Annotated in this window: 108 protein-coding genes, 1 tRNA gene and 3 pseudogenes (1 of these 112 running past the window's edge); 51 read left to right on the top strand and 61 right to left on the bottom strand. The window is 51.9% G+C overall.

The annotated features are described in order from the left end of the window. The 4 genes from cysS to AKG35_RS06195 form a co-directional block, all read right to left on the bottom strand. Positions 1-318: the start of a cysteine--tRNA ligase gene (gene cysS, locus AKG35_RS06210; RefSeq protein ID WP_197524610.1), read on the bottom strand. It extends 1,182 nt beyond the left edge of the window; the window shows 318 of its 1,500 coding nt (coding positions 1-318); it begins with the start codon at positions 316-318; its stop codon lies beyond the left edge, outside the window. A 70-nt stretch (positions 319-388) separates the two neighbouring features. Next, positions 389-1,048, bottom strand: a complete 660-nt coding sequence (locus tag AKG35_RS06205) for a Coq4 family protein (protein WP_011130529.1) — start codon at positions 1,046-1,048, stop codon at positions 389-391. A gap of 397 nt (positions 1,049-1,445) precedes the next feature. Beyond that, positions 1,446-4,406: a DNA polymerase I gene (gene polA / locus AKG35_RS06200; protein WP_011130528.1), complete on the bottom strand. Its 2,961-nt coding sequence runs from the start codon at positions 4,404-4,406 to the stop codon at positions 1,446-1,448. Positions 4,407-4,430: 24 nt separating this feature from the next. After that, positions 4,431-5,609 carry an efflux RND transporter periplasmic adaptor subunit gene (locus AKG35_RS06195; protein ID WP_197524581.1) on the bottom strand — a complete coding sequence of 393 codons (1,179 nt, stop codon included), beginning with the start codon at positions 5,607-5,609 and terminating at the stop codon, positions 4,431-4,433. A 154-nt stretch (positions 5,610-5,763) separates the two neighbouring features. Between AKG35_RS06195 and ychF the strand changes: the two genes are divergently transcribed. The 6 genes and pseudogenes from ychF to AKG35_RS06165 all read left to right on the top strand — a co-directional run bounded on the left by ychF (position 5,764) and on the right by AKG35_RS06165 (position 9,907). Then, positions 5,764-6,855, top strand: a complete 1,092-nt coding sequence (gene ychF / locus AKG35_RS06190; RefSeq protein ID WP_011130526.1) for a redox-regulated ATPase YchF — start codon at positions 5,764-5,766, stop codon at positions 6,853-6,855. 951 nt (positions 6,856-7,806) lie between these two features. After that, on the top strand, positions 7,807-7,950 hold the full coding sequence (locus AKG35_RS13530; protein WP_011130525.1) for a high light inducible protein: 144 nt from the start codon (positions 7,807-7,809) through the stop codon (positions 7,948-7,950). Between the two features lie 11 nt (positions 7,951-7,961). Continuing rightward, positions 7,962-8,165 carry a chlorophyll a/b-binding protein gene (locus AKG35_RS06180; protein WP_011130524.1) on the top strand — a complete coding sequence of 68 codons (204 nt, stop codon included), beginning with the start codon at positions 7,962-7,964 and terminating at the stop codon, positions 8,163-8,165. Positions 8,166-8,326: 161 nt separating this feature from the next. After that, a pseudogene (locus tag AKG35_RS06175) lies at positions 8,327-8,428 on the top strand (chlorophyll a/b-binding protein); the annotation flags it as partial. A gap of 748 nt (positions 8,429-9,176) precedes the next feature. Continuing rightward, positions 9,177-9,566, top strand: a complete 390-nt coding sequence (locus tag AKG35_RS06170) for a hypothetical protein (RefSeq protein WP_157859846.1) — start codon at positions 9,177-9,179, stop codon at positions 9,564-9,566. Beyond that, complete coding sequence (locus AKG35_RS06165; protein ID WP_011130522.1) at positions 9,551-9,907, top strand: hypothetical protein; 357 nt, start codon at positions 9,551-9,553, stop codon at positions 9,905-9,907. The genes AKG35_RS06170 and AKG35_RS06165 overlap by 16 nt, the downstream gene beginning before the upstream one ends. 157 nt (positions 9,908-10,064) lie before the next feature. Here the strand turns inward: AKG35_RS06165 and AKG35_RS06160 are convergent. The 3 genes and pseudogenes from AKG35_RS06160 to AKG35_RS06150 form a co-directional block, all read right to left on the bottom strand. After that, a pseudogene (locus AKG35_RS06160) lies at positions 10,065-10,526 on the bottom strand (iron uptake porin); the annotation flags it as partial. Between the two features lie 727 nt (positions 10,527-11,253). Next, complete coding sequence (locus AKG35_RS06155) at positions 11,254-11,628, bottom strand: hypothetical protein (protein WP_011130521.1); 375 nt, start codon at positions 11,626-11,628, stop codon at positions 11,254-11,256. Between the two features lie 243 nt (positions 11,629-11,871). Beyond that, positions 11,872-12,315, bottom strand: a complete 444-nt coding sequence (locus tag AKG35_RS06150) for a glutamyl-tRNA amidotransferase (RefSeq protein WP_236069556.1) — start codon at positions 12,313-12,315, stop codon at positions 11,872-11,874. A 450-nt stretch (positions 12,316-12,765) separates the two neighbouring features. On the opposite strand from AKG35_RS06150, the gene AKG35_RS06145 reads away from it, so the two are divergent. Further along, a complete protein-coding gene (locus tag AKG35_RS06145; RefSeq protein ID WP_041384480.1) occupies positions 12,766-14,358 on the top strand; it encodes an alpha/beta hydrolase in 1,593 nt (530 codons plus the stop codon). On the opposite strand, the gene AKG35_RS06140 is transcribed toward AKG35_RS06145, so the two are convergent. The 16 genes from AKG35_RS06140 to AKG35_RS06065 all read right to left on the bottom strand — a co-directional run bounded on the left by AKG35_RS06140 (position 14,352) and on the right by AKG35_RS06065 (position 27,674). After that, positions 14,352-15,371, bottom strand: coding sequence for an ABC transporter permease (locus tag AKG35_RS06140; RefSeq protein ID WP_011130518.1), 1,020 nt, complete (start codon positions 15,369-15,371; stop codon positions 14,352-14,354). The two genes, AKG35_RS06145 and AKG35_RS06140, sit on opposite strands and share 7 nt — an antisense overlap. After that, positions 15,371-16,960, bottom strand: a complete 1,590-nt coding sequence (locus AKG35_RS06135; protein ID WP_011130517.1) for an ABC transporter substrate-binding protein — start codon at positions 16,958-16,960, stop codon at positions 15,371-15,373. The genes AKG35_RS06140 and AKG35_RS06135 overlap by 1 nt, the downstream gene beginning before the upstream one ends. Positions 16,961-17,017: 57 nt before the next feature. Continuing rightward, a complete protein-coding gene (locus tag AKG35_RS06130) occupies positions 17,018-17,257 on the bottom strand; it encodes a hypothetical protein (RefSeq protein ID WP_011130516.1) in 240 nt (79 codons plus the stop codon). Positions 17,258-17,358: 101 nt separating this feature from the next. Then, entirely contained in the window at positions 17,359-18,675 is a 1,317-nt protein-coding gene (locus tag AKG35_RS06125; protein ID WP_011130515.1) for a homoserine dehydrogenase, read from the bottom strand. A 37-nt stretch (positions 18,676-18,712) separates the two neighbouring features. Beyond that, complete coding sequence (locus AKG35_RS06120) at positions 18,713-19,174, bottom strand: SufE family protein (RefSeq protein ID WP_011130514.1); 462 nt, start codon at positions 19,172-19,174, stop codon at positions 18,713-18,715. Positions 19,175-19,183: 9 nt separating this feature from the next. Continuing rightward, positions 19,184-19,660, bottom strand: a complete 477-nt coding sequence (locus AKG35_RS06115) for a hypothetical protein (protein ID WP_011130513.1) — start codon at positions 19,658-19,660, stop codon at positions 19,184-19,186. Between the two features lie 488 nt (positions 19,661-20,148). After that, on the bottom strand, positions 20,149-20,598 hold the full coding sequence (locus AKG35_RS06110; RefSeq protein WP_011130512.1) for a hypothetical protein: 450 nt from the start codon (positions 20,596-20,598) through the stop codon (positions 20,149-20,151). A 42-nt stretch (positions 20,599-20,640) separates the two neighbouring features. Then, positions 20,641-20,898, bottom strand: a complete 258-nt coding sequence (locus tag AKG35_RS06105; RefSeq protein WP_011130511.1) for a hypothetical protein — start codon at positions 20,896-20,898, stop codon at positions 20,641-20,643. Between the two features lie 147 nt (positions 20,899-21,045). Further along, the gene (locus AKG35_RS06100) at positions 21,046-21,615 is read right to left on the bottom strand and encodes a 5-formyltetrahydrofolate cyclo-ligase (protein ID WP_011130510.1); all 570 of its coding nucleotides are present in this window, start codon (positions 21,613-21,615) and stop codon (positions 21,046-21,048) included. Next, complete coding sequence (locus AKG35_RS06095; RefSeq protein WP_011130509.1) at positions 21,612-22,379, bottom strand: methyltransferase domain-containing protein; 768 nt, start codon at positions 22,377-22,379, stop codon at positions 21,612-21,614. Before AKG35_RS06095 ends, AKG35_RS06100 begins: the two co-directional genes overlap by 4 nt. 8 nt (positions 22,380-22,387) lie before the next feature. Beyond that, positions 22,388-22,852 carry a crossover junction endodeoxyribonuclease RuvC gene (ruvC, locus tag AKG35_RS06090; RefSeq protein ID WP_011130508.1) on the bottom strand — a complete coding sequence of 155 codons (465 nt, stop codon included), beginning with the start codon at positions 22,850-22,852 and terminating at the stop codon, positions 22,388-22,390. Positions 22,853-22,856: 4 nt separating this feature from the next. Beyond that, positions 22,857-23,948, bottom strand: a complete 1,092-nt coding sequence (bchI, locus tag AKG35_RS06085) for a magnesium chelatase ATPase subunit I (RefSeq protein WP_011130507.1) — start codon at positions 23,946-23,948, stop codon at positions 22,857-22,859. After that, positions 23,945-25,363, bottom strand: coding sequence for a DUF3370 domain-containing protein (locus AKG35_RS06080; protein WP_011130506.1), 1,419 nt, complete (start codon positions 25,361-25,363; stop codon positions 23,945-23,947). Before AKG35_RS06080 ends, bchI begins: the two co-directional genes overlap by 4 nt. Beyond that, positions 25,360-26,520 (bottom strand): serine hydrolase, encoded by a 1,161-nt coding sequence (locus tag AKG35_RS06075; protein WP_011130505.1) that lies wholly within the window; start codon positions 26,518-26,520, stop codon positions 25,360-25,362. Before AKG35_RS06075 ends, AKG35_RS06080 begins: the two co-directional genes overlap by 4 nt. Before the next feature lie 30 nt (positions 26,521-26,550). Continuing rightward, complete coding sequence (locus AKG35_RS06070) at positions 26,551-27,300, bottom strand: RNA methyltransferase (protein WP_011130504.1); 750 nt, start codon at positions 27,298-27,300, stop codon at positions 26,551-26,553. Further along, positions 27,297-27,674 (bottom strand): c-type cytochrome, encoded by a 378-nt coding sequence (locus AKG35_RS06065; RefSeq protein WP_041385085.1) that lies wholly within the window; start codon positions 27,672-27,674, stop codon positions 27,297-27,299. Before AKG35_RS06065 ends, AKG35_RS06070 begins: the two co-directional genes overlap by 4 nt. A 56-nt stretch (positions 27,675-27,730) precedes the next feature. Between AKG35_RS06065 and petG the strand changes: the two genes are divergently transcribed. Further along, the gene (petG, locus tag AKG35_RS13525) at positions 27,731-27,847 is read left to right on the top strand and encodes a cytochrome b6-f complex subunit V (RefSeq protein ID WP_011130502.1); all 117 of its coding nucleotides are present in this window, start codon (positions 27,731-27,733) and stop codon (positions 27,845-27,847) included. Between the two features lie 10 nt (positions 27,848-27,857). On the opposite strand, the pseudogene rsmD reads toward petG, so the two are convergent. From rsmD to AKG35_RS06040, 5 genes and pseudogenes are all read right to left on the bottom strand, one after another. Next, positions 27,858-28,421: pseudogene (rsmD, locus tag AKG35_RS06060) on the bottom strand (16S rRNA (guanine(966)-N(2))-methyltransferase RsmD); the annotation flags it as partial. Then, positions 28,418-29,059, bottom strand: a complete 642-nt coding sequence (gene hisH, locus AKG35_RS06055) for an imidazole glycerol phosphate synthase subunit HisH (RefSeq protein WP_011130500.1) — start codon at positions 29,057-29,059, stop codon at positions 28,418-28,420. The gene hisH and the pseudogene rsmD, both read right to left, overlap by 4 nt. 94 nt (positions 29,060-29,153) lie before the next feature. Then, complete coding sequence (trxA, locus tag AKG35_RS06050) at positions 29,154-29,477, bottom strand: thioredoxin (RefSeq protein ID WP_011130499.1); 324 nt, start codon at positions 29,475-29,477, stop codon at positions 29,154-29,156. Between the two features lie 224 nt (positions 29,478-29,701). Then, a complete protein-coding gene (locus AKG35_RS06045; RefSeq protein ID WP_011130498.1) occupies positions 29,702-30,865 on the bottom strand; it encodes a GuaB3 family IMP dehydrogenase-related protein in 1,164 nt (387 codons plus the stop codon). Positions 30,866-30,941: 76 nt separating this feature from the next. Then, a complete protein-coding gene (locus AKG35_RS06040) occupies positions 30,942-32,081 on the bottom strand; it encodes a CAAD domain-containing protein (protein ID WP_011130497.1) in 1,140 nt (379 codons plus the stop codon). Positions 32,082-32,239: 158 nt separating this feature from the next. Here AKG35_RS06040 and gyrA point away from each other — a divergent pair, with 158 nt between their 5' ends. After that, a complete protein-coding gene (gyrA, locus tag AKG35_RS06035) occupies positions 32,240-34,867 on the top strand; it encodes a DNA gyrase subunit A (protein ID WP_011130496.1) in 2,628 nt (875 codons plus the stop codon). Positions 34,868-34,869: 2 nt separating this feature from the next. Beyond that, on the top strand, positions 34,870-36,096 hold the full coding sequence (gene crtL / locus AKG35_RS06030) for a lycopene beta cyclase (protein WP_157859845.1): 1,227 nt from the start codon (positions 34,870-34,872) through the stop codon (positions 36,094-36,096). Here the strand turns inward: crtL and AKG35_RS06025 are convergent. Then, positions 36,093-37,661 carry a glycoside hydrolase family 57 protein gene (locus AKG35_RS06025; protein WP_011130494.1) on the bottom strand — a complete coding sequence of 523 codons (1,569 nt, stop codon included), beginning with the start codon at positions 37,659-37,661 and terminating at the stop codon, positions 36,093-36,095. The genes crtL and AKG35_RS06025 overlap by 4 nt on opposite strands. Before the next feature lie 147 nt (positions 37,662-37,808). Between AKG35_RS06025 and AKG35_RS06020 the strand changes: the two genes are divergently transcribed. Together AKG35_RS06020 and AKG35_RS06015 are read left to right on the top strand one after the other, a co-directional pair. Further along, on the top strand, positions 37,809-39,431 hold the full coding sequence (locus tag AKG35_RS06020; protein WP_011130493.1) for a 2-isopropylmalate synthase: 1,623 nt from the start codon (positions 37,809-37,811) through the stop codon (positions 39,429-39,431). A 27-nt stretch (positions 39,432-39,458) separates the two neighbouring features. Continuing rightward, positions 39,459-40,298, top strand: a complete 840-nt coding sequence (locus tag AKG35_RS06015) for a carbohydrate ABC transporter permease (RefSeq protein WP_197524609.1) — start codon at positions 39,459-39,461, stop codon at positions 40,296-40,298. Between the two features lie 61 nt (positions 40,299-40,359). Here the strand turns inward: AKG35_RS06015 and AKG35_RS06010 are convergent, their stop codons facing one another. After that, the gene (locus AKG35_RS06010) at positions 40,360-40,722 is read right to left on the bottom strand and encodes a hypothetical protein (protein ID WP_011130491.1); all 363 of its coding nucleotides are present in this window, start codon (positions 40,720-40,722) and stop codon (positions 40,360-40,362) included. 142 nt (positions 40,723-40,864) lie between these two features. Between AKG35_RS06010 and AKG35_RS06005 the strand changes: the two genes are divergently transcribed. After that, on the top strand, positions 40,865-41,110 hold the full coding sequence (locus AKG35_RS06005; RefSeq protein ID WP_011130490.1) for a Nif11-like leader peptide family natural product precursor: 246 nt from the start codon (positions 40,865-40,867) through the stop codon (positions 41,108-41,110). Between the two features lie 993 nt (positions 41,111-42,103). Here AKG35_RS06005 and AKG35_RS05995 read toward each other — a convergent pair. Next, positions 42,104-42,409: a hypothetical protein gene (locus tag AKG35_RS05995; protein WP_011130488.1), complete on the bottom strand. Its 306-nt coding sequence runs from the start codon at positions 42,407-42,409 to the stop codon at positions 42,104-42,106. An 838-nt stretch (positions 42,410-43,247) separates the two neighbouring features. Between AKG35_RS05995 and AKG35_RS05985 the strand changes: the two genes are divergently transcribed. From AKG35_RS05985 to AKG35_RS05970, 5 genes are all read left to right on the top strand, one after another. Continuing rightward, the gene (locus tag AKG35_RS05985; RefSeq protein WP_011130486.1) at positions 43,248-43,745 is read left to right on the top strand and encodes a hypothetical protein; all 498 of its coding nucleotides are present in this window, start codon (positions 43,248-43,250) and stop codon (positions 43,743-43,745) included. 35 nt (positions 43,746-43,780) lie between these two features. Beyond that, on the top strand, positions 43,781-43,942 hold the full coding sequence (locus AKG35_RS12920; protein ID WP_157859844.1) for a hypothetical protein: 162 nt from the start codon (positions 43,781-43,783) through the stop codon (positions 43,940-43,942). A gap of 99 nt (positions 43,943-44,041) precedes the next feature. Beyond that, complete coding sequence (locus AKG35_RS13645; RefSeq protein ID WP_268869569.1) at positions 44,042-44,176, top strand: hypothetical protein; 135 nt, start codon at positions 44,042-44,044, stop codon at positions 44,174-44,176. Positions 44,177-44,244: 68 nt separating this feature from the next. Continuing rightward, positions 44,245-44,652, top strand: a complete 408-nt coding sequence (locus AKG35_RS05975) for a hypothetical protein (protein WP_011130485.1) — start codon at positions 44,245-44,247, stop codon at positions 44,650-44,652. A gap of 68 nt (positions 44,653-44,720) precedes the next feature. After that, positions 44,721-45,344, top strand: coding sequence for an RluA family pseudouridine synthase (locus AKG35_RS05970; RefSeq protein WP_011130484.1), 624 nt, complete (start codon positions 44,721-44,723; stop codon positions 45,342-45,344). A 90-nt stretch (positions 45,345-45,434) separates the two neighbouring features. Here AKG35_RS05970 and AKG35_RS05965 read toward each other — a convergent pair whose 3' ends face one another. Next, on the bottom strand, positions 45,435-47,528 hold the full coding sequence (locus tag AKG35_RS05965; protein ID WP_041385083.1) for an HDIG domain-containing metalloprotein: 2,094 nt from the start codon (positions 47,526-47,528) through the stop codon (positions 45,435-45,437). 70 nt (positions 47,529-47,598) lie between these two features. Here AKG35_RS05965 and folD point away from each other — a divergent pair, with 70 nt between their 5' ends. Genes folD through AKG35_RS05945 form a run of 4 tightly spaced genes read left to right on the top strand, consistent with a single transcriptional unit; the run spans position 47,599 to position 51,430 of the window. Continuing rightward, positions 47,599-48,507 carry a bifunctional methylenetetrahydrofolate dehydrogenase/methenyltetrahydrofolate cyclohydrolase FolD gene (gene folD / locus AKG35_RS05960; RefSeq protein WP_011130482.1) on the top strand — a complete coding sequence of 303 codons (909 nt, stop codon included), beginning with the start codon at positions 47,599-47,601 and terminating at the stop codon, positions 48,505-48,507. Positions 48,508-48,549: 42 nt separating this feature from the next. Beyond that, entirely contained in the window at positions 48,550-49,452 is a 903-nt protein-coding gene (gene crtE, locus AKG35_RS05955; RefSeq protein WP_197524608.1) for a geranylgeranyl diphosphate synthase CrtE, read from the top strand. Beyond that, positions 49,449-49,961 carry a divergent PAP2 family protein gene (locus AKG35_RS05950; protein WP_011130480.1) on the top strand — a complete coding sequence of 171 codons (513 nt, stop codon included), beginning with the start codon at positions 49,449-49,451 and terminating at the stop codon, positions 49,959-49,961. The genes crtE and AKG35_RS05950 overlap by 4 nt, the downstream gene beginning before the upstream one ends. Further along, on the top strand, positions 49,958-51,430 hold the full coding sequence (locus AKG35_RS05945) for an ATP-dependent DNA helicase (RefSeq protein WP_011130479.1): 1,473 nt from the start codon (positions 49,958-49,960) through the stop codon (positions 51,428-51,430). Before AKG35_RS05950 ends, AKG35_RS05945 begins: the two co-directional genes overlap by 4 nt. On the opposite strand, the gene AKG35_RS05940 is transcribed toward AKG35_RS05945, so the two are convergent. From AKG35_RS05940 to AKG35_RS05915, 6 genes are all read right to left on the bottom strand, one after another. Then, positions 51,405-52,094, bottom strand: coding sequence for a GAP family protein (locus tag AKG35_RS05940; protein ID WP_011130478.1), 690 nt, complete (start codon positions 52,092-52,094; stop codon positions 51,405-51,407). The genes AKG35_RS05945 and AKG35_RS05940 overlap by 26 nt on opposite strands. 79 nt (positions 52,095-52,173) lie before the next feature. Then, a complete protein-coding gene (locus tag AKG35_RS05935; RefSeq protein WP_011130477.1) occupies positions 52,174-52,764 on the bottom strand; it encodes a histidine phosphatase family protein in 591 nt (196 codons plus the stop codon). Positions 52,765-52,833: 69 nt separating this feature from the next. Beyond that, entirely contained in the window at positions 52,834-54,261 is a 1,428-nt protein-coding gene (locus AKG35_RS05930; RefSeq protein ID WP_011130476.1) for a cobyrinate a,c-diamide synthase, read from the bottom strand. A 41-nt stretch (positions 54,262-54,302) separates the two neighbouring features. Next, positions 54,303-55,592, bottom strand: a complete 1,290-nt coding sequence (locus tag AKG35_RS05925; RefSeq protein ID WP_011130475.1) for a glucose-6-phosphate dehydrogenase assembly protein OpcA — start codon at positions 55,590-55,592, stop codon at positions 54,303-54,305. A 41-nt stretch (positions 55,593-55,633) separates the two neighbouring features. Continuing rightward, positions 55,634-57,157 (bottom strand): glucose-6-phosphate dehydrogenase, encoded by a 1,524-nt coding sequence (gene zwf, locus AKG35_RS05920; RefSeq protein WP_011130474.1) that lies wholly within the window; start codon positions 57,155-57,157, stop codon positions 55,634-55,636. A 171-nt stretch (positions 57,158-57,328) separates the two neighbouring features. Next, a complete protein-coding gene (locus AKG35_RS05915) occupies positions 57,329-58,429 on the bottom strand; it encodes an FAD-binding oxidoreductase (protein WP_011130473.1) in 1,101 nt (366 codons plus the stop codon). Positions 58,430-58,600: 171 nt separating this feature from the next. Between AKG35_RS05915 and AKG35_RS05910 the strand changes: the two genes are divergently transcribed. After that, positions 58,601-59,173 (top strand): SRPBCC family protein, encoded by a 573-nt coding sequence (locus tag AKG35_RS05910; protein ID WP_011130472.1) that lies wholly within the window; start codon positions 58,601-58,603, stop codon positions 59,171-59,173. Positions 59,174-59,303: 130 nt separating this feature from the next. On the opposite strand, the gene AKG35_RS05905 is transcribed toward AKG35_RS05910, so the two are convergent. Continuing rightward, positions 59,304-59,376, bottom strand: a tRNA-Glu gene (locus AKG35_RS05905). 84 nt (positions 59,377-59,460) lie between these two features. Beyond that, positions 59,461-60,573 carry a histidine kinase gene (locus AKG35_RS05900; protein ID WP_011130471.1) on the bottom strand — a complete coding sequence of 371 codons (1,113 nt, stop codon included), beginning with the start codon at positions 60,571-60,573 and terminating at the stop codon, positions 59,461-59,463. 457 nt (positions 60,574-61,030) lie between these two features. Here AKG35_RS05900 and AKG35_RS05895 point away from each other — a divergent pair, with 457 nt between their 5' ends. Continuing rightward, positions 61,031-61,456: a hypothetical protein gene (locus tag AKG35_RS05895; protein ID WP_011130470.1), complete on the top strand. Its 426-nt coding sequence runs from the start codon at positions 61,031-61,033 to the stop codon at positions 61,454-61,456. Between the two features lie 600 nt (positions 61,457-62,056). On the opposite strand, the gene AKG35_RS05890 is transcribed toward AKG35_RS05895, so the two are convergent. Continuing rightward, complete coding sequence (locus AKG35_RS05890; protein ID WP_011825606.1) at positions 62,057-62,761, bottom strand: response regulator transcription factor; 705 nt, start codon at positions 62,759-62,761, stop codon at positions 62,057-62,059. 146 nt (positions 62,762-62,907) lie between these two features. On the opposite strand from AKG35_RS05890, the gene AKG35_RS05885 reads away from it, so the two are divergent. Further along, positions 62,908-63,180 (top strand): DUF6761 family protein, encoded by a 273-nt coding sequence (locus AKG35_RS05885; RefSeq protein ID WP_011130468.1) that lies wholly within the window; start codon positions 62,908-62,910, stop codon positions 63,178-63,180. 243 nt (positions 63,181-63,423) lie between these two features. Here AKG35_RS05885 and AKG35_RS12915 read toward each other — a convergent pair whose 3' ends face one another. The 5 genes from AKG35_RS12915 to AKG35_RS05865 are packed head-to-tail and all read right to left on the bottom strand — an operon-like array spanning position 63,424 to position 65,571. Further along, positions 63,424-63,597 (bottom strand): hypothetical protein, encoded by a 174-nt coding sequence (locus AKG35_RS12915; protein ID WP_011825608.1) that lies wholly within the window; start codon positions 63,595-63,597, stop codon positions 63,424-63,426. A gap of 37 nt (positions 63,598-63,634) precedes the next feature. Beyond that, entirely contained in the window at positions 63,635-63,958 is a 324-nt protein-coding gene (gene grxD / locus AKG35_RS05880; RefSeq protein WP_011130467.1) for a Grx4 family monothiol glutaredoxin, read from the bottom strand. A gap of 22 nt (positions 63,959-63,980) precedes the next feature. After that, positions 63,981-64,214 (bottom strand): BolA family protein, encoded by a 234-nt coding sequence (locus AKG35_RS05875; protein WP_011130466.1) that lies wholly within the window; start codon positions 64,212-64,214, stop codon positions 63,981-63,983. A 56-nt stretch (positions 64,215-64,270) separates the two neighbouring features. Beyond that, a complete protein-coding gene (locus AKG35_RS05870) occupies positions 64,271-64,807 on the bottom strand; it encodes a hypothetical protein (protein ID WP_011130465.1) in 537 nt (178 codons plus the stop codon). A gap of 26 nt (positions 64,808-64,833) precedes the next feature. Then, on the bottom strand, positions 64,834-65,571 hold the full coding sequence (locus tag AKG35_RS05865; protein ID WP_011130464.1) for a lysophospholipid acyltransferase family protein: 738 nt from the start codon (positions 65,569-65,571) through the stop codon (positions 64,834-64,836). Positions 65,572-65,681: 110 nt separating this feature from the next. Between AKG35_RS05865 and AKG35_RS05860 the strand changes: the two genes are divergently transcribed. After that, positions 65,682-66,419, top strand: coding sequence for a pyridoxine 5'-phosphate synthase (locus tag AKG35_RS05860; RefSeq protein WP_011130463.1), 738 nt, complete (start codon positions 65,682-65,684; stop codon positions 66,417-66,419). 175 nt (positions 66,420-66,594) lie between these two features. On the opposite strand, the gene AKG35_RS13515 is transcribed toward AKG35_RS05860, so the two are convergent. Next, positions 66,595-66,969 (bottom strand): hypothetical protein, encoded by a 375-nt coding sequence (locus tag AKG35_RS13515; RefSeq protein WP_236069685.1) that lies wholly within the window; start codon positions 66,967-66,969, stop codon positions 66,595-66,597. Positions 66,970-67,015: 46 nt separating this feature from the next. Here AKG35_RS13515 and AKG35_RS05855 point away from each other — a divergent pair, with 46 nt between their 5' ends. The 10 genes from AKG35_RS05855 (at position 67,016) to AKG35_RS05810 (ending at position 82,632) form a co-directional block, all read left to right on the top strand. Continuing rightward, positions 67,016-67,717 (top strand): metallophosphoesterase, encoded by a 702-nt coding sequence (locus AKG35_RS05855; protein WP_080502866.1) that lies wholly within the window; start codon positions 67,016-67,018, stop codon positions 67,715-67,717. Beyond that, the gene (locus tag AKG35_RS05850; protein ID WP_011130461.1) at positions 67,711-71,022 is read left to right on the top strand and encodes an exodeoxyribonuclease V subunit gamma; all 3,312 of its coding nucleotides are present in this window, start codon (positions 67,711-67,713) and stop codon (positions 71,020-71,022) included. Before AKG35_RS05855 ends, AKG35_RS05850 begins: the two co-directional genes overlap by 7 nt. Positions 71,023-71,109: 87 nt before the next feature. Beyond that, the gene (locus tag AKG35_RS05845; protein ID WP_041385077.1) at positions 71,110-71,682 is read left to right on the top strand and encodes a methyltransferase family protein; all 573 of its coding nucleotides are present in this window, start codon (positions 71,110-71,112) and stop codon (positions 71,680-71,682) included. Between the two features lie 336 nt (positions 71,683-72,018). After that, entirely contained in the window at positions 72,019-73,236 is a 1,218-nt protein-coding gene (locus AKG35_RS05840) for an MFS transporter (protein WP_236069683.1), read from the top strand. A 411-nt stretch (positions 73,237-73,647) separates the two neighbouring features. Next, positions 73,648-77,472 carry a UvrD-helicase domain-containing protein gene (locus AKG35_RS05835; protein WP_011130458.1) on the top strand — a complete coding sequence of 1,275 codons (3,825 nt, stop codon included), beginning with the start codon at positions 73,648-73,650 and terminating at the stop codon, positions 77,470-77,472. Beyond that, positions 77,469-79,199 (top strand): ATP-dependent DNA helicase, encoded by a 1,731-nt coding sequence (locus tag AKG35_RS05830; RefSeq protein ID WP_011130457.1) that lies wholly within the window; start codon positions 77,469-77,471, stop codon positions 79,197-79,199. Before AKG35_RS05835 ends, AKG35_RS05830 begins: the two co-directional genes overlap by 4 nt. A 13-nt stretch (positions 79,200-79,212) precedes the next feature. Next, positions 79,213-79,596: a phosphomannose isomerase type II C-terminal cupin domain gene (locus AKG35_RS05825; RefSeq protein ID WP_011130456.1), complete on the top strand. Its 384-nt coding sequence runs from the start codon at positions 79,213-79,215 to the stop codon at positions 79,594-79,596. Between the two features lie 51 nt (positions 79,597-79,647). Continuing rightward, positions 79,648-81,555: a DEAD/DEAH box helicase gene (locus AKG35_RS05820; protein ID WP_011130455.1), complete on the top strand. Its 1,908-nt coding sequence runs from the start codon at positions 79,648-79,650 to the stop codon at positions 81,553-81,555. 10 nt (positions 81,556-81,565) lie between these two features. Further along, entirely contained in the window at positions 81,566-81,850 is a 285-nt protein-coding gene (locus AKG35_RS05815) for a hypothetical protein (protein ID WP_041384470.1), read from the top strand. A gap of 446 nt (positions 81,851-82,296) precedes the next feature. After that, complete coding sequence (locus AKG35_RS05810) at positions 82,297-82,632, top strand: RNA recognition motif domain-containing protein (protein ID WP_011130453.1); 336 nt, start codon at positions 82,297-82,299, stop codon at positions 82,630-82,632. Between the two features lie 54 nt (positions 82,633-82,686). Here the strand turns inward: AKG35_RS05810 and AKG35_RS05805 are convergent, their stop codons facing one another. Beyond that, positions 82,687-82,887, bottom strand: a complete 201-nt coding sequence (locus AKG35_RS05805; RefSeq protein WP_041384468.1) for a hypothetical protein — start codon at positions 82,885-82,887, stop codon at positions 82,687-82,689. A 139-nt stretch (positions 82,888-83,026) separates the two neighbouring features. Between AKG35_RS05805 and AKG35_RS05800 the strand changes: the two genes are divergently transcribed. After that, positions 83,027-84,829 carry an ABC transporter ATP-binding protein gene (locus AKG35_RS05800; protein WP_011130452.1) on the top strand — a complete coding sequence of 601 codons (1,803 nt, stop codon included), beginning with the start codon at positions 83,027-83,029 and terminating at the stop codon, positions 84,827-84,829. A 365-nt stretch (positions 84,830-85,194) separates the two neighbouring features. After that, entirely contained in the window at positions 85,195-86,091 is an 897-nt protein-coding gene (locus tag AKG35_RS05795) for an LCP family protein (RefSeq protein WP_011130451.1), read from the top strand. A gap of 205 nt (positions 86,092-86,296) precedes the next feature. Here the strand turns inward: AKG35_RS05795 and psbP are convergent, their stop codons facing one another. Beyond that, positions 86,297-86,851: a photosystem II reaction center PsbP gene (gene psbP, locus AKG35_RS05790; protein WP_052646225.1), complete on the bottom strand. Its 555-nt coding sequence runs from the start codon at positions 86,849-86,851 to the stop codon at positions 86,297-86,299. A 127-nt stretch (positions 86,852-86,978) separates the two neighbouring features. Between psbP and recR the strand changes: the two genes are divergently transcribed. After that, positions 86,979-87,557, top strand: coding sequence for a recombination mediator RecR (gene recR, locus AKG35_RS05785; protein ID WP_071818077.1), 579 nt, complete (start codon positions 86,979-86,981; stop codon positions 87,555-87,557). 4 nt (positions 87,558-87,561) lie between these two features. Next, positions 87,562-88,482, top strand: a complete 921-nt coding sequence (lipA, locus tag AKG35_RS05780) for a lipoyl synthase (protein ID WP_011130448.1) — start codon at positions 87,562-87,564, stop codon at positions 88,480-88,482. Here lipA and AKG35_RS05775 read toward each other — a convergent pair. Beyond that, entirely contained in the window at positions 88,464-89,000 is a 537-nt protein-coding gene (locus AKG35_RS05775; RefSeq protein ID WP_011130447.1) for a hypothetical protein, read from the bottom strand. The two genes, lipA and AKG35_RS05775, sit on opposite strands and share 19 nt — an antisense overlap. 862 nt (positions 89,001-89,862) lie before the next feature. Further along, entirely contained in the window at positions 89,863-90,861 is a 999-nt protein-coding gene (locus AKG35_RS05770; protein WP_011130446.1) for a ribose-phosphate pyrophosphokinase, read from the bottom strand. Between the two features lie 86 nt (positions 90,862-90,947). Between AKG35_RS05770 and AKG35_RS05765 the strand changes: the two genes are divergently transcribed. Beyond that, on the top strand, positions 90,948-91,484 hold the full coding sequence (locus AKG35_RS05765; protein WP_011130445.1) for a hypothetical protein: 537 nt from the start codon (positions 90,948-90,950) through the stop codon (positions 91,482-91,484). A 10-nt stretch (positions 91,485-91,494) separates the two neighbouring features. Here the strand turns inward: AKG35_RS05765 and AKG35_RS05760 are convergent, their stop codons facing one another. Beyond that, on the bottom strand, positions 91,495-92,496 hold the full coding sequence (locus AKG35_RS05760) for an LCP family protein (RefSeq protein WP_011130444.1): 1,002 nt from the start codon (positions 92,494-92,496) through the stop codon (positions 91,495-91,497). A gap of 197 nt (positions 92,497-92,693) precedes the next feature. Between AKG35_RS05760 and malQ the strand changes: the two genes are divergently transcribed. Further along, the gene (gene malQ / locus AKG35_RS05755) at positions 92,694-94,259 is read left to right on the top strand and encodes a 4-alpha-glucanotransferase (RefSeq protein WP_011130443.1); all 1,566 of its coding nucleotides are present in this window, start codon (positions 92,694-92,696) and stop codon (positions 94,257-94,259) included. Here malQ and AKG35_RS05750 read toward each other — a convergent pair. Together AKG35_RS05750 and AKG35_RS05745 are read right to left on the bottom strand one after the other, a co-directional pair. Beyond that, positions 94,181-95,110, bottom strand: a complete 930-nt coding sequence (locus AKG35_RS05750; RefSeq protein ID WP_011130442.1) for a helix-turn-helix domain-containing protein — start codon at positions 95,108-95,110, stop codon at positions 94,181-94,183. The two genes, malQ and AKG35_RS05750, sit on opposite strands and share 79 nt — an antisense overlap. 33 nt (positions 95,111-95,143) lie before the next feature. Beyond that, a complete protein-coding gene (locus tag AKG35_RS05745; RefSeq protein ID WP_011130441.1) occupies positions 95,144-95,878 on the bottom strand; it encodes a pseudouridine synthase in 735 nt (244 codons plus the stop codon). Positions 95,879-96,193: 315 nt separating this feature from the next. On the opposite strand from AKG35_RS05745, the gene AKG35_RS05740 reads away from it, so the two are divergent. Next, complete coding sequence (locus AKG35_RS05740) at positions 96,194-97,156, top strand: RpoD/SigA family RNA polymerase sigma factor (protein WP_011130440.1); 963 nt, start codon at positions 96,194-96,196, stop codon at positions 97,154-97,156. 282 nt (positions 97,157-97,438) lie between these two features. Here the strand turns inward: AKG35_RS05740 and AKG35_RS05735 are convergent, their stop codons facing one another. Next, positions 97,439-99,085, bottom strand: a complete 1,647-nt coding sequence (locus tag AKG35_RS05735; protein WP_011130439.1) for an ABC1 kinase family protein — start codon at positions 99,083-99,085, stop codon at positions 97,439-97,441. 101 nt (positions 99,086-99,186) lie between these two features. On the opposite strand from AKG35_RS05735, the gene AKG35_RS05730 reads away from it, so the two are divergent. Further along, positions 99,187-100,587 (top strand): lysine decarboxylase, encoded by a 1,401-nt coding sequence (locus AKG35_RS05730; protein ID WP_011130438.1) that lies wholly within the window; start codon positions 99,187-99,189, stop codon positions 100,585-100,587. 19 nt (positions 100,588-100,606) lie between these two features. After that, on the top strand, positions 100,607-101,521 hold the full coding sequence (locus AKG35_RS05725) for a phosphatidate cytidylyltransferase (RefSeq protein ID WP_011130437.1): 915 nt from the start codon (positions 100,607-100,609) through the stop codon (positions 101,519-101,521). Between the two features lie 5 nt (positions 101,522-101,526). Here AKG35_RS05725 and AKG35_RS05720 read toward each other — a convergent pair whose 3' ends face one another. The 5 genes from AKG35_RS05720 to rimI all read right to left on the bottom strand — a co-directional run bounded on the left by AKG35_RS05720 (position 101,527) and on the right by rimI (position 107,505). Next, on the bottom strand, positions 101,527-102,171 hold the full coding sequence (locus AKG35_RS05720) for an LmeA family phospholipid-binding protein (RefSeq protein WP_011130436.1): 645 nt from the start codon (positions 102,169-102,171) through the stop codon (positions 101,527-101,529). 2 nt (positions 102,172-102,173) lie between these two features. Further along, positions 102,174-103,073 (bottom strand): alpha/beta fold hydrolase, encoded by a 900-nt coding sequence (locus AKG35_RS05715; protein ID WP_011130435.1) that lies wholly within the window; start codon positions 103,071-103,073, stop codon positions 102,174-102,176. Positions 103,074-103,087: 14 nt separating this feature from the next. Continuing rightward, positions 103,088-104,248, bottom strand: a complete 1,161-nt coding sequence (locus AKG35_RS05710) for an iron-containing alcohol dehydrogenase family protein (protein WP_011130434.1) — start codon at positions 104,246-104,248, stop codon at positions 103,088-103,090. A gap of 16 nt (positions 104,249-104,264) precedes the next feature. Next, a complete protein-coding gene (locus AKG35_RS05705; protein WP_011130433.1) occupies positions 104,265-106,844 on the bottom strand; it encodes an ATP-dependent Clp protease ATP-binding subunit in 2,580 nt (859 codons plus the stop codon). Between the two features lie 175 nt (positions 106,845-107,019). Beyond that, positions 107,020-107,505 carry a ribosomal protein S18-alanine N-acetyltransferase gene (gene rimI, locus AKG35_RS05700; RefSeq protein WP_011130432.1) on the bottom strand — a complete coding sequence of 162 codons (486 nt, stop codon included), beginning with the start codon at positions 107,503-107,505 and terminating at the stop codon, positions 107,020-107,022. A 69-nt stretch (positions 107,506-107,574) separates the two neighbouring features. Between rimI and lysA the strand changes: the two genes are divergently transcribed. The 5 genes from lysA to AKG35_RS05675 are packed head-to-tail and all read left to right on the top strand — an operon-like array spanning position 107,575 to position 112,598. After that, the gene (gene lysA / locus AKG35_RS05695) at positions 107,575-108,942 is read left to right on the top strand and encodes a diaminopimelate decarboxylase (protein WP_011130431.1); all 1,368 of its coding nucleotides are present in this window, start codon (positions 107,575-107,577) and stop codon (positions 108,940-108,942) included. A 23-nt stretch (positions 108,943-108,965) separates the two neighbouring features. Then, entirely contained in the window at positions 108,966-109,847 is an 882-nt protein-coding gene (gene cdaA / locus AKG35_RS05690) for a diadenylate cyclase CdaA (RefSeq protein ID WP_011130430.1), read from the top strand. After that, the gene (locus AKG35_RS05685) at positions 109,844-110,641 is read left to right on the top strand and encodes an isoprenyl transferase (protein WP_011130429.1); all 798 of its coding nucleotides are present in this window, start codon (positions 109,844-109,846) and stop codon (positions 110,639-110,641) included. The genes cdaA and AKG35_RS05685 overlap by 4 nt, the downstream gene beginning before the upstream one ends. Before the next feature lie 20 nt (positions 110,642-110,661). After that, positions 110,662-111,669 (top strand): biotin synthase BioB, encoded by a 1,008-nt coding sequence (gene bioB / locus AKG35_RS05680; RefSeq protein WP_011130428.1) that lies wholly within the window; start codon positions 110,662-110,664, stop codon positions 111,667-111,669. Continuing rightward, on the top strand, positions 111,666-112,598 hold the full coding sequence (locus AKG35_RS05675) for a rhodanese-related sulfurtransferase (protein ID WP_011130427.1): 933 nt from the start codon (positions 111,666-111,668) through the stop codon (positions 112,596-112,598). The genes bioB and AKG35_RS05675 overlap by 4 nt, the downstream gene beginning before the upstream one ends. A 397-nt stretch (positions 112,599-112,995) precedes the next feature. On the opposite strand, the gene AKG35_RS05670 is transcribed toward AKG35_RS05675, so the two are convergent. Next, positions 112,996-113,433, bottom strand: a complete 438-nt coding sequence (locus AKG35_RS05670; RefSeq protein WP_011130426.1) for a hypothetical protein — start codon at positions 113,431-113,433, stop codon at positions 112,996-112,998. Between the two features lie 361 nt (positions 113,434-113,794). Between AKG35_RS05670 and AKG35_RS05660 the strand changes: the two genes are divergently transcribed. Beyond that, entirely contained in the window at positions 113,795-115,027 is a 1,233-nt protein-coding gene (locus AKG35_RS05660) for a glycoside hydrolase family 10 protein (protein WP_011130425.1), read from the top strand. Positions 115,028-115,031 lie beyond the last annotated feature (4 nt).

The raw sequence follows: 115,031 nt of genomic DNA, 5'->3' as shown, positions 1-115,031 counted from the left end.
GATGCCTAGGGAATCCATGTCTTGATGGAAGGCTTCGATGTTTTGCTCGCTGATCTCCTGCATGGAGCATTCCTTTTCAGCGGCACGCTTGAGGATTTTGTCGTCGATATCAGTGAAGTTCTGCACGAAGGTGACTGTGTAACCACGCCAGATCAAATAGCGACGCAGCACATCCCAGGCGATGTAGCTGCGGGCATGGCCGAGATGGCAGAGGTCGTAGACCGTGACGCCGCAGCAGTAAATGCTGACGTGCCCGTCCTTGAGCGGAGTGAAGGGTTCCGTGCGGCGGGTGAGGGTGTTTGTGAGCCGCAGTGACACTGGCAGGTCTGGAGTTTGCTTTGAGGCTAGGGCCACGCGTTCTGAACCTGCGTTCGGCTCGGGCTGATTCTTAGCTCGCGTTGGGGTGAGGCAGCCTTAGTTCTTCACGCCATTGCACAAGTGGCCGCTCCCAGCCTTCTTCAAGTTTGTGAGCAATAACTAAGTCAGCATCCAGTCCCATCTGGAAGCCTTGGCTTAGAGCCTGAAGCAGCGGGCCAAGCGGCTCATCGTCTTGCAGTGCGTTGAGCATGCCGCCAAAGATCAGCATCACGGCCAGGGGTGAATGGTTCTGAGCAAGGTTGAACCCTTGCAGGCCAAGCTCACTGACCCCATCGATACCGAAGCCTGTTAGCACGTGAACGATGTCGTGCGTTTCCTTGAGGCGATGCACGATGAACTCCTTGGGGGAAGTCACAGGTGTTGGATCAATCAGCGCATTTGGATCGATGCCTTGGCTGAGGAGTTGATCGGCGTAGCTGCGGCCAAGGCTTCCTTGCGGAAGCTTCTGCAGATCGTTGAGGTCTATCGGTTTTGGCCGCCAACCCTCGTCAACGATGGCCTTAAAGCGTGCATTCGCCATCAGGTGGCGTTCCATCTTCTCGGCCAGGGAGCTGTCTTGAAGGCTGCCTGCAACTGCAAACACGCTGTCCAGGCCAGGATCTTTTAAAAAGTTGGCCAGACCGGCTACAAGTTTTAGGTTTTGCAGTCGTTTGCGCAGGTTGAGATTCATCAGCAGGATTGCCTTATGGAGGGTTTTATTGAATCAGGGGATATGGCTAGTTCTTTTCAGGCATATCGGATGAGGATTATGGAAGAGTTGATTCTAACAAATTTATTCTTCGTTCAATTTAAGAATATCTAGTCAACTCTAAAACTATTGCTGGGCTGCCTTTTTGGCTTGTAGTGCCCAAGAATTTCTCTCTCAGGCTTGCGATTTTATTGTTTGGATGAACCATCAATTTAGATCCACAGATTTAGTAGATCCACAGATTTAGATCTCTTGCAAGGCTCGCTTAGCGGGCCTTTTTATTGCTTAAACGCATGCTCTGAATTGATGCAAACAAGTGTTTGCTTGGCCTGGTTGATGGAGGTTAACTGCCGTCTAGTTTTTTTGTCTGTTGAGGTTTTTATTTCGCGTCCATCCAGTTATCGCCAGTGCCTGTTTCTACCACGAGTGGCACGCTAAGTTCAACAGCCTTTTCCATCGTTTGCATCACCAACTGCTGAACATCTTCAAGTGCGGTGGGGTCTACTTCTAACACCAGTTCGTCGTGCACCTGCAGCAGCAGGCGTGCCGGTAGATCTGCTGCCGTTAGCTGTTGTTGCAACTGCACCATCGCCACTTTGATGATGTCGGCACTGGAACCCTGGATCGGTGCATTGGCTGCCGCCCTGAGCTGTTGGGCTTCCATGCCACCGCGGCGGGCTACGTCGAGATCAATGTCCATTGGATCTTTGCCCAGCAATCGGCCTAATCCGTTGCGATCGAAATGGAAGGGCCGCCGCCGCCCTAACAGGGTTTCTACATAGCCTTTGCTGAGTGCAAGCCGCTCTTGCAGTTCGAGGAAGGTAAACACTTTCGCGTAGCGCTGTTTGTAACGGCTAAGGAAGTCTTTGGCCTCCGCTTGGCTAAGGCCAGTTGAACGTGAAAAGCGTTGGGCGCCCATGCCATAGATCACGCCGAAGTTGATGGTTTTGCCGAGTCGGCGTTCATCTTCACTCACCTCATCTTTATCGAGGAGCAACCTTGCAGTGAGAGCGTGTACGTCATCGCCATTGCGGAAGGCCTCTTGCAAAACCTCCTCTCCAGAGAGGTGGGTGAGGATGCGCAATTCGATCTGTGAATAGTCCGCACTGAGCAGTTTCCAGTTCTCTTGGGGAAGAAAAGCCTTGCGGATTCGTCTGCTGAATTCCGTGCGGATGGGGATGTTTTGCAGGTTGGGGTTGCTGCTACTCAGCCGGCCTGTTGCCGTAACCGCTTGGTTGAAATCGGTGTGCACCCTGCCGGTTTCTGATTCCACAAGCTGCGGCAAGGCATCCACGTAGGTGCTGCGCAGTTTGCTGAGCACTCTGTGCTCCAGCACCAACGGCACCACGGGATGATCAGCTTCGAGTTTTTCCAGCACGTTGGCATCGGTGCTCCAGCCCGTTTTGGTGCGCCTGGATTTTTTGCGATTGAGCCCAAGTGTTTCGAATAGCAGTTCTCCCAATTGCTTGGGGGAGGCCAGATTGAAGTTCACCCCTGCGGCCTCTTGGGCTTGTTGCTCAAGTTTCTCCAGGGTGTTGCCAAGTTCAATCGAGAGTTCCTTTAAATAAGGCAGGTCGATGCGGATACCGGTGGCTTCCATCAGCGCCAAAACCGGTTCTAGGGGTTGCTCAACTTGCTCCAGTAGGGGAAGCAGCTGGGCTCCCATGTTCTCAAGTTGCGCTCTCAGTCGGATGGCAAGTCGTCGGGTGAGATGCACGTCCATGCCGCAGTAGAGGCTGGCCGTTGGGATTGCGACATCAGCAAAGGTTTGGCCCTTGCCAACCAGCTCGCTGAAGCCGGTTGGCGTGATCTTGAATTCACGTTCTGCCATCACTTCCAGGCCGTGTTTGGCGGCGGCATCACGGAGGTAGTCGGCCAGCAACGTGTCCATCACGACCCCCTCGAGGGCGAGTCCATGGCGCAAAAGGATGAGCCTGTCGTATTTGGCGTTCTGCAGTGCTTTGGGGTGGTCGTTACTCGCCAACCAAGGAGCTATCGCTTTGAGCACTGCCTCTAGGGGGAGTTGGCATGCAGCGTCTGCATCCAGTAGTGCGGCAGGCGGATGGTGTCCGATCGGGATGTAGGCCAGGTCTTGCAGCCCCTCACCCCAACAGACGCCTAAGCCCACCAGTTCAGCGCAAAAGGGATTGAGGGCGGTTGTTTCTGTGTCGATTGCCACTGGCTTGAGGCGATCTCGACAGCCCATCAGCCGTTTGACAAGCTCTTGCAGCTCTTCTGGATTGGTAATCAGTTGTGGCTCTAGCGCCGGTAGTTCGTTGTCGTTTGAAGCCTTTGTTTCTGTTGAAGATTCAGGTTCTGCTGCGCTTGTCGCAGATCTGGATGGTTCAAGTTCGTGGCGATTGGCTTTGAATCCCCCGCTGGAGAAGGTGGCCACGAAACTTGGTACTTGGCGCACCAGGCTGTTGAGTTCCAAGGCGCTCAGGCGGTCAGTGAGTCCATCGTTGTCAACGCTGCCTAGCTCTAGGCGTGGCGCTTTTGGTAGGGGGATATCGACCAGGATCTCTGCGAGATGGAGCGACAGATAGGCGTTATCACGATCGTTGCTGAGCTTGCTTTTGAGTGCTCCTTTAATGGCACCGCGGCTGGCTTTCTCGCCTTCTGCTTCCACTTCAGCCAGCGCGTTGTAGATGCCATCTAGATCGCCATTCTCCTTAAGAAGGGTGATGGCTGTTTTAGGACCCACACCTTTGACCCCGGGGATGTTGTCAGAGCTGTCGCCAGTGAGGGCCTTGAGCTCAACCACCTTGCTTGGTGCGACTCCAAGTTTGCTGAGCACCCCAGCTTCATCGATCAGGCTGGGACCACTGTTTTTGGCGTACGGTCCACCGCCCATATAGAGCACGGCAATGTCGCGCTGATCATCAACCAGCTGAAAGAGGTCACGGTCGCCGGAGAGGATGCGTACACCCCAACCATCTCTGCTCGCTTGGTTGGCGAGGGTGCCGAGCACATCATCGGCTTCATAGCCAGGGGCAAGGCAAAGGGGAAGTTGCAGGTTGTTTTCAAGGATCTCTTGCAGTTGTTTGAGGTCCTGGAAAAAAATGTCTGGTGCAACATCACGATTGGCCTTGTAGTTGACGTCTGCTTGATGGCGGAAGGTTGGCTCAGCTGTATCAAAGGCGATCACAATCCCTTGCGGGCTAAGACCCTTGCAGTTGTCCAGCAGGGCTTTTAGGAAGCCATAGGTAACGCTGGTAGGGGTACCGTCTTTTGTCGCCAATCCCCCTTCGCCACCTTTGCTGAAGGCATAAAAGCTGCGGAAGGCCAGCGAGTGGCCATCCACCAGCAGCAACAGTGGCTTGTTAGCAGCCTCAGGCATGGGACGGATTGATGGGGGTTGGCATCAGTCGCGTTTTGTTTTGGCCCATGGGGGCAGATCGATAAAAATTCGCGTGCCGGGCTTTAGCCCGCTCAGGATGGCTGTTTTGCTGCCACTACTGGTGCCTAGTTCCACCGCTTGAAAGCGTGGTTGATTTTTTTGGCCCACAAGAAGCACTCCAGGTTTGCCCTTTTCAGTCACAATCGCCACGGTGGGAACCAACGTGGTGGGTGCAGTCTTGCCCGTTTGAAAATCCACGTCTGCGGACATGCCTATTAGCAGTTGGGGCGAAGGCTTGATCAGGTTGAGCTTGACTGCGAAAGAGATGACATTCTCAGTTTTTGCTGCCCTCGGGGCGATCTCGCTGACGCGGGCCATAAAACGTTGTTCTGGGAAGGCGTCAACACGCACGCTGGCATTTTGGCCGATGCGGATGCGGCCGATGTCGCTTTCGGGCACTTTGGCGTTCACCTCCATTCCTTCTGAGAGTTCAACCAGGGAGGAGCTGCTGGCGCCGGCAGTTGCAGAGGCTGCTGTTGTTGGGGTCACAAAGGCTCCTGGCTCCGCATAACGGGCTGTGATCACACCACTGAAGGGTGCTCTGATCAGCAGTTCGCTCCCTTCAGTAATGCGTTGTTGAACACGCTCTTGTGCGGCGGCAAGGTTGGCGCGGCTGGTTAGGTAGAGGCGGCGATATTTGCTCGCGTCGTCGGCTGAGATGGCTCCTTGTTGGTAGAGGTTGTCGCGCCGCTCATGGTCTGCTTTTCTCGTTTCGTATTCAGCTTGCTCTTTTCTTTCAAGGGCCTTCGCTTCATCTAAGCGGTCGTTGTAGTCGCCACTATCCATGCGAGCGAGCACCTCTCCCTTTTTGACCTCGTCGCCTTGATCGACATAGAGCTCTTTCAGCAAACCTGCTTTTTTGGGACTGACATTCACGCTCCGCTTCGCCTGCAATTCGCCGTTGGCGCTCACGATCCCAGGAAGGGTGCCCCTCTCGGTTTCTACGGTGTAATTGCTGAGATCGCGACCCAAGCGCTGCTGGGGGCTGAACCTCCATGCCATCCCCCCTGCAGTGATTAGCACCACAGCTGCACTGAGGCTGATCAAGCGTTTGCGTTGCCCTAAAGCACCTTTGAGTTGTGTGAGATGGACCAATCCCTGCTCCTGATGTGCCGATATGGGCGAGGCCTTTGTACTGGCCATCAACCCACCAACGATGTCAAGCAGTCTCGCTGGTCAGCGAGCCTGACTGCAGTAAGGCACCGTAGCGTAACTCTTTAGTGCTGTTAGCGTTTCTCTGCAGTGCCATATCGCTGTTGCAATGGTTTCTGGCATGGGCACGGCTAGATTTGCCCCCATGCTTAAAGCCGGAATTGTTGGACTACCCAATGTGGGTAAGTCCACGCTTTTCAATGCACTTGTGGCCAACGCGCAGGCTCAAGCTGCCAATTTTCCCTTCTGCACCATTGAACCGAATGTGGGCAGTGTTGCGGTACCTGATGAGCGCTTGCAGCTGCTTTGCGATCTAAGTAAGAGCAAGGAGATGATTCCAACGCGCATGGAGTTTGTTGATATCGCTGGTTTGGTCAAGGGGGCTAGTGAGGGAGAGGGGTTGGGCAACAAATTTCTTGCCAATATTCGCGAGGTTGACGCCATCGTGCATGTGGTGCGTTGCTTTGAAGACGAGGATGTGATCCATGTCTCTGGATCAGTGGATCCTTCTAGGGATGCTGAGGTCATCAACCTTGAACTCGGCTTTGCAGATCTCAGTCAGATCGAGAAACGGCGCTTGCGCTTGAAAAAACAGACGCGCACAAGCAATGACGCCCAGTTCGAAGATGCTGCGCTTGAGCGGATTCAATCTGTGCTTGAGCAAGGTGGTGCTGCTCGTGCTGTAGAGCTCAGTGATGAAGAAGCGAAAATCATTAAACCGCTTGGCCTACTAACGGCTAAGCCAATTATTTACGCCACCAATGTGAGCGAAGACGATCTTGCCGGCGGCAATGCCTACTGTGAGGAGGTGACGACCTTGGCGACGCGTGAGGGTGCTGAATGCGTGCGCATTTCAGCTCAGGTGGAAGCTGAGTTAATTGAACTCGGCGAAGCAGAGCGTATTGATTACCTAGAAGGCCTCGGAGTGAGTGAGGGGGGGCTGAAGAGTTTGATCAAGGCGACCTATCGGCTTCTAGGTCTTCGTACTTACTTCACCACTGGGGAGAAGGAAACCCGTGCTTGGACGTTTAAGGCCGGCATGACAGCGCCGCAGACAGCTGGTGTGATCCATACTGACTTCGAGCGTGGTTTCATACGTGCTCAAACCATTGCTTACCAGAAGTTGCTTGAGGCCGGTTCCTTTGCTGAAGCACGCAACAAGGGTTGGCTGCGTAGTGAGGGTAAGGACTACGTCGTAGAGGAGGGTGATGTTATGGAGTTTCTCTTTAACGTCTAGTTTTTATTCTTCTGGGGCATACTTTCTATTCGACCAAAAAAAGCAAACCAAAACATAGCCCTGAAGGTAAGCAAAACTCTTGGTTTGTTGATTGATCAAGTCAATTTAATTTCTGTTCAGTTCACCTTGAGTTCTGAATTCACTAAGCTGAACTCGCATAGATGATCTACCTGGTAAACGGTAATTTAAAAGACTTGAACAGGTGGTAAGAGCACCAATAAAGGCTTCTTGCCAGTTTGTTGAATGTGATGAGCTTGTCACCATCAGCCAAATGCCAGTATCTATGGAATAGCTCTATCAAGAGCCTAGGAAGGGCTTTGAAATAAATTCTTCCAATTACGGCCCATGCCAAGCGGCGTCTAGGTGTTTGCACCTAAGCCTATGGAGGTCGTGGGATTTTGCTTGATTCAGGCTTGTGCAGTTCAAGCCTTTTGAGGCTTTGATGCAAGTCCTAAAATTTAGAGAGCGGTTGAGCAAGCATGGATGGAGTGCTCTTTTGAGCATTCATTAGTCGTCTGCCTCTATATTGAGTTAGATAGAGAAATGATAGAGGCTTAAGTTTCTAAACTCTCTTACAAGAATAGTGAGAAGAATTCAAACCCAATAGACTTGTTGATGTTTACATTATTAAATGTTGGCAAGCAGTCATTGTAGCTGCCGTGAATGATTGAGATCATATGAGCCAAGGCGTCCCAAAAAACATCTTAGTAATATGAATTCGCGCATATTTCTAAAATTTTCTTCTTTTAATGCATTAATTTGAGAGCTTGGTGACAAGGTTTAGACATGTAAGTACCCTGCTTTAATGGGAGTTTTGAGGGCTTTGAGCTGGTGGAACTGCCCCTGCAAACAGGATCGTCACACTTCGCAACCTCTTGTGTTAAGCTTTTGTAACGAAGGCCGGAGTGCTGGTCTTCGTGATCAAAGTGACCTGAACTCAAATTCCTTCTTATGAAAAAAACACCCAAGACCAATAGGGTCGAAAATCAGAAGTTAACCGCTGAGCGTGTTAATGGAATGGCCGCAATGATGGGATTTTGGGCTGCGGTCGGAGCATATCTAACGACAGGCCAAATTATTCCTGGTGTGGTTTAAGCAGAAAAATCATGACCTCTTCTACAAATGTCATCACTGAAGACGGTGGACGTCAGAACATGTATGCAAGCGAACCTCGCATGCAAATTGATCCTGAATACACCGCTTTTAGTAAAGAAGCAGAACTGGCCAACGGACGTGGGGCAATGATTGGCTTCTTGTCTGCTGTCGTGGCTTATTTATTCACAGGGCAAATCTTACCCGGCATTTTTTGATTTTAATGATCACTGTTCAGGCTAATCATCTTTTTTAAAAAGCGGATTAGTCGAGAATATGACATTGACTGTACTTCTTGTCTGGTGGCCAATTGGCATGAGACCTTTGTGCCCTTCAGCCTTTCCTTACACAATTCCTCTACCTCCTAATCATCATGAATGAAAATGCAGAGCTACAAAACGGCCGCTGGGCAATGATTGGCTTTATTGGAGCACTCGCCAGTTATGCTGCTACAGGGCAGATTATTCCTGGATTATTTTAAGCGCTTAATAGACATTCATGCCCTTAAGTTAAAGCTTTAGGGCATTTTTACTCTCTCCTCATTTATTATGGAATTTAACCCCCTTAACTCTCTCAAGAAATTCACGAAAAGGCTTGTTAAAAGGTCTAATCGCTATGATTATGCACTGACTGGTTGGATTATTCCAGGCATATTTTGAAAAATTCTTTTTGGTTAGAGGCCCCTTCTCTTATTTGGACTAGGGCCTCTAGCTTATAAGGATAGTCTGTTGAGTATGTATTGACAGTTTTGCTTAGATGATCAATCCAAGGCTTGGTTGTGACTAGCCTTTTTCATTGACGGCATCCAATCTTCTTGGAGGTTTCTTCAAGAGAAGCTAGTTGCTTTGTTGAGTTTGAATTACCCTTGCAGTGGCTGCTGAGGTTGAATTGATTGTGTTGACTCAGCTCTGATAGCTATTAAATAAACCTTTTTGAGGTTTGGCTTGCAGCATACGAGAGATTTTTCTATTCCAATTAAATAAACATTGGTTTTGAATATTAGGCTTTCAATAACCATTCTAGACCTTTTAGATTCTATTTGAACAGAATGCTCGCTTGATAGGCTCAGCTTGTAAACCCTTCTAATCTAAGCTATTTTGCTGCTCATCTGCATTCCATAACTTGCGAGTCTTTAAGCTGGAGTGCAACGTGCTTTCTTGGCTAGAGTCAGGTTTATAACTTTGTTTACGAATTTCAACTCCTTATATATGCCCAATAGAAATGGCGCCATGAGTGTAGATCGCGAGCAGATTAGCCTTGGAAATGCCTTGATTCGTTTTGCGCTTAAGCAAGGCGATGCAACGGCTATTTTGCGGACTACGCTTCAGCTTTGTAAGGGAGATAGAGAGAAGGCAGAACTACTTTCCCTCTGGTTTATTGATGTTGGTAAAAGTTGCGTGGAATATCTTGGGACCATGACGGACAATCAAGTATTTATGCGCATGTGGATGCTCGGCAATGTAGACATCAAGCAGGTCTCAGAATCAGGTAAGCCAATCTTTATTCTAACAAAGAAAGGTGTTGAAAGAGTTAGGCATTCGCCGAAAGAGAAATGGTGTTATAAACTTTTATGGGATAATCATGAGGCCTCTAGGGACGAGGAATGCGTCATTTCTTAGTAGGATTAGTGTTATTTCTCTTACTTGTAGTACATAGTGAATCTGCTTTCGCTGATGGTGCACAAGAAGAATTCACGAACCACATGCTGGAATGGAGAGAAAAGAGTGAGTTGGCTCAGGATAATTTAAGATGGGCAGAGGAGGAATTAAAGGCTGGATCTAAGTATAAAGCCTGTATCAAGCAAAGAATCGCAAGCAAGTATGGCGTCGAGGCTTTTCAAGCATTAATTAAAGCCCAACAAATCAATGACTCAGAAAATGAGTTTGACAACTTAGAAGAAAATTTGGCCAAGTGGAATAGTCTACGTGATTGCAATGCTGATGGTTCGTTATTGAACTAATCTTATATGTGTAGACGATGATAAGAGCTGTTTTTTGGGCCTTATTGATCTAGCTCTTGACTGATGATTGTTGTAAGCCGATCTCATCCTGATAAAAGTTAAAGCAGTATTTGTATTGAGCAACGCATTTGATCCAGGCTCCTTTGAGTCTTCGACTTATTAAGAATGCCTTACCTTTCAGCTTGGTGGTGGTGGAAAACTGAGTGGCTTCGAGTTCACCAACGCGGGCTTCTAGCCCATCAACACGGCCCTTGAGGATTGCGAGCTCCTGCTCGAATTCGTTGAGCAGACGACGCAGTTCGTCGGTGACTTCAGTGATGCGATCGAGGCAAGCATTCAATAGAGCAGCCGCTTCAAAGCGGGTCATTGCTCTGTTGCCGAGGTAGCTTCCGCTTGGATAGCCAGCTACACAGCCGTAGCGCTCAATCAGGTTGCTCAGCGCCTGGTAAGCCCAATCGGTTGGGTAAACATCTTGGGATTGGGAGATGCTGGTGACCTGCTCGCTGGAGGCCGAATAATCGGACACACCTTTGATGTCTAGGTCTGCGGCATTAGCAGCCATTGGTGCCATAAGGCCCAAAGCAGCAGGAGCCACCAGCAATTGCTGGAAGAGTTTCATTTGGTTCCTTACACAGATAGGCTTAATGTACCGTTTCAATTTTGGTCATTAACTTCTCTTTCGTCATCTCTGGATAAATCTCTGATCCTGCAATGCTCAATATTTCATCGATTTATTTCTAGAATTAATTTTCACGTTTGCTCGGTTAGGGATTTTAAGAAAAGCATTTGTGGTTAATCAAAGTCCTTGCCTGTGCTTGTTCGTGAATAAGTATCGGCTTTTCTGGCGAACATTGTTTAGTAGTCATTTTTTATTGCAACCGAATTCTTCCTTATAGTTTATCTTGTTTCTTTGAATTTAGAGCTTCTTGTGGGGTGTATGAGTTGATTTGTTGATGCTGTGTGTTTATGTTTTCATGTCTTCTGCGAGAGTGTTGCGTATTGGTGGCTGAATGTAAATATCGAGTTAGGGTTGGTGGCCAATTGTTATTCGTCTTCTTGTGTATTTGATGGTTTGCTTTCGCTTGGAACGTCCTAGCCCTAGGTGCCTGTGTATTGACTAGGTTGGCGTCAACTTATTAATGAGCTATGTCTTTGAGAAGTTTTAGTTCAAGTTGCCCCTCTCTTGATTATATTTTGCTATTAATTTTCCCCTGAGGCTATTTATTTAAAGTTGAATCCATTGAAAATTTGGCCTTTCTCAAGGCTTTTTTGATTGCAAGCAACTTTTGGGAACGTGTATCTATATCGATTGATGTTTACGACTTTTTAGAATCTGCACTATATACCTAGAGCACTTCTTGGTCTGGGGCAGGAGTGGCTTGAGTGTCGTTATTAGAAGCTTGTGATGTTTCAGCTTCGCCGCTGACTGGAGTCGCTGCTGTTGCCGCTGGAGCTGCGGAAGCTGCGGCCTCAGCAGCCTTTTTGGCGGCTGCCGCTTCCGCAGCAGCTTTGGCAGCAGCTTGCTCAGCAGCCTGTTTGGCTGCCGCTTCCGCAGCGGCTTTGGCAGCAGCTTCCTCAGCCGCTTGTTTGGCCTGAGCTTCTGCGGCTTTCTTGGCTTTGCTGCCGCCTGTGGTTAGGTTGTTTAGCGCCCAAAAAACACCAATGATAATGGGGATATGCACCAAACCGCCCATTACGACTTGAGACTCGGGGTAAGCCATCTTTGGTGTTTAGGCAAACATGAGTAATCATAGGCTGTTCTAGAGCCGGCTTACAGGCCTTAATTACTTATCTTATCTTTGTCAGTTGAATCGCATTTCTTGCTTCGCGTAAGTAGTTTACCTATTGACTACGCTTTTTGTATCCCTTGGTCAGGCTGAACGGTCTAGTTCTTCATATGCTTTAGGAGAGACTGATTCGTAGAATTTTTCTTTTACTGATCTGTTTTCCGGTTAGAAGTATTTCTATAGCTCATCCTTGATCAGACGATTGATTGCTTCGATGCTCATCTTCGTAGATGTGCAGTCAGAATTAAGTGTAGGGCTCAAGATTGAGGTTGCTTTGATGACCTGAGGATTGTCAAGGACTTCAGGGCTAATGCCAACCTCGAGAAGTGATAAGGGTAATATCTCTTTTGCAATCCTCTTGCTCAGTTGTCCGCTTTTGACGAGACATTCGCTAGCGGCAGATGTCCCAGTTGCAAAGGCGCGAATGCTCACCGCAAGTTGTTTGCTGGCGTTTTTGATTTGAAGGTTGGTTTCATTGGCGGAGGCTGCGGATGTAATCAAAAGTGCCATAGCAGTTGTTGCGCCTAATAGCATTCTCATGTTGCTTGGACGCTTTCTTTTATAGGGGTGGAAATTGCTGGCAATCATAATATATTTTATAAATTTCATTTGCGTGCGCAAATATTTCCTTGTACCACTCTTCTTAGGCCTTTAATGCTCGCTTGTTACTTGGATCGCCCTTCATTGTTTGATTCGTCTCTTCTGCTGGTCTGTATGGTGCTTTAGCAAGAGAGCCTCTTTAATCTGACCAATGATATAGCCGGATGGGTTTTGGATACAGATCTCAGGCGAGCTGTTTGGGGTGATTGATTGTTGTTATTCGCTGTGTTGATTATTCAGTTATAGGTGTTGACGAGATTGTTCTTTGCTAGCTCTTTCTCGGCTACTTGGCTCGCTTGGCAAATGGCGGACACTGCTGATAAGTCGTTTCTCGCCTGGCTTGAGAAGAAGTTGGAAGCTCAATGGCGGCATTTGATCTGTCGATGGCACCCAGGAGCACCATTCACTGAACCGATCTAAGCCCTTCAATGCTTGAGTGAAAATGGTTTGACTCGTTAGCGGTATTCGGCGTTGGCATTAACACGCCCAATTGGACAGCGAATTGTGATTGGGCTATTCGGCGCTTTGCTGTTCGGACTTGCTGGAGTATCGCCGCTGAGAGCTGCGGAGCGATTGGAGGTGCAGCTTGAGGGGATGGTGATACCGGTTTGGATTAGGGAGTTGGTCGATTTGGGGCGGCCTGGGGGCAGCAGTAGTTCTGAACTCATCACCTGGCTCAATTTGCTCGATGCCGATAGCCGCTTCGATCTCTTTGAGCTGCTTCAGGCACCTTTGCTTACAGATCAGAGCATGGCTCGACAGATGCTGCGTAGTTGGGCAGGACGTCAGCTGCTTGATGCCGTTAGTGATTTGGTGAGGGTCGATGACGACAGTAGTGGCATTGTCTTGTTCAACACTCTGGAACTGCTCTTGAACAGTCAGTCAGAGGTGACCGCTCAGGATTTGCTTGAGGATCTCCCTGCTGAAAATGTACGCCTCGATCTTGATGCTTTACTTCAGGTCGCAAGTCGCTGGCGGCGTCAGTTGCAACAGCAGCAGCAGTTGGTGTTAACGCTAGGGAGGTTTCCAGCCACACAAGTTCCAGTTTTGCAAGAGCTTGCAGGTAAGGAAGTTTTTGCCGCAGGACCTGAGTTCAAACCTTTGCCAGTGGCTCATCGCACCAAGCCCCTCCAGCTAGAGCTGTGGCGCCCACCTGATGGCACTCCGTTGCGGTCGAGCTGGGTGGTGCTCATGCCAGGCTTGGGTGGAAGCCAGGATCATTTTCGTTGGTTGGCTCTCAGCCTTCAACGTAAGGGCTGGCCGGTTGTGGTGCTTGAGCATCCAGGTAGTGATGCCAAAGCGGTGCATGCCCTGCTGAAGGGGCAACGACTTGCACCTGGAGCAGAGGTGTTGCCTGACCGCTTGGCGGATCTGCAGGCTGTCCTGCAGGCACGAGAGCAAGGCACGTTGGTATTGCCTGGTCAGAAGTTGGTGCTTATGGGTCACTCCCTTGGGGCACTGACGGCTCTATTGGCTGCTGATATGACCCCGGAGCCTGGTTTGTATACCCGCTGTCGTAAGGCTCTCGACGATCTTCCTCTCACCAATCTCTCGCGCTTATTGCAATGTCAGTTGGTTGATGTGCAAATGCCAAAACTGCAGTCAATCCCCCAGCTAGAGGCAATCGTGGCTCTCAACAGTTTTGGTAGCTTGCTGTGGCCTCGTCATGGGGCTGTGCCTTTGTCGGTTCCAGTGTTACTGACTGGCGGCACCCTTGATTTGATTACTCCTCCGCTGACTGAGCAGCTCGATTTGCTTTTGGCAATCTCACCCCATCCCGCTAGTCGAGTCGTGCTTGTGGAGGGCGCTAGCCATTTTTCACCGGTGCGGGTTGAAGGTCAGATGGGTGAGGGTCGTGGCGATGATCTCTTTCAACTAGGCGAAGAGCTGGTAGGGCGTGAGCCGCTAGCTGTGCAGCGATTGTTAGCAGTGGAGATTCAAATCTTTTTGGAGCAGGTTGAGGCTGGCGAAGCCCTTCAGGGCGCCACACATCAGCAGGTCGGGGATTTGCGGCTTCATCGTTTGGATCGCAACGCAGCAAAGAGACTTCGCAAATCTCAGTAGCGGACGCGGGGATCAATCAGAGCAACGAGCAGATCCACGCTCACGCTTACCAGCACCATCAGGGCAGCCACGACAACCACAATTCCTTGAACCACTGGGTAGTCGCGTTGGTTGATTGCTTCTTGGAGCCGTAGGGCGATGCCTGGCCAGGAGAAGGTGACTTCAATTAACAGTGCGCCGCCAATCAGCGATGCCACTGTGATCCCCGTAATGGTGAGTACTGGCAGAAGGGCATTAGGGAGGGCATGGTTGAGCACCACCTGTTGCTCATTCAGCCCTCGGCTACGGGCAGCTTCAACGTAATCGGATTGCAGTGTGCGGCCAAGATTGAGTCGCAGGGTACGGGTGAAAATCCCACTGAGGAGAAGGCCTAGGGTCCCTGCCGGTAACACCAGGTGTCTCACAGCTCCTTTAAGAGATATCCAGTCGCTGCTCCTAAGACTGTCGAGGATCAGGAAGCCGCTCCCCTCTGGTGGTAGCAAGCTCGGGGGAAAACGTCCGCCAATTGGTAGCCAACCGAGAATGACTGCAAACAGCAGTTGAACGATCATCGCGGCCCAGAACGGTGGCAGGGCATAGGTGCCAATGCCGTAGAGGCGGCCTGCGAGATCTAGCTTGCCTTCCGGGCGGGCAATACCACTGAAACCAACGACCAGACCAACCAATGCTGCAATCAATAGAGCCGTCAGGCTTAGTTCCAAGCTGGCTGGCAGGGCTCTGGCAATGATCTGGCTCACTGGTTCCTGGTTGAGAAGAGCTTGGCCTAGATCGCCATGAATTAAGTCTTTGATGAAGTGCAGGTATTGATGCAAAAGCGGTTGATCCAGTCCAAGCCTGGTGCGCAGAGCAGCGCGGGCTGCAGCCGGCGCACGATTGCCTAACACGGCATCGACTGGGTCTCCTGGTGCCACCCGTAGGAGGAGAAACACCATGCTGGCAATGAGCCAGAGCATCACCGGTGCCAGGGCCAAGCGGGTCGAGCTGTAGCGCAGTAGTTCTCTCCCGCGGCCCATCAGTGCAGCTCCCGTAGATGCTGGAGCATTAAATGGCCGCTCCCGTCAAACTCTGGTTTGGATAACCGCCGCTGGGCCCAAGCTCGTGGAGCTACCAGCCAGATTGGTAGATAGGCCGCTCCGCCGGCGGCGGAGCGTTCGATCTCTCTGAGCTGGTGGAGACGATCGGGTCCGCGAAGTTCATCGCTGTAGCGAAGGCTCGTTTCCAGCCCATCTGCGGTCCAGAAGCTGCCGCTAATTGCCGCTTCCCCTTCTTCGCATACAGATCCATTGGCTTTGCTGCAGCTTAATAATGGAGCTAAATAGGCTTCCGGGTCGGGATAGGCGCCTCGCCACTCAAGGATGACGGCCTGGAATGCGCCTTCCCCCAGTTGGCGATAAACGGTGGTCGATTCGACGCTATTGAGCTTCAGTGTCAGGCAATCCGAGAGATCACGTTCCACCTGTGCCTGCCATGTAAGCGCCAATAACTTGTCTGCTGGCACGTTGGAACGGAAAGTAAAAGGTAGTGTCAGCGTTTGAGTTCCGCAATAGCCTGCCTTTTTCAGCAGCTGTTTGGCTCGTTGAGGGTTGTAGCTGGGCCAAGGTGTGAGTGGTTCAGCCTGCAAGTTTGGCGGCACTAAAGACCGCAGCGGGCGTCTTAGTCCATAGCTCACGCGCTTCACCATCAGCTGACGGTCGAGGCTGTAGGCGAGGGCCTGACGTAAGAGGGGTTGATTGAGTGGAGGGGCATTACTCAGGAGAGTGATGTAGCCGATCTCAAGTGCTGGTCCCTCTCCTTCGCGGAGCTTCCCTTGCTTGGCAAGGCGATGGAGGGCAAGGCGTTGGTCTTCATCCAGAGAATTGGAAAGGAGTACATCCACTTCACCGCTTCGTAGGGCACCGAATAGGGCCGTGGAGTTGCTCAGATTGATGAAATCGATTCCAGCATTACTGGCCTGGGTACTCCAGTACTGCTGAAAAGGCTCAAGGCGTTGTTGCTGGGTCTGGAAGCTAGTGAGTCGGTAAGGGCCGGTTCCAATGAATTGCTTATTGAGGAACTGATCTCTGTGCTTGGCGTAGGCCGTTGGTGATACCGGCGTCAGATTGATTGAGCTGAGTAGTCCCTCTAGAGAAGTTGAGGGTCGTGTTAGTCGAAGGCGTAGCAGGTAGGGACCGGCTGTCTCCACGGCGGCAATCCGTCCTCCTACCACGTAGTTGAGGGTGCCGATACTCAGAAATCGCCGCAGGCTGAAGGCCATCGCGGCGGCGTTGAATTGGGTGCCGTCGTGAAACAGCACATCCCTGCGCAGAGGGATCGAGATGGTGAAGCCGCCATCACTTATCTGAGGTGGGGCGGATGCCAGTCGTGGCTCTAGCTCCCCTTTGTGATCAAGTTGGTAGAGGGGCTCTCCGAGGGCGCTCAACAGTTGCAGAGCATCAAAAGTACTGGCCTGGGCAGGATCGAGAGAGGTGATCTTGCCGGCACTGGCCACGACAAGTCGCTCACTACGGCGAGGCGGCTGACAGGCAACCTGGCTCAGCGCTAGGGAGCAAGCAAATAGAGCAGCGGCCCAGAGCAGAGAATCACGACGGCCAGAGCTTGACACAACGCGGGCGGATCGGATGGCCTTGATTTAAAGACTTGCTAGTGAGTGTCGTTCTGTTTACTTGGAGGCGCAGGAGATTTGTTGTATCGACACTTCAAACACAGGCGATCCATTTGGAAGCAGAGGCCAACGTCTTACCCAACAGCGGTTGTGGTCATCGTCGATTCCGATCACCTGGACTTGCTCCTTATTACCACTGAGGAGTTGAACACAGTCGCCTTGATGGAGATCCATGATGGGTAGGAAGTCCGGCTTGGGAAAGAGTTGGACTCTTGACATCATCGAAGCGGTAGACATGAACCTTTGGGGGCACAGGTCAGCGTCTGCAGACTTGCCTCTCAACTTGTTTTATAACTCTTAAGTAAGTAGGGGGCTCTTCGTCAGGGGGAGGCTGGAAGTTAAAGACAGCTCAGATGGGCGGCAAGTCCTTTGACCTCAGCCATGGAGGTGATTGCGGTCAGGGCATCTTGCATCTGGCCTTGACTTATTTCATGGGTAATCACAACGATTTCGGCGCCGGCATCGGAGGCATCGAATTGAACGATTGATTGAATCGAGATGCCACGATCGCCGAAGCAGCTACCGATCCGACCGATCACTCCTGGGGTGTCTTCTGCGTTGAAGCGCACATAGTTGCGCTGAAGGATGGCGCTTGGATCAACGAGGTGACAGGAACGCCAACTGCTTGCGGCAAGAAGGGGGTCGAGGCTGCCGTTGATTTCACCTAATTGGCGTATGCCAGCGATGTTGAGGATGTCCGCCACCACAGCTGAGGCGGTGGGTCCAGAGCCTGCTCCTGGGCCATAAAACATCACGCGGCCGATCGGATCGCCCTCAACCAGGATGGCGTTGTTCACGCCATTCACGCCAGCAAGCGGGTGGTCGAGAGGAATCATGGTTGGCTGCACCCTTACCGCTAAGGGCAAGGACTGACTGGTCTGAGCGTCTGAGTTGAGACGTTCGGCGATAGCCAATAGTTTCACCCTGTAGCCAAGCTGTGTGGCGTAGTCCACATCGCGGCTTTGAAGGTTGTTGATGCCTTGGGTGGGAATTGAGTCACGGTCGACAGGTCCACCGAAGGCGAGCCCAGTGAGGATGGCAATCTTGTCGGCCGCATCGAACCCCTCAACGTCGGCAGCTGGATCTGCCTCTGCGTAGCCAAGATCTTGGGCGGTCTTGAGCACGTCGTCATAGGCCACCCCTTCCTGTGCCATGCGGCTGAGGATGTAGTTGGTGGTGCCGTTGATGATGCCGCTCACGCGTTCGATCCGGTTGCCACCTAGTGATTGCTTAAGTGGCTCGATGATCGGGATGCCACCGCCGACGGCAGCTTCGATCAGGACGTAGACCCCAGCAGCTGCAGCAGCAGAGGCAATCTCTTCGCCATGTCTTGCAATCACCGCTTTGTTAGCTGTAACGACCGCTTTGCCGGCGGCAATGGCTCGCATGATCAGGGTTCGGGCTGGTTCGATCCCTCCCATGACTTCAACAACCACTTGAACAGAGGGATCATCAACAACGGCCTGTGGGTTGTTGGTCACTAAGGATGGGCGGAGCTCAATTGGGCGAGGTCGTTGTAGATCTCGAACCGCTACACGGACCAGTTCAAGCTCAGCCACCAGTGGATGCCGCCCTTCAGGGGCTTGGAGGATGCCTGCTACACCGGCGCCTACTGTTCCAAGCCCCAGGAGACCTATTCCTAATTTCGTGCCCATGGCAACTGCGTCCAGTCGTTTAATTGCTGGCCGGACTCTAAGAAGTTGTTGAAGACGAAACCCTGGCAAGTTGCTGGGCCTGGGCCTTCATATTGAGGAGGATATTGAGGAATCCGTTAGCTCTTGATGGGGTAAGGCTGCCTTGAAGGCCTGTGGCTTCAATGAAGCTTGGATCCACGGCCATGACTTGCTCAGGTGTGAGATTGTTGAGGCCTTGAATCAGCATTGCCAGCAAGCCTCGTGTAATCATCGCGTCGGAGTCTCCCTGCCAGTGAAGCCGTCCTTCCACGAGTTCACCAAGCACATGGACCTGGGAAACGCATCCCTTCACCTTGATGGCGTCGGTTTGTAATTCCGGGGACATTGGTGGCAGCTTTTTGGCCAGCCATAGAACATATTCGTAGCGGCGGCGGGGATCAGAGGTGCCGTTAAGTCGTTCGACCATGCTGTCAAGGGCTTCACTGCCAAAGCTTGAAGGTGCGGCGGTGGGCTCAGCCATGGCGAAGGATCAGAATTTGAGGCGCTGCTCACTCACGCTAAACAAAACACCTGCAAGACCAAGCAAGAGAGGCGAGCCAGTGCTGGCGAGGAACCATGGTGTTTGTGGAGTTTTGGGTTGGCTGACCACCTCATCGAGCTTCACCTTGCCTGAGCGGATTGGCAGCATCAGATAGTCACGGTGACCTGGGCCAGCATCCACCTGCAGGTCGAGTGTTCCTTCTTGCATGTTTGGCAGGCTCAAGCACAGTTTTCCCTGTTGATCCATTCGACCCAGTTCTCGGCCTGGTGCTCCGTTGGCCTCTAAGACGCGTACCACTGCTCCCTCAACAGGTGTTCCCGTTGAGAAATAGCTTTGAAGCTCCAGGCTTCCATCGAGGTAGTTGAGAGTGCTTTCAATGGCATGGGCTTTCGCTGGCTGACCTTGCCCGAGACCAAGAGATGCTGTTGCGATCAATAGAAACAAAGGCTGGATCAGGGTCCGCATTGAACGAGCTCTGAAAACTCTGAAATCATTTTGAGAGATTCTTGCAGGATTGACTAGTACTTGTGTGGCAGCCTTTGAGACGGTTGAGATGATTGCCGTACGAAATATTTACCAGAGGCGAATATTTGGCGGCTGAAAATGGCAGCAATGGCGTGTTGAAAACTTTTTGATGCCAATTATTAAGGGTAGACTTTATTCGGATTTAATTCATTTGGCCTTCCATTGATCAATGACCCATGTGCAACGAATGAGCCATCTCTTCATATGCAGGACCTGAAATAGGAGTCGGATCTTGTGAGTCGATATACTACTGAAGTGCAGTGCCTTCACCAGCAAGGCCTGGATAAAGTAGATTAATTCATTGAAGCATGGGGTCTTTCAAAAGCTATCTTGATTCGCAGAGCCTTGCAGTCCGCTGACAAAATAATAGCTGAAAACGCTTTATATCTTCCCGCTACCATGGGCAGATCTTTCGATACTCGAAAGAGTTAGCAGGCCCTACTATTGTCATTATCCCTGATGGGGATGAATGCAGCTTCGTCTTTAGTGAATCCATATGAACTACCATTTGGTGTGGTGATGTTTCCCCAAAATAGACATTTCACTTCATCACCATAGATGTTTTCCTCTCCTGTAACAGTGTCGATACCTCCTCCAACTTGGCCGATTTCGACTTCTCCTGTAAGGTTGAGAGTGTAGCCTAGTAAAGACGGATTAAATGATCTTTGAGGGCAAATAAACGAAAGGATATTGCCTTGAGTGTCCGCACCAACGGAAACAATTGATTGCCCAAATAACAGTTTGCCAGGATTGCCTTCTATAGGATCGTATTGAAAAACAACATCCTCTGCTTCTAGCATTAATTTCACTTCTGAGTCTAAGGAATGATTTCCATGAAGCCTGATATCTTCCTCATATGACACCACGGCATTCTCCATGCCTTTCTCGAATTCCTAATCGCTAATCTTATTGTCTTCATTTTAGTCGAGCATCTCAACGATTGCAGCGGCGTCATCATTCTCTAGTCCCAGGGTTGTGCTTGGCCCTTGATTATTGACAACAGTCTCAAAGGTGAAGGTTTTGTCGCCGATAGTTGTCTGGAATGCATAATGATCACCCTCGTCCAATGAATTGAACGAGTTAGATTTAAACACTGGTCTAAGGGTGATCACGTCTTCTTTGCCATCTATCTCTATGGACTGAACTTTTGCGTACGAATAAAGTGCTGGTGCTGTCATTGTGCTCGATCATTTAAGCCTTAAAGCAGGCTAATTCAATGATGACTAAGAGTTAAGGAAGTGTTAAATATAAAGCTTGTCTCTTTTTAGTGGCACGGCTTTCTTGATGCATTTTTTATTCGTAAGTTGGGAGCTGAATCTAAATTTTTATTTTACTCTGGCAACTCCGCTTTCACTAATCCAGCCATCAAGGGGTACATCCCAACTGTCACGAGGCAGTAACTCTGTTGATATGCAGGCTTGTGGCAAGACTGCAAGCGTTCGCACTTTGCGCCAAGCCAAATTGCTTCTGAAGCGGTCGAAGAAACCGCCTCCATAGCCGAGTCTGATCCCTCGTTGATCCATCGCCAGAGCAGGTATCAGCAAGAGGCCTATTTCATCAGCGTCAAGGATGGCTTCATCTAGCGGGGCGGGGATCATGCAGGCATCTTTTCGCAGTGGAGTAAGAGTCCAAGGGTGGTAACTGAGACTTCCGTCTTCTCCACTGACTGGGAGTGCCAAGGGTAACTTCAAGTTGAGTTTCAGTTCGCGGAGATCTACTTCTCCGCTAAGCGGCCAATAAACACCAATGTGCCCTCGTAGCCTCCCAGCTTTTAAGTAACCCTGAATAGTGTTGACAACCTGCTGAATGATTGTGTCTTGAACTTTAGGTAATTGTTGAGCGCGCAGGGCCTTGAATTGACGGCGAAGCTTGGCTTTGGCGATGGCTTGATTCATCGCGCTAGATAACCCCAGCGGCCCATGAGTGGAAAGATCAGGGGGATTGTTTTTTGATCTGCTGGCCAGAGTCTCTGCAGTTCCATGCTGAGTTGTGGCAGCAAGTCATGTCCCTCCTGCGTTGCTTTCCTCAAAGCCGACCAGGTGCCTATGTAACCGATCAGCTGTTCACAGCTCCATTTGAGGGAGATGCAGAGCTCTTGGGGCAACGTTTTGCTGATGGTGGGGAATGGCAGGTTCTGATAGTGGTTGTCGACATGGTGACGCTGGGGAGGCCACCAGCTCGATAGCCTTTCGCTGTAAAGCTGGTCTAGCCACAACTGCAGTGCAGGGGGAGCCCCTTGCGGCGGGTCATAGCCCACCCAGACCATCAGTCCACCTGGGCGTGCCACCTTTAATGCTTCTTCGTTGAATCGGGGTACATCTAGCCAGTGAATGGCGGCGGCCACCACAATTGCGTCCATGCATGCGTTGGGAAACCCGGAATCTTCAGCTGCTGCTACTTGGTAATGAATGTTTGAGTGAGCTGGTGCGGCAGCAACCTGAGCTGGGCTGAGATCGCTTGCATCGACGCGATCAAAGTGCCTTGCAAGCCCTAGAGAGGCCTGGCCGCTACCACAGGCAACGTCCCAGCAACGTTGGTGGCTGGCGGCTTTACTGCTGATCCAGGTAAACAGGGATTCCGGGTAATAGGGGCGCTGTTGGGCGTAGGACTCAGCCACGCTGTCAAACCAGCCGTGTTTTGGTGAGCAGGAGGAGTCCATCAGTGGTTTTAGCGCTGGAACCAACCCGTGAGTGCTATGGCCAGGGCGTCGGCGGCATCATCGGGTCGGGGCGGCTGATCAAGATTCAATTCGCGCATCACCGCATCGAGCACTTCATCTTTTTCAGCATGGCCTGAGCCCGCCAGAGCAAGCTTGATCTGCATCGGTGGGAATTCCATCACTGGCACTCGAAAGCGTGCCAGGGTCATGATGATGACTCCACGTGCCTGGACCACGCTGATTGTCGTGCTGGAGCGGTAGAAGAAGAATTTCTCCACAGCGGCCAGTTGGGGCTTCCAACGACGGATGAGCTGGCGTAGATCGCTGGCGATTTCCACCATCCGTTCACCATCGTCAATGCCGGGATTGGTGCGGATGATGCCGCAATCGAGCATCTGCTGTTGTCCGTTGCTGGTGTCGATGACCCCGTAGCCCACCCTGGCAATGCCAGGGTCGATGCCAAGGATGCGCAAGCGTTCAGCCTGCTTGAGTTGTTAGCTCGAAGTCAGCCTGATCGCTGTTCTCGCTGCGTTCGAATACTTTGCAGAAAATTTTGACGACCCGATCCCCTGAATCAATCTGCTCGAGGGGGTCTTTTCGCAATCGATGGCGTAGAGAGCAAGAGATCACGCGTGCCACATCTTCTTCCGAAACCTCTGTTCGTCCTGCAAAGGCTGCTAGAGCCCTGGCGGCACGGTTTGTGACGATATCGCCACGTAGTCCATCTACATCTAGTTCGCCACAGACAGCCGAGATTCGTAGGCGCAAATCGTTGTCGAGGCTCACCTGTTCAAGACGTTGCTGGGCCTCAATAACGCGTTGTTGTAAGGCGTCTTGGTTGGCTTGCACCGATGTAGCAAAGGTATCGGGATCGCTATCAAAGGCGGTGCGCTGATCAACCACCTGCACCCGTAGATCTGGATCGCGGACAGTGCGCACCTCAACACTCATGCCAAAGCGATCAAGGAGTTGGGGGCGTAGCTCGCCCTCCTCGGGGTTGCCGGAGCCGATCAGTACGAATCGGGCAGGGTGTCGCACTGATACCCCTTCACGTTCCACCGTGTTCCATCCTGATGCCGCTGAATCCAGCAGCACATCGACAAGATGGTCGTCAAGCAGATTGACTTCATCGACGTAGAGCAAGCCGCGGTTGGCCTTGGCCAGCAGGCCTGGCTCGAATGCACGAACTCCTTCGCTGAGGGCCTTCTCGATGTCGATGGTGCCGCAAAGACGATCTTCAGTGGCACCGAGAGGCAAATCCACCATTGGCACCTGCCGCTCCTCAGTGGCAAGGCTTTCACCATGTTCAATGCGTTGGCGCACGTCACTGCTCTGTAGATCCGGATCAGTGGGTGAGCTGTTGTAAGGGTCGCCAGCGACGACATCAATCCCTGGAAGGAGATCTGCTAGGGCTCGGATCGCGGTGGACTTGCCCGTGCCTCGATCTCCCATGATCATGACTCCGCCGATTCGCGGGTCGATCACGTTGAGCAGCAGAGCCAGTTTCATCTCTTCCTGGCCAATCACGGAGGTAAAGGGAAAGACCCTGCGCTTGCGGGTTGAACTCACGGGTTGATGTCTGGAGTTGTTTTGGATTGTTTCACAGGCATGAGTGTGAGCACTTGCGGTGGGGTGGCATCAGCGGGGTAGATCAGTCGAATTCGGACATCTCTAGTTTCTCCTGGCGTCAAGCTGATGCGACCAAGGTCTGGCCCCATCTCCCCCTGCCGCAGGACTAGGTGGAAGCGGCGACGGCCCATGGGTCGACTGGACTCGCTATCGAGTCCACTGACCTCGATTAGCCCTCGATACATCACAGGTCCGCTGGCTGAAACGCGAAAGTCCAGGCTTGTGTTGTTGTTGTCCTTCTTTAAGGGGGACTCAAGGGTCAGCAAGAAGGATTTTTCCTGCTTTGATCCGTTGTGTAGCGGCAGGGTGAGGTCATATTCAACTCCGTAGTTGCCATGGGCAGCCCATGCCGTGTTGTCGTAGTGCGCTTGTAATTCAGCAGTTTGGACCTGATCTGTGCCGAGGCTGCCCCTCTCGAGGCTGCTGATAGGCCAGGAGATGGGAGTGTTGATTGCGCTTAGCACGGTGCTATCAGGATCAGTCAGGGTTGTCTTCCATGTGCTGCCCAATTGGATTCCGCTGACGCGCGAATACACGATCTTGCCGCTGCTACCTCGAGGCGTGGGGTGATGTTCCTTGGGGCTGAGTTCGCCGCTTTCAAGCAGCTCAATCCAGCGAGAGAGTGGAGGGGCTGTTTTGGGATTGCCGTATGCAGCCACGGTTGCTAGTGAGATGGGGCCGGAGCTATGCAGCCGCATCTGAAGGTTGCGACCGTTGAGCAGTGGATCGAGACCTGCTACGGGAATGGGGAGTACCAATAGGGCACTCGGGCTGCCTGGCAGGAGTTCCCATCGCTCTGGCAGCTCTTGAGCTCGCTCTCCCCGCAGGAGATCGCCAGCTACCCTGCTGCCTGGGCCAGCGGCAATAGGGGTCGTGGTTTCGGCAATCACTTTCGGCAGAGGCAGAAATGGTGCAGCTGTCTGTCCTGCTTCGGTGGCTTGCGATAGGGAGGTGCTGCCTCTCAATAGGGTCAGTTGCACAGGCTCGTCACCCCGTGGCTGAGCCAGCACTGCTAGCCAGAGGGTGGATTCGAGATGATCAGGAAGGCCGGCATACACGTGGTGACTGAATAGATCGAAACGACCATCGAGTGGCACGGCCAGGTTGCTTTTGTCAGCTTTGGCGCTTGAACTTTGTGTGTTTTTGGTAGGGAAGGTGGAGAGCAGAATCCCTTCGCCTGTAATGAGTTCGGGATTGTTGTCATTAACCATCAGCACCTTGTCAAGCCCGCCTGGTAGGGGCCTGACCTGTTGCTGTCTTTGTTTGACGGTTGGGGCAGCAATCAGAGCGGGGGTGTCAAGCACTGCTCCGGATAAGTTGAAAAGCGCAACTGACAAAAGGGCGGGAATCTTCATGGCTGATTGCTGTTTGTTGATTCCGTTCGAGGTGTCGATGGCTTTGGCTTGAGTACTGGAGCCATAGCGGCTGCCATGTCGCGGATTAGTTCTGTGGAGCGGGGGTCGTTGAAGGGGCCTTTCACCATGAACCCTGCCACTGCACGACTGCCATCAGGTAGTTCGATTAGGCCAGCATCCGCATAAGCGATGCCGATGTCGCCGGTTTTGTTGTAGATGCGGTAGCCCTTTGCCAGGAGGCTGTTGTCAGGCTCTCCTTGCTTGCCGCCCAGTCCCTTAAGAAATCCACCAGGTAATAGGCGGTTGCTGACGGAGGTGCTCATTGCCTCCCTGAATAGATCCCGTGTGCGTGGGCTAAGGGCTTTCCCAGTATCGACAAGTGCGATGGCCCGTGCCAGATCGTGGCTGCTGGTGGTATTGGTGCCTTGTAGATCCGGCAACCAGTTATTCACCACCGTGGAGCTCAGGCCGAGAGCATTGAAGCGTGCATTGAGGACGTCCTTGCCACCAATGCGTTGAATCAGCAGATTGGTGGCGGTGTTATCGCTCACCCGAATCATCTCGGTGGCAACTTCGTGGGCAGGGAATTGGCTGCCAAGCGGCTTGCTGGCCATCCAGCCAGCACCACCACCAATAATCTCTTTCGTGAGCTTCAGGGGTTCATTCCAGCTGAGCTGACCGGAATCGATGAGTTCGAGAGCTACCAGCAGGATTGCTGTTTTGATTGAGCTAGCAGCAGGCAGTGCTGTCTCGGCGGAGAGCTCGGCATAGCGTCCATCATCAAGCACTAGCAAGAATGCGCTTGCTTGTAAGTCTTTTTGTTGCTTGGCCAGTTCTCTCCAGCGGTTGCTCAACGTTGTGAGTTCTTGCTTCGTCTGGAAATTGCCTAGTTGCAAACTATTCCCATTGCTGAGCATGGGGTTTGTGGCTTCCTCAACGATGTTGAAGCGACTGGGGAGGCCCTTCAGGGAAATCCAATTTCGCCCAGGAAGCCACTCCGGCAAGTCCAGTTTGCCCTGCTTCACCTGTGGGCCGAGCATCTTGAGCGCTGAACCTGTAATCACGCCGAGGCCGATGCCCATCAAGATCAGACGCAACAAAAGCCGTAGGGGTCCAGCCCCGTTTGAGCGGTTGCGGTAAGGGCGACTGCTTGACAAGGAAGTGAAGATCAGTGAGTTCGGCTGAGGTTAAGAGTGACGAGAATGGATGGCCCAGCGAAGTTGCCTCACCATCCCTCTCAGCAGGGCTACTTCCTCGGGACGGACGGCAGCGCGTTGAAGTAAACCACGGACTTTGGCCATGCGGGCTTGGGCCGTATGGCTCAAAAGAAATCCCACCTCTAACAGGAGATCCTGTGCGTCTGTTAAGCATGCGTCGAGTTGACGAGGTGATGCTGGGTCCGGCCATGCCGATTGCCCTTCCCTGAGCGTTCCTTGCCCTTGGCAACGTTGTAGCTCATGCAGCACGATCGCTACTGCATGCGAGAGGTTGAGGGATGGATATCCGTGGGAGCTGTGCAGAGTGAGTACACGTTGGGCGAGTTGAAGTTCCTCGTTGGTTAGGCCCCTGTCTTCACGGCCAAATACCAGTGCCACAGGTGCTGCACTCATGCTCTCTAGTAACCATGGCACTGCTTGTTCGGGGGTTTGCAGGGGGATGTTGCCATGATCCAATCGGCCGCAGCTGGCTACAACTCTGTGACAGTCAGCTACGGCATCGAGCAAGCATGAGAATTGTTTTGCCTGCTTAAGCATTGCTACGCCATGGACAGCCATGCGTCTTGCCTCGGGATCAGCAGGGTCGCAGCGGGGCGAGACCAGGCGTAGTTCTTGTACTCCGAAGTTGGCGCAGAGTCTGGCCACACTGCCCAGATTCAGTGGACCAATTGGCTCAACCAGAACAACAGTCGTTTGGATTGAGCGGATGTCCTTGTTCAATTCAGGGAATTTAAATAAGCCAGTAGGTCGGCCATTTCTTGAGGCTCAAGCTGGAACCTGGGCATGGGCGGCGTATTGCCGCTTACCACTTGCCTGATCAGCTGGGCGTCGTTGCGGCGTTCGCTCACGTCAAGGAGATTCGGGCCTAAGTTTCCTTGGGCAGTAATCCCGTGGCAGCCAGCGCAGTTGATGCGGAACAGCCGACCTCCTTGCTCCAAAGATCCCTCTAAATCAAGGGTGGCGTTGACGTAGGGGTCTCGTTGTGAGTGCCCTAGTACCCATAACAAAATTGCAATGCAGACAGCTGCTGCCAGTACCACTAGGGGTCCAATGAACCCGTTTTTTCTTTGATTGTTTGATGACGGGCCCGTCACGGTGAGTTCAGGAGCATGAAACAATTGTGCTTAATCTTTCAACTGGGCGCGAGGCCATGATCGAACCACTTCTCTGCGGCATCGTTCTGGGTTTAATTCCGGTCACTTTGCTTGGATTGTTTGTGGATGCTTGGAATCAGTATCGTCGCGATACTGTTCTGGGGGATTGGTGAACAGTAAGGCGCTGCTGCCATAGATACGGCGATCTTGTTCAAACCACTGCATTGGGGTTTCCACGCTGTTGTTCGTGGCATGCTCACAGATCACTAGGGCATCTCTCTGCAGCCAATGGCCTGAAAGCAGGGCTTTGAAGACTTCTGAATAGAGTTTTGAAGAATAAGGTGGATCGAGGTAGACCAGGTTGAAACCAGGGTTTTCCCCTGCCCAAGGTTGATTGAACTTGGCGGCATGGCAACCTCTCTTCAGCCAGGTCAGTACGTCATGGCGGATCACTTCAATGTTGCTCTGCTGGGAGAGGCCAGAGGCGGTGGCAATGAGGTTGGCTTGACAGACTTTGGCTGTCTTCGCGTTTCGTTCAACAGCTACTACACGTCGTGCGCCGCTTTGCAACGCCTCGCAGCCCATTACTCCACTGCCGCTAAATAGGTCAAGCCAGTGGCAGTCATGCAAGCGTGGGGCTAGCACGTTCATCACTGCTTCACGAACACGACTCGTCGTGGGTCTAGTGCCTTGGCCAGCGGGACTCTGAAGCTTGCGCCCTCCGGAAAGCCTTAGCTGGCTACTCATGGCACAGGTTTTGCGCCGGTCTCCAGCCAATTCAGCCAACGCCGCAGCATGCGCTCGCCGGCTGCGGCGGATTTCTCTGGGTGAAACTGACAGGCCCCTAGTCGGCCTTTCCAGACCATCGCTGTGATGTTGTCTCGGCCAAACGGCGCTATGGCCGCAAGATCACTGTTTTGGCTGGGGACTGCAGCATAGGAATGCACGAAATACATCCAGCTGTCTGGATCTTCCTTGTCAAGCAGCGGGCAGTCGTTTCGATGTTCTAGAGCAGCCCAGCCCATGTGGGGAATGCGTTCGCCTTGATTGGAGGGCAGTCGTTGAACGTGGCCCTTAAGCAACCCTAGGCCGGTGGCATTTCCTTCGTCACTCGATTCGAACAACAACTGCAGGCCCAGACAGATGCCTAGCAGAGGTCGTCCTCCTTTCACCCAACTCTTGAGGTCTGGAACCAATCTGGTCTGCTCAAGGTGCACCATGGCGGGATCAAAGGCACCGACTCCAGGCAAGATCAAGGCATCACAGCGGCTGAGGTCGGCGGGCTGCCTCACTATGTGAAGAGCCTTGTGGAGCCTTTCAAAGGCAATCTGCACAGAGCGCAGATTGCCCATGCCGTAATCAATTAAGCCTAGACGTGTAATCAAAGAAACCCTCCGCAATCTGGCCTTTTAGCCATGTGAGGCATTGAATCAGGCCAATGGTGATCTAGGAGGGCTGGAATCGAAGTTGGATCAAGCTTCAGAGGTACTTTGAAATGGTTCCTGAAAGCGTGGCTTTGGGCACTGCACCAACAACTGTGTCGACTTTTTGACCTCCTTTGAACACCATCAGGGTGGGGATACTGCGAATACCGTATTGGCTTGCGACGTTGGGGTTTTCGTCAGTGTTGAGCTTGAAGACTTTGATCTTGCTCTCGAATTCCTTGGCAATCTCATCGACGATCGGAGCAACCATGCGACATGGGCCACACCAAGGCGCCCAGAAATCAACTAGCACAGGCACGTCGCTTTGAAGGACGTCCTGCTCGAAGGAGGCGTCGGTAACTGCGGCGGCATTGGACATTCCTTAGGTCGTTGATTTTGCGGAAATTTAGCAATCGTTTGTATTTTATTCATGCTTAAGAGCCTCCACAGGTAGGAACTGTGACGGTCTCTTGCACAGAAGACGAAAAGCCCGAGCTCGTCGGGCCGGTGTGTGTGAGGAGTGTGTGGGCCGTAGCCCTCACGAATTCATACTAGCCATGGCCTCTCTCGGATCCAATTGGTTTTCGTCTGCGATCGGAATGTTTACTTGCCCATGCCTAGCTGCTGGGCTTTCTGATAAACCTTCCCTTCGGTCAGCAGAGATGGGGCGATGACGACCTCAACCTGTTGCATCTCTTTGATCGTACGGGCCCCAAGAGTGCCCATGGACGTTTTGAGAGCTCCTAGAAGGTTATGGGTGCCATCGTCTAGCAGAGCAGGCCCTCTAAGGATGCGTTCCAGGCTGCCTGTGCTGCCCACCTTGATTCTTGTGCCCCTTGGCAGTACTGGACTGGGAGTGGCCATGCCCCAGTGGAAGCCACGACCAGGCGCCTCCAATGCTCGGGCGATCGGAGAGCCGATCATGACCGCATCGGCTCCGCAGGCAATGCACTTACATACGTCCCCTCCTGTAATGATGCCGCCATCTGCAACGATCGGAACGTATCGACCACTCTCTCGCTCGTAGTCCTCACGGGCGGCAGCGCAGTCCGCTACGGCGGTGGCTTGGGGGATGCCCACGCCAAGAACCCCACGAGAGGTGCAAGCAGCACCAGGGCCGATGCCAACCATCACTCCTGCGGCACCTGCACGCATGAGTTTCAGAGCGACCTCGTAGGTGACGCAATTACCCATCACCACAGGGACCCCCATGCCTTGACAAAGGGCTTCGAGGTCGAGAGTTTGTTGACCTTCAGGACCAATGTGTTCGGTTGATACCACTGTCGCCTGCACAAAAAAGAGGTCAGCACCCGCTTCTGCAATGGTTTTGCTAAAGCGCATTGCTGCCACGGGTGTGCCACTCACAGCAGCAATGCCCCCCTGATTTTTGATCTCTTTAATGCGTTGATAGATCAGGGCTTCTTGCACAGGTTTGCTGTAGATCTCCTGCATCAGTGGCACGAAGGCATCATTTCCGATTGAGGAGATCCGATCCAGTACTGGGTTGGGGTCTTTGTAGCGGGTTTGGACTCCTTCCAGATTCATTACGCCGAGGGCTCCAAGGCGAGATAGGGCAACAGCCATATCGACATTGACAACGCTATCCATAGCGCTCGCAATGATTGGTATCTCACGTTCGATGCCTGCGAGGTTCCAGCAGGTGTCAGTGATCTCCGGGTCTACGGTTCGTCCACCCGGAACAAGGGCGGTTTCGTCGATGCCATAGGCCCGGCGAACGACCTTGGTGCGTCCGAGCTGAATGTTCACCACAGACCAAATAAAGTCACGCCAAGTTACCAACTGGGGTGATTCAAATTTTGCCTTGAGGAAAAAAGAGCTTTAGCTAGGGCTTGTTGTCAGTTGTTCCACGGAAGGCTTCCCATCGGGTGCGCACTTTGGAGATCACATCCTGTCGATCTTCGCTGCGGATCAGGCGGGTGATTGAAAACCATGTCAGCCAGAGGATGCCGGCCAGTTCGAAGAGAGATGGAGCCAGAGGAACACTCTCAATCGTGGACAAAATACCGCCGTAGATACGAACAAAAATCACAAGGGTGATCAGTGCAGCAATGAGAAGAACGGGTCGTCTCAGTTGTTGCCATGGGCTTGCCTGATCGTCTTGCTTAATCCAGTTGCTCAACTTGAAGAAGTTGCGCAGTCTCTCCAAAAGCAGCTTCAACTCCTCTCCTTGATCAAGGCCTTCGGGCCCGTCTGAGGGTTTGGGAGTTGGTGTTGGGCTTGAGGGGATGGTGCTTGGCTTGGAGATAGCAGGGCTGTCTTGAACTGGAGCAGGTTGTTGTTGAGCTGGTGTCTTAGGGACAGCAGGGTTGGCTTGTGAGGGAGCAGCTTGGGCTGCACTCACTTTGAGGTCATCTGAAGCGTCTGAGGGTTTGGGAGTTGGTGTTGGGCTTGAGGGGATGGTGCTTGGCTTGGAGATAGCAGGGCTGTCTTGAACTGGAGCAGGTTGTTGTTGAGCTGGTGTCTTAGGGACAGCAGGGTTGGCTTGTGAGGGAGCAGCTTGGGCTGCACTCACTTTGAGGTCATCTGAAGCGTCTGAGGGTTTGGGAGTTGGTGTTGGGCTTGAGGGGATGGTGCTTGGCTTGGAGATAGCAGGGCTGTCTTGAACTGGAGCAGGTTGTTGTTGAGCTGGTGTCTTAGGGACAGCAGGGTTGGCTTGTGAGGGAGCAGCTTGGGCTGCACTCACTTTGAGGTCATCTGAAGCGTCTGAGGGTTTGGGAGTTGGTGTTGGGCTTGAGGGGATGGTGCTTGGCTTGGAGATAGCAGGGCTGTCTTGAACTGGAGCAGGTTGTTGTTGAGCTGGTGTCTTAGGGACAGCAGGGTTGGCTTGTGAGGGAGCAGCTTGGGCTGCACTCACTTTGAGGTCGTTTGCAGCAGCTGAGGACTCAGCGGGTTCAGATGAGGACTCGGTGCCTTCCGTTGCTTCGGAGGCTCCTTCTGCTTTGGATTCCTCAGCCGAGCTCATGGTCCAAATATCACACTCTAAATAGTTTAAGAGGCCTCTTTAATACTGAGCCTTTAGCTGTATTAAGCCCTAACAGTGCAGAGGCTGGTTTTTGTTGATGCTGGTGGCTCAATTCATCAGCTTCCGAGATAACCTGATTATTGGCAACCAGCTCTTTTATGGCGGATCCATTGGGACCCAGTGACGGCGGTCCCGGCGAGTCCGACGATCGGATAATCCAGACGGACCTGCGCATTGAAATGTCGCGCTCCTATCTGGAGTACGCGATGAGTGTGATCGTTGGGCGTGCGTTGCCCGACGCTCGCGATGGTCTTAAGCCTGTGCATAGGCGCATCCTTTATGCGATGTATGAGTTGGGCCTGACCAGCGATCGGCCTTACCGAAAGTGTGCCCGAGTTGTTGGTGAGGTTCTGGGTAAATACCATCCCCATGGGGATACGGCCGTCTACGACGCGCTGGTTCGCATGGCTCAGGATTTTTCCATGCAAATGCCGTTGATTGATGGTCACGGCAATTTTGGTTCGGTCGATAACGATCCACCTGCGGCCATGCGATACACCGAATCGCGTCTTCAGTCGCTTACGACAGACAGTCTGCTTGAGGATATCGAGGCAGAGACAGTTGACTACGCGGACAACTTTGATGGCTCCCAACAGGAGCCAATGGTATTGCCAGCACGTATTCCTCAGTTGCTGCTGAATGGCTCCTCAGGGATCGCCGTTGGCATGGCTACCAATATTCCACCGCACAATCTCAGTGAATTAATCGATGGTCTGCAGGCTCTGATCAGTAATCCCGAGCTAAGTGATTCTGAGTTGATGACGCTTATCCCTGGGCCGGACTTTCCAACTGGTGGTCAGATTCTTGGTCGTAGTGGTATTCGTGAAACCTATCTCACCGGTCGTGGTTCGGTAACGATGCGCGGCGTGGCAAATATTGAGACGATTGAACATCCCGGTCGAGCAGACCGGGATGCAGTGATCATTACTGAATTGCCCTATCAGACCAATAAAGCGGCGCTGATTGAGCGGATTGCAGAGATGGTTAATGATAAGAAGCTGGAGGGTATTTCTGATATTCGCGACGAAAGCGATCGCGATGGCATGCGTATTGTCGTGGAGCTGCGACGTGATGCCTACCCTCAGGTAGTGCTCAATAATCTTTTCAAGCTCACTCCTCTTCAGAGCAACTTTAGTGCCCATATGTTGGCGCTAGTCAATGGCGAGCCGGTGCTGCTCACCCTGCGCAAGATGCTGCAGGTATTCCTCGATTTTCGCGTTGATACTGTTGAACGTCGGACCCGCTATTTCCTTCGTAAAGCTGAGGAACGCGACCACATCTTGTTGGGTCTTTTGCTTGCTCTCGATCAGCTTGATCCAATCATCGCGTTGATTCGTGCTGCCTCTGATACGGCTACAGCTCGTCAACAGTTGCAGGAGCATCATGGTCTCACGGAGATTCAGGCGGATGCCATCCTGCAGATGCAGTTGCGGCGTTTGACCGCTTTAGAGGCTGACAAGATTCGTTTGGAACACGAGGATCTTGTCACCAAGATCGCCAATTACAAGGACATCCTTGGCCGACGTGAGCGTGTTTTCGGTCTAATTGAGGACGAATTGACCAAGCTGCGCGAGAAGCATTGCTTGCCTCGGCGCACCGAGATCCTCGATTTAGGAGGGGGGCTCGAAGACATCGACTTGATTGCCAACGAGCGATCTGTGGTGTTGCTCACTGAGACCGGTTATCTCAAGCGCATGCCGGTAAGCGAGTTTGAGGCCACTAGTCGTGGGACACGAGGCAAGGCAGGCACTCGCAGTCAAGGTGAGGAGGCGGTGAAGCTGTTTATCAGCTGCAATGACCATGACACGTTGCTGTTGTTCAGTGACCGCGGTGTCTCCTATGCCCTTCCTGCTTATCGTGTGCCTCAGTGCAGCCGCACAGCGAAGGGAACACCTGTCGTACAGCTCTTGCCCATTCCCCGTGAAGAGGCAATTACCTCCCTTCTGTCAGTTATATCCTTCGATGACGACACCCACTTGTTGATGTTGACGAAGGGTGGCTTTATCAAGCGCACCTCTCTATCAGCTTTCAGCAAGATTCGTTCCAATGGTTTGATTGCCATTGGTCTGGAGGAGGGTGATGCTCTTACTTGGGTGAGGTTGGCTGTTCCTGGTGACAGTGTTTTGATTGCTTCTAGGGCTGGAATGACCATTCATTTCCGACTCTGTGATGAGGAGTTACGACCCTTAGGACGAACTGCTCGTGGCGTGCGTGCCATGAATTTACGCGGCGGCGATTCCTTGGTGAGCATGGATGTATTGCCTGTCGAGCTTGCCGATCAGGTCGCCAAGAGTCTTGAGGATGATCAGGATGAAAGCGGCGAGACCGTTGTCGTTAGTGATGGACCATGGGTGCTTGTTGCTTCCGCTAGTGGACTGGGTAAGCGGGTACCGGTCAATCAGTTCCGTTTGCAGAAACGTGCAGGTATGGGTCTGCGTGCCATCAAGTTCAGGCGCGAAGGAGACGAGTTGGTGGGTTTAAGGGTGCTTGGCTACGGAGAAGAGCTTTTGTTGGTAAGCGAGCGTGGAGTGATTGTGCGTACCAGTGCCGATAAAATTCCTCAGCAGTCAAGGGCTGCTACTGGTGTTCGGCTTCAGCGCTTGGATGCAGGTGATCGCCTCTCTGAGGTGGTGCTTGTGCCGCCTGATTCTGAGGATCAGGACCAGCCAGATGATCGATCTGATCCCAGTGAAGTGGCTGGGGTTGACGACGCTCCTTCCAGCTGACATTGACCAGTCGTACGGATGTTTTAGTGATGGGAGCTGGTCCGGCGGCTCTCTGTATCGTTGCTGAGTTAGTCGAGCAAGGCTTGGCAGTGACTGCCCTCGCCTCGCATACACCTGAGCAGCCATGGCCCAATACTTATGGAATCTGGGCTGAGGAGCTTGAGTCTCTTGGGATGGCTTCTTTACTGGGCCAGCGTTGGACCAACACAGTTAGCTATTTCGGTGATGGTGATAACGAGGAGGGTCTTGCTCCAATTCAACATCATTTCGACTACGGCCTTTTCGATCCAGCCGCATTACAAGATTCATTGCTGAGTCGTTGTGGTGAATTGAGTTGGAATGTTGAAACCGCTGTGAGCATTAAGGTGTTGGGGAGAGATACGGAAGTTCTCTGTCACTCTGGCAACGCTTATCGAGCACGGGTTGTCATTGATGCCAGTGGTCATCGCAGTCGATTTATCCGTCGCCCTGATCATGGGCCCGTAGCGGAGCAGGCGGCCTATGGCGTCGTGGGACGCTTCAGTTCATCACCAGTGGAGTCTGGTCAGTTCGTATTAATGGATTTTCGTCCCGACCATCTCAGTGATGAACAACGAGAGAAACCCCCCAGCTTTCTCTATGCCATGGATTTTGGTGAGGGAATCTTTTTTGTTGAGGAGACTTCGCTTGCCTGCGCGCCTCCATTGTCATGGAGTGAATTAAGGGAAAGGCTGCATGCACGCTTGTCTCACCGCGGGGTGGAGATTAAAGAAGTGATCCATGAGGAATATTGCCTGTTCCCGATGAACTTGCCTTTGCCTGATCGTCGTCAACCTTTGCTCGCGTTTGGTGGTGCAGCAAGCATGGTCCATCCTGCTTCGGGCTACATGGTTGGAGCTCTTTTACGTCGAGCTCCGGCATTGGCAAAGCATTTGGCAATGGCTTTGGCTGTGGAGCCTCCTCTGGATTCTTCCGCTCTTGCTAGGGAAGGGTGGCAGGTGCTTTGGTCGCCGGAGCTTGTGCAGCGTCATCGCCTTTATCAGTTTGGTTTGCGGCGACTGATGAGCTTTGACGAAGCTCGCTTGCGCAGCTTCTTTGCCACTTTCTTTCGGTTGCCACGTGAGGATTGGGCAGGTTTTCTGGCCAACACGCTGCCACTACCTCGTCTTCTGATGGTGATGCTGCGGTTGTTCTTGCTTTCCTCCTGGGAGATTCGGTTAGGGATGCTTTTTGGGGCCTCTTCGACCTAGTCACGAATGCGAGCCCAGTCCGTCGCTTGAATGAATGGGAAGAGGCCATCTTCCGATTCGAGTGTGATCAGCCAGTCTTCGGGCAGATGTTGCTTGTCATTGATGGCCTGCATTAATTGCCAGAAGCGGTTGAGGTGGCGATGGATGCGTTCCTTCGCAAGCTCCGTGGTTGTGCCTGCTCGCAGAATGAAACTCCAGTCAGAGGACTGGGCCAGGAGAAGTTCTCGAGCAGCCTGTTGCAGCAGCCGTAGGTCCGATTCTCGAGCAACTCCTAGGCTGCATCTCTCCACCATTGCTTTTCCGGCTCGGCTCCACTCAGGAACCACCCATGCATTGCTGTCATTGAGCCAATAGTCGTGGTAGCCACCTTGCCCCCAGCTTGAGGGACATGGTTCACAAAGTTGGAGTTGGGGGTTTGATGTGAGGACGTCTCGCAGCCTGGTGAAATACACTTGCTCCTTGCTGGCCTGGCGGAAGATTTCGGCAAGGAAAGTTGGCCCCTCAAACCACCAGTGTCCAAAGAGCTCTGCGTCGAAGGGAGCCACTAACAATGGCTCGATGGCCATGGTGTTAGCTAATTGATCGAGTTGGATACGGCGACCCTTTAGGTAGAGCTGAGCGTGTTCTTTGGTACGTGCGCAAGCTATGGCGGGCTCATAAACTGCTTTGGCATCAAGGGGTGACGTTTGGTCTGTCACTCGATGCATTTTCAGCCCTAAGGGTCTGGGTTCCTTTAGCCCGATCTCATGGAGTTGTTCGATTGGTAGGTCCCAACCAAGATCCCTATGAAATTCACGGTAAAAAGGGTCGCCTGGATATCCTTGCTCTGCTGACCAGACAGGAAGCGTGGCATCACTGTCTCTGCCGAAGAAGGCCACGCCATTTCGGCTGCAGATTGGGGCATATACGCCATAACGTGGACGAGGAGTGGCATGCAGGAGGCCATGTCCGTCGAGCACGGTGTAGCGCAGTCCAGCATCGAGTATCCAACGGTCCAGCCCTTCGTAGTAGGCACATTCAGGCAGCCAGATTCCCAGGGGCTGCTCTCCTACTAGGCGGAGGTGCTCGCGCACGGCAGTGCGCAACTGACCACGCACTGCCTCAGGGTGTTCCCTCAGTAATGGCATGTAGCCATGGGTGGCTCCGCAGGTGAGCAGGTCGACAACCTTTGACCTTTGAAGTTGGGCAAAGCGACCAATGAGATCGCCTTCGCATGCCAACCACTGATGCAGATGTCGTTGGATGATCTCAGCGAGGTGGTCCGCTGCAGGTTGTAGGTCTGAGGAGGTTTGGGCTAGGAGGTCCAGACGAACAGCGAGCCAGGCGGGGAATCGGTGTTTTAGATCGTCGTCACTGAGTAGGGAGAGCAGGGTCGGAGAAAGGCTGATCGTGAGCCTGGGGTGTTGGTTGGGTGCTGCGGCAGCTTCTTCCAGAACCTGGAGAAGAGGTAAATAGCACTCAATCAGGGCTTGAAAAAACCAGTCTTCTTCCAATGAATCGGGCTCTGCCGATCGCACATATGGGAGATGGGCATGGAGAACCAGGGCCAGAGCACCTTTGCCCACGTTCTGATTTCAGTGGAGTTGAATTTAGAACGACTTTGTTGATAAAGCCGACCTTGGTTTGCTGAGTTGTCGCTTCGCAGTAGGCAGTCCCCCCTTAGACTTGTTTAACTCATAGTCATTTCGACTAACTCCCTGAAGGGTGCTGTCATGGCCAAGGATCCAGGCCGCGTTTTGATTTTTGACACCACCCTCAGGGATGGAGAGCAGTCCCCTGGGGCAAGTCTCAATCTTGAGGAAAAGCTGGCTATTGCCCAGCAACTCGCTCGTTTGGGTGTGGATGTGATAGAAGCTGGCTTTCCTTTTGCCAGCCAGGGCGATTTTGCTGCCGTGCAACGTATTGCCCAGCAGGTTGGTGGGGATGAAGGGCCAATCATTTGTGGCTTGGCTAGGGCTTCGCGTGCTGATATCAAGGCTTGTGCTGATGCCGTTGCCCCAGCACCTCGACGACGAATTCACACATTCATTGCCACGAGTGATATTCACTTGGAGCACAAGCTGCGTAAATCTCGGGCGGAGGTTCTGGCGATTGTTCCAGAGATGGTTGCCTACGCCCGCTCACTTGTTGATGATGTTGAGTTCTCTTGTGAGGACGCCGCTAGAAGCGATCCTGAGTTTCTTTATGAGGTGATCGAGGCTGCGATTGCTGCGGGGGCGGGCACCATCAATATCCCCGACACAGTTGGTTTTACAACTCCCTCTGAGTTCGGGGCGTTGATTGCTGGTATCGATTGCCATGTTCCAAACATGAATGAGGCGGTTATTTCTGTTCATGGTCACAACGACCTCGGACTGGCTGTAGCCAATTTTTTAGAAGCTGTGAAGAGTGGAGCCCGGCAGTTTGAATGCACAATCAACGGCATTGGAGAGCGAGCAGGGAATGCTGCGCTTGAGGAGTTGGTGATGGCTTTGTATGTGAGGCGGCGTTATTTCAATCCCTTCTTTGGGCGTGAACCTGATAGCCCTACTCCTCTAACAGCCGTTCGCACGGAGGAAATCACCAAGACCTCTCGATTGGTCTCAAATCTCACCGGCATGGTGGTGCAGCCCAATAAGGCGATTGTAGGCAGCAATGCTTTCGCCCATGAGTCTGGTATTCATCAAGATGGTGTGCTTAAAAATCGTCTGACTTATGAAATTGTTGATGCCCGTACGGTTGGGCTGAGCGACAATCGGATCTCGCTTGGCAAGCTAAGTGGCCGCAGTGCCGTCCGAGCTCGCCTTGAGGAGCTCGGTTACGACTTGACTCGGGAGGATCTTGACGAGGCCTTTGCACGATTTAAGGATCTGGCCGATCGCAAGCGCGATATAACCGATCGAGATCTTGAGGCCATTGTCAGCGAACAGGTTCAGCAGTCTGAAGCTCGTTTTCAGTTACGACTGGTGCAAGTCAGTTGCGGTAGCAGTCTTAGGCCTACGGCTACTGTCATTCTTGCGCAAGAGGATGGACAGGAGCAGACTGCCGCTGCAGTGGGCACCGGTCCAGTAGATGCTGTCTGTCGTGCATTGAATGCTCTAGCTGGCGAACCTAATGAGCTGATCGAGTTCTCGGTGAAGTCGGTAACGGAAGGGATTGATGCGATGGGTGAAGTCACGATTCGGCTACGTCGGGATGGGCAGCTTTTCTCAGGTCATTCCGCTGACACTGATGTGGTTGTTGCTGCAGCTCAAGCATTTGTGAATGCGCTTAATCGGCTGGTGGCAGGTTGCGGTCGCCAGTCTCTTCATCCCCAACATGATGCTGTGCTAGCTGATCTACGGTCAGGCATCTGAACAATGGGGCGTTTTCCCTATGTGGAGATGAGGCGTAAGAGCTTGGCTTTGCCACTGCTGAAAGGTCTTCAGTTAGGGGTCCTTATCGTGTTGGCGCTTGTCATTCTCCTTCCATTGCTTTGGCTGGTAAGCACGTCTTTGAAAGGGCCCGCTGAAGAGATTTTTACTAATCCTCCAGCCTTACTACCTGCTGAACCGAGCCTGATGGCGTATTGGCGACTATTCGCCGACAATCCGCTAGGGATTTATTTGCTCAACAGCACAGTAGTGAGCTGTTTGGCGGTGGTGGCCAATTTGCTTTTCTGCTCCCTGGCGGCCTATCCACTCGCTCGGATGCGCTTTGCCGGAAGAGGTCTGGTCTTGGCCCTTGTGGTGGCAACCATCCTCATTCCTTTTCAGGTGGTGATGATCCCTTTGTATCTTTTGATGGTGCAGTTGGGATTGCGTAACTCTCTGATGGCCTTGGTGATTCCACAGGCCGCAACAGCCTTTGGGCTCTATCTCTTGCGACAGAGTTTTTTGACGGTGCCCGTGGAACTTGAAGAGGCTGCGCGAATCGATGGTTGTAGTCGATTGGGTGAATGGTGGAACGTGATGATTCCGGCTGCTCGTGCTGATCTAATCACCCTGGCCATGTTTGTGTTTATCGGCACTTGGAGCGATTTCCTTTGGCCTTTGGTGATCTTGGATGACCCCAGCCTTTACACCCTTCCACTTGGCCTACAGCAGCTCGCCAGCAGCTTCTCTCTTGACTGGAGAATTGTGGCAGCTGGGTCGGTGGTGTCGATTTTGCCGGTGCTGGCACTCTTCATCCTTTTGCAGCGTTTTATTCTCCCTAGTGCAAGTGGTGATGCGGTGAAGGGATAGGTTTTTGATCGCCAAGAATCAATCCCAGGCTCTTGTCAAGACTGTCAGGGTTCTATGAAGCTCAAGGTTGTGGTGACAGCCCTGGAGCTGATGGTGTGGCTGGAGGTTCAGGTTGCATTCGCCATGGGTCAGATTGACTATGGATGGACTCTTTTTGCGGCTTGGTGATCTGTCGTTGTTGTTCGATGAGTGCGTTAAGCCTTTCCCCTTGATTATTGAGCCGGATCTGAAGGCTGTGTAGTTGCTCGCCCAGCAAACGGCTGCTGCTTGTTTGTGGCTTTTGTTCAAGCTCACTCAGCCGTTCCATAACCTGGTTAAGAGTGTTGGTCTGCTTGGCAACCGCTTGCCAAATCACGATAAAAAGCACTGTCAACATGCTCATCCCTCCGGCACCAATCAGCCGCCAGCCTTTCCAGTTCTTCATGCCGTCGTTAAGGAGACTTTATGGGTGTAGCGGTTCTGTGTTGAATTTGCATCTATGCAGCTACAAATTCAGGCATGCTTGAACGCATCATCTGCAAATTTGCTGCTGGCTGATGTAGACCTATCACTCTCGCATTGGGGTCGTGTCGATTAAGGACCTAGACCGTCTGTTGGCTTTAAGGAAGGAGGATCCATTGCTTGATAAGCAACTTGAGGACTCTATCGAGGTTGAGCAGTTCCTGGAGTTAGCCCAGGACCGTGGGCTTGATGTGACGGAAGCTGATCTTTTTGCTGCTCAACAACGCGATGAGGGTTCTCTTCCTGCTGAGGAATTGCAACGCCGCATGGCTGAAGAGTCTCGTCGTTTGCGTCACTTCATCCAAGGCTGAAAAGATTGATGAGGATGGCGTCTAAGCAAGACGACTCCATAGGATTTTGTGTGCTGGCGGCCCAAAGTTAATGTGGCGCCATAAATTCGACTTTGGCCTTTTCGATTGACTGACTATTAATTCAGCATGACTCTGAATCATTGATGATTGAATACATACTTTTAGAGATAAATACATTAGTTATGTTTTGGCAATAACAGGATTTACCTCGTAAATTTCTTGTGGTAAGTCCTAAAACTCGACCTGCGATTGTTGCTGCAAGAAACAATCGCTCAAAGGTCGCAGGTTAAAGTATGAACAGCTTGTAGTTGCTTGATCTTCACTGGCTTTCTGGATGTATAGAAGTGTATTTTTCATTGAAAAAGAGTTTGTGTGGCAGTCTTGTTGATCAAGTTCTGGCAGGTTCAGTCGAGAGATGGGTTTTTGGCAGGGAAGAACACTGCTAGAGAGATCGTTTTCTGGTTTTGCAAGTTTTTCCATAGTCATGAGGTTATGGGTGTGTTGAGCAAAGGAAGAAATATGGCGTCCCAATGACTGCTTTACAGGTTGGTTGCTCTTGATGGAACTCCCCGCCCTGTGCTGGATTCTCCATATGACTCATAGGAAGCAGCTCTTGCCGCTGCAAAGAATTGGTGTGATGGACAGGGGTTTAACTGCTCAATCAGTCAAAGGGCTATTGGTGTTGAAGTGATGACGCGCAGTGGGTCTTGCCGAACTGTGGGCTATCCCAGAAATTGAGGCTAACCCATTGTGCCAACTTGATACTCGAGTGGCTAAATATATAGTTAGGGCCTTGGCGATTATGTACAAATACGCGTTCAAATAGAAGAGGCGTTACTCCTATTGCTGCTGTGGGTGTCGTGGACCTGGTTAATTGTTGATTGCCTGATCTTGAGTCCGGTTGTTAGTCCAGCGGCTATTCATTGGCAGGGTTGACTAGACGCTATTTGATGAGCCAGCTTTACAACATTTTGATGAGTGAAATGCTCATCCTTAAGGGATTAGAGGTGTAGAGGCGTCACGACGCCTGATCCCAGATTCCTCTCGAAGCGCTTGGCGGCGTTGTGCGAAAGGAAGGTCGTCAAACATTGCCGAATCGAAGGTTTCCTCTGGCATGTTGGTGTTGCTAAGGATGTCATCCTGCTTGGCATAGTCCAAGGCAGCCCAGCTTGGTTGCATTGGTAGCAGAATCAAAAGAGCTGCTGTCAGTGCGGTGAAAGCCCTAATAATCAGGCTGGGCTGATTGCGCAGCTGCGCGAGATGACTTTGTGGTTGGTTCTTTTGTGACACCTTGGCCACAGTGCTGAAATGTCTTTTTAACAAATGGCCAGCCTTTCTGGTTGGAAAACTATAGAGGCTATTGGGCGCTCGGGTTGGCAGTGCATTGACTTGTAAAAGTGAGCGAGTGCTAAGAGGCCCTGTTTTAATTTTAATAGATTTTCTATCTCAGGGAAGAAGAATGCATGAAAAGCTTGGCAATGGCCCAGTGATAAAATTTTCTGTACTGATGCTTTTGAAAGCAGGGTTTGAAGCTTGATTCGAGCAAAAGTTGGCTTTATTTTTAAATAGTCAAGAATACTTGTCTTGGTGTTTTAGTGATTCTTTGTAGCTTTTTCTCAAAGAGGCTTGTCGACATGTACTGCAAGGATAGGATGAAAAGAAGGGTTTAAATTGGCGATAGGCTCTTTTGGCTTCAAGATTTAGTCTGCGGAGATTTGAATTTCATTTGACTTGTATCGGCAAGGCTTTGTTCTTTGATTTCCGCAGAAGTTTTAGGCTGATCGTATTTAGGGATTTGCAGGGTTTTTCTTGAAGAGATTCCTGGAGGGATTGGCCTAGGAAATGATTTAATCGTTGGGATTCTTTTGAGCCTGATTGGCAAGGCTTTCCGATCAGGCCTTGAAAGCCTAACTCGTGACTCGTCTTGGTTGAATATGGGGACCTTCCAGCCCCTTCCTCTGGCTGATGAGGGCCCTGCTCAGCGCATTTGGTCAACCTCATGCTGAATCGCTCATTGCGTTGAGGATCCCTGGGGGGCTTTTGCTCTGAGGAGCTTGAATGAAAACCGTAGAAGTTCGGTGCATTGAAGCAACCAACGCGGCCGATCTGTATCCAATAAGAACAGAGGATTGCCCGATTGGCTGTGGTGTTATTGCGATGGTTGGGATGTTTGCTGGTTTCCGTGTCTGGTTTGGCTTGGCTTGATGTTTGCAATGCCAGTAGTTGGGAGCAGATTGGTCGTTATCAAAACCTTTTGCAGCAGGCTGGTACGAATACTCTGGTAGCGGGTGACTGTCCATCAGGATTGATGGGTGCTTTTCATGTTGGCAGGAATGCAGTGCTGCTTTGTGCCAACAACCTTGAGGATGATCCGACAGAGGTTTGGACAGTGCTTGCCCATGAGTCGGCCCATGTGATGCAAGCTTGCAAGGACGGTCCCTTGTTGGCAGATCATCAGCTAGGCAAAGCACTTTTAACTGTGCAACGGAGCTCTCCGGAGGTGGTTAGGGAGCTTCGCCTCTATCACCAGAGTCAACAACGTGAGGAGGTTGAGGCACGCCTTGTGCAGGCCCTTCCTTTTGAGGAAGTGAAAAGTCTTTTTTTGCAGTACTGTGCCCATCGCTTAGAGCCTTAGCTCATTGAGAGTGGTCCGCCGCGCCATAGATGGTCATGGCAGATGATTTGACCACGTCTCTAACAGGGCCAACGATTGATAGCGAAAGTCTGCTCACTTACCTGGGCGAAGATTGTCGCCGTTATGTGGTGTTGGAGTTTGATGGCGATGATCTTGGCCTGCAACGTTCTGCCCAAGTAACGAAAGCTCTTTGCTAACTAAGCCAGCTGATCCAGGAGATTGAAAGCTTTTGCTTGGGCTCTATTGAGTGGGTCATGGCCTCTCCTCTAGGCTGTAAATAAGCAATAGTTCTGCTGTTGTCTACTCTTGAGACTGAGCTTGAGAGTGCAGGAGAAGTCTCTAGCGATGAGGCCGCAAACAATGGCGCCGCCGCCGAAAAGTCTTCTCAAGGTGGCGTTCTTGTCGATCCGCGAGCTCAGTCCAATTCCTGAATCAACCTGATTTCTTTTAGAAGCGTCTAGTAGGCCTGCTTACGTTGGCACTAGTCAGGGTTTTTGTGATGAGTGCTGTGGTTCGTGGTTATTGGTTGATGGCCTGGATCGGCTTGCTAGCCAATGTGGCGGCCCTCCCCATTATTGGAGTGGTTGCATTTACTAATCAGGCTTTGCAAACAACCAATATCAGCCTCGCCTTTAGCCTCGCCTGGCCGGCTGCCATCGTTGGCATCGTGGCATCTGCTGGCCTTTTGGCTGAGCGGCGATGGGGCGTCATCGTTGCCATTGTTGCTTTATCGATGGCCTTAGCAGGGTCGTTGCCTTACGGAATTGTCCGCCTGGTTTTGGATAAGGCATTGGTGGTGCCTGACTCTCAGGCTCTTGGTGGCTTGTCCCTGCTGATGTTCGTTGTGAATCTGCTGGCGCTGCTTTATTGGTGTCGTCCGATTCATCGTCAAGGAGGTCGACTTTGATCTCAGTCGTTGATGATTTTCTGATCAGTTTTCATTGCCTGTTCATTGAGCTCGCGTGGGCTTAATGAATGAGGATTTTATTTCAGGATTCCTGGCTAATAGCTGTGGAGAAGCCACCAGGCTTATTGAGTCAGCCTGGTCTTGGTGTTGATCAGCAGGATTCTCTGATTGGTCGCATGCAGTTTATTGACCCTGAGCTGCGATTGGTGCATCGCCTTGATCGAGATACTTCAGGGTTGTTGTTGTTGGCGCGAGGGGCGGAGAGCTTGCGGCGTTGCAGCATGCTTTTTTCAGCGCGTCGAGTGCGCAAGCTTTATTTGGCAGTGGTGGTTGGCCGGATGAATCGCAATGCTGGAACGATCAGCTTCCCGATAGCCCGGCTACAGAAGAATCCGCCTCTATATGGCAAGAACCCGCAAGGGAAAGAAAGCCGATCCCAATGGAGGGTTAGAAGCTGCCACGCAAACGGCTCAACGTTATGGCTTTGGCCCTTGACAGGTCGATCCCATCAATTGCGTGCACACTTAGCAAGTGTTGGACATCCGATTTTGGGTGATCCGATTTATGGCAAAGAAGTTTTCTTTGAAAGGATGTATCTACATGCGACAGCCTTGAGCTTTCGACATCCTTTTACAGGCCTGAGGCTTCGCCTACGAAGTAGGGCTCCATTCCTTCCTGCTCAGGAAAATTAAGTAAGAGAAAAGTACAGCTTCAAAAATGTAGATAGGTCTTTCCTCGTTGTTGCTGAAATAGATGAATGTCCAGCAAGTTAAACAGTGCCTTTAATCGGGGAAAGCCTTTTGTGCAGGTATCGGGTAAGGGATACGGCGATGGCGCATGCGTCGCCAGACGCGTACGAAAGCTCGCACAACGAGTTCTACTTCGGCTCGGCTGAGGCTGCTTTTATTCAGTTGACCATCCCGTTGCCGCTCCTCAATAATCCTCTTCACAGTGGAGTGTGCCTTGCTATCAGAGGTGTTCGGTGGTAGGGATCGAAGGCATGCTTCACAGCCGTCGGCCAGCATTAAGATTCCGGTCTCTCGGGAACGAGGTATCGGTCCGCGGTAGCGGAAGTTCTTTTCGGGAACGGAGGGGTCCAGTTCTCTTGCACGATGAAGGAAATACCCCATCTTCAAGGTGCCTTGATGCTCAGGGATGAAGTCCGCTACTCGGCGCGGTAGGCGGTAGCGACGGGCAAGTTTTAATCCCTCATCCACATGGGCTTGAAGGACCTCTGCGCTGGCGATGGGATTGTTCAGTTGATCGTGAGGGTTTTTTTCTCCTTCGACCTGATTCTCGATAAACCACTGAGGAGCGTGGAGCTTGCCAACATCGTGGTACAAGGCACCGGTTCGGATCAGGTCGACATCGGCACCGATTGCTCTGGCCCCTTCCTCTGCAAGTCCGCAGATCATTAATGTGTGCTCGAAAGTCCCTGGAGCTTCTGAGGAGAGGCGGCGCAGAAGGGGACGCTCTTGATCGGCTAGTTCCATCAAGCGGGCTCTGGTGAGCAGGCCAAAAGAGGTCTCCAAAATTGGGATCAGTAGGATCGCTAGCATCAGCAAGATCCCCATTAGCAGTGCTTCTGAGAGAAGTTCGTTGCCATTGGGTGCAAATCGACCCCAGGCCCCGCTGCCGCCGGCACTAAGGAGCAGCCACTCAGCCAGTAGGGCTCCTAAGGGCAACAAAAATGCCATTTGCAGCAGCTGTGCTCTGCTCCGAAGACGACGGCTATAGATAGCTGCCACTGCAGCGATTGCACAGGCAATGATCATTCGGCCTTCTCCAAGGCCGTTGACTGGCATAGGCCATAGCAGGCTCTCTACCGCCATCCAAGCCAAGCCACAGGTTGTACCAAGACCTTGGGCGAGCAGGAGTGTCGGCGGAACGATTACTGCTAGGGGGCTCACAGTAGGAACGAACCAGAGTTTGCTGGCCTGAGTGACCAATAGCAATCCCACTGCCAGTAGCCCATGACGTGCTTCTAGGCAGGGACGTTCCCGTCGCATGATCAGCAGCATCACGCCACAGCCGGCAAGGGCTGTACTGAATCGGCTGAGCAAAGGACCCCATTCTGGGCCTCGACTGACAAGACCGAAGTGATTTAAAACGGCATAGGCCCTTGGGCTGATGGGTTCTCCTTTGCTCGTGATCAGATCGCCGCGGCGGACTTCAATGATTGGAATGTCTTGTTTGGTGATCAGCTCTTCAATGAGGCGTTGGCTGAGGGCTGGATCTGTGCGCAGATTGCTACTGCCTTGATAGGTGCTGGCGAGCAGCTTGCTGCTAAGACTTCTGGCAGGGCCGTTCTGCTCCCCTAGGTCGGCTAATTGAATTGCGGCCGCCTCTTGTAGCTGCTCAAGGGCGAGATTGTTCAGTCCTTGACTGAGCATGCGTTCTGAGGCACGGCGGATGGCCATATCCCAGCGTTTTCGTTCTTGTTGGGAGCGCGCTTGGAGCCAGATTTGTTCTTCGGCGTTGAGATTGACAGGCCCTATCCGTCCTGCATCACTGTTGCGAGCAACACGTTCCAGCTCAGCGAGATTGCGCTCTAGCCGTTTTTTGAGTCGGGTTGTTTCTTGTTGATCGATCACTTGCACAAAGGTGCTCTGTACGAGCTGAGATCGCCTTTGCTCTTGAGCTTCACTGTCAACGACGCGAGCATCCCTGGGAGCTCGCGCCTCAAATGGAGCTGGAAGTCCTGGGTTCAAATTCGGTTGAAACAACCAGGGCCAGCTAGAGATAATTGCTACAGCAAAGCAACTCATCAGTAGAGCAGCCTTGTGGGGCATCGACCAGCGGAGCAGCGGACGCTGCGGCGACTCGCTGCGTAACCAGCTCTGCCAGAGCCTGTTTAAGGTTGGAAGACGGACCACAGAAGCTGGCACTTGTCCTAAACGCTAGCTCTCTTCTGCGTGCATGCTTGGGGAAGCATCGGATCGGTGAATGGCCCTTAGGCTTGATGGCAAACAACTGGCCGCAGAATTGGAGCAGCGTCTCCAAGCTGAAATTGCGGCTGGCTTGGTGCAAGCCGGAAGGCCGCCAGGGTTAGCTGTGTTGCGTATTGGGGACGACCCCGCCAGTGGGGTGTATGTGGCCAACAAGCAGAAAGCTTGTGGGCGTATTGGCGTGGCCAGCCATCTAACCCATTTGCCGGAAACGGTTTCAGTTTCAAAGGTTTTGGCCACGATCCAGGCCTTAAACATCGATGAGCGAGTGGACGGCATTCTTTTGCAATTGCCTCTACCCAAGGGCCTTGATGAAGGGCCTTTGCTGGCTGCCATTGATCCCGAGAAGGATGCCGATGGTCTGCATACCCTCAACCTTGGCCGATTGTTGAAAGGTGAACCTGGGCCTCGTAGTTGTACCCCTGCCGGTGTGATGGCCTTGTTGGCACGCCATCAGATTTCTCTGGAGCGGAAAAGGGCTGTTGTGATTGGGCGCAGCATCCTGGTAGGCCAACCAATGGCATTGATGCTTCAGGCGGCCAATGCCACTGTGAGCGTGGCCCATTCTCATACCGGTGATCTGGCCTCGTTAACTCAGCAGGCCGATGTGTTGGTGGTGGCGGCAGGGCGAGCGCGGATGATTGGCGCAGAGCATGTCAAACCCGGAGCAGTGGTTGTCGATGTTGGCATTCATCGCCTTCCCCTAGATCCTGAACTAGGGACGCAAGCCAAGGCCAGGTTGTGTGGAGATGTACGAACGCAAGAAGTTGAACCTTTAGCAAGTGCATTGACCCCTGTCCCTGGTGGTGTAGGTCCGATGACCGTGACCATGCTCTTGGTGAATACCGTGGCTAGATGGCAGCAGCATTGCGGTTTGCCCTTCGGCCTGAGAGATTTGCTGGTTTGAGACTGGTTGGCCTGAGAGAATCCCATGAACGAGACAAGGTTCATGGCGGCGGCGGTCAGCACCTTCTTCGACTTCCCTGCTTATTTGGCTGCGGCCAAAGCCAGCGTTGAAGAGGCATTGGATGATTCGCTTGGCCCTGAGCGCCCTGAGCAACTCAGGGAGGCCATGCGCTACTCCCTTTTGGCGGGTGGTAAGCGTTTACGCCCCATCCTTTGCCTAGCAGCTTGCGAACTTGCTGGAGGTGAACCGGCAGAGGCTCTGCCGACAGCAGTGGCTTTGGAAATGATTCACACGATGTCGCTGATTCATGACGATCTCCCCGCCATGGATAACGACGATTTACGCCGCGGTCGTCCCACCAATCACAAGGTTTATGGCGATGCTGTTGCCATTCTCGCGGGTGATGCGCTGCTTACACGTTCTTTCGAGATGGTTGCCTTGCGCAGTCCGGGAGTACCCCCAGAGCGGCTGTTGAAGGTTGTTGGCGAGCTTTCTCTCGTTGCTGGTGCTCCTGGTTTGGTGGGGGGGCAGGTTGTGGATCTGGAGTGTGAGGGCAAAGAGGTGGATCTGGAGACTTTGGAGTTCATTCATCTCCATAAGACCGGGGCCTTGTTGAGTGCTTGTGTGATCTGCGGAGCATTGATTGGTGGAGCAGAAGACGATTTGATTGATGCACTACGCATCTATGCGAGAGGGATTGGTTTGGCGTTTCAGATCATTGATGACATCCTTGATGTGACAGCGAGCAGTGATGTTCTTGGCAAAACTGCTGGCAAGGATCTGCTTGCTGATAAGACCACCTATCCCAAATTGTTGGGTTTAGACGAATCCCGCCGGCGAGCAGAACTCCTTGTGAGCGAAGCCAAGGCAGCACTAGAGCCTTGGCAAGCTTCTGCTGCACCTTTGCTGGCACTAGCCGATTACATCACCAGCCGCGATCGATGATTGTCAGCGATTCTTCCCCATCAGCGTGGCTTGGACTTTTAGATAATGCTGTCTTGGCTTGGGGGCTTGCCGCGTGTGGTTTAGCTCAGCTTTCCAAGCTGATTGTGGAGTTAATTTTTTATCGTCGCTGGCGACCTGCAGTGCTTCTTGAAACGGGTGGCATGCCTTCGAGCCATTCGGCCCTTGTAACTGGTACAGCAGCAGGTGTGGGATGGGAGATGGGTTTTGATCACTCAGGATTTGCTCTTGCAGCCACTGTGGCTTTTGTGGTCATGTATGACGCCAGTGGGATTAGACGTGCTGCGGGATTTACCGCAGCACGGGTGAATCTTTTGCCTGTGGAGACCTGGCCCACTCCACCAGAAAAACAGCTCAAAGAAAGCCTTGGTCACACTCGTTTTGAAGTGTTAGTGGGCAGTTTGATCGGCCCTGCAGTGGCTTTACCGGGATTGGTTTTTGTTGGTTCTCCACTCCATCTCAGCCAGTTATTGGGTATGACATTGGGGTGACGCAGTCTTCTTTAGATCCTGCGACTGTTGAGCTCACCGCAGATCAGCAGCAGGCTGCCGAAGCGTTCAGTTCTTGGTTGGATGATGCGAATCATGGCAATCCCTTTGTTCTGAGTGGTTTCGCCGGCAGTGGGAAGACGTTCCTTTCGATGCGATTGTTGCGTCAGGTGGAGGACGCTGGACTGTGTTGGACAGTTGTTGCGCCAACTCATAAGGCTGTTGGTGTGCTTCGTCAGGCTCTAGATCTTGAAGGCCTCAGGCCCACCTGGTATCCCTCCACGATTCATCGGCTGCTTCGCCTGAAATTGAAGCGGCAGGGTGATCTTGAGCTGTGTGAGTCAACAGAGCAAACGGCCCAGTCTCTAGAGCAATTGGGCCTGGTTCTGATCGATGAATCTTCGATGATCGACAGCACCCTGCTGGGTCTTGCTCTGCAGTGTGCCCACCCCTTTCGGACACGTCTCGTTTTTGTAGGTGATCCTGCTCAACTGCCTCCTATCGGTGAGGCCCAAAGCCCTGTGTTCTCGATGCATAGAGCCTGTACAGCAACATTGCAGCAGGTGGTGCGTCATCAGGGCCCTGTGTTGCGATTGGCGAGTCGTCTTCGCGATGGCAGCTTGCCCTGTCAGTCCCCGCCATGCTTTCCCTTGATTGAGGATGAGCTGGGCCGGGTTGGATGCATGGATCAAAACAACTGGCTGAAGCGAGCTCAGGCTGCCTTGCAATCCGCGGCCATTCAGGATAACCCTGATGCAGCAAGGATTCTTTGCTACACGAATCGCAGCTTGGAGCAATTGGTTCCCCATGCAAGGCGGGCGATTCATGGTGATATGGCCGATCAGTTGCCGGTACTCCCCGGAGAGGTCTTGATTGCACGCAAAGCAGTCATGGCACCGGCTTCTCGTAGTGGTGCCGAGACTGGCGAGGAACCCGACATGGTGCTCGGATCAAACCGAGAGGTGGTTGTCCGTGACGTCACTCCGGAACGCTGTGATCTTGCAGAGTTTGGTTTAGAAGGCCAAAGCGATTGGTCTGTACCGGTGGTTGACACCCTGACGGCCAAAGTTCGAGCAGGTGAGCTGGATTTGGAGTTGCGTTTGCAGCCGCCAGTTGGTTCTGAGGGCAGACGTTTGCTCGATACCACGTTGCAAAGGCTCAGGGTTGAGGCAAAAGCGGCGGGCAAAAGTGATGGTCGCTCTTTATGGCGGCGTTTTTTTCTGCTTCGAGATGCCTTCGCATCATTGGGCCCTGCGGCGGTTCTTACCGTCCATCGCAGCCAGGGGAGCAGCTTCGGGGAAGTGTTTGTTGCTGGTGATGTTTTCTGGCCTCAAGATCTCAGCTTGAGACGACAACTGGTTTATGTGGCTGTTAGTCGTGCCCGTACAGGTGTGTGGCTTGTGGGGAAAACAGGAGCCGCCGCACAAAGTCGCTGGCTGGATCAACTCAGATCACAATCGTCAGACCGCTGATTCCTTGCCAACCAAGGTAGGCACCTAGAGCAAAACTCACCCCACCAACGATTAAGTCACCTTTGGCAAATAAAAGTTGTTTCCCAGATTGCAGCAAGGGAATCACGCGTTCTCTGCCAATGATCACGGCGACCAGTGGGATCAGTAGCAGCAGGCTCGAGCCAAATGTGAAAAATACCAAGCCAACGATTTCTTGCCAGCTGGGGAGGCTTGCGGCTAGTACCACGGCTGAAGTCTTGGCAAACAGGAAGAGGTCATCTGGGCTGATGAGTTCTGTTAGCGCACCAACGGCGATCAAAAGCGGCAGCGGCAAATTGATAAATCGTTCGATCGTATGGGTCCAGGCTGGTTGTTCTTCTCCTGCAGCAAACGAACGCAAGAGCTCCTTTAATCCCAACGAGATCAAAGCTCCTCCGCCAAGAAGGTCGAGAGCTGTTCGATGATGAGAGCCTTGGGTCATGTCCAACACCAAGCTGTGGCCCACAGTCAGCAATAGGATGACGGTGACCAGAGTGGTTACGATCCAGCCAGTAACGAACCAACTTCCCCGCTGAATTGGTTTAGGCCCTAGCAGTAGGAGAAGTAGGACACCTAAATGGATCGGCGAGAGAGCTAAGCCGGTGCCAAAGGCCAATAGTTCGGCCCATAGGGTGGTGTCAGCCATTGAGGCGATCAGGTGAGCTTGTCAATATTCGCTCATGATCAATGGTCAATCTTGGCGCAAGAACCTTTCGTTGTTCGATTTAGAACGTGCCAGTGCAGAGGGCATTCCAGCGTGTGATCACGCGCTGCTCTCTTTCGAAACCAAGAATGCAAATGCTGCCGGTATCTAGTCTGAACAGTCGGCCTGCTGCGGCACCGAGACCTAGCCAGGTGCCAGTCAGGGCTCGCAAGATATGTCCATGGGCGAAGAGAACGATGTCACCGTTGTTTGAGATGCCGAGGGCATGTTCAATAATTCGTTCACAACGCTCTTGCACGGCAGTAGCGTGCTCGCCACCAGGACAACCTTGGTCCCAAATGGTCCACGCAGGAACGGTTTGACGGATCTCTGCTGTGGTGATGCCTTCATAGTTTCCGTAGTTCCATTCGATCAGCTCCGGCATGATTTCAGCAGGTATTTCAAGCTCAGCCAGCGCACAGGTGCGTATGGCTCGTTGCAGGGGAGATGACAACACAGCGGCAAATGTCACGCCTTTGAGCACAGGAGCAAGAGCCTTCGCCTCTTCTTCCCCCTGGGGTAGCAAGGGGAGGTCGGTGCTGCCGGTATGACGGCCTTGGAGTGCCCATTCGGTAGCCCCATGGCGGATGATCCAAAGTTGACGAGATGTCATGCAGGACGGTTGCTGCTGGCTGAATTTTGACGAGCATCTTCAAATGATGTCTTCCTGGGTTTGTGCTGTTCAGAAATCACTTGTTGCTGGGATTGATTGCGGCTCGAGTGCGGCTCGCCATCGACGGGAGATCATTGAGCAGCTCGCCCAGTGGAGGTGCACCCAGCTGGCATGCAATGTCTGATGGCTCCATCCTTCTTTGTGTTGCGGCACCCGCCACCCTTGAACTTGCCATAGAGAGCTTGGCTTGTTGATCATGTGTGGTCGATCAAGAGGTTTTTTTAAGCCATCGTTAGGGCCCATGGGGTGGAGTTCCCAGCGGTGGAATTCATGGCCGATCAGTCGATCACCTTTGCGTACAACAAGACTGTCTTCAGTGCCATCAAGGCTGCGATAACCCACTTGAAGAGAGCCTTTTTTGGCATGAAAAGGAAGTAGGCCTGTCATTGGATGGGCTTGTCCTTCCAGATCAGTGAGGGTCTGTCCAAGCAGCAGCATCCCGCCACATTCGGCATAAATCGGGCGCCGTCCATACCAGGCTCGTAGGTCTGCCATGCTGCGATCACATTGACTAAGACTCGCCGCATATTGTTCGGGGAAGCCGCCTGGAAGGATCACACCTTTCGCTTGTGCAGGTAGGGGTTCATCCTCCAGTGGTTTCCAGGGCAGGACTGGCATCCCAAGAGCTTCAAGGCAATCTTTGGTTTCTGGATAGCGAAAGTGAAAGGCATCGTCTTGAGCGACTGCTACAGGCCGTAGGGGTTGTGGTGATTGGATGCTCTTTTCTCCAAGCAGGGCATCAATTGGATCTATTGCCGGTGTAGGCGCGCGGAGCAACGTTTTGAAGCTCGTTAGATCGAGATGAGTTTCTGCGAGGGCGCTCCAGGCTTGTAGTCGAGCTTCCAATCGCTCAAGCTCATGGGCTGGGGCAAGGCCGAGATGTCTGCTGGGAAGAATGAGTTCAGGATCTCGGGGCAAGCAACCGAGCACTTTGACCTCAATGCTGTTGAGGACTTCTTTCAGTAATTCTTTGTGGCGATTGCTATTGACCCGGTTCAACACCACCCCGGCCAGAGTCAGTTGTGGATCGTGGTCTCGGAAGCCTTTAACAAGGGCCGCTAGGGAGCCTGCTTGGCCGCTTGCATCCACGACAAGCACGACTGGTAGTTGCAGGTGACGAGCTACGGCAGCAGTACTGCCTTGCTGCGATGTGCCGACACCATCGAATAGGCCCATGACGCCTTCCACCAGCGCAAGGTCGGCAGCTGCACCAAAGCCATGAAAGCTGTTTTGCACCCAGTCGGGGCCACAGAGCAGTAGGTCAAGGTTTCGACAGGGTCTACCGGAAGCAACTGTTAGTTGTTGCGGGTCGAGATAGTCGGGCCCCACCTTGAATGGTTGGAGGCTTAGATCACGGCTGCGTGCCCAGGCTGTGAGGGTGAGGCTTAGTAAGGTTTTTCCAGTGCCACTGGCTGGGGCAGCAATCACACAGGCCATGACGGGTGGCGGCTGAAAAAGGGCTTCGCCAAAGGGGGGTCTTAGCTAAGCAGCTTGGCAGCAAGGGGGGCTGCAGCGGCAAGCAGGGGGGTGGTGCTGTTATGGCCACCAGCGAGGAGTCTGGCTACATCCATCTCTACAGAGGCGACCTGCATGGGGACGACTTCTTCAATCAGCTCCATGCTGGCCATGCCACCTGCTTCGAGTCTCATGCAGCCGCCAGATTCGGCACAGAGAATCACGCAAACGGCATGTTCGAGTTGTGCATCTGGCTTGCAGATCAACCTGACCCCCACGATCTGGCCAGGATGAATGCTCGGTTGCCCCATGGGTACAGGCATAAGGCGAAACTGAACAGTGGTGCCATCGGTTCGGCGGAATTCGGCAGCAATGCCTTCCCCTTTTATTGTCTGGGTGGCTTGTAATTGCCATCCCAGTCGATCGGCGATCCAGGCGGCTAACAACAGCCCCTGGACGGGGTGATGACCCTCAACGTCGATTTCGAGCTGATCAACATGACTAAGGGCATTGCGGCGGTGTGGTGGGTCAAACACCATTGCGAGGTGTTCTCGCCAAGTGCGCAGCCTTAACCAATTCAGATCATTCACCGCTCGGCCTGCTTCCACATGGGCATTGAGCAGCTCAATGCAGCGATGGGGATCTCCTAGTGCTGTATCGATCACCAGGCGCCGTGGGGTCACAGCCAGCCGCTCGAGCAATTCGGGGGCTTCGTCCAGGCTGCCGTTCCACCAGACCCAGGAGGGCAGTTCTGCAGGTAGTAGAGGTTGAAGGATTCCCAGCCCATCTGTTAGGGCGTGATGGTCACCGCGAAGCACCACCACATCTCCGCAGGCGCTGTTTCCTCCTCCTTCTTCTGGTAATGGGCAATAAGCAGCCACGAGTGTCTCGAGGTCATGCCCCTTCTCGAGGGTTGGTGCCAGTGTGATCAGGCGTCGGGGTTCTAAGGCACTGATGGCAGCATCAATGTGTTGCCCACGTAAATCCTCGCCATGTTGATTGCCTTTGCGATTGGCAAGGACTGCTGCAACACTTGAATCCAGAGGAGGTGTGCTGTGGGGTAGATCGCCTTCGGTAACGGCTTGGCGGGCAGCTTGGATGAGCTCTTGGCTCTGCGATCCAATGATCGGGCCATCAATCTGGCCGGTTCTAACCAGCTGCTGTTCGACCCAGGCCGGCTGCCAAACCAGCAGGGAGAATGTTTTGGCGCCTGTGTTGCCAGGTTGATCGTTTAACCAGAGCTGCTCGAGATAGCTAGGGACCTCACTAGGAGGGAGTTGCAGAGGGCTCTGAAGCGTGAGCTGGGGGGACATGGATAGAGCTGAGTAATCAAGATGAGATGAGCCAGGCGGAATCAGGGTCGGCGCCAGAGCAATCCGTCATTGGCAAGCAGGGTATCGGCAGCAGCGGGCCCCCAGGTACGTGATTCATAGGGATGAATGGGCAATTGCCATGGGCTGTCTTCAATCAGTTCCAGGAGAGGGGTGTAAAGGCGCCACGCTGCTTCAACCTCATCACTGCGGGTGAATAAAGTTGGGTCACTGAGCATGGCATCGGCTAAAAGTCGGACGTATCCCTCATCGGATGGCTCACCGAAGGATTCGTCATAGGAGAATTCCATCTCTACTGGTCGGCTGCGCATGCCTGAACCAGGTGACTTCACCTCAAAGCGCCACTCGGCTCCTTCATCCGGTTGGATTCGCAGGATGAGTTGGTTCGCTGTAGGGCTGCCCCCAGCGGCATCGAAAAGATGCACGGGTGCTTCTCGAAAGGTGAGAACCACTTCACTAAGACGCTTTGCCAGTCGTTTGCCAGTGCGAACGTAAAAGGGCACTCCCTGCCAGCGCCAGTTGTCGATGAAAAGTTTCATCGCTACATAGGTCTCGGTGGTGCTGCTGGGATCGACACCCGGCTCCTGTCGGTAGCCTGCTATCGGAGCTTCCTTGGTGCCGCCAGGTGCGTACTGGCCACGGATGCAGCAGTTCCAAGGTTCCAACTCATCCGCTAGGCGAGCCGCTAGCAAAACCTTGGCTTTTTCATTGCGGATTGCCTCAGGGTCAAAGCGCCCTGGCGGTTCCATCGTGGTGATGGCCAGCATCTGGGTGAGATGGTTTTGCACCATGTCGCGCAGGGCCCCTGACGATTCGTAGTAGTTGGCTCGTTCTTCAACCCCTACGGTTTCAGCGGCTGTGATTTGAACGCTGGAGATGTAATTCCGGTTCCAGATTGGTTCAAAGATGGTATTTGCGAATCGCAGCACAAGGATGTTCTGGACTGTTTCTTTGCCGAGGTAGTGGTCGATGCGGAAGATTTGATTCTCTTGGCCACAGCTTTGGACGATTTGATTTAAAGACTGAGCACTGGCGTAATCACGCCCGAATGGTTTTTCGATAACCACTCGACTGCGTTTGGGATCACTTAGAAGACCGGCATTAGCAAGAGCTTTGCAGCCACTGCCGTAGAACTTTGGTGACACCGAAAGATAGAAGGTGCGATTGCTGCGGGTGGCGCGGAGTCGATCAATCTCTTCCAGCCGATGGCTGAGTTTGATGAGGTCTTCTGGCTTCTGTAGATCGACAGGTTCGTAAAAAAGACCAGCGGCGAATTGATCCCAAGCAAGATGGTTTTCGTTGATAGTCTCGCCGAGGGCTTCAGCCATTTTTTGGCGAAATATTTCGTTGCTCCAAGGACGTCGCGCGCAGCCAAGTAGGGCGAATTCACTCGGTAGCCGCCGTTGTTTGTATAGCTCGAAAAGGGCTGGAACCAATTTTCGGTGGGTCAGGTCGCCACTTGCACCAAAGATGACTAGGCACTGCGGAGCGATAACCCGCTCTTGACGTAGTCCAACCCGTAAAGGGTTGGTGATCGTGGTGCTCATGGAACACAGACCTCTTCTGACGGGTAACCAAGGATCTGTGAATTCAAAGTGCTCCAGACCATCCCGGCATGGTTTGTCGTCGTATGCCCAAAAAAATTTGAGGAAGCATAAAAAGACCCGCCCATTTGGGCGGGTCTTTTTATCAGGTTAAAAAACCTGGAGAGTGCAGGATTAATAGGTTTCCACGTGCCAGCGATGAGCTTTCTTCAGCTGGGGTCGTAACTCTGACCAATCGATCCCCTTAGCAGTTGCTGCTGCGGTCATGGCTTCGTCGATGCCAGGCTCCATGCCCTTGAGGCCGCACATATAAACATGGGTTTTGGGGTTCTCAATCATTTTGAAGATCTGATCGGCATACTCCATAACCCTGTCTTGGATATACATCCTGCCGCCTTTAGGATTCTGCTGTTCACGGCTGATGGCCTTGGTATAGATGAAGTTGTCGGGAAACTCTCTGAGATAACGCTCAAAGTCTTCGTCATAAAGCAGGTTGGCCGTGTAGGGAGCTCCCATGAAGAGCCATGCTTTGCCACGGAATTTCCAGCCATTCTTGGAGCGCTCTGTGGGCTCGAACATGCGGCGAAGATAGGCCCGCATTGGAGCGATGCCGGTTCCGGTGGCCAACATGATCACGTTGGCCTCTTCATCATCTGGTAGAAGCATTTCTTTGCCTACCGGTCCGGTGATCTTCGTTTTGGCTCCAGGCTTGATGTCGCAGAGATAGGTGGAGCAGACACCGTCGATCGTTTTGCCATCTAGCTCGTATTGGAGCTGACGAACACATAAAGAGACTGTTTTGCCCTCTAGGTTGTCGCCATGGCGGGTGCTGGCAATGGAATACAAGCGGAGCTTATGGGGCTTGCCGTTGGCGTCTGTACCAGCAGGAATGATGCCAATGCTCTGGCCTTCTACATAACTGAGATGGGGATCACTCCCGGCAAGGTCGAAAGTGATGTGATTGACCCTGCCAACAGCACCTTCTTTGACCAGGCTGTAGTTCTCTAGAACAGTCCCTTCAAAGGGAGCCTTCGGCTTGTAAAGGTTAATGGGTATCGCTGTTTGAGCTGGTGGGCTTTTGGTATCAGGCTTTTCGGTTGAGGTGGTTGTCGATGATGATTTTCTTTGAGCTGCTTGGCGGTAAGAAAAGCTAAAAGGAGCTAACTCTCCGTCTTGGCCTCGGTAAAAGAGTGCTTTGACAATGTAGAAAGCGCCAATAACAAGAGGGATATGGGCGATTCCACCGAGAACTACTTCAGTTTGGTTGAAAGCCATCAAGAGCAAGAGCGTGACGGCGAGAATACCTTAGAAGGTGTGATGGTATGCATACTCATCCGCGTTTTCGGGTTACGTTTAGCGATTGGCACAGCTCAGTCTCTGGGCATTGGCTCAACGGTCATTGAATTCTTTCGGTATTCTTAGGCGTCTTGAGCACAGCCTCTTCTTGTGGTACCTATCCAGGATCTTCAACCACGTTCGGGTTCCGTGCTCATAGCCTCACCAGAGTCGGTCTCTGTGAAGCGACAGGCCATCGAGCAGACGATGGAACGCTTGCCTCATGGGGCGCGACGACTTGCGGTCCAGCTGAGGACGCCGATCAAAGAGTCTTTGCTATGGGACGTTCTGACCGATTACGACAAACTTAGTGAATTCATCCCAAACCTTGCCAGCAGCACAGTGTTGGAACGCACTGGCAATCGAGTGTGGCTGAACCAGGTGGGTTCTCAACAGTTGCTGGGGCTGAGGTTTTCAGCTCAGGTTCAGTTGGAGTTGGTGGAATATCGAGCTGAGGGCAAGTTGCAGTTCCATTTGCTTAAAGGGGACTTCAGACGTTTTGAGGGAAGTTGGATCATGCGTGAGCTGGCTGAGGGAACGTCAACTTCCCTTCTCTACGAGCTCACTGTTCAGGGCTGCATTGGTATGCCAGTTGCCTTGATTGAACAGCGATTGAGAGATGATCTCACTGCAAATCTACTTGCAGTGGAGATGGAGGGCTTGCGTCGCCAGTCCTTGGTTTGAACACCTCAAAATATGCAGATCATCTTGAGCAGCGTTTGTTTAAATTGTTCGAGCTAAGGGTCTACGAAAAAGGTCATAGCTTTTGCGAATAGAAGCCCACCTTTAGCAACCTCAATCCTTTATCAACTGATACCCCCAAGGGGATTCGAACCCCTGTCGCCTCCGTGAAAGGGAGGTGTCCTAGGCCTCTAGACGATGGGGGCGAGGCCGTAATCACAGCTGTCTGTGCTTGTGATCACTCGGGAAAACTACGTTTAAGCCTGACCCTCCGTCAAGGCAAGCGGAGTTCATTCTTGTCCATTTCGTTGCCAGACTGGAACTGTTAAGTAAAAGCATGCGCCCTTGTCGGGTTCTGAGACAACCCAGATTTTGCCCCCATGGACCTCCACGATGCGGCGGCATACCGATAGGCCGACTCCGAATCCAGATGTTGACACTGAAGTTTGTGGCAAGCGCACTCGGTCAAGAAAAATCCGCTCTTGCTCATCTTCTGGAATCCCTGGCCCGTTGTCACAGATGCTCACCTGCACCCAATGACTTGTGCGGTGCAGCATGGTCAGTGAAACTTCCCCGCCATCCTCAGTGAACTTCAGGGCATTTTCCAGCAGGTTGAGCAGCACCTGTCGCATGCGCCTCTGATCAGCAAATACCTTGGGTAGGTCGGAGGGAATATCTGTACGGATCTCGATGTTTCGATCCAGCCATAGCTTTTCGAGCTCTAGGATCGCTTCAGCGGCGATATTTCCTAGATCAAGATTTTGTGGATTGAAAAGGTCTTCCCATTTCGTGCTTTTTACTTCCAGCAGGTCTTTTGATAGCAATTCGATTTCATCAAGACGCCGTTTGACGACATCCTGAAAGTGTTCAATATTGATTTGCCCCAGCTGTTGACTCTGCAACGCTAGGACTGCTGCGGTTAGAGGAGTTCTTAACTCATGAGCCACCATTCTCAGTGTTCTTTCCTGTGCATTGAGGCGGTCGATCAGGGTTTCGTTCTCCTGGCGCAATACCAGCAGCTGATCTTCCAGTTGCAATTCCCTTTGAGTGCGGCTCCCATCTAGTTCTGTTGGCCTCAAGCTCAGGCCCAGGCCAGTGACGACGATGTCTTGCTGCCAGCGAGTGATCCAGTTTTGTAGTTGCTGGAAAATACTGCTGCCTGCGAACACTTGCTTTGGCGTTGGCGATAGCTTGATTAGGGCAGGGGTAGCCACTAGTCGATGCAGTTCAAGCAACTCCGGCTGTTCACTTGGATCAGCCATCTGCAGCGTGACATTGAAGCCGCAGTCTTCATTCTCCAGAAACTGGATCATTGATCGCAGATCGCTTCTGGAGAGCTGATGGCGAGCTGCTACAAGCAGGAGCTGAAGCTGTTGTCGCTGATTGGCTTTGACCCCATCCACTGTGGCGGGTGCCTGGCAAGGTTGAGGTTCACATTATGGGTTTTTACTTGAATTGGTAGAGCCGCTAAGACCTTGATGAACAGTCTGTTGCTCAGTGGGCGTTGCTGATAGCTCTCTTCCCATTGCAAGAATTGGTTGCTCCCAAATGTGGATCAGTTGATCGGCGTGGAGGTTGTTGCATAAGCCAAAGAGGGGCATAGCTGTTATCGCTGCACCTTTTTGCTATACAAGCAGTGCGACTCATTGACGAAAAACCTGGCGATGAGTGGGACGGGCTGATTGAAGACGAGGGTTTATCCACCATCAGAATTTGCTTGAGAGGGCCTCAGCCTCGATTCAGAAGGGATAGGAGTTGATTCGACTTTCTAAAGCGTTGATATGTCATAACTGACTCGGTTGGGGTGGTTAAACCCTTGTCGGATAGGGCACCATGGCGAAGTCTTGAAGACCAGATCCATTGCAAACCCTTTCCCGTCGACTTCGTCCAGTTTTGGCGGCTTCGTTGTTGATGCCCCTCAGTTTGATTAGTCCTGCTGCGCTTGCTCAACAAGCTGGTGGGTCCAAAGCAACACCGGCTAGCAACGAAGACATCTTTCTCTATCGAGGCATTGGCTCTTCGTACGTTTGTAATGCACGTGCCGCTGGCGTGGAATTTCCCAAGGCCGTTGGTATCGCTGCCGCTACGTACGCGCAGATCCTGACGGGCCGCCATGGTGGATTAGTGGCTTCGGCAGGAACTAGCAAACTCACCACCAAACAGCTTTTCGCTGGTGCTGAGTTTCAGATCATCACTGGGGCTATTCAGTACTGCCCTAAGGAGGTGCCAGCAGATGTGAAGGCCAAGGTTGAGGAGGCTGTCAAGAAACAACAGGACAGCAAGTAGACGAGGTGAGTTTTCAGGTGCTGTTTAACAGCTGCATCAAAATGCAGCTGTTAAACAGCTTTGCATGCAAATTGCGCTTAAAGCTGGAGAAAGCATCTTTGATGAGTAGCTCATGCTTGAGAGCATCAACATCTTCTTGCTGGCTGATTAAGCCTCTGTCAACTTGTTGACTAATAAATGCTGATGATGTTCGATGCAGCTTTCATCACTGTGATCAATCTCACTGCAGTATTTGAGCAAGGTTAGAACAGAAGTGGTTGATCTGATGGATGGTGTGTGCAGCCATCAGTCCTAGATCATGACTGCAAAACACTTCGCTGTTGTCGGTGCTCAACTGCTGACTGCAACCGCTATTGGTACCGCTCCGCTGATCTGGGCAATTGCTGCTCATCCAAGCTTGTAAGCCTTTTAGAGCTTGTTTTGATAACAGAATTCCTTAAGGATTGACCACTTGCTCTAGTTTTCTGAGTATCAACCTATTGCGCTCATCTTTTGATTAAATTATAAATCATCAACCTCTAGTAATGCCTAGAATCTGTTTCGGCCACTTCAGCCAGGGCCTTTAATCATTGGCTAATCGATAGTTGTGAGGTTCAATATTTATGATTCAGAATCAGGAAGAGTATCCAGGCTGAATCTATAGCCCTGCTGGCGCATGGTGGTGATGCCACCTCCTTCGCCAAGCCCAGCTTGCTCAAGTTTGCGTCGCAAGGTAAGGATCTGGGTGTCTACAGAACGAGGCCCGCCGCTGAAGGGAGGCCAAGCCATTCGCAATAATTCTTGGCGGCTTCGTACGATACCTGGAGGCATTAAAAGTGCACAGAGAAGTGCAAATTCTCTGGGGCTTAATTCCACAGGTTTATCGCGCAGAGTCACTTGTCTGAGCAACAAGTGGACTTCAAGGGGGCCCACTGTGACGCGCTCCTGTAAACCGCTATGTCCCCGTTTCAGCAAGGTGCGACAGCGTGCGGCGAGTTCTTCAAGTCCAAATGGTTTGCGCAACACATCGTCGGCGCCTTCATTCAGGAGGCCCACCATGGGCTCTGTGCCTGTTCGAGCTGTTAACACGATCACAGGGCAACGGAGCTGATGAGAGAGTCGCATTGCAGAACTCCTCTCAAGTAACTCAGCACTAACTAGAAGATCCGGTGATTGATCTCGGCAGACGTCAAGGGCTTCCACGGCTGATGCCACTGCAGCGGTGAGATGGCCGTCCTGACGGAGGCGATGGACCAGCACCGTGCGAAGAGTTTGGTGAGGTTCCACCACAAGGACCCTTGAGGGCTGCTTTGGCGTGGTCTGCATCTGCAAAGACCCCGATGAAGACACTTGGGTGTCCTCATTGGAATGAAGATTGCGGGGAATGGAGGTCACATGTGATCACAGATCGCGCTTACGCTAAACCCAATCCAATGGCAAGCTGCCAAAAGAGGCTGCCGTGATCTCCGACCATGACATCTCTTGATCACCCTGAGGCGATTAGACACTTCCAGTCGCTTTGTGATGCCTGTCAGGAACTGACCAGTCGTTACCACAGTCAGTCGGAGCTTCGGCTCTATGCAGACGGCTACATTCATGCTCTAAGGCGTAGTGGACAACTGGAGATAAGGGATCAGGCCAGGTTTGAAGATCTTGTCGATCGTTGGATTTTGGATCCCTCCAGCTTTATTGGCCCAGATGGCGATATGGGAACTCTTTATCGCAAAAAAGAAGCGGGTTGGTAATTCCTTTTTGGAATTCCAGCAGCCTTTGCAGACCAGCTGGCCAGGGCAAGCTCCCTGTTTACATCCCAGGGATTGGGTAGCTGCCTTTTGTTTTCGCTTGCTGTGTTGGCCATGATTGGCTCGGTGACCACCAACATGGGCCTGGTTCCCTAAGTTTTGGAGAGGTATCTCGTTTAAGCCCATCACCCCAAGCCTCTCTAGGGCTGATGGGGATGCCCTAGGGGGGCAATGCTGCTGAGTCGTTCAGTCCTTTTTAAGGCCAAACAATTTCTTCCAGCCTCGCCAAACCAGCGGGTTATTGCCTTTGGTGATCACTGTGATCGCTCGACCCAAAAACCAGGAACCAGCAAAAAATCCGATCACAGCCACTCCATAGAGGAGATTTGCTTGCAAGGTTGTGGCGAGTAGTAACGGCATTTAATTGCTAAGACTTAACGAATTAAAACTTGAGCTCCTAGCTGTTAAGAGCGATCTCAAGCTTCTCGGCCAGTTCTCCCGCGTTGTACATCTCAATCAAGATGTCTGATCCGCCGATGAATTCTCCTTTTACATAAACCTGGGGAATTGTCGGCCAATTGGAGTAGTCCTTGATCCCTTGGCGAATTTCCATATCGGAGAGCACATCAAAGGTTTCGAAGCTCATGCCGAGGGAGTTGAGGATCTGCACACAATTGTTGGAGAAGCCGCACTGAGGCATCAGTTTTGTGCCTTTCATGAACACCATGATCGGGCTTGATTGGATCAGGGCTTCAATACGTGTTTTGGTAGTGGGATCCATCGAAAACGAGGGGGGATAGGGTTTAGTTAGGAGTAGAGGTGCTTAAGGCCAGGGCATGGATAACTTCACTGGCGAGCTGATCTTTGAGGGCCCCATAGACCAACTGATGCTGACGGATTCTGGAAAGGCCAGCGAAGGCGTTTGAGATGACGCTCACCTGTAGATGGTCGCCGCCGCCAGTGAGGTCTTCAACGGTGACTTGAGCATCAGGTAGGGCTAGCCGGATCGCTGCACCCACCTCGTCGGATTGAACCATGGAGACCAATGTTGACTTCAAAGCTTGATGCTGGCAGATCCAAGTCGAAAGTTGACTCAGTTGGGAGCTGTCAGCTTGGCGCCGGCATAGGGGGTTTCTACGAACCCCAGCTCCAGAAGGCTCTGATAGGCCTTTTGGCCTTCGGGGCGGGAGGGCGACATCACTCTCACCACTTCTACCAACACCGGTACAGCGACCTCAGGTTGGTTTTGTTGGCGGAAAAGTGCTGCAAGGCGAAGGTTGGCCTGGGCAAGGAGCCCCATGGCTTTACGCCCTTTGGCATCCATTTCGCGAGGGATACGAGCATCCAGACCGCGGAAGGCTCCACTGAGGTCTCGATAAAAGGAAAGCAGCTGCTTTGCAGCATCGCGAGCGTTGTCGTAGTCATTTCGGGCTTCAGTGAGATTTCCAGCGGATACAGCAGCATCTCCTTGATTCAGGAGGGCTTGAACTGCTGCCACATTGAATCCACCGCCCGCTTGGGCCAGCACCTTGTCATTGGATGAAGCTGCTGTTTGAGCTAGTGCTGAACCAGATGAGAGAAGTAGGCCAGCAGAAAGAGCAAGGGCCGTCAGCGGAAGGCGACAACGCATGAACTGAAGAACAGATGGGCGAAACTTTAAGGTGCTTTCTTGAGACGGCCTACTGCATGGAGGGCCGCTTGTTCAGCTGCATGCATCTTTTCTGACAGCTCAGCATTGAAGCTTTTCACCGCCTCACGACCAGTCTCCAAGACCTTCATCGGTTCTGCGAAGCAAATTGATGCCCGTCCACAGGCTTTGGGAATGACTTCGCTATAGCCAAGACCAACTGGTACGACTTGGACATCAATATTTTGGCTTTTTGCAAGTTGAGCCAGACGTGCCAAACCTTGATAGAGCTTGATGGGTTTTTCTGTGCGATTGATTGTTCCTTCTGGAAAAACCACGACCTGTTGACCATCAGCCATCAGATCAATCGCATAGCGCAGGCTGGTGAGCGAAGGTTTGCTCTGATTCACCGGGAAACATCCCAAGCGATGGAGAAACCATCCCTGTAGGCCCTTCATTTCATCAACAGTGACCATAAATCGACAATCACGACCCGTAACCCGACGGCCAGCGGCCATGGGTAACATCAATGCATCCCAGCGTGAACGATGGGTGGGAGCCAGCAACACTGGCCCTTGCATGGGCAGATTCTCTTGACCCAGAACGATGCGCTCTCGAAAGTATTGGCGCAGGACGATGTCTTGAGTCGCCACCATGGCAACGGGGGCCAAAAAAGGGTCTATTGCGAGACCCAGGGAATTTTCACGAGTCGCTAGGGCCGAGGACACCGTCTCTGGCGAGTTCAAACATCCGAAGTTAAAGGCCAAGAACCTCTGAACCCAATGTTGATTGGGCAGTTGAACCGGCGGTCAAATCCCTTAGAGAATAGAAGGCGGTCAATTATCCCCAATAGGATCAGGCCTGTTTCCCTTTCTTTATGGCCAGCCTCGGGGTCAACATCGACCACATTGCCAATGTGCGCCAGGCTCGCCAAACCGTGGAACCCGATCCAGTGCCGATGGCTCTATTGGCGGAACTTGGTGGAGCCGATGGCATCACAGTTCACTTAAGAGAAGATCGCCGTCATATTCAGGATCGAGACCTGGACCTGCTTCGGGCAACAGTGCGCAGTCGTCTCAATTTGGAGATGGCAGCCACTGCTGAAATGGTGGGAATTGCTTTAAAAATTCAACCTGACATGGTGACACTCGTACCAGAGCGACGGCAGGAGGTGACCACAGAAGGAGGTTTGGATGTTGCTGCCCAGCAGGGATCCTTGAAAGGCATGGTTGATCAGCTGCAGGTTGCAGGGATTCCCGTCAGCTTGTTTGTAGATCCTGTTTCTCAACAACTGGAGGCAGCTTTTAAGAGTGGTGCTCGGTGGGTGGAGCTGCACACTGGCGCTTACGCCGAAGCCTGTTGGGCTGATCAATCCTTTGAACTTGCACGCTTGACTGAAGCGACAGCAAGAGCGCGCAGCCTTGGCTTACGCGTGAATGCTGGGCATGGCCTCACTTATCAGAATGTAGAAGCCGTGGCTGCGATTGAAGGGATTGAAGAATTGAATATTGGTCATACGATTGTGGCCCGTTCGATTGCTGTAGGCCTTAAAGAAGCTGTAAGAGAGATGAAGCGTCTTGTCCAGAATCCCCGACGAGAGCCTCTTTTTGGGTAGTCAGTAAGGATGGGTAGGCATTATTGATCTCTGCAAATCAATGGTTACTCAGTAAATATTTGATGCCGGACATCTTGACTGAGTAAAAAAGATGAATTTGCCTGCAGTGAAGGTGATCTCGATCGTTACTGATCCTTCTGCTGAAGCCTAAAACAGGCCCTCCAACATTGAGGAATCAGAATCTGAATAACCCTAGGAATGTGCGACGTCCAGTCGAATTCTCTGTGGAGGCTCGATCGTCCTGTTTGTAACGGGGCTTGGTTTCACCGATGGTAATCAGGGCCTCTTTCTCCTTCCACCAGATCCAGTCACGGATTGGTGGTGTGGTCATCAAATCTTCCCGGGTGAGACCAAGCTCAAGCTGGGCTGCCGCACCTAGAAGGACGTCAATCATGGAGTCTGCATCCTCGCAACGCGCCAAAGCTTCATTGGTGCGCTCAGCACCATTGAGGGATTTGACGAGTAAGTCGACTCGTTTGATGACCGGCAACGTGCGTGGATCCAAATCAAACACTTCAAGACTGTTCACCGTACGCAGTAGCGCTGACATATGGCTACTGCCCAGCCAGAATCTTGAAGAGAATGCTGCTGCGATTGTGAAGTCACCCCGCGAATGTCACTGGGTGATTGGGGATGTCCATGGCTGTTATCAATCCTTGATAGAGCTCATCGCCTTGCTCCCCAGCTCAGACCAGCTCGTGTTTTGTGGAGATGTGATCAATCGAGGGCCGGCCATTGAGGCCACCATGTTGCTTGCCTGGGAAATGGTCTGTGGCGGTCGTGCTCATTGGTTGCGTGGAAACCATGAACAACACCTGATCGATTGTCTGGAGGTCGACCCTCAAGATGGCCAGGCTGCTTTGCTGGCGATTGACACGTACAGGCAATTGGGTGATCGCCAGGCTCGAGAGTGGTTAAGCCGCTTGAAAGGGCTTCCTCTTGTTTACAAAGCCAAGGGATGGATTGCGACTCACGCTGGCTTTGACCTCGATGGCAATCCTGATTTGAGCATTCGTCAGCGATTCTGGGAGGATTACGACGGTCGCTATGGACGCGTGATCGTTGCTCATACCCCTCGTCCGCAGGTGGAGCGCCATCGCCATATCGTGATGATTGATACGGGAGCTTGCTACGGGGGCTTGCTGAGCGCCTATTGCCCAGAACGCGATGCTGTTGTTCAGGTCTGCGGTGACCGCAAGTTGAATCAGTATCTTGCATGCGATGTCGACAAGCCCAAAGAGTCGTTCACTCAAGAGATGACTACATCATCATCCCTGGTTTCTACTAAGCCTTGCTGACGATCTACCGCAGCAACAGAGCGGAGTGGTTAGCTCGAGTGTTGGCGGAGCAGCTGCGTCTGGCACCACCAGGTCTATTTGACTCAGTGGATGTCCTGGTGAACACCTGGCCCACAAGCCGCTGGCTGGGGGAACAGTTGGCAAGCGTGAATGGCATCAGTGCTTTGGTGCGATTCCCTTTCCCAGGATCACGTTTAAGGCAATTGGTTCGGATGATATTGGGGATCGATAGTGATGCTGAAGATCCCTGGCGGGCTAGTCGACTCGTTTGGCCTCTGCTTGATTTGTTGCCACAGCTTTTGGAGACTGAAGAAGCTGCGCCATTGAGAGAATGGGTCAATCGGCAGCCATCTCGGCCAGGCCACCTCAACCGAGTGCAATGGCAGTTAGCCAGAAGCATTGCCGATGCCTTTGACGACTATGCGCTTTACCGCCCCAAGTTGATCCATCAATGGCTGGAGGGCAGTGATCGGCTTTTGAACTCATCGCAGGAGATGCCTTTAACCCTGCGCTGGCAACCCCAGTTGCTGCGTTTATTGGCTGAACGTTTGCAGGTTGAACCGTTCGGGATTCAGGTGCATAGGGCTGTTTCAAAGCTGCGCAGCGGAGACAACCCCGCCATGGCATTGCCAAGTCAACTGCGGCTTTTTGGTCTGAGCAGTCTTGCTCCGGTGCAAGTGGAGTTGATTCAGGCCCTCTCGGGTTTTGTGGACGTACAGATATTTCTGCTGACCCCCTGCCCGGATCTTTGGCAGCGATGTCGTAGCAGAAGGGAGATGTTGGGGCATCAGTGGACCGAGCCGGCTGATGGTTTGTGGTTGCTCGAAGCGCCGCGCTTAGAAGCCATCCTTGGACGCATGGGCGCGGAATTTCAGCAGTTGCTGGAAGGTGGCGGTGAGAGTCAGCTTGGCCAGTGGCAGGAGGGTGATCTATTTGCCGCGCCGGCCACCATGGCTTGTGAATCCGGGAAAGAACCTACGTTGCTTGAGCAGCTTCAGCAGCAGCTTGTCTCGCCGGAGGATCATCAACCTCTGCGGCGCAGGCAAGAGGACAGTTCTTTGCAGTTTTTGGCTTGCCCTGGGCAATGGCGCCAGGTGCAGTTGGTCCGCGATCAGATCTTGCAATGGTTTGCTGCCGACCCCAGCCTCGAACCCCGTGATGTGTTGGTGATGACCCCACAGGTCAATCGTTTTGCTCCTCTGCTCGCCTCGGTGTTCAACGATGCTGCAGCCACTGGCGTGGAGCTTCCCTGGCGGCTCACAGATCGCAGCCAGCAGGACAGCCCTGGGCTGACGCAGGGGATGTTGCAACTGCTTCAGATCGCAGGCGAGCGATTGACTGCCACCGCCCTTGAAGGCTTGCTCGCTAATCCGGCAATACAGCAGCAGCAAGGTTTCAGCCAGGACGATGCCAGTAGCCTTAGTCGCTGTTTACAGCGCACAGGATTTCGCTGGGGACTTGATGCCGAGGAGCGTGGTGGTGATGAGACCCATAGCCTCAGCTGGTGCCTGGATCGCTGGCTGCTTGGCTTGGTGTTGCCCAGCACACCAGGCCTGGCCCCTGGAGGAGCAGCACCCTTCGCAGAGGGGCTGGAACCAGCACAGCTTGCGAAGTGGTGGCAGCTTTTGGCTCAGTTCTGCCGGCAGCTGAAAGAGTTTCGTCGTGCTCGAACTTGTGGAGCTTGGGTAGAGCTTCTACAGGGTTTTGTCGAGGAGTTGTTTGGTGATGGTGGCTCTTGGGCCTGGGAGCGGCAGTGCCTGCTGATTGCTTTGGAGGATTGGCGTCAGATTGGTGCTGACTGCACGTTGTTGCTGGAAGCGGCTGTTGTAGCAGATGTGTTGAATGAAGCTCTCTCTGCAGATAGCGGTCGGTTTGGACATCGCACTGGTGCCCTCACAGTGAGTGCTCTGGAGCCGATGCGTGCCATCCCTCATCGTGTGATCGTGCTGATGGGATTGGACGCCGATGTTTTCCCTCGCCATCGTGAGCGAGCTGGCTTTCATCTATTGGAGCAGCAGCGTCAGCTAGGTGATCCACGCAGTAGTGATCAAGATCGTTATGTGCTTTTGGAAGCATTGATGTCGACCCGACAGCATCTGCTGATCACCTGGAACAGCCGCGATGAGCACACGGGCGAATGTCGCCCAGCTGCTAGCCCTGTGCAGCAATGGCTTGGACGGCTGCAGCATGAGCTCAGCGATGAGACATTTGAGGGCCTATGTCGAGAACCAGCCGCCAATCCCCTTGAGCGCAGTAATTTTCTATCTCAGGGGAGCCAACCACCTCCTAGCTGTGACCGTCGCCATTTCGAGGCGCGCCGCTGGTTGGATAAAACTCTAGCGCCACCACCCCTTGCCCTTGCGCTTCCTTTGAGTTGGGGCCCTGTGAAAGAGGAAGTTTCAACTGCTATCTCATCTGAATTGTTGTTGCGCTGGTTAATCGCTCCCCAACTGATTTGGTTGGAGCAATTTCAGTTAACAGCCCGTGAATGGCTTGACCCTGTTGAAGACCTTGAGACCCTCGATCTAGATGAATGGCATCGGCATGGTTTGCTCAGGCAACGTTTGTCAGAGCTGCTTGGCAATCTCCCTACTGATGAGAATGCATTGCTGCAGGAATCAGCAGCAGGTGATTGGAAGCATCGCTATGCCGGTCAAGGCACCCTTCCTCCAGGAGCAGCTGCGACGTTGGAGTGCGAACGTCTCGAGAAGCGTTGGCAACATTTACAGGCAACGCTACTGAGCATGGGACCATGCTCGACACGACGTCTTGAGTTGGCGGATGGCTCCAGGCAAATGCTCTGGGCTGGGGACACGGTCGTGGTGGTGCAACCAGGTCAGTTGAAGTCAAGGGGGGTGATGGAGGGATGGCTAAGCCATTTGCAGGTCTGCGCAAATCACACGCTTACGGCGGCAACTGTCGTCGTAGCCCGTTGTGGATCAGCAGCCAAGAAGGATCAATTTGAGATAGCTCTGCGTTGGCAGCCACTTCCAGCCGAGCAAGCAAGAGAACAACTCATTGCTTTGCAGGCTTTGGCCTGTCAGGGTTTGAGTCAGTGTTGGCCAGTGCCACCGATGAGTGGTTGGGCCTACGCCAACGCCAACAACAAATCGGCTGGTAGGGGTGAACAAGCCTTCCGTCAGTCTTGGAGTGGCGGATTTAATGTTCAGGGTGAGCGTGAACGGGCTGAGATGCAGCTCTGCTTTGGTCTGAACTGCGAAGCTTCAGAGCTTCTCAACAGCGCTGGTTTTGAGCAGGCATACACAAGCCTTTATGGCCCTTTGTTTGAGGCATTGGCGATCTAGAAGTCATTGCGGCTGATCATTGATTTGAAGGTCATGCAAGGTTTTTGCTATTCAGTCTGCGCAGACTTGTGTGAACAGATCCATGTCATGGCTTCGATGTCAAATTCTTCAAAGCAAAGCCCAGCAGAGTCTCTGGGTATGGCTTTTTCTGGTTGGGGCCTGAGTTGGGGAGGCTGGCTGGATAATCGCCAGGGTGAGTGGTGGCTGTTGGCACAGATCATCCTGATTGCAGCCCATCTCTTGCCCCCCTGGCCTGCTTTAGAGCGTTGGGGATATCGTTGGCCATTGCCAATTACCATTTTTGGCGCCTGCCTGTTTTGTGTGGGGGTGTTGTTAGTGGTTCAAGCGTTTTGGCGTCTTGGCGCAAGCCTTTCACCATTGCCTGATCCAAAGCCCGCTGCTGCCCTTGTAACGATGGGTGCCTATCGACGCTGCCGCCATCCGCTTTATCAAGCGCTGTTGCTGTGTTCCGCTGGAGTTGCCATTGCCCTTGGCAGCCTGTTGCATGTGGCGTTGTTCCTTGCTCTGTGCCTTTTGCTGAGGGGTAAGGCTCGGCGGGAGGAGCGAAAGTTAATGATCTTGCATCCTGAATACAGTGCCTATCGCGCTAGTACTGCAGCGATTATTCCAGGGTTTCCTCTGCTGGACTGGAGAAGCTGATTGAATTTTAAGCTGTGCTAATCAATTGTTATTCCAGTAACATAATTGTTGTTCAGGACCAGTACTTTTCAATATCCTCTGATTACAAGATAGTGAGTACCCTGGCTTTCGCCAGGCTCTATTTACGATTGAATACTATATAGCAGTACTTCCTTGATATGCTTTGTGAATAATCTTATTTTTATTGGGTTTGCAGCACATGACGAGTGTTGGTATGCCTCTTTCCCCCTGGATTGATTCTCATCATTGCTTCGGTTGGCTCTTAAGTTTCTTGTCAAGACTAATTTTGATGCTTCCAAAAACCTTGATAAGATTTAATATTACTTATATTATATTATGGGAGATATATTGATACCAGACAGGGAAACCCATTTGCGTTTGTTTGATGGAAAGGTGATCGCAGGAAGTTGTGCTATGGGCATTGGATTTGGTTTGGTTCGTTTTGACTTCGGTGCAATTGCAAGGGTGATGGTGCAGGCAGATTGGTTTATTACCACAGGGATAGGGCAACTTGCAGGATTAAACCTGCTTGCATTCTTACTTGGATCTTTTCACCATTCCTTACTGAGCAGTCATAAAGGTATCTTGCGCATCTTGAGAGTTTCTTTGTTGGTTATTGTGCTTTCTTTTTGGTTTGCAGCATTTGAACCAGATCTTTGGGGACAGGCATTCACTCGGGTTTGTACTGGCTGGGCTGCTGGTCACATGATTAGTGGAATCCCACCACTTGCTCTTGCTCAATCGCCATCAAGTCAGCGACGAAAAAACTCTGCGATGGTTCTTGCTGGAGGTGGAGCTGGTGCGTTAATTGGTGCATGTTCTATAGGGATTTTTGCACCAAGTTCGCCTCAGATGGCTTGGGTTGTTTTGGCAATTTGTGCAACTGCGCTTGCTTTCCCTGTATTTTGGCTACTACGATCATCTATACATGATCAATTAGCTTCTGCGCAGTCGATTAGCACAGATATCTCGATGAAGACTCCTGAGATATCAATTGGTCAGCGTTGGCGAGTTGCGGCTCTCCTTATCGGTGGAGGCTTGCTGTTAGGAGCGGGGCAAGTACCAGTTACTTTATATACCCCGATGGTTGTCAGTCAGAGGCTGGGGCTTGATCCATCCGTTAGCAGTGAGTCTTTGGCCGTGCTTGGCTTGGGTAGTTGGATTGGCGCACTTGTCGCTGCAACTTTTCCGAGACGATGGGCTACTGCCTCCTTGCTCCCTTTGGCATCAATAATTGGTCTAATCGGTAGCCTGCTTTTTTCTTTCAGTGATTATCTCTCAACTGTTTTACTGGCAACGTTTTTGATTGGGATATGGATGTGGGTCACATTAAGCCTTACCTATGATCGCCTTGGAGAGCTTGTCACTTCTCCAGGTCTCAATCGTCGCCTTTGGGCATTAATGGCGACAACAGCAGGCTTGGGCTATGCAACCTTTTCTTTCTCTTTCTCTAATCTTGCCAGTTCTAACCTTAATGCAGTCCTTTTTATTGGCGTCTTTGTAATTGCCTTTCAGTTTCTTATGGAAATTATGCAAGGAAGATCTGTTCAATGATCCCCTGGCGATAGTTTCTATTTGGTTTCATTGATTGAGCTTAGCCTATAAAATCAGAATGTTCTTACTTGATTCCATCATTCGCATTTAATTGTTTTTTATTTAATAGAAGTATCGTTTGTAGCATCTGAAAATCGTAGAGTTTTGCTCTGATTCGAGATTAAATAATTCTGGTTTAATTAGGTATTTTTATCTCGCTATTCTCAAGAAGTAGTCAGTTATGCTTGATTTGTCCTAGTATTAATGGTCTATGGGTATATTAAATTTGAAATCAGTTAAAAATGCCCGCATTTAAATCGAGGCGACTGGTACTCATGATTGATGTATCAGCATCCTGCATTGATTTGTATTGTGATCATAAGAGCTACGAGAGAATCTTTGAAAGTCATCAAATAGCCCTACTGCACTGCAATGGCTAATGCGAACCGTGAACCCGAATATTGTTTTCAGTCCAATGATTACCCCCTCGGACCTGGCTTTCGCTTACTAGAAGCCAGTGCAGGCACAGGCAAGACTTTTGCTCTTGCTCATCTGGTTTTACGACTGCTCACTGAAGGCGGCCACCAAATTAGTGAACTATTGGTGGTGACTTTCACTGAAGCTGCAGCAGCAGAGCTGCGCTCTCGCATTGGCCAACGCCTTGAGCATGCTCTTGAAGGTCTGGAAGCCCTCGATCATGGCGCCACTGATCAGCCGCCTGATCTTGTTCTCAAGCAATGGCTTCAGTGCAACGGCCACGATCTTTCTCAACGGCATCAATGGATCTCTTCGCTCTTAGTAGCACTTGAGAGCCTTGATCTGGCTGATATCACCACCATCCATGGCTTCTGCAGGCGCACCTTGCGGCGTCAGGCTCTTGAGAGTGGTGCTGTCATGGACCCACGCCTGGATGACTCAGGACAACAACTTGTTCAAGAAGTTGTTCATGATTATTGGCAGCAACAGGTCTTAACTCTCGATGCCCAGCATCTACGCGGCCTTCTGCATGCTGGCTTGAGCGTTGAGAACTTGGCAAAGGCTTTGCTCAAACTCGATAGCGATCCCAGCTTGGCTCTCGAAACTCACCCCAGCAATCTGCAGTCTTCACAACCGCTATCAAGCCAGTTCGATGCCTACCTTCAGCAGTGCTGGCAACAGTTTGTTGATCACTGGCAACGACACGGCTCTGAATTGGATATCGCTTTATCGAGTCGCGCTGCTGATTGGCGATCTCTGGGCGCTAAAGATACAAAACCCTTTAGCCCTAAACCCAAAAAAGATCGTTTCGCCATCCTCAATCACTGGCTTGAAGCTTTCTCCCAAAAACCACAACATTCTGATCAGCCTTTTACTCCTGGCTACGCAGCGATCCGTGATCAACCCTTGCTCACGGATTACTTTCATCCAGCTGTTGTTTGCACTGTTGCTCGGCGTTGCGGCGAAGAAAACCCCACTCCTCTGATGCCTGCATTGCAGAGATCAATTGCTGATCTTTGTGATGGCCCTGCTGAACAGGTGTGGAATCATGCCTTGGATTGGGGGCTGTCTGCGTTAGCTGAGCGCCGCAGGCAGCGTGGTGTGATGAGCTACGCAGAGCTTCTCTCTGCACTGGATCCCAATCCTCAATCCGAGTCCATCGCTCAAATCCACCCTGATCAACAAGCACCATGGCTTGAGGCGTTAAGACAGCGTTATCGCGTCGCGTTGATTGATGAGTTTCAAGACACGGATCCTGTGCAATGGCGTCTGCTTGAAGGGGCCTTTGCACATAGCCCTGACCATCTTCTGTTGATGGTGGGTGACCCTAAGCAGGCGATTTATCGATTTCGTGGTGGTGATCTCAACACCTACTTGCATGCACGTTCAAAGGTTGATCGCATCGACGCCTTACTTGATAACTTCCGTACAACGACTCCATTGCTTGATGGCTTGAACCACTTGATGGCTCCAGGTTTGAGGCGTTCAAAACTAAATGTTCCATCTTTAACTGCTTGTAGTGGAGCAACACCAAGGCCTTTGCCCCTTGGTATGCACCCACTTCAACTGCTCAATCTTGATGAAGATACTCATCCAACAGGTGCGCAACCTGCTCCACTGACCTCTAAAACCAACCTGGAAGAACAGATCCCAACGGCTGTTGCCCATGCTGTTTTGGATTTGCTTCAGAGTGATTCATACAACTTCAGCCCTTCTGATATCTGCATACTTGTTGGTCGTCATCGACAGGCAGCCAGCATTCGCCAGGGCCTTGCTGTCGCTGCAGTGCCCACTCGGCTTGTTAGCCAGGGGGATGTTCTCACCAGTGAAGCGGCACAGGTCTTACAACGTTTTCTGGATTGTTTGGCCAGACCCTCCCACAGCAGCAGTTTGAAGCTTGTGGCCTGTTCAGCTCTGATGCAATGGAAGACAGAGCAGCTCGCTCATGCTGAATGCAATGGTGAGCTCGATCAATTAGCCCTTCGCTTCCGTAATTGGGCCATTAATCTTCCCCGCCTTGGTCTTATGGGCTGCCTAGCGGAGTTACTTGAAGGCCGCACAATGGCTGATCTCTCAGAACGCGGACGTCTTTTAGGCGACTTATATCAATGTGCGCAGCTTGTACAGGAGGTGATTCATCGCCAAGGCTTGGATGCGTCTACTGCAGCCGATTGGTTGCGTCGCCAACGACTACAACCTGTTGATCCGGTTCCAGAGGTTCGACAACCTCACAGTGATGTGGCCGAGAGTGCGGTTGCTGTGGTCACAGTGCATCGCAGTAAGGGGATGGAATATCCCGTTGTGATTTGTCCCTACCTCTGGCAAGCCCCCTCCCTCCCCCACGGCCCCCTGTGGAGATCCAACTCGGAGTCGCTTTGGTGTGTAGCACTCAGCACCGGCTGGGGGAAAGGATGGCAGCTTTCACAGCAGGCTTATCAAGCATCCCTGCAGGAAGCCGAACGTCTTGCCTATGTGGCGATCACCAGAGCCTGCTCTCTGTTGATGTTGATTTGGGCTCGGGGCGCCAAACAGGAAGGCAATCCCCTCAGCGCTTGGCTGTTTGGTGTGGATGCCATCGATGCAGCGATGAAGGATCTCACTCCAGAACGAATGAGTGCTTGGCTTGATCGCCAGCAGTTGCCGATCACTGTTGTTCCGGCTCAGCTGAAATCGATGCAACAGCGTTGGAAACCTCCGCCGCTTCAAGGTGAGTTAACTCTTGGCCCAACACCGCAACGGCGCCTTGATCTGTCTTGGGGTCGCAGTAGTTATTCCGCTTGGGTGTCTGCTACACACACTTATGACGGCAGTGCTCCTGCTGATCCTTTGGAGTTGGAAGAAGGTCGAGATAGCGATCAGCAGAAGCTTGAACCCATGCTCAAACTTCAAGATCAGAGTGCGATTGCTGATGCCTCTCGCTCAACTCCAACGTTGAACTGGTCTGACCAGAGCCCTCTGGGGCAATTCCCTCGTGGTGCTGCAGCAGGGGATTGCTTACACCGGATTCTTGAACGACTGGATTTTTGCAAGCCATTGCAAGATCCGAATGCCGTCATCGTGATTGAAGAAGAGCTACGACGCGCAGGCCTTGACATCACTCTGCTTGCCTCAGTTCAGGATGGTCTTGACAGGGTGTTGAGTACTCCAATTGGTGGTTCTCTTGGAGGCTTGCGACTGAATCAACTGCATGGTCAACGTCGCATTCATGAACTCAGCTTCGATTTGCCAATTGCTCATCAAGGCAAGGTGTTGCGTTCGTTTGATCTAGCCAGTGTTTTTCATCTGAATCCATTGGCTCGCTTTGGCTTGCCCTATGCCGAAATGATTACAGGTCTCAATGTTTGCAGTCGTGGTTTTCTTACCGGTTCGATTGATCTTGTGTTCACCGATTCAGAAGAATCTTTAGAAGCTCGTTGGTGGGTTGCTGATTGGAAAAGCAACTGGATCGGTCGGCGTGATCCAGAGGGGCAGGCTGTCGCTTGTGGTCCGCTCCATTACGACGACTCCGCAATGGAGCAGCAGATGCTCCTTCATCATTACCCTCTGCAAGCCCATCTTTATTTGGTCGCACTCCATCGTTTTTTGCGTTGGCGGTTGCCAAGTTACGAACCACAGCGCCATCTAGGCGGATACGTCTACGTTTTTCTTAGAGGTCTCCCAGGCGCTAAGGCCATGAATGGTCGCTCCCTTACTAAACCAGTGCCTGGCTTGATTGTGGAGCCCGCACCATTGGAGCGGGTTTTGCTTTTGGATCGCTTGCTCAAGAATGGAGGACAATGACTCGCAGCGATTCATCCACTTGGCCATCAGGTTTTCCCAGAGCACTGCATCAAACGTTGTTGAGGCGTCTCCCGCCCAAGGCTTCATCAATTCATCTCGAGGACTTGGTCAACGCCTTGATGGATGCATTAGCCCGCGGTGAGCTGCAGCTGAATCTCACTGCAATGTCTCCCCCTCAAGAACTCAAAGCAATGGGATGGCCTGAGGCTCATTGTCAGGCCCTGCTGGCTAGTGGCTGGCTGGAAGGCGCGGCGTCTCCGATGGTTTTAAACGGCAATCAATTGAGTTGGCGTCGTTGGCATGGTGACATGGACGCTGTGATCAAGGAGTTGATCAACAGGTCAAATGTTGTTCAACCGACTTCAATCTGCACCACACCATCCCATCATCCTGCTTTGTTGGATGAACTTAACCCTGAACAGCAGGCTGCCGTAGAAGCCATCGATAACCATGGCGTGTTGTTGTTGAGTGGCGGTCCGGGTACGGGCAAAACCAGCACCATCGTGCAAATGTTGGCGCGGGCAGTCACGTTGAGACCAGGCCTGAAGATTGGTCTTGCTGCTCCCACAGGCAAAGCAGCAAGACGCCTAGAGGAGGCTGTTCGCAAGGGGCTTGAGACAATCCCTCCCCCCCAGCGGCAGGCATTGACCAGCCTGCCTTGTAGCACCCTTCACCGTTGGCTTCAGGCCAGGCCTGGTGGGTTTGGTAGGCATCAACAACACCCCCTAATGCTTGATCTCCTCGTTATTGATGAGATGTCGATGGTGGAGCTTGCCCTGATGCAGGCGTTATTAAACGCTCTTCCTGTTGATAGTCAGCTTGTAATGATTGGTGATCCCGATCAGTTGCCTCCAGTTGGTAGTGGAGCGGTTTGGCATCAACTCCAACAGGCTGATATCCGCCAACAGTTCAATCATGGTGCCATTCACCTGCATCAGCTCTATCGCAACCGCGGTTCACTAGCAACGTTGAGCAGAGTTCTGTGTGATCAGGGCCTGTCTGCTTTTTGGCAACAACTTTCTCTTCTGTCGAAATCAGCGAACGTTGAGCAGCATCAATACAACCTCAGCAGTATGCCAAGGTTTTTAGTTCAGCACTTGCAGGAGCACAGCAGAACACTGCAACGACTCACTGCCGAACTGATGCTCGAGCTGCCAGATGATGCTTATACCTCAACCATGATCAATACCAATTTTGCTGTTGCAGCTGAGTCTTTGCTGGATTCTCTCGAGCGGTTGATGGTGCTTTGTCCGAAACGTCGTGGTTTTTGGGGAGTCGATCATGTGCATCGCGCATTGTTGGGTCAAAGCCTTGAGGCTGGAGTAATGCGCTGGCCGTTGGGAACGCCGGTGATGTGTTGCGAGAACCAAGCGGAACTGGGGCTAGCAAACGGTGACGTTGGCTTGGTGGTTGGTCAAGGAGACAATCTGCGCATCCTGTTTCGCGTGATCTCTGAGCAGGGAGGACTGACCACACGCTTCATCCACCCGGCCCGATTGAGCATGGTGGAGCCAGCTTTGGCTCTTACGGTTCATAAGTCTCAGGGGAGTGAGGCTGACCATGTCATTCTTCTCTGGCCGGAAATCACAGCTGTATCGGCTACCAGCACTGATGGTTGTGAGAGCGCTTCTCGCTTCGAGAGGAAACTTCTCTACACTGCTATCACGCGCGCGCGAAAGCGAGTGGATCTCGTTACTGCAATGCCATCTGCTCGTAGTGACGGCTGAGGCTGACACCGCCATGCTGAACGCAACTGCTCGCAGAGGCATGAGCAAGGCCCCCCAGAGAGTTGAGCGTCCTTGGGGTTGGTATGAAGATCTGCTCGAAGGAGAGGGCTATAAGGTCAAGCGTTTTTTGGTCTTTGCCGGTCAACAGCTCAGCCTTCAGCGCCATCAACATCGCAGTGAAAATTGGACTGTGGTCTCAGGCCAGGGGCAGCTTTTCTGTAAAAACACTTGGCACGATGCTCAAGCTGGCACCACGTTGTATATCCCTCTGGGAGTGCTTCACCGAGCTCGTGGAGGCCAAAGCGATTTGGTGGTCATTGAGGTTCAGCATGGTCAGCTATTGCAGGAATCAGATATTGAACGCCTCGAGGATGACTACGGACGGGTGATAAGTTAGGCAATCAACCTTTGAAGAAAAGGCGAGGCAGCACAACGCGGCTATCCGCGTATGGGGCGTTGTCTGCCTGATTTAAAGGATCAATCAGGTAGACAACGCCTTCTCTCGATGACCCATACAAAAGCGCACGAGGATGTCTCGTGCTCCCCTGAAAAGAGTGCGTCTGAGATCTCTTCAACGAGCGCAGATGATGGTTTAACCACTGTGGCTGAGGCCACCAATCAAAACAATTCAGGCGATGGCTCGGTCTCAGTAGCCGCTGAGGCCTGTGAAGAGACTGAAGCGACAGAGTTAGTTTCCGAATTCGATTGTTTTGGCTTTAGCGAGCCGTTGCTCAAGACCCTTGCCGAAAAGGGTTATAAGCAACCCTCCCCAATTCAGAAAGCTGCTATTCCAGAATTGATGCTGGGTCGTGATCTAGTTGGTCAGGCTCAGACTGGAACAGGCAAAACAGCCGCTTTTGCGTTGCCCCTGATCGAGCGGCTTCATGATCATGGCAGTCGTCCCCAAGTGTTGGTGCTTGCCCCGACCCGGGAGTTGGCGATGCAGGTCGCGGATTCGTTCCGTGCTTATGCCGTTGGCCATCCGCATCTCAAAGTTTTGGCGGTATATGGCGGAGCCGATTTCCGCTCTCAGATCAATACCCTCAAGCGTGGCGTGGATGTTGTGGTAGGCACCCCGGGCCGCTTGATGGATCACATGCGGCAGGGCACTCTCGACACCTCTGGTTTGAGGTGTTTGGTGCTTGACGAAGCCGATGAAATGCTGCGTATGGGTTTCATCGATGATGTCGAATGGATCTTGGAGCAGTTGCCTGAGGAGCGCCAGATGGTGTTGTTTTCGGCAACGATGCCATCAGAGATCCGTCGACTTTCGAAGCGTTACCTACACGAACCAGCAGAGATCACGATCAAGAGCCGTGATCAGGAGGCTCGTCTCATCCGTCAGCGATGTATCACTCTCCAGAACAGCCACAAACTTGAAGCCCTTAGAAGGGTTCTTGAGGCTTTCACTGGTGAGGGAGTGATTATTTTTGCCCGCACCAAGGTGATCACTCTCACCGTTGCTGAGGCACTAGAAGCCGCTGGACACGATGTTGCCGTACTGAACGGGGATGTCCCTCAAAACCAACGGGAACGAACGGTTGAACGTTTGCGCAAAGGCAGCGTGAATATCTTGGTTGCTACTGATGTTGCCGCTCGAGGTCTAGATGTCGATCGCATCAGCCTGGTGATCAACTACGACATCCCCTTTGATAGCGAAGCCTATGTGCATCGCATCGGACGTACCGGCCGGGCTGGCCGCAGTGGAGAGGCCATTTTGTTCGTGAACCCTCGGGAACGTCGCTTTGTGGGCGGCTTTGAACGTGCTGTAGGTCAACCCATCGAACCGATGGATATCCCCAACAATGCAGCGATTAACCAGAGTCGTCTTGATCGCCTTCGTCAACGTCTCACTACTGCCGCTAAGACGGAGAGAGATAACTCCGAGGAGACAGCCCTTCTCCAGGAGCTAATCCAGCGTGTTGTGCAGGAGCTCAGCCTCAGTCCAGAGCAATTGGCTCTAGCAGCATTAGAGTTTGCTGTTGGCCCAGGCCCAATCTTGGTGCAGGCTGATGAGGGTTGGTTGCAGCAGTCAACTCAGCGAAACCGTCGCAACGATCGTCACGAAAGTCGTGGAGGCTCTGGCCGAAGGCCTGAGCGTTCATCGAGACCGCCGGAAGATCACATGGAGCGCTTTCGTGTGGAAGTCGGTCATCGCGATCGTGTCAAGCCTGGCAATCTGGTTGGTGCCATCGCCAATGAATCCGGGCTTGAAGGACGGATGATTGGTCGCATTCAGATTTTTGAGTCGCACAGTCTTGTGGATCTTCCCAAAGGAATGCCTGAGGATGTTTTTAAAGATCTAAAACGTCTCAAGGTGATGAATCGAGAGTTGCATATCCAGCGTGCTTCTTAATTCAGCGTCGATGGCTCTTTTGCAGCGAATCTGCCTATCCATCAGTCTGAGTAGTGTCCTTTTTTCTATGGCTACGGCTGATGGTTTAGCTCAAAGCAGCGAGGATGAGAACGCTATCACCACAATGTGTTTGCTGGGTTTTAACGCAGCTATGGCCAATGCAGGTAAGACGCCCCCTGCAGGGATGGGCCAGTTCACCTGTCAATGTTTCCTAGATCAGGTGAATGCCGGGGAATTCATCAGTTCAGCGCAGTCCAAATGCAAAGCCAAGGCAGGTGCTCACTACGACATTTAAACCTGCTTTTAATGTATTGATCTGAACATTGGCCTGAAAGCGATTTAGATCAAGAACCTCAGTCATTCTGATCAATTCGAACGCTACTTCTTCAATAGCTCTGTTCTGCTCATAAGAATGTTAGGCCGATTCTGATGATTCCCTTGGTTCAGCACACCATCGCAGCTGCAACCAAGATTGAGAAGAAGGATAATCCTCTCTAGAGTTCATGATTGGCCACTCTTGACAATCGCCTTTTTTTGTCGCCAGACAACAGCTTGTTTGTATGTCTTATGGCTTTTTGAGAGCTTCTGACTCGCTCCCCTGTAACTTAGGTGAGCATCAGCATCAGCTCACCGGCCCCAAACGGCTCGCTCCCTAGGCTTCGGCTTTCCAGCTCCAGCATTCAAGGACTTTCCTTTTCGGACCAAGGCTTCACTGATCAAATCCCATCGGTCCTTTTAGGAATGACCATTTACATAGGCAACCTCTCTTTCCAGGCGGAACAGGAGGACTTGCTCGACCTGTTCAGCCAATACGGCGAAGTCAAGACATGCAGCCTCCCTCTCGATCGAGAGACGGGGCGCAAGCGTGGTTTTGCCTTCGTTGAGATGACAAACGATGCCGACGAACAAAAAGCGATTGACGATCTTCAGGACGTTGAATGGATGGGGCGAATGATTCGCGTGAATAAAGCAACACCACGTGAACGCACAGGTGGCGGTGGTGGCCGTGGTGGCTACGGCGGTGGCGGTGGCGGTGGCGGTGGCTACGGCGGTGGCGGTGGCGGCAACCGCTGGTAAATCAGTAGCCTTAGCCCTTTCAATAAGGCCACCCTGTGGGTGGCCTTATTCGTCTTAATAACTTTCTTCTGGATCGATTAATTCGAGCATTAGATCCTTTTGCCAAGCCCGTTGGTGGAGCTCTTCGCGGTGGTTAACCGCTTCATTGCCAGAACGAATGTCGTCTTGCAGATTTGGAACCGCTGCTCGAAGGCTGAGCCTGCGTTTCTTTGCTGTGAAGCGATGGAATCGATTGAACGCTCTCGAACGGGTCATCGAACCTCCTTCAAGTCTTTAAGTTCTACCCCCTTTCAGGTCAAATGAACAGTTCAGACGGGATTGCTCAGCAAGGTTTCAGCTCAATGCTTTGATCCGAAACCTTGTGGCGCTTGAATGAAGGTAGTGCCCAAGGTTTATGGATTCTCGCGTTCGGCGCACTGCAAGTCCCCTGAGAAGGCTGCTCAGCAGCCTTAAGCCTCATCGGCGCCTGATTCTTGCGGCAACCACTTGCTCCATTCTCAACAAACTGTTTGATCTCGCCCCGCCGGTACTCATCGGTTTGGCCATTGACGTCGTCGTACACGAACAGACTTCCTGGTTAGCGAATCTTGGCTTTAGCACTGTCCCTAGCCAATTGGGATTTCTTGCGTTGCTCTCCTTTCTGATCTGGAGTGCTGAATCCTTCTTTGAATATCTTTATGGCGTGTTGTGGCGCAATCTCGCCCAGACAACTCAACACAATCTTCGCCTGAAGGCCTATAACCACCTCCAGAATTTGGAGATGGCGTTTTTCGAGGCAGATAGCAGTGGGCGGCTGATGGCTGTTCTTAATGACGACATCAACCAATTAGAACGATTTCTCGACTACGGGGCTAATCAGATCTTGCAGTTGATTACAACTGTGCTGTTGGTAGGTGGGGCGATGGTCTTCGTCGCTCCAGGTGTTGCCTTGTTCGCCTTTTTGCCTATCCCAGTGATCTTATGGGGATCAATTCAATTTCAGCGGCGGTTGGCTCCGCGCTACCGCGAGGTCAGAGATAAAGCTGGTGAGCTGGCTGCTCATCTCAGCAACAACCTCGGCGGGATGTTCACAATCAAGAGTTTCGCTACAGAAGCCTGGGAACTAGAGCAAATTCGCTATCGCAGTGAGGCCTATCGCAGCAGCAATAAGCAGGCAATCAAGCTTTCAGCAGCCTTCATTCCTCTGATTCGCTTTGCCATTTTGTTTGCTTTTTTGGCCATCTTGGTGATCGGAGGCCTTCAGGCATGGAAGGGGCAAATGGCTGTTGGGCTTTACAGCGTGCTTGTTTTTATTACACAACGCTTGCTGTGGCCTCTTACAACCCTTGGCCGCACACTTGATGAATATCAGCGTTCAATGGCCTCCACCAATCGTGTGCTGGATTTGATCGATACTCCGATTACCATCGTTGAAGGATCACAGCCGTTGATAACAGCACGAGTGCGGGGCGCTTTGTGCTTTGAGGATGTGGGCTTCCATTACCAAGGCCGCGCTCCTCTTCTAACTCACTTCAATCTTGATATTCCCGCTGGCTGCACGATCGGAATTGTGGGAGCTACAGGGTCAGGAAAAAGCACCCTGGTGAAACTTTTGCTGAGGCTTTATCCACTCAGCTCTGGACGGATTCTTCTGGATGGACAGCCGATTGACATGCTCAAGTTAAGGGATCTACGTCGTTCAATCGCACTGGTCAGTCAAGAAGTTTATTTATTTCATGGAACAGTCTCTGAAAACATTGCTTATGGCAGTCCTGAGACAACTCAGAAAAAAATTGATGATGCGGCAGATTTGGCTGAAGCCTCAGAGTTTATTAAAGCCCTCCCGCGTGGTTTCAATACGTTGGTGGGTGAACGTGGGCAACGTCTTTCTGGTGGTCAGCGTCAACGAATTGCCCTGGCTAGGGCAATTCTCAAGCAGGCACCGATTCTGATCTTGGATGAGGCCACCGCTGCCGTTGATAATGAGACAGAAGCAGCGATTCAACGTTCTTTGATGCATATCACCAAAAACCGAACCACTGTTGTGATTGCTCATCGTCTCAGTACTGTGAGGCATGCAGATCAGATTATTGTTATGGATCAAGGTAATATTGTCGAGCAAGGTACTCACGATTCACTTTTGAAGCAATCAGGTATCTATAGGGATCTCTGGCGAGTTCAGGCTGGTTTGCGTGCTGACGAATTGCTGTTGGCCTGAATCAACTCTTTTCGAGTCTTTGGTTCATCATATTTGTGAGATGTCTTCTGATTAGCGCAATATGCACATGGCACGATTGTTTCGTTCTTGATTAACTACAATATGGCTCATTTGGTTGTCTTGTCGATACAGATTGCCAAAAAGAGCTTTGATTTTTTATAAGCCTTCGCTTCTTTTGCTGAGAGATAAAAGTAGTATCTTCTTTGCACTGACTAAAGATCTTGAAGCAAGCAACAGCTAGCAATTCAAATTGAGCTTATGATTGACTCTAGCGATTCAACACAATTGAGCATTGGCTAGAGTGTTGTTTAAAGCCGCAGGCTACTTTTATTAGAGAAAAATCTAAAGGGCTCTAAGATGGTGATATGACTCCCAAGCATCAAGGTAGTTCTGGTTGGCGTTCAATGACCACTGCCATTGGCGTGGGACTGATCGCAGGCCTGTTCCTTTCGATTCCACTCAGTCGATCACTCACGCAAAAGACTGCAGGCACAACCATTCCCCTTTTCCCGATTAGCAATCCCTTCAATGCCTGGCAGGGCTTTGGTAATCGTGATGTGGTGGTGCTCGGCATGGATGCAGGGCGTGGTAACACTGATGTGATCTTTACAATTCGAGTTACGGGGGGAGAAACAAGAATCACCCAGATTCCACGTGATAGTTATATCAATTCGCATAGTTTTGGGCCAATGAAAGTTAATGCTTTGTATGCATATGGTGGTATCGAGGCGGTAAAAAGTGAGTTGACTCGGCTGATGCATCGTCCCATTAGTCATCACATCCTTGTTAATCTTGAAGGAATCAGAACTATTGCAGACTTATTGGGAGGCATTGAGGTTGATGTGCCTAAGCGTCTTTATTACCAAGATCAATCCCAGGGTCTTTATATTGATCTTCAAGCTGGCCCTCAGGTCTTGAAAGGTAAAGATCTCGAGGGGTTTTTGCGTTGGCGCCATGATGGTGAAGGCGACTTTGGTCGTCTGGGTCGTCAACAACTAGTCCTCAAGAGTCTCTTTAGTAAGCTCACTCGAGCTGAGAATCTTATTCGACTGCCAGCATTGATAAGTGCTGCAGGCCGTAACATCAAGACAGATATGGGGCCTTTGGAGCTTGGAGGCTTAATGACAGCAATGGGTACTACTGAACTTGAAACAACGCGGCTAGCAGCTACGCCATTTTTTAGTAATGGCATCAGTTACCTAGACACTGAATGGCCAGATGCTGTGGAAGCCAATGGCTCAAGTTACCGATTCCTATTTTAAATCGATCGGTGGCAGATCAAAGCTGAATCATTCCTTTTTCCTTGAGTTCTTAATGGGAAATTTGATATGAAGTGTTTGTTCAACTTCAACTCCATGATATGTAAGAAATAGCAATAAAGACTAGAAGTTGGCTTTTGCATCCAATTTATTGGCATTGAACAATAAACTATTGTTGTTATGTGTTTTCTTTTACGGACTTTAATGATTAGATTAGGAATGTAAATGATGTGATTACCTCTTTGAACAGCCCCTTGACTTTATTCCATCTAAACTCGTTAGTGCTTGCTGCTAATGTATATAAACGCCCCCGATCAACGACCACTGTTGCTAGCTCATGACGTTCTCGATCTTCAAGATGAACGGTATACTCCAAATCGTAAAAGATGTGTCCTCCTGCTTCACGCTGATTGGCGTCTACTAACTCAGCCTCTCGCCCACTGCCTTGAGGTGCAATCACTTCACGGCTTAAACGTTCCCCAATTGCGATTGGACTCCCTAGGGCTTGCAGATCTCCCTTTTCGTCAACTTTCGAAACAGCCAAACTTAGTGTTTCGTCGCTGTTGATTAAGTCGTGAAATACCACCTGAGGCCCTCCATTCATGCTCACACGGCTCCATCCATTGGGATAAAGGAATGCATAACGACCATCCGGGCTCTGGAAGGAGTTCATGCCTGCATATGAACCACTGCAGGCAGCGAGCAACATCACAAGCGCACAAGCGAAACCCACACGTGAAATGGTTCGCACAAGTTCAAGCATTGGAACAGAACCGGACTCCTGACCATTCTGCCGGCGTATGGTCTTGGCTTGATCAACAATTGCCACCTGGTGAACTGCCAAGATTCTGAGTATCTGCGGCGGACCCCTGAGCGGCTTTACTCGACCCCTGGCTCGCTTGATCGACCAGTTCGAGCGTCTGCCTGGGATTGGGCCACGAACGGCCCAGAGACTTGCCCTGCATCTGTTGAGACAACCAGAAGATCAAATCCGCGCTTTTGCTGATGCACTCCTCGCGGCCCGTTCTCAAGTGGGTCAATGTCAGACCTGTTTTCATCTCAGCGCGGAGCCTCTTTGCGACATTTGCCGTGATGGCAAGCGATGCGATCAATTGCTTTGTGTGGTGGCTGATTCCCGAGATCTGTTAGCTCTCGAAAGAACCAGGGAATATAAGGGCCGTTACCACGTTCTCGGCGGACTGATCTCACCAATGGATGGTATCGGGCCGGACATGCTGCAGATCCCAAGCTTGATTCAACGCGTTGATCGTGATGGCATTAGCGAGGTCATTCTCGCTCTCACTCCCAGTGTGGAAGGTGACACCACTAGCCTTTATCTGGCACGGTTATTAAAGCCGTTTACTCAAGTGAGTCGAATCGCCTACGGCCTTCCTGTTGGTAGTGAGTTGGAGTATGCCGACGAAGTTACCCTGACTCGTGCGCTTGAAGGTCGTCGAGCTATGCAATAAAGCAATGTCTTCCACCCATCGCCCAACCCAATACAGCTCCATTTTGCCTGCGGAGCGCCTTCCGGAATGGTTGCGGCGCCCCATCGGCAGCGTCTCCCAATTGGAGCAGATGCAGCAGCTGGTGAAGGGGAATCATCTTCACACCATTTGTGAGGAAGGGCGTTGTCCCAATCGCGGCGAGTGTTACGCAGCCGGTACAGCAACTTTTCTCCTAGGCGGATCGATCTGTACGCGTAGTTGTGCTTTTTGCCAGGTCATGAAAGGCCAATCTCCTCAGGCAATCGATCCACTCGAAGCAGAGCGAGTTGCAGATGCGGTGCAGCAGATGGGTCTTCGTTATGTGGTTCTTACTTCAGTAGCAAGGGATGATTTGCCCGACCATGGCGTCAGTATTTTTACTGAGACCATGGCGGCCATTCGCCAGCGCAATCCTCTTATTGAGATAGAAGTGCTGACGCCGGATTTTTGGGGCGGAGTCGCTGATCTGGCCAAGGCATTAGAGGCCCAGAGAGAACGACTCACGCAGTTGCTCATGGCTGCACCAGTTTGTTTCAACCACAACCTCGAAACCGTTGAAAGGCTTCAGAGCAAGGTTCGACGGGGAGCTACGTATCACCATTCTCTCAGTCTGCTGGCTGCAGCGCGGGAACTTGCTCCCAACATCCCTACTAAATCAGGCTTGATGTTGGGACTAGGAGAAGAGCAAGAAGAGGTGGTTCAGACTCTTGAGGATCTCCGTTCTGTTGACTGTCAACGGGTCACATTGGGTCAGTATCTGCGCCCTTCATTGGCACATATTCCGGTGCATCGTTATTGGCATCCTGAGGATTTCAAGAACTTGGCTGAAGTTGCTTGCAAGCTTGGATTTGCTCAGGTGCGTAGCGGGCCTCTAGTGCGTAGTAGTTATCACGCTGGTGAAGAATGATCTCTGCGCAATCCCCGGCAGGTTTGCCAACGACGCTGATTACGTTCCAGCACCTCACTGCAGCTTCCAACCATTAACGCTCCGGCTCCCCCCCAGATCATCCTGAGTGGGAAATCCATTGGGGCTGCTCCTAGCTCTCGGATAGTAAGAAATCCACGTTGCCGGAAATAACGAATTAAGCGATGGTGCTGGCGCCCTTCATCACAAATTGCCAGTAGTCGAGCCTGTTTACAAGGAGTGGCTTCAAGTGCCCAGGTCATGGTGCCAACCCAGATGAGATCCCCTGCTCCGGCGGGTGCTTCAGGATGAACACGCATTGTGTCGAGCTGTAATCCCTTCTCGCCTGCATAGGCCCAAGCCTTCATCTCACCCCAAAGCTGTATACGTTCCTGATCGAGAGCTTGTGCGACAACTAATTTTAAGGACCAGAGATTGAGTGGTCTTCTCACCTGCAGCCTCAAGAGCAGGCCGGCATCAGAGGCCTGCTTTTCTAACTCAATTAGACTTAGTTGAGTCATGGCAAGGGAATGAGAGTGACAAGTTTTTGAGGAGTCAAGTCAATAAAGCCTAGTTACGAATGGCAAGCTGATCACAGTAATCGTAGAATTTAAGATGAAATTCAGCTTCTACTCTCTGCTGCTTGTCTGTGTTAATTGGCGGACTTTTTCCGGCAGAATTTGATTTAGTGGCTCTTGATAGCATCATTGCTGATTTCAGAATGATAGAGCAGCATTTAACTGCAATATATGCTCAGAACTATCATCTTCTCAAATTAAGCTAGCGGTCTATATATTCAATATCAGTATAAAGTTCTGCCAAGTATCCGGTCAGTATAAGCATGGAGTCTTGTTTTTGCTAATCTAGTTTTAGGCTTATTAGCTGTCTGTTGAAACTTTAAATACAAACGATCTTTTGCGAAAGGAATCAGATGTATTGAGGTCAGTAATGCAAGTCATCAAGGTCGCTTGAGTAATGAGCGTGAAACGGCAATGCTTAACGTTTTTATTTCGTAGCTTAAGCTTGTTACTAGTCAAGTCAAGCCAGCTTCTTTTGAAGGCTTTGATTTCAGGTTGTGGAAACGAATGATTAGGCTGTCCTACAGTGTTTATAGAAGGTTTTTTAAGAGTCTGTTTGAGTTTCTTCTTTCGTCACACTTTTATCGATAAGCAAGGGCCTTGCGCATAGGTCTTCTCTAGTTGAAATGCCTTTAACTTAATAATGAAGCATTTAAAGAGCAAGCAAGTTGGGATTAATTGAAAAGGCCTAGAGGGTTAAGGCCTATTGATTTTGCTTCGATTTTAGTGGCTAAAATATTGATGAGCTGCTCTAAGAAGAGTCATCTCTATTGCTTAGCAGCTAATTTTAGACTTAACCTCAGAGTCATCCTCTAAACATTGAGCTCACAGAGCTTTCCTCATGGATGCGCCAAATCGCTTCGCCAAGCATATTGGCCACTGAAAGTACCTGCAATTGAGGGAAGTGTCGTTCCGCAGCGATGGGAATGCTGTTGGTAACCAAGACTTGTTCGAATAAGCCTTCTTCGGATAATCGTTCGCAGGCGGGGGGCGAAAACACGGCATGGGAGGCACAGGCAATAACTCGTTTAGCCCCTTGTTGTCGAAGAAGACGAGCCCCTGAGCAAATTGTTCCCCCAGTGTCGATCATATCGTCGATCAGGATGGCTGTTTTCCCAGCCACATCGCCGATCACTGTGAGACTTTCGGCAACGTTGTGACCTGATCGGCGCTTATCAATAATTGCCAGTGGCGCATCCCTCATTTGTTTCGCAAAGGCTCGGGCTCGTGCGACTCCTCCAACATCTGGAGATACCACCACGACTTCGTTAAGTTCTTGTGCTGCGAGGTAATCAACCAAGACTGGTGAGCCGTAGATGTGATCGCAAGGGATGTCAAAGTAGCCCTGGATTTGGGCGGAATGCAGATCCATGGCGAGGACTCTGTTCACGCCAGATTTCACCAGTAGGTTTGCGGTGAGCTTGGCAGTGATTGACTCGCGACCAGCCGTTTTGCGGTCGGCTCTTGCATAGCCGTAGTAGGGAACTACCGCAGTGATCTGCCTGGCAGAGGCGCGCTGACAGGCATCAACCATGATCAGCAGCTCCATCAAATTGTCGTTCACTGGCGCACAGGTGGGCTGAATCAGGAAGACGTCACAACCTCGGATCGATTCCTGGATTTGTACATAGAGCTCACCATCTGCGAACCGTTTGCAGATCCTTGGACCATCGGGAACACCTAGGTAGGCCGCAATCTCTCTTGCAAGAGCTGGATTTGAGGTGCCGCTGAACAAGCGCAGACGCTGCATGTCATAGCTGATGCTCTCTTGTTCGGTACGGGCTGCGGTCAGAAAACTCGTCACGTCGCCAGCGAGCAATATCAGCTGTACTCCGATGCTAGTGCTGCAAAGGCTCCCATCTCAACTTCTTCTCTATGTAGGGTCGCCTGATGATTGCTCCCATCCCTTTTCTGGTTGGTGCTGGCCCCCTCCCTGATGCTCGGATGCGGGCTGGTTGCTTGCTTTTGGCTAGCGCTTGGGGAGTTGAGTTGAGCCATCATCGCTGTTCTGAAAATCCCCATCAGGTTCTTGGTTTGTTGCTTGCGGAGGTGGGAATGGTGCAACTGAGTGGTGACCCAGCCATGTTTCATCCAGATGGTGGTAGCTGGCTGGAGGCTCTGGGAGCATGGCGCCAGCCCACCATTTTGATGGTGTCGCCTTTGCCCTCTGGGGAGATTCCTGGAGTGGCACCTGCTTATGTAGCGCTCTGTGCGGCCCTCAATGTTCCTTTGATTGGGGTTCTGCAATTGGGTGGCCAATGGGACCTCAGCCTTCGCCGCTCGGATGGTTTGCCGTGGTTCGGTTTGCTTCCAGATGATCCCTCAGCTTTGTCAGCAGTCCCTAATGCGGGCGGCTTGCAGCAGGGGCCCTCTTTGGAGGAGCTCGTGGTGCAATTGCGTCGACGGCTGCTGCTGTCGCCCGATTGATGAGGCCCTGTTAGTTGCCCTGCGGCCAGAGCGGCATGGGGTGGCTTGCTTTCAGTTGCCGCAGGGTTTGTTCCCCGGCTCGTGGGGCTAGAGGTAATTCGCTGATGATTGGGAATTGATTGTTGCTAAGAGCCGCTGCCGTGAGGCTTAACAACTCACGAGGGGTTATATCGGTTTGCACTTCTTTTGAAAACTCTTTCAGAAGTTTGGGGAGTTTTGCGAGGGTGTTTGGCTGTCGCAATTGTCTAGACAGACCGTTCAGGATCCATTGTTGTCTTTGACGCCGACCGCTTTCTTCTTCAGGACCAGCGCGGTAGCGAACCAGTTGTTCTACCTGGCCTCCATTAAGTCTCTGCCGTCCTGCTTGCAGGTCCACCGAATAGTTCTGGGCATTGTCTTGGTGTTTAAAAGGCGCGTTGAGGTTGACCTCCACATCTCCGAGTCCATCGACAAGGACTCTTAGCGCTTTGCGGGGGATCACCACAAAGCGATGGGGTTGTCCTTTTCTAAGGCCGAGGATTTCCGCAATCACATCGGCGGTAAGGGCAATCCCCCCCCGCCCGTAACTTGACGCTAGTGGTTGCATCCCATTGCTTCCAGGCAGGGTCACAGCGAGTTCAATAGGCAGCTGAAGCACTTCAACAGGTTGCTTGGCCGCTACCTTCACGAGCATCAGGCTGTCTGCATTGGCTGAACCCATCGGTGCAGCTTGGTTTGTGAGATCGTTCAGTTGGTCCGAATCAATGCCCACTAACAAGATGATGATTGGTTGTTTGGGAAGCGGCGCTAGGGAGGTTGCTTTGTCCACTGATGGATCGCCTTTGGCGACTTGATCGGGCTTCGGCCAGAGCAGCCCCAGGGCCGTGCTTGCCAGCCAAAGACCACCCAGGGTCGCAGCCAGGCGTAGCAAGGTACGGCCTGGATATTTCCCCATCCAGTGACCCACGCTTGATGGCGTTGGCGTTTTGCCTGAATCTTGTGTAGGCATCAACCGTGTTGAGGACAGCGGCATCACAGTCTTGCTCAACTACAGCTCTTTAGGGTTAAAAGTCCAATGGCTTTTGGACTAACCGAGACTTCTGACAAGGCATCTTGCGAGTATGTAACGACCCGGCCTAAGCCCTTCCAAGATTGATTGGGGCTAATGGCTGATCTAGATGCTGACTTCGATCAGATTCCACTGTTGTTTTTATTTTCTGGTGTTTTTTGATGGTTGAGGGCAGTTCAGCGTTAGTCCGCACGACCGGGGTGTTACTTCATCCCACAGCACTGCCTGTCAGTCCAGTTTGCGGCAGTTTCGGTGCCCCTTCAAGGGCTTGGTTGCAATCACTTGCTCGCCATGACATTGGTGTGTGGCAGTTGTTGCCTTTGGCTCCTCCTGATGCGACAGGGTCTCCCTACAGCTCCCCTTCAAGCTTTGCTCTAAACCCTTGGTTGCTTGATGCCGATGATCTTGTTGATGAGGATTTCCTGTCTGCATCCGTTCTGCGTGAGTTGCCAGGAACAGTTCCTATCCAGGAGCCTTGCGCCTCGGTTGATTTTGCTTTGGCTGACCTTCGCAGTCAGCGACTTGGCATTGCCTTAAGGGAGGCTTGGCTTGAGCAGGCTAGAGATCAGCATCTTGCCTTTGAGAGTTGGTGTGGCAAGCAGTTCTGGCTTGAGGACCATGTTTTATTTATGGAGCTCCGTCGTCAGCATCAAGGCCTTCCTTGGTGGGAATGGCCGGAAGGCTTGGCAGCTCATCAACGTAGTGCCCTCAATGCCTGGAAAGGTCATCATCAGGAGGCTCTGCTTGAACATCGTTTGCTGCAATGGCAGCTTGATCGGCAGTGGCAAGCACTGAGACATCTAGCAGGCGAGCTTGGCGTTTTGTTGTTTGGTGATCTGCCTTTCTATGTTGCGCGCGATAGCGCTGACGTCTGGAGTCATCAGGGCCTGTTTTCGATTCTTCAAGGCGGGGAGCTTGAGATCCAAAGTGGTGTTCCCCCTGATTATTTCTCCAGTACAGGACAACTCTGGGGCACGCCTGTTTATCGCTGGTGGCGGCATCGCTTGAGTGGATTCCATTGGTGGCGTAGCCGCTTTGTGCGTCAATGGCAACAGGTGGATCTTTTACGCCTCGACCATTTCAGGGCGCTTGCGTCTTATTGGGCAGTTCCTGGATCCGATTCGACAGCGGAGCACGGGGAGTGGCGGTCTTCTCCAGGGGCAGCTTTATTGAAGAGGCTAAGGCGTGATGCTGGTGGCAGCTTGCCACTGATTGCAGAAGATCTGGGAGTGATTACTCCTGATGTGGAAGAGCTACGAGACCAATTTGGTTTGCCTGGAATGAAAATTCTCCAGTTTGCTTTTGATGGCAATCCCAGTAATCCTTATCTACCTGAAAATATTCAGGGTCATCACTGGGTGGTTTATACAGGCACTCACGACAATCCAACGACGCTGGGTTGGTGGCAGCAGCTTGATCTCGACGCCCGTGAGCGGGTCGCAGATCGATTGAAGGGTGCAGTTCATGCCCCTGGTTGGCAGTTGTTGGAGCTAGGCCTAGCGACAGAGGCGTGTTTAGTGATGACCCCAGTGCAGGATTTGCTTCATTTAGATGATGCAGCTCGTTTCAACACCCCTGGCACTGTCGAGGGGAATTGGTGTTGGCGGTTGTCTTGCTTTGATTCAGCTCTTGATGGGGCTCTGAGCGGCTATGGTGAGAGAGGAGCTGTCTGGGGACGTTCGCTTGAATCGGCAGCCGGTTTGCTGACGGCATCTGCGAGTCGGTAAATCCCAGGATGATTGGGTTCGGGAGTATGCGCCTGGCCCTTCCAAATGACGCTGTCCTCAGGAGCAGCTGGAGGCTTGATTTCTAGTAGGAGGGGTGGCCTCAATTGAAGAGTGAGTGTCCCCTGAGCTTCTCTGAGATTTGTGAGATCTTTTCCAGCACTGTTGATTTTGAGCATACGTGGCTGACTGAGATTGATCTCCAGTAGACCCATCTCATCCTGAGCTTGGTGCTGGATAAGGGTTGCGTTGAGCCATTGTTCTGGAGATCGTTTTCGTGCTTCTTTCAGGGGTCTTAGGCCATCAAGGGTGGGGTTGGCTGTCTTGCTTGCGTGCTGATCATCAAGGGACTCAAGGCTGACTGTGATTGGCGAGAGTGATTGACTGTTGAGTGCAGCAAGATGCTTTTGCTGGTGATTGAGGGCCAAGAGGCTGCTGAGCATGACCACGGCATAAATCACACTCCCTTGCCAGGTGGTGAAGACATCGATGCTGCCGGGGGTGAATCGCGTCAGGCCCCTGTTGGAATGAGTTTGGTTCCTGGCATTGCGTTCTGGCATGGCCCCGTTGAGGCTGCCTGGGGCTAGTTCAAGATGCTGCTCCAGCAGCGGCAGCATTGAGCACAAATAGGCTGGCTCTGGGAGTCGTTTGACCCACCCCCGTTCAATTGCTTCTAAAACGGGGGTAGTGATTCGTGTTTCTTCAGCTAATTCACGCAGGCTCATTCCACACTGTTCGCGACGCTCTCTGAGTTGACGACCAGCTTCCAGTAATGAGCTCTGGAATATCTGTTGTGGATCTTGTCTGGTTTCGACTTCAGATCTTGATTTTTGCCATGGAAGGTTTAGTCGCATCGGCGTTTCAATTTGATGGCTTTAGCAAGCTCATCAACACATTGAGGGCTTGGTGATTTTCAGTAAGGGAGTCCATTCTCTCTCGTCAAGAGCTCGCCAGCACCCTTCTGGTAATGCGTTTAGGGCAACATTTGCAATCGCAGTGCGTTGAAGGTCTAATACGGGGTGACCTAGTTGTTCGGCTACGCGACGGATTTGTCGGTTGCGGCCTTCCCTTAGAACAACCTTCAAAAGGCTTTGGCTTGGGTGTGATTGCAAAAGTTCTAGTTCAGCGGGCAAGGTTGTTTTCCCATCAAGCATGACGCCATGTCGCCAGCTTGAGAGCACTAGGGCTGAGGGTTTACCTTCCACCAAGACTTGGTAAGTCTTGTCATGTGCATAGCGTGGATGGGTCAATCGCAGCGTGAGCTCTCCTTGGTTGGTGATTAGCAGAGCTCCTCGGCTATCGGCATCAAGTCTGCCTACAGGATGAAGACCCTTGCATAGTTTGTCGGGCAGCATGCTGAAGACAGTCACTCGCCCGTGGGGATCATGACAACTAGTGATAACCCCCGCAGGTTTGTTGAACAGCAACACTCTTGTTTCGGTGTTGGAATTGAGCACACGCCCATCTACAGAGATCTTGTCAAGCTCTGGATCGGCCTTGTCGCCAAGTTTGGCAAGATGGCCATTCAACGTTACCCGCTCTTGCAGGAGGAGTTGCTCTGCATGGCGCCGGGAGCAGAGTCCTGACGCTGCAATTAGCTTTTGTAGTCTTTGTTGCTTCATGCCAATGTTGTCAGCATGGCTTTCAGCGGGCGTCGAGACCCAGCTGCACCATATCCATCTCCAAACATTTAATAGTTGGAAGAGTGTTTTGGAAGATGTGGTGAGGTTTTCGAGGGCATCATTATAGATAAGGATTTGCAAGTGCTTGGCGCATCAACAGACTGTCTCTATTGATGGCGCTTGAAGATAAAACGTTAATTCTCGATTTTAAAGCCTTCTTCATTTTGGCAATGGAGTGGAATTCGTCCGCAAGGCATTGATTTGTTCTTGGCAAACGATGGTAAATTAGGAAACCTGGTTGTTTCGTTATTCAGTATGGCTCCCTTGGCGGTGCTTTCAGATGTCGACCTGGTGCGTTCGTACCTGCGCGATATCGGTCGAGTGCCGCTGCTGAGCCATGAGCAGGAGATCACGCTGGGTCGTCAGGTGCAGGAGTTGATGTCTTTAGAGCAGCTTGAGTCTGAACTGGAAGGTCAAACAGGTGAGCCAGCGAGTCGTAAAGAGCTAGCGAAGGCAGCTGGCTTGAGTGAGTTGCAGCTCAAGAAGAAGTTGCAGAGCGGACGACGTGCGAAGGAGCGGATGGTGTCTGCGAACCTGCGCTTAGTGGTGAGTGTTGCCAAGAAGTACACCAAACGGAATATGGAGCTACTTGATTTGATCCAAGAGGGAACGATCGGCTTGGTGAGGGGAGTAGAGAAGTTCGACCCAACCCGTGGCTACAAGTTTTCGACCTATGCGTATTGGTGGATTCGTCAGGGGATCACGCGTGCGATTGCGGAGAAGAGCCGGACGATCCGTCTGCCGATCCATATCACGGAGATGCTGAACAAGCTCAAGAAAGGCCAGCGAGAATTAAGTCAGGAGATGGGGCGCACGCCAACAGTGAGCGAACTTGCAGAGTTTGTGGAGTTGCCCGAGGAGGAGGTGAAGGATCTGATGTGCCGTGCCCGTCAGCCGATGAGTTTGGAGATGAAGGTGGGAGATGGGGATGAAACGGAGTTGCTTGAGTTGCTTGCCGGGGAAGAGGAGTTACCGAGTGAGAAGGTGGAAGTGGATTGCATGAAAGGCGATTTACGTACCTTGCTAGAAAAGTTGCCCGAGCTGCAGGGTCGTGTGCTGCGGATGCGTTATGGAATCGACGGAGGGGAGCCGATGAACCTCACCGGGATTGCTAAGACTTTAGGAATGAGTCGCGATCGAACACGCCGTCTGGAGAGGGAAGGCTTGGCGTTGATGCGAACCTCTTCGTTTGAACTTGAGGCTTATATGGCGGTTTGAAACTTGCTTTTTAGTTTTCTGAGAGTCGACAACCAAAGCTAAGGTTTAGGGATTATTCCTGGATTAATTTATCCCCACTCTCGTCCGTATCAGTTGCATATTCTCTTCCCTTTGTCATTATCTGTTTAGTATGGAATGAATATAACTTAGTTGGATTATTGCTAAATCTTTGTGCTAATCGACAGATGGCTATTGTGGAATCAGAGCATTGATGAATAGCAGAGACTTGTATTGTGGAGTAGTTTCTTTCCCCCTATCGATTGTTATTCTTTATGCCCATATTTAGGTGGTTCGTGGAGTAAGGGTTTGCAGCATGCCATTTGCGATCTTGCGAGGGCTGAAGGTTCGCCTTAGCAGGCTCATTAAGGCCTTTATATCAGATGCGCATAAACGCTCGTCTTTGATCAATGTCATCAGTAGACGACTACGCAAAGTGGATCCATCTGGGCCAAGTAGCAGTTTTAGGCCTGCTCCTGCTACAGGGATTAGTTCTGCATCTGGTGCTACAGCGTCTTGGCTTATCACTTTCAGTAAACTTTCAATTCGCTCCAGGCGCAGGTGCCCATTATTATCAAAAATCACCTCCAACAGTTTCTCTCGCATCTCCATTGAGTCTCCTGCCAGTAGACGTTTGGCCACATATGGGTAGGCAATTGCGATGATCTTGAAGTCTGGATCTAGCCTTAATGCAAGACCTTCTTGACTAACAACAGCTCGGATGATCAAGGCAAATCTCGCCGGGACTCTGAAGGGGTAATCGAACATCAGTTCTGAGAAACGATCGGTGATTGCCTTGAAGTTGAAGGACTCCACTGATTCACCAAGAGAGCCACCAAGTACTTCTTCTAGTGCCGGTATGATTGTTGTTAGATCACTTGTTAGACTAAGGAAGCCCAGTTTTTGAAAGTCTTTAGCTAGCGCATTAAAATCGTTGTTGATTAGGTGAACTACTGCTCCAGTAAGAGTGAGACGATCGTCATCACTAATTGAATCCATCATGCCGAAATCGCAGTAGGCAAGATGACCCATCTTTTTGCTTTGACCACTGAGGGCAAAAATGTTGCCTGGGTGAGGATCAGCATGGAAATAGCCGAACTCAAAAAGTTGTTGAAGACCGCTGATGACGGCGGTCCTGATCAGTGCTGTTGGATTAAGAAGTTGGGCTTTTAACTCCTTGCGGTCTCGGAGCTTCGTGCCCTCGATCCAGCTTGTGGTTAGTACACGGCGGGATGACAACAATCGCTCCACCCTTGGGACCGTCACCGTTGGGTCTTTGGCGAAAAGAGCCGCAAATCGTTCAGCATTGTTAGCTTCTTGTTCGTAATCAATCTCCTCAAATAGGCTGCGACCGAATTCATCAATGATGTTGCCTAGTCCAAAGCCCAGGTTGAGCGGGAGCACTGGTGCTGACAGCACGCCGAGCAGGCGGATAATGACGAGATCGCGGCGCAAGATGAACGCCAGTTGAGGACGTTGTACTTTCACGGCTACCCATTGATTGCGGTGTAGGCGAGCTTTGTAGACCTGGCCCAGGCTGGCTGCAGCAATTGGTTGGCTAGGAAACTCTTCAAAGAGTTGACTAGCTGGAGCCCCAAGATCTTCTGCCAACGTGGCGAGGGCCGTGGCATGGTTGAAGGCGGGCAAATTGTCTTGGAGGCTGGTGAGTTCCTCGAGCCATTCACGCTTGATTAGGTCTGGTCGGGTGGAAAGGGCTTGGCCCACCTTGATAAAGCAAGGCCCGAGGTTGGTGAGGGTGATTAGCAGTTTTTTTGCGAGCCTTTTTTGTGCCTCTTCGTCGTTGTTAGAGCCCTGAGCCAGCACTCCCACCGCCAGTGTGAGCAGTGAGGTGAGCACATGAATCAATCGAGGTATCCACACCCAGGGCCTGGTTAGCAACCAGAGCAGATCCTGATTGGCGTCGTAACGCATCGGTGCTTTGCGGGATGCTGAAGCGGACGATGGATTGGAGCTGTTCAACAGACCGCCCGGGCACGTTGATCATCAGACTTTAGAAACGGCGATTCACCTTCATGGGCTTTCTTCCCCTGTTGACTCGCGACCGTGGTCGCAGGTTGCATCTTCCCGCTCATGGTCGTGGGGCTGGCTTGCCTGATGATCTGCGTGCAATGTTGCGCCATCGAGCTGGCATCTGGGATCTGCCGGAACTTCCTGAGTTGGGTGGGCCATTGATGCAGCAGGGGGCGGTGGCAGAGAGTCAAAGGCAGGCAGCGATTGCTATCGGGGCTGAGCGGGGTTGGTATGGCGTCAATGGCGCGACAGGCCTCTTGCAGGCTGCTCTCTTGGCAATAGCAAGGCCTGGTCAGGCTGTGTTGATGCCTCGCAATGTCCATCGCAGTCTCATTCAGGCTTGTGTTTTGGGCGATCTCACGCCTGTCTTGTTTGACCTGCCTTTCATGGTTGATCGGGGTCATGTGCTTCCCCCTGATGGACCTTGGTTGAAGGACGTTTTGAATGAACTTCCTATCGCTGGTGTTGAGATCGCTGCAGCTGTGTTGGTGCATCCCACTTATCAGGGCTATGCGACAGATCTCAAGCCCATGGTTGTTGAGCTTCATTCTCGGGGTTGGCCGGTATTAGTGGATGAGGCTCATGGTGCTCATTTCGCCAGTCGGGTGGATGCATCTTTACCTGATTCTGCGATCACAGCAGGTGCTGACTTAATCGTTCACTCATTGCACAAATCTGCTGCCGGTTTGACTCAGACGGCAGTGCTTTGGAGTCAAGGGGATCGCGTTGATCCCAAAGCTGTCGAGCGCAGTCTCGGCTGGTTGCAAACTACCAGTCCAAGCGCACTCTTGCTGGCTTCTTGTGAAGCGTCGCTGAGTGACTTGTGCAAGCCTGCAGGCTTGCACAAGCTGGGAACGCGCCTCAAGGATGCTCGCGAATTGGCGGTTCAACTTCGTCAGTTGGGATTGCCTTTGCTTGAAAACCAGGATCCCTTGCGGCTGATTTTGCACACCGCTGCAGAGGGTATCAGCGGACTTGAAGCAGATGCTTGGCTGATGGCCAGGGGGCTGGTGGGCGAACTTCCAGAACCAGGCTGCCTAACGTTCTGTCTTGGCTTGGCGCCTCAGCGTGGATTGGTCAGGTTGATGCATCGTCGCTGGCGGGGACTCCTTGCGGCCCAAGGTAAGGGCCTACCTTTGCCAGTCTTTACGCCCCCGCCACTGCCGCGCATCACAGCACCAGCAATGGCTTGTGGCTTGGCTTGGCGCGCTCAAAGTCGGAGAGTGTCGATTGCTGATGCGGTAGGGAGAGTCGCGGCGGAGTTAATCTGTCCCTATCCTCCAGGGATTCCCTTGCTAGTGCCGGGTGAGAAGCTGGATCACAGACGTGTGGACTGGCTTTTAGAGCAGCAGAACCTTTGGCCCGATCAGATCGCTGGTACGGTAAAAGTTATGGCCTTGTAAGACCATCAATGGTGTGGGCGTGATAGCAGAGGCCTTTCGATGGAGATTGGTTGCAGCCGGATCTTCCAGCCAGCGGATTATCAGTGGCCTGGCTGCTGGAGCTTTCGGTTTGGTGGTGGTTGCTTTAGGGGGTTGGTGGTTCACGGTTGGTTTGGGTGTAATCGTGCACCTTGCTTTGCTTGAGTTTTTCCGCATGGCGAAGTTCACCGGAATCAGGCCGGCGACGAAAACGACTCTTGTGGCCTGTCAGTTGTTGCTGATCAGTACACAGTGGGGAGTGGTTGGCGGGTTGCCATCTGATCTTGCTGCAGCAGTGCTGCCTCTTTCTGGCGCCGCCATTTGCGGTTGGTTGTTGCTTCAGCCGATCACCGGATCCATTGCCGACATCGCCGCCTCGATCTTTGGGTTGTTTTACTTGGGGTTTTTACCCAGTCATTGGTTGCGATTGCGTAATTTGAGTGCTATCGATCTTGCTCCTGGGCTGGGTCAGCTTCCTGGCTGGTGTGCAGGCTGGTTGACTTCTGGGATGGCGATCACTTTGGTGGCTTGCCTGATGATCGTCGCTAGTGATATTGGCTCTTATGAATTGGGACGTCGTTTTGGACGTCTACCTTTATCTTCTATTTCGCCTGGCAAGACTGTGGAAGGTGCTGTCGGAGGCCTGTTTTGCGCAATGACTATAGGGGCAGTTGCCGGTGAACTTTTGGCTTGGCCATTGGGGTTTTTGCTGGGCGTGGTGCTTGGAGTTTTGGTTGCATTATTTGCGCTGGTTGGAGACCTGATCGAGTCGATGATGAAACGAGATGCGGGTCTTAAGGATTCTGGTGATGCGCTGCCTGGTCATGGCGGCATCCTTGATCGCATTGATAGCTATCTCTTCACTCCTGCAGTGGTGTATTACGCAGTAACGCTGATCCTGCCTGTCATGAGTTAATGCGATCAGGGTGTTACTGATGCGCGACCCTTGAGGTGAAGTTGTCCACCGTTCAGAACGGCTTCTTCAATGTGAATAGCAGGGTCCATGGGTAGTGAAGCTTCTAAATCCACATCCTGGTGTCTAATCAGCACGGTTCCTTGATCCGCTCTGATTAGAAAACGTCGCCTTGCCGGTTCTTGTTGACCAATCACTGGAGCCTGTAATTCCAAGGTGTCGTTGTTGATTTGAAGTCCTCCAAGAGGCGTTATGCCAATGAGCTCTTCTGCTAGCCAATCGCCAAGCCATCTCCATGGATCTGATAGCAGGACCTGATTGAGGTCTTTGTCCGTGATTGATACAGTTCCCTGAAGATCGAAGCTTTGCTCGAGAGTCACAGCCTGGGCTGATTTGCCGAGGTTCATGTTCAGCCTGAGGGGGCCGCTTTTTAATTCGGCGTAATGCAATGGCAGGCCTTGAAAGATCACCTCCTTGGCCATGAGACTGACTCCTGAAAGACGACCTCTAAAGAGCTCCAGAGCAGATCCGTGCAGTTCCAGCTTCAGTTCACCAACGGCATCGCATTGTCGGCGGACCCAAATCTTTAGACCATTGGCGAGGAGTTGCAATAAAGGGCCGGTACTGGTGGTGGTGGATGAAGGATCTCCCATGGCTAGGACAAAGCTTGAAGCCAGCATTGGGCGACAATCTTGGGATGGTCGAGATGTGGTAAATGGCCGCAGTTGTCAAGTTCTTCCACTTGAGATCCCAGCAGGGTGAGGGCTTCCCGTCTCTGAGGTCCATTTAAAATACGGTCGTTGGCACCCCAGATCACATGAAGTGGTTGCTGGGGTAGCGGTGTTCCGCAATTGGCGATCCCTCCACTGCGGGCAAAGGCAGCTAGTGATCTCCTCCAGCCTGATACCTGTAGATGAAGGGAAGCGATTTGTTCCTCAGCATCTCCGACAGAGTTTTTGGGATCAGCGAAGGCTTGGCGGCAGATGCTGCGTCGCACGGCCGGTTGACTAAGGATCCATGCGCCCAGTTGATCTAGGCCTGGAGGGATAGGTTTTGGCCGTCCTGTTAATCCTGCAGGCGAAAGTAAGAGCAAGCGGTTGATTTGTTTTGGATGACGTCTAGCAAGCTCCATGGCAATAGCACCTCCCATTGATGCTCCGATGACTCCCACTGGAGAATTAGAGGGCAGATGGGCTAGCAGTTCATCGAGGTGACGGATGAGCGCCTCTTGTCCATAGTCAGCGGCAGGGGGACGGGGAGTGAAGCCAAAACCATACAAATCCGGAATCACAAGCTGATGGTGAGGGCTTAATAACGGAGCTAGGCGTCGGAATTCAAGGAAGCTGCTATCAAACCCATGCAGCAGAAGCACTGGAGCCCCCTCGCCAGTAATGGCTACTGGGTAGGACTCAGGCTCTGAGGTCGAGCATGGGACAAGCCCCGGTAAAGACCACCACTGAACTTGATTGGCCAGGTCACGGGCTAATGGATCCAGAAGTTGTGGTGTGAGCTGACGTAAAAGGGTCTCTGACGAGGCGATTGTTTGGGCTGCCATTCCAGTTTTGAGGTTCAAGAGGCTGCTATTCGCTTGGTGACTGTGGATTCGACTGGGACCGGGCCATTGTCGCTAGCGCCGAGGAGTGCTTCGAGTAGGGCGTTGGAATTGACGGGAAACGGCAGTTGGTATAGGTCAGAGCCTTTTTGACAGGCGAATTGGCAGACCTCATGCAGCTCGTGAAGACTCAAATTCGATAGGCCCAGATCCTCAAGATTTACAGGCAGATCAAGTCCTTTGAGGAATGGAATCAGCTGTCGCCTTGCTTGTCCGGCCAGTTGATGGCCTCCAATAATCTCCTCAAGACGCAACTGTACGAGAATCCCGTAACCCACCTTTTCTCCATGAAGGACCTCATGGCAATCTTTTAATTGCGTGAGTGCGTTGTGTACCGCGTGGGCAGCGGCAGTACGGCAGCGAGAACCGCCAATCCCTCCGATCAGCCCTGCAGTTAGTGCGCAGGCTTCGGCAACCCTGATCCAGGCCAGGCTGTTTTGATCTTTCAGCGCTTCAGGCCCATCAAGCAGCAGCTGATCGCGCAAGACCCTTGCCATCTGCACAGCTTGTTGAATTAAGCCATCGTTGCTGGAGCCATTGCTGACAGACGCTTCGTACCATTTGGCGATTGCATCTGCGATGCCGCTTGCGAGAGTCCTGGGAGGAGCCTGACGCACGAGACCATGATCAAAGATCATCAGATGTGGACATCGAGCCAGAACTTGATCGCGTTGAAAAGCACCTGTTGGTGAATAGATATTGGCGAGGGCGGTCCAACCGGCACAGGTGGCTGCACTCAGTGGAACTGTGATGCATGGGATGCTTAGCCGATGGGCCAAAAGCTTCCCGGCATCTAGCACCTTGCCCCCACCTGCGGCAATCACACCGTCGCAGGAGTTGTACAAGGCAAGAGCATTGATCCGCTTGAGATCCATCTCGCAGCAATCGTGCTTGAGCTCAGCAGAAACTGTGTTGAGTCCAAGGTCCCTGAGGTTGTTGAGTAATCCCTGGCGTAACTCAGCCGTGGCGATGCTGCGTCCAAGCAGTAAAGGTGAGCGGCAAATCGAGGCAATGAGTTGATGGCTTTCTTCCCACGCCCTTTCTCCCCTAACAACCTTTTCGGGGGCTATGGAGTGAGCGCAGTGAGACACCTCCTCAGGCAAATTGTTTTTGTTCATTGATGTAGGAGAGGTGTCAGACTCCTGCTCCAGCGAGTTCCGGTGTGGCAGTAGTTTTGCTGACATGGCGTACAACGATTTGCTTGTTGTCATCCACATCCATCTCCGCAGCATCACCGTCCTTGATGCGGCCAGTAAGCACTTCCTCAGCAAGACTGTCTTCCATGAGTCGCATGACGGCCCTTCGTAGCGGCCTCGCTCCATAAGAGGGGTTGTATCCCTCTTCCACTAGTCGTTCTTTGAATGCATCTGAAACAGTGAGAGTGATCCCTTTGTCTTGCATGCGAGAGAACACTTCTTGAAGCATGATCTCAGCGATTTCTTTCACCTCATTTCTACTGAGTTGGCGGAAGACGATAATTTCATCGAGACGGTTCAGAAATTCAGGACGGAAGTATTGTTTTAGTTCTTCGTTGACAAGGGATTTGATTCGGTTGTATTGACTGTCTTCTGCGTTTTCACCTGAGAATTCGAAGCCAAGTCCTCCGCCTCCTTTCTCAATCACTTTTGAACCGATATTCGAAGTCATAATGATCAATGTATTCTTGAAGTCCACTGTTCTTCCTTTGGAGTCAGTTAGTCGACCATCTTCCAATAATTGAAGCAGCAGGTTAAAAACATCTGGGTGTGCCTTTTCGATTTCGTCGAAGAGCACAACGGTATAAGGTCTGCGACGAACAGCTTCGGTGAGTTGTCCCCCTTCGTTGAACCCCACATAGCCAGGAGGTGATCCGATCAGCTTGCTGACCGTATGTCGCTCCATGAATTCCGACATGTCTAGTCGGATCATGGCTTCTTCGCTACCAAAGAAGTAGGTGGCTAGAGCTTTGGTTAGTTCGGTTTTGCCGACGCCAGTAGGGCCTGAAAAGATGAAACTGGCAATGGGGCGATTGGGGTTTTTGAGGCCTACCCTGGCTCGACGGATGGCTTTCGAGACTGCTTTGACGGCTTCATCTTGGCCAATCAGCCTCTGGTGGAGGGTTTCCTCCATGTTTAGGAGCTTCACTGATTCGCTTTCGGTGAGCTTTTGTACAGGTACTCCGGTCCAAGCTGCCACGATGTTGGCAATATCTTCTTCTGTCACCAGTGGTGTGGTGAGATGAGGAATTAATGCAGCTGTTGTGTTTTTTTCAGGTTGAGGTGTTGGAGTCTCATCGCTGGAACGAACAGCATTTTCCGCCTCAGCGGGGGGCGATTCCTCACTGCCTTGGCGACTGCTTTGAAGCAGAGTGCGGATCTTTTCTCTTAGCTCAACTTCTTTTTCACGTAATTCCCCGGCTTTGGCGAAGTCCTGATCACGAACGGCATCTTCTTTTTCCTTTTGAACCTTGCGTAATTCTTTGTCAACCTCTTTTGCCGCAGGGGGAAGTTTGGAGTTAAGCAAACGCACGCGGCTGCCAGCTTCATCGATTAAGTCGATGGCCTTATCCGGCAGGAAGCGATCAGAGATATAGCGATCGCCTAGGTTTGCTGCGGCATCTAGGGCTTCGTCTGTGATTTTTAGGCGGTGATGCTGTTCGTAGCGCTCCCTCAATCCTTGCAGGATCTCAATGGTTTCAGCGATCGATGGTTCGCCAACCATGACTGGCTGAAATCGGCGTTCTAGGGCAGCATCACGTTCGATGTGTTTTCGATATTCGTCAAGAGTGGTGGCACCTATGCACTGCAGTTCTCCTCTAGCTAGTGCTGGTTTGAGAATGTTGGCGGCATCGATGGCACCTTCTGCAGCGCCTGCCCCAATGAGTGTGTGCACTTCATCGATGACAAGGATCACGTTGCCTGCGGCTTTGATCTCTTCCATGATCTTTTTGAGCCGTTCTTCGAACTCTCCCCGGTATTTGGTTCCAGCAACTAGCAGGCCGATGTCGAGGGTTAGAACTCTCTTTTCTTCAAGGATGTCGGGAATATCTCCCTGTTGGATGCGTTGAGCTAGGCCTTCAGCAATTGCTGTTTTCCCAACTCCAGGCTCTCCAATCAGTACAGGGTTGTTCTTTGTGCGTCTTCCGAGGATCTGAATAACACGATCGATTTCATTTTGTCGCCCGACAACAGGATCAAGCTTGGATTCATTGGCTAGCTGGGTCAGGTTGCTGCCGAATTCATCAAGTGTGGCTGTTTTCGTTGAGCCTTTGCCTCCACCTCCGCCTGCAGTGACCTCGGCGGTTTCTCCGAGCATGCGGATTACTTGGGTGCGCACCTTTGCTAGGTCTACACCAAGGTTTTCGAGGACTCGGGCTGCTACACCCTCTCCTTCTCGGATGAGACCAAGCAGTAAATGTTCTGTACCGATGTAATTGTGGCCAAGTTGTCGGGCTTCTTCTAGAGAGAGTTCTAGTACGCGCTTTGCTCTGGGAGTAAAGGGGATTTCTACGGCGACGAAGCCTGAACCACGGCCAATGATCTTTTCAACTTCAACGCGGGCGTCTTTAAGGTTCACGCTCATTGACTTGAGAACCTTCGCTGCCACACCTGTGCCCTCACCGATCAATCCCAAAAGAATCTGCTCGGTGCCCACGAAATTATGACCAAGACGCCGGGCCTCTTCCTGGGCCAGCATGATCACCTTGATGGCCTTCTCGGTAAACCGCTCGAACATGGTCCGGGGCACGTGAATCTATCTCTAACTTATCAGGGTTGGTGTTGGAATGTGAGCTGTTGGATTATTTGGCCTAGTCCCTTTGCTGCAAGGGAGTTAGTGGTTTCAATAGTAACAATGAAGTAGCTAAGATGTTTGTCTTCGTTGTATTTGCCGGACGGTAATCCGTACTTATTCAAATCTTTTGTCTTGGCTCAGCCTGCTTCCCTAAGCTTAGCCATTGGATCAGAGCATCTTGTCCGTTGCTGTAATAGTGATGACGACATCCTGCTGTCTTGAATCCGCAGCTTTCGTAAAGCCCTCTGGCCGCCGAATTGTTTCTGGCAACTTCGAGTGTGGCGTGGATGGCTCCTGTTCGTTGCCCTTGCTCGAGCAACTTTGATAACAGCAGACGGGCAAGGCCCTGTCTGCGATGTTGAGGATGAACGCCTATTGCGGTGAGATGAAGTTCGTCTACCACTAGCCAGCCACAGGCCAAAGCAAGCAGTGTTGAAGACTTGAGCACTCCCATGCAGAGACTGCGGGAATCGATCAATTCCTGAATCCATTGCTGTTTGCTCCAGAGTCCATTGAGTGCGAGTTGATTCAGCTCCATGCACGCATTGATCTGTTCCGGCCCTAGATGGATGACTTCCATTGCTTGGATGTCGTGCTTCAACATGCCTAACCCCTTCCTTGGGGGGATTGATCTCTACATTGATCCCTCTAACTAATTTCCTCGTCCATCGCCATGATGTCATCCAGCCCCTATGAGCCTGGGCGGGATCCCCTTAGCCCCAATTGCAACCTCGCGCCGATTACAACCGAACTTGATGCGCAATCACGCTTGATCGTTGGAGGCTGTCAACTGAGCGAATTGGCGGAGTGTTATGGCACCCCTCTCTATGTGCTTGACGAAGCCACCTTGAGGGCAGCTTGTCAGTCATACCGTGGGGCATTACAGCGTCACTATCCAGGGCCATCTCTTCCTATCTATGCCTCTAAGGCCAATAGCTCATTGATGATGAGCAGCCTGGTGGCTTCAGAAGGTTTTGGGCTGGATGTGGTCTCAGCAGGTGAGTTGCTTACCGCTTTGAAGGGAGGTGTGCCGGGCGATTGCATTGTGCTTCATGGCAACAACAAATCTGATCAGGAGCTGCTGCTTGCCTATCGCAATGGCGTCACAATCGTTGCTGATAATCAGCATGATCTGGATCGCCTCTCACAACTGGTGCCTGTTGGAGCAGATCCTGCAAAGTTGATGTTGCGTTTCACTCCGGGTATCGAATGCCATACCCATGAGTACATCCGCACCGGCCATCTTGATAGCAAGTTTGGTTTTGATCCAGATCAGCTGGAATCGGTTCTGAATCAGTTACTCGGCTGTCGCTGGGCACGCTTAACGGGACTCCACGCTCATATTGGATCGCAGATCTTTGAATTGGAACCTCATCAGGATCTGGCAGATGTGATGGCTGGTGCTCTGCAACTGGCTAGGCGCCTGGGTCATCCAGTCATGGATCTCAACGTTGGAGGAGGTCTAGGTGTCAGATATGTCAGTTCTGATGATCCACCTTCAATTGATAACTGGGTCAAGGTGGTTGCCGAGGCAGTGAATCAAGCCTGTCGTTCTCGTAACCTGGATTTGCCCCGGTTGATGTGTGAGCCGGGTCGCTCTCTGGTCGCTGCTGCCGGAGTCACCCTTTATCGGGTTGGATCACGCAAGACCATCCCAGGGCTGCGCACCTATCTTTCTGTCGATGGAGGGATGAGTGATAACCCCCGCCCAATCACGTATCAATCTCTCTATACGGCTTGCCTTGCTGACCGACCGTTGGCCTCGCCAGACGAGACGATCACTCTGGTTGGCAAGCATTGTGAATCTGGGGATGTTCTGCTTAAGGACCTTGCTTTGCCATATGCCAGCAGTGGAGACGTCTTGGTGGTTTTTGCGACAGGGGCTTATAACGTCTCTATGAGTTCTAACTACAACCGCATCCCACGACCTGCAGCGGTCCTTGTTCATTCAGGCCACTCGGAGTTGGTGCAGAGGCGGGAGCAGCCAGAAGATCTTCTGCGATATGACGTTATGCCGGAACGATTTTTAGCGTTAGGCTGAGCAAGCAAGGCTGGGGAGTGGGAGTGAACTTGTGGGGGGTGGTAGATCCGCGCCTGCTCGATGTTTTGTTTGCTTCGGCCCTTGGCGTCTTGCTTTTTTCTAGGGTCAATGAGCGGCGCACCCTGTGGTTGTTGAGGGGCTACCTCTTTTTGGTTGCCTTGGCTTGGTTTGTGCAACGCTTTGAAAATCTTCCGCTCACTTCAAAGTTGGTGGATGCGCTGGTTTTGGCTTGTTCTTTGTCATTAGCGATCCTTTGGCAGGGGGAACTGAGACGTTTGATGGAATTATTGGGAACAGGTCGCCTGGCCGTTCTCCTTGGCAATCCTCAGAACGAGTTACGGGCCACCGCCAGCACCGTTGCCCAGCTTACCGAGGCGGCTGGACGTTTATCTCAGAGCCGCCGTGGAGCATTGGTTGTTGTTGATATGGGTAGTGATCTTCGTCCAGAAGACTTCCTTAACCCTGGTGTGCTGATCGATGCCCAGCTAAGTAGTGAGTTGCTGCTGAATCTTTTTGCATCTGATACGCCTCTCCATGACGGGGCCGTACTTGTAAAGGGGAATCGGATCGTTTCTGCTGGTGTGATTCTGCCCCTCTCGCGGCAGGGCATCAGCCGTTATGGCACGAGACATTTAGCAGCTTTGGGGATAACAGAACGTTTTGATCGCTGTATTTGTGTGGTGGTTTCCGAAGAGACTGGAACATTGTCTCTTGCAAGCCAGGGCCGGCTTGAACGGCCCATCACCAGTAGTCGTCTGCAGGATTTGCTTAAGGAGTTGCTTGGTTCCTCATTAGGAGCAGCAGCTACGAAGGGGGCCTCTAGTCCAGTCAAAGCTTCGGCTGTTGCTACACAAGCTTCATCCAGGCTTAGCGTGAGCAGCTCTATCGAGGAACCACTCCCTTGAGCCGCCGTTCGGCCACTAGTTCAGGCCATCCAAAGGTCTGTGCATGTCCCTCGGGGCTTGATCCCTATCGGCTACCTAACCATGTGGCTGTGATTATGGATGGGAACGGACGCTGGGCCAAGGCCAGAGGCCTGCCTAGGATGGTTGGCCATCGCGCTGGCGTAGAAGCTCTCAAGAGAACCCTTCGTCTTTGCAGTGACTGGGGCATTGGCGCCCTTACGGCTTATGCCTTTTCTACGGAGAATTGGTCTCGCCCTGGAGATGAGGTGAATTTCTTGATGACTCTGTTTGAGCGTGTGCTGCAGAGGGAGTTGGAGTCACTTGAACGTGAAAAGGTACGGATTCGTTTCCTGGGAGACCTTGAGGGTCTCCCATCAGGTCTGCAGGAGTTGATCAGTGAGGCCACCGAGCTCACTGTTAGGAACAATGGCATTCACTTCAATGTCTGCACCAATTACGGTGGTCGCCGTGAACTGGTGCTTGCGGCACAGAAACTTGCACAACGCGCTGCAAGAGGGGATCTTGATCCAACTTTGATTGATGAGAACAGTTTCGAGGCTGAGTTACTCACGGCTGGTGAGGTTGATCCAGACCTGCTGATCCGCACCAGTGGTGAGCGACGGATCAGTAATTTTCTGCTCTGGCAACTCGCCTATGCAGAAATTCACGTCACCGATGTGTGCTGGCCTGATTTTGATGAAGTAGCTTTGACAAAAGCTCTTTTTGATTACCAGTCACGCTGTCGTCGTTTCGGCGGTTTGGATCCAATCGCAGCGAATCATCTGGGATCTTGACCGTTGGCTCCAGTCGTTCCATGACCGTGCTTATTGCCAAGGATCTCACTTTTGAACCCGTTGTTCATCGTTATGACTGGACAGTGGATGAGGTGCGGGAACTTTTGGAGCGACCACTTATGGACTTGCTCTGGCAGGCCCAGCTTGTGCATCGGACGGCAAATCCTGGCTATCGGGTCCAGCTGGCTTCTTTGCTCAGCGTGAAGACGGGAGGATGCCAGGAGGATTGCGCTTATTGCCCCCAGTCCATGCACAACAGTAGTGATGTTGAAGGGCAGCCCGATCTAGTGGTTCAGATCCAAACAGTGCTTGAGCGCGCACGGGCCGCCAAAGATGCTGGTGCGGATCGCTTTTGCATGGGATGGGCTTGGCGGGAGATCAGAGATGGTGCCCAGTTTGAAGCCATGCTTGCGATGGTGAGTGGTGTACGGGAGTTGGGACTAGAGGCCTGTGTTACTGCCGGCATGCTGACTGAAAAGCAGGCTTCTCGGTTGGCAGATGCGGGATTGACTGCCTACAACCACAATCTCGATACCAGCCCTGAGTACTACGACCAGATCATCACAACGCGCACATACCAAGAGCGAATCGAAACCCTTCAGAAGGTTCGTTCAGCTGGCATCACTCTTTGCTGTGGGGGCATCATCGGGATGGGGGAATCAACTGTGGATCGAGCCTCTCTTCTTTGTGTACTAGCCAATATCAACCCTCATCCTGAGAGTGTTCCAATTAATGGGCTGGTGGCAGTGGAGGGCACGCCATTGCAGGACCTACCTGCGGTGGATCCTTTAGAGATGGTGCGCATGGTTGCGACGGCTCGAATTCTGATGCCTCGCAGTCGTGTCCGTCTAAGCGCAGGGCGTGAGCAGCTTGGTCGAGAGGCTCAGATCCTTTGTCTCCAAGCGGGAGCTGATTCGATCTTTTACGGCGATAGTTTGCTAACTACCAGCAATCCTGATGTAAAAACTGATCGCGAACTTCTCTCTCAGGCAGGAGTTCATGCGAATTGGGAGGAGAGTGACGAATGAATCTGCAAGATGATCAGACCTCTGCAGATCTATTTCAGGTAGCTACTTTCTATTCCTTTACTGCTTGGACTGAGGTCACTATTGCCTGCTTATTGCATGATCTGCTGAGCCTTGGGGATGAACATCAACTGATGGGAACTGTTCTGTTAGCAGAGGAAGGTGTGAATGGAACGATTTGTGGATCGGTTGATGGTGTTAGCGCTTTGCTTGAGAGGTTAGAAAGCGATTTGATTGAGGGTTTGTTTGAACTGAAAATTAGCTGGACGCCTGAGCAGGCTTTTCGTCGCTTCAAGGTTCGCCGTAAGGCAGAGATTGTGACCATGGGTCTTGCCGGGCTGAATCCATCAAAGACGGTGGGGACTTATGTGGACGCTCATGAATGGAATGATCTAATTGATGATCCAGATACTCTTTTGATCGATACGCGAAATGACTATGAGGTTGCGATTGGGGAATTTAAAGGAGCAATAAACCCCCAGACGAAGTGTTTCCGCGACTTTCCTGCTTGGGTAGAACAGCAGTTGCGTTCGATGGTTAAAGCACAAACTCCAGCACGCATAGCCATGTATTGCACAGGTGGCATTCGCTGTGAGAAGGCTACGTCTTATCTGATTGAGAAGGGCTTTACTAACGTCCATCATCTTCGTGGTGGCATTCTTCGTTATTTTGAGGAGGTATCTCAAACTGAAAGTCGCTGGCAAGGAGAGTGTTTTGTTTTTGATCAACGTGTGGCTTTGAATCATCAGCTTTCACCTGGTGTCCATTGTCTTTGTCATGCCTGTGGAATGCCCCTCACTCCTGAGGATCAGACGATGAATAGTTATCTGCCTGGTGTTCAATGTCGCCACTGTGTGGATCAATTTAGTGATACGGACCGTATTCGTTTTGCTGAAAGACAACGGCAGATGGAACACAGTTCTAGGAAGTAGATAACACAGTGATGAAGAAAGTGTGTCTGTATGGTTTTTAGTTAGGGATTGGCTAAGTTTAGGCCAAGAGCAGTTGAAAATCTCCAAGCAGGCTTTCCAGTAATGTGGCTCTTGTTGAAGTGAAGTCTTTTCATTGGCTACTCTCACGAAGGAATGCTAGTTAAATGGATGCATTAACAGTTGGTTTTGTTCGAGCAATGAATCTTGCAATATTGAATGAATCGCTTGCTTGCTTTGATTAGAGAAGTCTGGTCAGAGACTCAGTATTTTTCTGCCGGAACATCTTCGTGGAAAAGCGAGTAGCATGTATGGCTCCAACTCTCATGGATTTAAGAGAGTTGGAGCCATACATGTCTAACTGATCTAAAGCAGTAAATAAGAAGCCAATTTTGAGGCTTTAAACTTGATTTGATCTCAGCTTATCTCCAATTCTTTGATTGTTTGCTCTGCCTTTACGATGGCCATGCTTAAGGTGTGATTGCATAGGCTCTAGACCCATGTTCTTTAGGGTGGAATTGATATTTTTGCGGCGTTGCTCTTTTAAGGCTCTATAAGATTGCCGTCCTTTTTGTTTACAGTTACGAAAAGCTTCTGGTGTTTGGGCAGCATCAATACAGTTCTGGGAAGCGTTGATGATGGCAATCCTATTGTCTGCGCTACTTATTTCCCATTCTTTGCGGGCCTTAAAAAGCTTCTGTTGCTGAGCTTCGCTAAGTTTGGCTCCAAAACTTTGGCCAACTTTGTTGGCGTCAGCATCGCGGACGACAAAGGCCGAACCAGCAAGGGCAAAACAAGGAATCAGCCAAAGGGCTTTGGAACGTATGGAAAAGTTCATCGAGAACTCCAAAAGTTGACCTTTTTATCTTGCGCGGATGCACATGCAAAAATCTGACCAGAAGCACTGCAAAGCATGACTAAGTTTGACCGTGGTCTTCAGGTAGACCTTTGCCCATAGGCCAGACAAAAACACGTGTTGCGACCAATTCCTTTGGGATTGTCCGTTGGTCTGAGTGTTAGCAAGGATATGTAGGGGCTCAATAACGATTAAGTGCGATTGGTTTCGTTCTTTCATCTCTTTTGCTTCTTTGCTAGCAAGCAGGCTGTTTATGCTCATCTTTCAGTACTAGATACTTTTCTACAACTTCAACCCTTCTCCACGCTTTGCTTAAATCCTGTTTTTGGTTGAATCTCGCGTCATGCCAAGAAATATGCCATGCCCTGATAACACGATGCCATCACTCAGCTTTTGGTGGCGCTATCCCTACTTGAGAGTGTTAGTGGTTGTGTTGTTGATGACTTCTCAACCATGCGCAATTTCAGCGCAGGCATCAACTTCCCCATCAGTGGCCCAATCAAGCTTGCGTCATTTAAGTGATCAGTTGCCGATTGTTGGTGTTTGGTTGACCAATAGTCCGAGCCCTCTTTATTACAGCCGTAACTTGATGCATAAGGCGGTGAAAGATCTCTATAGCGCAGGCTTCACGGCGCTCTATCTCAATGTTTGGAGTCGGGGGTCTACCTTCCATCGCAGCAACTATGCCCCTGTAGAAGGGCCCCTTCAGAAAGCAGGCTTGGCTCTAGACCCTATTTGCACCCTGAGTAGAGAAGGTCATGCCCGCGGCATGAAGGTGATGCCATGGTTTGAATACGGGCTGATGGAGCCTGATGACGCAGAGGTGGTTAAGCTTCATCCCGACTGGGTTCTTGCCAGAGCTGATGGCAACCCAGTTGTGAAGATGCATGGGAATCACCAGCGGGTTTGGCTTAATCCAGCCCATCCAGAGGTTCGTGCGCGATTCATTGGCGTAGTGATTGAGGTCATGAAGCGCTGCAAGATGGATGGCGTTCAGCTTGATGATCATTTTGCTTGGCCGGTGAAGCTTGGTTATGACCCTTACACCGTGGCTCTTTATCAACAAGAAACCGGCTCCTCTCCGCCCCGGGACTACAGCGACCGCTTTTGGATGCAATGGAGAAGGCGGAAACTGACCGGTTTGCTTAGAGAACTGAGGCAAGCATTGGAGAAGGAAAAGCTACCTGTCAACATCAGCCTTGCCCCTGGGCCTTTCAGGTTTGCTTACAACAACTGGCTTCAAGACTGGGAGCTTTGGACTGTAGGCAAATTGATAGACGAGTTGGTTGTGCAGAACTACGCCTACTCGCTCAAGGGATTTGCGAAGGATCTCGACCAGCCGGCCTTACGCAAAGCACCTCAATTGGGTGTCCCTGTGCATATTGGTGTGCTGGCAGGATTCGGCAAACGCACCACGCCCATGCCGATTTTGGCTGAAAAGGTTCGAATGGCAGCTGAGCGCGGCCATGGAGTGATTTATTTTTATTGGGAGGGGCTCTGGGGACAGCACGCTGGCATCGAGGGTGGAATTCAGCGCCTCAGGCAGTTCAAGCAATTGCATGAGAAGAAAAACTAGGCTT

The sequence above is a fragment of the Prochlorococcus marinus str. MIT 9313 genome (assembly GCF_000011485.1).
GTDB classification, from domain to species: Bacteria; Cyanobacteriota; Cyanobacteriia; order PCC-6307; family Cyanobiaceae; genus Prochlorococcus; species Prochlorococcus marinus_D.
This window is presented reverse-complemented; position numbering and strand designations above follow the sequence as displayed.

Bases quoted from the DNA above. Each gene is read 5' to 3' on its own strand.
- AKG35_RS06205 (WP_011130529.1), bottom strand. From the start codon at position 1,048: ATGAATCTCAACCTGCGCAAACGACTGCAAAACCTAAAACTTGTAGCC.
- polA (WP_011130528.1), bottom strand. From the start codon at position 4,406: ATGCCTGAGGCTGCTAACAAGCCACTGTTGCTGCTGGTGGATGGCCAC.
- AKG35_RS06195 (WP_197524581.1), bottom strand. From the start codon at position 5,609: ATGGCCAGTACAAAGGCCTCGCCCATATCGGCACATCAGGAGCAGGGA.
- ychF (WP_011130526.1), top strand. From the start codon at position 5,764: ATGCTTAAAGCCGGAATTGTTGGACTACCCAATGTGGGTAAGTCCACG.
- AKG35_RS13530 (WP_011130525.1), top strand. From the start codon at position 7,807: ATGAAAAAAACACCCAAGACCAATAGGGTCGAAAATCAGAAGTTAACC.
- AKG35_RS06180 (WP_011130524.1), top strand. From the start codon at position 7,962: ATGACCTCTTCTACAAATGTCATCACTGAAGACGGTGGACGTCAGAAC.
- AKG35_RS06170 (WP_157859846.1), top strand. From the start codon at position 9,177: ATGAGTGTAGATCGCGAGCAGATTAGCCTTGGAAATGCCTTGATTCGT.
- AKG35_RS06165 (WP_011130522.1), top strand. From the start codon at position 9,551: ATGCGTCATTTCTTAGTAGGATTAGTGTTATTTCTCTTACTTGTAGTA.
- AKG35_RS06155 (WP_011130521.1), bottom strand. From the start codon at position 11,628: ATGGCTTACCCCGAGTCTCAAGTCGTAATGGGCGGTTTGGTGCATATC.
- AKG35_RS06140 (WP_011130518.1), bottom strand. From the start codon at position 15,371: ATGGGCCGCGGGAGAGAACTACTGCGCTACAGCTCGACCCGCTTGGCC.
- AKG35_RS06130 (WP_011130516.1), bottom strand. From the start codon at position 17,257: ATGTCTACCGCTTCGATGATGTCAAGAGTCCAACTCTTTCCCAAGCCG.
- AKG35_RS06125 (WP_011130515.1), bottom strand. From the start codon at position 18,675: ATGGGCACGAAATTAGGAATAGGTCTCCTGGGGCTTGGAACAGTAGGC.
- AKG35_RS06120 (WP_011130514.1), bottom strand. From the start codon at position 19,174: ATGGCTGAGCCCACCGCCGCACCTTCAAGCTTTGGCAGTGAAGCCCTT.
- AKG35_RS06115 (WP_011130513.1), bottom strand. From the start codon at position 19,660: ATGCGGACCCTGATCCAGCCTTTGTTTCTATTGATCGCAACAGCATCT.
- AKG35_RS06110 (WP_011130512.1), bottom strand. From the start codon at position 20,598: ATGGAGAATGCCGTGGTGTCATATGAGGAAGATATCAGGCTTCATGGA.
- AKG35_RS06105 (WP_011130511.1), bottom strand. From the start codon at position 20,898: ATGACAGCACCAGCACTTTATTCGTACGCAAAAGTTCAGTCCATAGAG.
- AKG35_RS06100 (WP_011130510.1), bottom strand. From the start codon at position 21,615: ATGAATCAAGCCATCGCCAAAGCCAAGCTTCGCCGTCAATTCAAGGCC.
- AKG35_RS06095 (WP_011130509.1), bottom strand. From the start codon at position 22,379: ATGGACTCCTCCTGCTCACCAAAACACGGCTGGTTTGACAGCGTGGCT.
- AKG35_RS06080 (WP_011130506.1), bottom strand. From the start codon at position 25,363: ATGAAGATTCCCGCCCTTTTGTCAGTTGCGCTTTTCAACTTATCCGGA.
- petG (WP_011130502.1), top strand. From the start codon at position 27,731: ATGATCGAACCACTTCTCTGCGGCATCGTTCTGGGTTTAATTCCGGTC.
- trxA (WP_011130499.1), bottom strand. From the start codon at position 29,477: ATGTCCAATGCCGCCGCAGTTACCGACGCCTCCTTCGAGCAGGACGTC.
- AKG35_RS06040 (WP_011130497.1), bottom strand. From the start codon at position 32,081: ATGAGCTCGGCTGAGGAATCCAAAGCAGAAGGAGCCTCCGAAGCAACG.
- gyrA (WP_011130496.1), top strand. From the start codon at position 32,240: ATGGCGGATCCATTGGGACCCAGTGACGGCGGTCCCGGCGAGTCCGAC.
- AKG35_RS06020 (WP_011130493.1), top strand. From the start codon at position 37,809: ATGGCCAAGGATCCAGGCCGCGTTTTGATTTTTGACACCACCCTCAGG.
- AKG35_RS06015 (WP_197524609.1), top strand. From the start codon at position 39,459: ATGAGGCGTAAGAGCTTGGCTTTGCCACTGCTGAAAGGTCTTCAGTTA.
- AKG35_RS06010 (WP_011130491.1), bottom strand. From the start codon at position 40,722: ATGAAGAACTGGAAAGGCTGGCGGCTGATTGGTGCCGGAGGGATGAGC.
- AKG35_RS12920 (WP_157859844.1), top strand. From the start codon at position 43,781: ATGGCAGATGATTTGACCACGTCTCTAACAGGGCCAACGATTGATAGC.
- AKG35_RS05975 (WP_011130485.1), top strand. From the start codon at position 44,245: ATGAGTGCTGTGGTTCGTGGTTATTGGTTGATGGCCTGGATCGGCTTG.
- AKG35_RS05970 (WP_011130484.1), top strand. From the start codon at position 44,721: ATGAGGATTTTATTTCAGGATTCCTGGCTAATAGCTGTGGAGAAGCCA.
- folD (WP_011130482.1), top strand. From the start codon at position 47,599: ATGGCCCTTAGGCTTGATGGCAAACAACTGGCCGCAGAATTGGAGCAG.
- crtE (WP_197524608.1), top strand. From the start codon at position 48,550: ATGGCGGCGGCGGTCAGCACCTTCTTCGACTTCCCTGCTTATTTGGCT.
- AKG35_RS05950 (WP_011130480.1), top strand. From the start codon at position 49,449: ATGATTGTCAGCGATTCTTCCCCATCAGCGTGGCTTGGACTTTTAGAT.
- AKG35_RS05940 (WP_011130478.1), bottom strand. From the start codon at position 52,094: ATGGCTGACACCACCCTATGGGCCGAACTATTGGCCTTTGGCACCGGC.
- AKG35_RS05935 (WP_011130477.1), bottom strand. From the start codon at position 52,764: ATGACATCTCGTCAACTTTGGATCATCCGCCATGGGGCTACCGAATGG.
- AKG35_RS05930 (WP_011130476.1), bottom strand. From the start codon at position 54,261: ATGGCCTGTGTGATTGCTGCCCCAGCCAGTGGCACTGGAAAAACCTTA.
- AKG35_RS05925 (WP_011130475.1), bottom strand. From the start codon at position 55,592: ATGTCCCCCCAGCTCACGCTTCAGAGCCCTCTGCAACTCCCTCCTAGT.
- zwf (WP_011130474.1), bottom strand. From the start codon at position 57,157: ATGAGCACCACGATCACCAACCCTTTACGGGTTGGACTACGTCAAGAG.
- AKG35_RS05915 (WP_011130473.1), bottom strand. From the start codon at position 58,429: ATGGCTTTCAACCAAACTGAAGTAGTTCTCGGTGGAATCGCCCATATC.
- AKG35_RS05890 (WP_011825606.1), bottom strand. From the start codon at position 62,761: ATGCAGACCACGCCAAAGCAGCCCTCAAGGGTCCTTGTGGTGGAACCT.
- AKG35_RS05885 (WP_011130468.1), top strand. From the start codon at position 62,908: ATGACATCTCTTGATCACCCTGAGGCGATTAGACACTTCCAGTCGCTT.
- AKG35_RS12915 (WP_011825608.1), bottom strand. From the start codon at position 63,597: ATGCCGTTACTACTCGCCACAACCTTGCAAGCAAATCTCCTCTATGGA.
- grxD (WP_011130467.1), bottom strand. From the start codon at position 63,958: ATGGATCCCACTACCAAAACACGTATTGAAGCCCTGATCCAATCAAGC.
- AKG35_RS05875 (WP_011130466.1), bottom strand. From the start codon at position 64,214: ATGGTTCAATCCGACGAGGTGGGTGCAGCGATCCGGCTAGCCCTACCT.
- AKG35_RS05870 (WP_011130465.1), bottom strand. From the start codon at position 64,807: ATGCGTTGTCGCCTTCCGCTGACGGCCCTTGCTCTTTCTGCTGGCCTA.
- AKG35_RS05860 (WP_011130463.1), top strand. From the start codon at position 65,682: ATGGCCAGCCTCGGGGTCAACATCGACCACATTGCCAATGTGCGCCAG.
- AKG35_RS13515 (WP_236069685.1), bottom strand. From the start codon at position 66,969: ATGTCAGCGCTACTGCGTACGGTGAACAGTCTTGAAGTGTTTGATTTG.
- AKG35_RS05845 (WP_041385077.1), top strand. From the start codon at position 71,110: ATGGCTTCGATGTCAAATTCTTCAAAGCAAAGCCCAGCAGAGTCTCTG.
- AKG35_RS05840 (WP_236069683.1), top strand. From the start codon at position 72,019: ATGGGAGATATATTGATACCAGACAGGGAAACCCATTTGCGTTTGTTT.
- AKG35_RS05835 (WP_011130458.1), top strand. From the start codon at position 73,648: ATGGCTAATGCGAACCGTGAACCCGAATATTGTTTTCAGTCCAATGAT.
- AKG35_RS05830 (WP_011130457.1), top strand. From the start codon at position 77,469: ATGACTCGCAGCGATTCATCCACTTGGCCATCAGGTTTTCCCAGAGCA.
- AKG35_RS05825 (WP_011130456.1), top strand. From the start codon at position 79,213: ATGCTGAACGCAACTGCTCGCAGAGGCATGAGCAAGGCCCCCCAGAGA.
- AKG35_RS05820 (WP_011130455.1), top strand. From the start codon at position 79,648: ATGGGGCGTTGTCTGCCTGATTTAAAGGATCAATCAGGTAGACAACGC.
- AKG35_RS05815 (WP_041384470.1), top strand. From the start codon at position 81,566: ATGGCTCTTTTGCAGCGAATCTGCCTATCCATCAGTCTGAGTAGTGTC.
- AKG35_RS05810 (WP_011130453.1), top strand. From the start codon at position 82,297: ATGACCATTTACATAGGCAACCTCTCTTTCCAGGCGGAACAGGAGGAC.
- AKG35_RS05805 (WP_041384468.1), bottom strand. From the start codon at position 82,887: ATGACCCGTTCGAGAGCGTTCAATCGATTCCATCGCTTCACAGCAAAG.
- AKG35_RS05800 (WP_011130452.1), top strand. From the start codon at position 83,027: ATGGATTCTCGCGTTCGGCGCACTGCAAGTCCCCTGAGAAGGCTGCTC.
- AKG35_RS05795 (WP_011130451.1), top strand. From the start codon at position 85,195: ATGACTCCCAAGCATCAAGGTAGTTCTGGTTGGCGTTCAATGACCACT.
- psbP (WP_052646225.1), bottom strand. From the start codon at position 86,851: ATGCTTGAACTTGTGCGAACCATTTCACGTGTGGGTTTCGCTTGTGCG.
- lipA (WP_011130448.1), top strand. From the start codon at position 87,562: ATGTCTTCCACCCATCGCCCAACCCAATACAGCTCCATTTTGCCTGCG.
- AKG35_RS05775 (WP_011130447.1), bottom strand. From the start codon at position 89,000: ATGACTCAACTAAGTCTAATTGAGTTAGAAAAGCAGGCCTCTGATGCC.
- AKG35_RS05765 (WP_011130445.1), top strand. From the start codon at position 90,948: ATGATTGCTCCCATCCCTTTTCTGGTTGGTGCTGGCCCCCTCCCTGAT.
- AKG35_RS05760 (WP_011130444.1), bottom strand. From the start codon at position 92,496: ATGCCGCTGTCCTCAACACGGTTGATGCCTACACAAGATTCAGGCAAA.
- malQ (WP_011130443.1), top strand. From the start codon at position 92,694: ATGGTTGAGGGCAGTTCAGCGTTAGTCCGCACGACCGGGGTGTTACTT.
- AKG35_RS05750 (WP_011130442.1), bottom strand. From the start codon at position 95,110: ATGCGACTAAACCTTCCATGGCAAAAATCAAGATCTGAAGTCGAAACC.
- AKG35_RS05745 (WP_011130441.1), bottom strand. From the start codon at position 95,878: ATGAAGCAACAAAGACTACAAAAGCTAATTGCAGCGTCAGGACTCTGC.
- AKG35_RS05740 (WP_011130440.1), top strand. From the start codon at position 96,194: ATGGCTCCCTTGGCGGTGCTTTCAGATGTCGACCTGGTGCGTTCGTAC.
- AKG35_RS05735 (WP_011130439.1), bottom strand. From the start codon at position 99,085: ATGCGTTACGACGCCAATCAGGATCTGCTCTGGTTGCTAACCAGGCCC.
- AKG35_RS05730 (WP_011130438.1), top strand. From the start codon at position 99,187: ATGGGCTTTCTTCCCCTGTTGACTCGCGACCGTGGTCGCAGGTTGCAT.
- AKG35_RS05720 (WP_011130436.1), bottom strand. From the start codon at position 102,171: ATGGGAGATCCTTCATCCACCACCACCAGTACCGGCCCTTTATTGCAA.
- AKG35_RS05715 (WP_011130435.1), bottom strand. From the start codon at position 103,073: ATGGCAGCCCAAACAATCGCCTCGTCAGAGACCCTTTTACGTCAGCTC.
- AKG35_RS05710 (WP_011130434.1), bottom strand. From the start codon at position 104,248: ATGAACAAAAACAATTTGCCTGAGGAGGTGTCTCACTGCGCTCACTCC.
- AKG35_RS05705 (WP_011130433.1), bottom strand. From the start codon at position 106,844: ATGTTCGAGCGGTTTACCGAGAAGGCCATCAAGGTGATCATGCTGGCC.
- rimI (WP_011130432.1), bottom strand. From the start codon at position 107,505: ATGTTGAAGCACGACATCCAAGCAATGGAAGTCATCCATCTAGGGCCG.
- lysA (WP_011130431.1), top strand. From the start codon at position 107,575: ATGATGTCATCCAGCCCCTATGAGCCTGGGCGGGATCCCCTTAGCCCC.
- bioB (WP_011130428.1), top strand. From the start codon at position 110,662: ATGACCGTGCTTATTGCCAAGGATCTCACTTTTGAACCCGTTGTTCAT.
- AKG35_RS05675 (WP_011130427.1), top strand. From the start codon at position 111,666: ATGAATCTGCAAGATGATCAGACCTCTGCAGATCTATTTCAGGTAGCT.
- AKG35_RS05670 (WP_011130426.1), bottom strand. From the start codon at position 113,433: ATGAACTTTTCCATACGTTCCAAAGCCCTTTGGCTGATTCCTTGTTTT.
- AKG35_RS05660 (WP_011130425.1), top strand. From the start codon at position 113,795: ATGCCAAGAAATATGCCATGCCCTGATAACACGATGCCATCACTCAGC.